Source organism: Sphingomonas sp. CV7422, assembly GCF_027945725.1.
GTDB classification, from domain to species: domain Bacteria; phylum Pseudomonadota; class Alphaproteobacteria; order Sphingomonadales; family Sphingomonadaceae; genus Sphingomonas; species Sphingomonas kyungheensis.
Map to the genome: position 1 here is coordinate 989,377 of NZ_CP115900.1, position 111,741 is coordinate 1,101,117.

Genomic DNA, 111,741 nt, shown 5'->3' on the forward strand with positions numbered 1-111,741 from the left:
AGCGTGCCGCTCACCGCGCTGTGCGGATGGATATGGCCCGAATGCGTGCCGCCCGGCTTGAGCACGTTGACCCACAGGCTGTCGAGCTTGAGCCGCCGCCCGCCGAGGTCGAAGGCACAGGCTTCGGCAAAGCGCGCGACATGCTTGTTGAGCAGCCGGACAAGATCGGCGAAGCGCGGATCGCGCGCCGGCAGATCGTTGAGCGAGGCATAGGAGGTATAGCCGCGATAGCCATGCGCCTTCGACCAGGCGACGCCGGCGCGATCCTCGCGTGCGAGATCGTGGCACGCCTCCTCGAGTTCGGCGAGCAGCGCGGCATCGCCGAGATCGTCCTCGTAGAAGCGCGTGGCGAAGAGCGAGCGGACGGTCATGCCGCGAGCCGCATCGCGACATCGTTCATGAAGCGGACGTCGTCACCCGCGGCGAGCCACGGCGCCTCCGCACCGATCGCGCCGAGCATGTCGGCGAGCGGATCGAGCTCCGCCTTGGCGTAATTGCCGAGGACATAGCCGGTGACGCGATCCTTGTGGCCGGGATGGCCGATGCCGATCCGCACCCGCCGGAACTCGGGGCCGAGATGCTGGTCGGTCGAGCGCAGCCCGTTGTGCCCGGCGGTGCCGCCGCCGCGCTTCACCTTGACCTTGAACGGCGCGAGATCGAGCTCGTCGTGGAAGACGGTGAGCGCGTCGGGTTCGAGCTTGTAGAAGCGCAACGCCTCGCCGATCGCGCGGCCGCTGTCATTCATGAAGGTGGCGGGCTTGAGCAGCAGCACCTTCTGGTTGCCGACGCGGCCTTCCTGCGTCCAGCCCTGGAACTGCTTCCGGACCGGCGCGAAGCCGTGCATGTCGGCGATCAGGTCGATCGCCATGAAGCCGACATTGTGGCGGTGCATCGCATATTGCGGCCCCGGATTGCCGAGCCCGGCCCAGATCTGCATGGGAAATCCTTCTTCGCTGGCGGCCTCTTAAGCGAGGCCGTCGCCCGCGTCATCCGTGCGTTCGGCAAGGCTGCCGCGTGTCGCGGCGGCGGGGGAGCGGGCCGGCACCGTCATCAGGCACGCAGCAGCCGCTCGGTATCCTCATGCGCCTGTTGCAGCAGCACGATGGTGGCGTCGCGCGCGGCGGCGGGATCGCTGGCGGCGATCGCATCGAACAGCCGGCGGTGCTGCGGCATCGAATCGCGCGGGCGGCGGCGGTCGCGGAACTTGAAGATCGTCGTCCAGCGCACCGCCGAACCGATGCTGCCCGACAGGCTGACCAGCAGTTCGTTGTCGGTCGCTTCGAGGATGACGTTGTGGAAACACTGGTCGGCGGCCTGGCCCTCGGCGGTGTCGAGCCCGAGCGACGCCATCCGCAGCAGCGCCTCGTCCATCCGCGCCAGCTGACCGGCGCTGCGGTAGCGCGCGGCGAGTTCGGCGGCGGCGGGCTCGACGATCATGCGCAGCTGGAACAGGCTGCGCACGAAGGCGGCGGGCGGTTCGCCCTCGAACATCCAGGCGAGGACGTCGGGGTCGAGCAGATTCCACAGGCTGCGCTCGCGTACCCGCGTGCCGGACTTGGGCCGGCTTTCGACCAGCCCCTTGGCGGAGAGCATGCGCAGCGATTCCCGCACCACGCTGCGCGACACGCCGCGCCGGCCGGCGATGTCGATCTCGCCGGGGATGACGCTGCCGGGCGGATACTGTCCGGTGACGATGGCGATGCCGAGGTCGCGGGCGATCAAACTGTGCGCGGGTTCGCGCCGTTCACCCTTGACCATGCGTTCTCCCTTCTATGTCTGACAAGCGTTAAGCGTCCCGTCGCCGCTTGGGAAGCCTTGGCGCGTCCCGGCATCCGGGCTAGCGCATCCGCCATGGCCGTTACCGACATCGCCACGCGCACCTGGGATCACAATTGGCGCCTCGATCCGATCGTGCGCAGCCTGCTCGACACCGATTTCTACAAATTGCTGATGCTGCAGATGATCCGGCATCTGCACAGCGATACGCAGGCGACCTTCCGGCTGATCAACCGCAGCACCGGCGTGCGACTCGCCGAGGTGATCGACGAGGCGGAGCTGCGCGCGCAGCTCGATCACGCCCGCACCGTCCGCTTTGCCAAGAAGGAGCTGATCTGGCTCGCCGGCAACAGCTTCTACGGCAAGCAGCGCATGTTCGCGCCCGACTTCATCCAGTGGCTGGGCGATTTCCAGCTGCCGCCCTACCATCTGCACCGCGTCGACGGCCAGTTCGAGCTGACCTTCGACGGGCCGTGGACGCATACGACGATGTGGGAGATCCCCGCGCTGGCGATCGTCAACGAACTGCGCGCACGCGCCGCGCTGCGCGACAAGGGCCGGTTCGCGCTCGACGTCCTCTATGCCCGCGCCAAGGCGAAATTGTGGGAGAAGGTCGAGCGGTTGCGCGCGCTGCCCGATCTGGTGATCTCCGATTTCGGCACGCGCCGCCGCCACGGCTTCCTGTGGCAGCGCTGGTGCGTCGAGGCGTTGAAGGAGGGGTTGGGCAGCCGCTTCATCGGCTCGTCCAACGTGCTGCTCGCGATGGACAATGATCTGGAGGCGATCGGCACCAACGCGCACGAGCTGCCGATGGTGATGGCCGCGCTCGCCGACGACGATGCCGGCGTCGCGGCCGCGCCCTATCGCGTGCTGCAGGAATGGCAGGCGCATTACGACGGCAATCTGCGCGTCGTGCTGCCCGACGCCTTCGGCACCACCGCCTTCCTGCGCGATGCTCCCGACTGGGTGGCGAACTGGACCGGCTTCCGCCCCGACAGCGCGCCGCCGATTCCCGCGGGCGAGCAGATCATCGCCTGGTGGCAGGCGCACGGCCAGGACCCGCGCGACAAGCTGCTGATCTTCTCCGACGGCATGGATGTCGACAGTATCGAGCGCGTCTATCGCCATTTCCACGGCCGGGTGCGGATGAGCTTCGGCTGGGGCACCAATCTGACCAACGACTTCCGCGGCTGCGACCCCGATGGCGCGGCGGGGCTCGAACCGATCTCGCTCGTCGCCAAGGTGACGCGCGCCGACGGCCGCCCGGCGGTCAAACTATCCGACAATCCCGCCAAGGCGACCGGCGAACCGGACGAGATCGCCCGTTACCTGCGCATCTTCGGCGCGGACGGGCATAAGGAAAGCGCGGTGCACGTATGACGCCTCCGATCGACATCCTCGCGCTGTCACCGCTGCCCGATACGCTCGCGCCCTCGCTCGCCGGGCGATATGCCACCCATATCGGGCTCGACGATGCGCCGTGCGATCGGGTCCGCGCGCTGGTCGGGGGCGGGGCGATGCAGGTGGATGCGGCGCTGCTCGCGCGGCTGCCGGCGCTGGAGATCGTCGTGATCCACGGCGTCGGCCATGACGGCGTCGATCAGGCGGCGCTGGCGGCGCGCGGCATCCGCCTTGCGATCACTGCGGGAACGCTGACCGAGGATGTCGCCGATCTGGCAATCGGGCTGTGGCTGGCGGTCGAGCGGCGGATCGTCGCCAATGATCGCGAGGTGCGCGGCGGCGGCTGGGACGTGCCGCTCGCCCGGCGCGCGACCGGGCGGCGGATCGGCATCTTCGGGCTCGGCGCGATCGGTCGGGCGATCGCCGCGCGTGCCGCGCCCTTCGCCGCCGACCTGATCTACACCGCGCGCAGCCCCAAGGACGTGCCGTGGCGCTTCGTCGCCGATCTTACGACGCTGGCGGCGGAGAGCGACGTGCTGTTCCTCGCCGCCGCGGCCGGTCGCGAGACGCATCATGCGGTCGATGCCGCGGTGCTCGCCGCGCTCGGGCGGGACGGCATCCTGGTCAACGTCGCGCGCGGGGCGCTGGTCGATCAGGATGCGCTGATCGCCGCGCTCGCCGAGGGGAGGATCGCCGGCGCCGGCCTCGACGTCTTCGCCGACGAGCCGACGGTGCCCGCCGCGCTGCACCGGGACGATGTCGTCCTGTCGCCGCATCAGGGCTCGGCGACCGTCGCGGCGCGCGGCGCGATGGCGGCGATGGTCGTCGCCAATCTCGACGCGCATTTTGCCGGAGACCGGCCGCCGGGTCTAATCGACTGATTTGGCTGGACGCTTGCAGGCCGCTACAGGCGGTCCGATGCAAGCTGTGATCCTCAGTGCGGGCATCGGTTCGCGGTTGTTGCCGCTGACCCGCGAAATCCCCAAATGCCTGGTCGAGGTCGGCGGGCGCTCGATCCTCGACCATCAGCTCGACGCGTTGCACGCCGCGGGGGTCGAGCGGGCGGTGATCGTCGGCGGCTATCGCTATCGCCAGATCGGTGCGCATCTCGCGCAGGCGCGGCCGCCGCTGCCGGTCCGGCTGGTATTCAACCCCTTCTGGGCGGTGGCGAGCAGCATCGGCAGCGTGTGGATGGCGCGCGACCAGCTCGATGCGCCCTTCTGCCTGCTCAACGGCGATACCGTCTTCGCCGCCGATCTGCTCGCCGCGGCGCTGGCGGCGCCGGGCGAGGGGGTCGGACTGCTCGTCGAGCGGCTCGGCGAGGCGGAGCCGGACGACATGCTCGTCACCGTCGCCAATGGCGGCATCTGCGCGGTCGCCAAGGATCTGGCGCTCGACGTCGCGACGCATCGCTCTCTGGGCGTGATCGTCTCGCACGGCGGCGACGCCTATGCGCAGGCGCTCGAACGCGTCATCGCCCGGCCCGACGGGATCGACGCCTTCCATCATGCGGTGATCGCCGAGCTTGCCGGCTATGCGCCGGTCCGCGCGATCGTCGCGGGCGAGGGGGCGTGGCAGGAGATCGACCGCCCCGCCGATATCGCCGCCTGGACCGGGCGCGGCGGATGAGCGCCGATGTCGCCTTCCTGTTCCTCGGCGAGACGCTGCTGATCCCGCACCTCTATCCGGTGGTGGAGGCGTTGCGCGCGGCGGCGCCCGATCTGCGCGTCGATTGCTGGGTGGCGACGTCGATGCACGAGGCGTTGCTCGGCGAGTGGCTTGGTCCGGCGCCGGGGCTGCGCATCCGCCGCGCGCCGGGCTTCCGCGATCTCGGCGACTGGCCGGCCGGGCGCAATCCGCCGCTGCCCGCCAAGCTGCCGCTGCTCGCCCGGCTCGCGCCGCGGCTGTGGCGCACGCGCGTCGTCGTCTCCGCCGAACAGACCAGCCTGTGGATTCCGGCGCTGCTGCCGGTGCCCAGCCGCTACGTCAACATCCTCCACGGCGCCGGATCGATGATGAATCGCGACGACCGCCGGCGCAAGGCGGCGCGGCTGACCATCGTCGCCGCGGAGCGCGAGCGTGCGGCGCTGGCGGCGCATGGCGTCGATCCCGCGGCGATCGCCGTCACCGGCTATATCAAGGCGGGCTTCGACCGGCGGCAGGGCGCGGCGCTGCGCTTTGCGGCAGACCGGCCGAAGCTGCTCTATGCGCCGCACTGGCAGCGGCATCGGTCGTCCTGGTGGGACTGGGGCGCGGCGGCGGTCGAGGAGATCGTCGCGTCGGGCCGCTTCAACCTGATCTTCGCACCGCACCAGCGGCTGGTCGAGACCGCGCCCGACGTGCGCGACGTCGCCGCGGCGCTGGCAGGACGCGGCGACGCCCACGTCGACCTCGACAGTTTCGCGATGGTCGACGGCAGCTATACCGCCGCGGCCGACCTCTATCTCGGCGATACGTCGAGCCAGGTCGTCGAATATCTGATGCGGCCGCGCCCGTGCGTCTTCCTCGACCCGCGCGGCGTCGCCTGGGCGGGCGATCCCAGCTACGACATGTGGCGCGCGGGCGAAGTGGTGACTGAGCGCGCCGCGCTGTTGCCGGCGCTCGACCGCGCCGGTGCGCGGCATGGCGACTATCTGGCTGCGCAACGCGCGTTCGCGGCCGAATCGCTCGGCGATACGAGCGGGGCGGCGCCGGCGCGGGCGGCCGCGGCGGTGCTGGCGGTGCTGCGCGGCTAGCCGGATCGTGACACTGTCGCTATCCGGCGGAAATGGTTCCCGATCCTTCTACCTTGCCGACCGTCGTCCCGGTCGGCGACAATCCGACGCCGATCTGGGGCATGTCGGTCGCCGAACGGCTGCGGCGGATCGTCGCGGCGCGCGGCCTGCGCATCGGCGAGGCCGGCGGGGGGGCGGTGCTGCTCGCCAACCTCACCTTCGTCTTCGATCCGTCGTGGCTGCCGCATCTGCTCGCCCGGCCGGGGACGATCCTGACCCGCGACGGCGTGCCGGTGCTCGCGCATGTCGCGGCGGCGGACGCCGACCGGATCGCCGCGGCGATGCGCGCGGATCAGCCGGTCGCGCCTGGCGGCCTCGCGGTGATCGCGGCCGAGGATGAGGCGGGGATCTTCAACGAGGCGCTGCGCAAGCGCGAACGTCCCTTCGCCGAGCGGCTGACCCCGGCGAGCGTGCCCGCGATCGAGCGCGCCAGCTATGTCGGCGCGTACAAGGGCGTCACCGACCTGCTCACTAAATATCTGTGGCCGGAATGGGCCCTGTGGCTGACGCGGCGCTGCGCCCGTGCCGGCATCTCGCCCAATCAGGTGACCGCGATCGGCTCCCTGCTGTGCATCGTCGCGACCGTCGCCTTCTGGTACGGCTGGTTCTGGAGCGGTCTGGCGATCGGCCTCGTCTTCATGGTGCTCGACACCGTCGACGGCAAACTGGCGCGCTGCACGATCACCTCCTCGGCGCTCGGCAATGCCTGGGACCATGGCGTCGACCTCGTCCATCCGCCCTTCTGGTGGTGGGCCTGGGCGACGGGCTGCGCGGCCTATGGCCGGCCGCTGTCGCACGATGCCTTCGTCGCGGTGATCGCGGCGATGCTGTTCGGCTATGTCGCGCAGCGGCTGATCGAGGGCGCGTTCATCGCCCGGTTCGGCATGCACATCCATGTCTGGGAGCGGTTCGACAGCCGCTTCCGCCTCGTCACCGCGCGGCGCAACCCGAATATGGTGATCCTGTTCGCCGGGCTGCTGATCGGCCGGCCCGATTGGGGCATCATCGCGGTCGCGGCGTGGACGATGCTGTCGCTCGTCGTCCATCTCGTCCGCCTCGTCCAAGCGATGGCGGCGAAGGCGCGCGGGCGGAGGATCGTCAGCTGGCTGGCGTGAGTTCCGACGACGCCGGACCGGATGCGCCGCGGCTGTTTCCCGGCGGGCCGATGCGGGCGATCGCGCGCAATCTCGGCTGGATGCTGGCGAGCCGCGGCGTGCTCGCCGTGCTCAGCCTCGTCTATCTGGCGATCGTGACGCGCACGCTCGGCGTCTCGGGCTTCGGCCGCTTCGCGCTGATCACCGGCGCGAGCCAGGCGCTCGCCACCGTGGTCGGCTTCCAGACGTGGCAGATTATCGTCCGCTACGGCACCGGCCACCTCGATCCCGGCGGCGAGACGCGGCTGGCGCGGCTGTTCAGGGCGTGCGGGCTGCTCGATCTCGGCAGCGCGGTCCTCGGCGTCATCCTCGCCGCGGTGATCATCCGCATCTGGGGCGAGCCGCTCGGCGTCCGCCCGGTGCATATGCGCGCGACGATGCTGTTCACCATCGCGCAACTGCTGTCGATCCGCTCGACCCCGCTCGGCATCCTGCGGCTGCGCGACCGTTTCTCCTTCGCCGCGGCGGCGGACAGCGTGACGCCGGTGATGCGGCTGATCGGTGCGGTCGCCGCCGCGGTGCTGCTGCCGAGCGTCACCGGCTTCCTGATCGCCTGGGGGCTGGCCGAGGTGCTGACCGCCGCGGCCTATTGGGCGGCCCTGGCGCGGACCGGCGACCTCAAATTGCTGTTCGCGCGCGGCATCGGCGTGCGCGACGTCGTTCGCGATCATCCCGGCATCGTCCGCTTCTCGCTCGCCACCAACGCCAGTTCGTCGCTCGGCCTGTCGAGCAAGCAGATCCCGCTGCTGCTCGTCGGCGGCACCGTCGGCACCGCATCGGCGGGTGCGTTCCGACTCGCGCTGCAACTCGCGCAGGCGCTGACCAAGGTGTCGCAGCTGCTCGCCCGCGCCGCCTTTCCGGAAATCGTCCGCGCGGTCGCGGCGGGCGGGCTAGCGCGGGTGCGGCGGATGATCCTGCGCTCGTTCCTGATGGCGACGGTGGTCGGTGCGGTCGCCTTCCTGCTCGTCGTGCTGCTCGGCCATCCGGTGCTGACGCTGATGGGCGGCAAGGCGTTCGGCCGGGCCTATCCGATCCTGCTGTGGCTCGCCGCGGCGGGGTGCATCGATCTCGTCACCGTCGGCTTCGAGCCGTTGCTGCTCGCCGCCAACCGGATCGGCGCGACCTTCGTCGCGCGCGTCGTCGGCATCGTCGCGCTGTTCGGCATCAGCTTCTGGCTGAGCCCGTCGCTCGAGGTGATCGGCGTGTCGATCGCGGTGCTGGTCAACGCGCTGGTCGTCGCGCTGTTGCTCGGCCTGGCGACGCAAAGCTTGCTCCGGGTGAAACCAAGCGCCGCCGACTGAGTTGGCCCAGTCCCGACTGCGTCAGCGAAAATATCACACCGTTCCAGAGCTTTTTATCGTAACGGCCGTAATCCTGCCCCTTTCGTCTGTGACAGTTTGGTGAAGATTGCATGACAAGGATTGCAGATTGGCGACGCGGATCGAACGACGGTGGACGGGGCAGGCGATAGGATCGGCCGGCGCGGCGCTGTTGCGGCGCTCGGCGCCGGCCTGTCTGCCGCGGCCGGAGCGAGCGCCCGTCGCGCCCGCATCGGCGCCGTTGCTGGTCGGCGTCATCGCCAACGGGCGCAGCCATCGCAACCTCAAGCACGGCATGCGGCTCGATCACTGGCCCGACGTCGCCTATGACGCGCCCGAGACGTTCGAGGCGCTGGAGGCGACGCTGCGCGACTATGCGGCGCGCGACATCGCCCTGCTGGTGGTCAACGGCGGCGACGGCACGTTGCGCGACGTCTTGACCGCCGCGGCGCGGGTGTTCGAGACGCTGCCGGCGATGGCGATTATCCCCTCGGGCAAGACCAACGCGCTGGCGCTCGATCTCGGCATCCCGCAGGACTGGACGGTGCGCGACGCGATCGCCGCGGCGCGGGCCGGACGCTTTGTCACGCGCGCCCCGATCGAGGTGCTGCGCGGCGACGATCCGTGCCCGGCGGCGCGTGGCTTCCTGTTCGGCATGGGCGGCTTCGTCCGCGCCACCGAACTCGCGCAGAGCACGCATCGCGTCGGCGCGTTCAACGGCATCGCGGTGGCGCTGTCGCTCGGCTGGAGCATGGCGCAGACGCTGTTCGGCGGCGCCGGCAATGTGTGGCGGCGCGGTACGACTATCCGCCTCGGCGAGGACGGCGCGACCCCGGCGACGCGGCAGCTCTACCTGCTGCTCTGCTCGACGCTCGAACGCCTGCCGCTCGGCATCAAGCCGTTCGGCCGCCCGCGCCCCGGCCTCAAGCTGCTCACCGTCGAGGCGCCGCCGCGGCATCTGCTCCGCATCCTCCCCGCGATCCTCAACGGCACGCGGGGCAGCAAGGCGGTGGCGCAGGATTTCACGCGCAGCGACCCGGCCGTCATGCACGTCACCGCCGGCGAGGGCTTCATCCTCGACGGCGAACTTTACGAGGGCGGCGAGCTGACCCTGCGCGCGGGAGAGCCGATCCGGTTCGCCGCCGCGTGACGCAGACGCTGCTGTCGTTCGTCGCCGACGAGCTCGACGCGGCGGTCAGCGCCCCCGTGGCCGCCGCGGCGGAGGCGGTGACGCGGCGGCTCGGCGGCGTCGCGGTGCTGTTCTACGGATCGGTGCTGCGGACCGGCGATCTCGACGGCGTGCTCGATTTCTACGTCCTGACGCCGCGCCTGCGCGGCTGGGGCCTGCGCACGCTGGCGACGCGCACGTTATGGCCCGACGTCAGCTTCCACGAGGTCGAGGTCGACGGCATCATGATCCGCGCCAAGGTGGCGACGCTGCCGCTCGACATCTTCTGCCGCGCGGTCGAGGGGCGGAGCGTCGACACGACGATCTGGACGCGCTTCGCGCAACCCGCGGCGCTGATCTGGGCGGCCGATGCGCGGGTGCGCGACCGCGTCGTCCGCGCCGTCGCTTATGCCACGGCGACCGCGGCGCGCTTCGCCGCGGTGCTGGGGCCGCAGCATGGCGCCCCGGCGGATTTCTGGCTCGCGCTGTTCCGCCAGACCTATTCCGCCGAGCTGCGCGTCGAGGCGCCGGGGCGCGAGCGGCAGATCCTCGCCTTCGTACCCGAACGCTTCGACCGGCTGCTGCCGCTCGCCTGGCAGGGCGCCGGGATCGGCCATCGCCGACAGGGTGGCGACTATGCGCCGATCGTCGCCGAACGCGACGTGCGCGCGACGCTCGCCGCCTGGTGGCTGCGCCAGCGGCTCGGCAAGTGGCTCAACGTCGCGCGGCTGGTCAAGGCGGCCTTCACCTTCGAAGGCGCGGGGGCCTATGGCCTGTGGAAGCTGCGTCGTCACACGGGCGTCGACCTGCCGCTGACCCGCTGGCGCGAGCGTCATCCGATCCTCGCCGCGCCGGGCGTGATGTGGCGGGTGTGGCAGGCGCGGGCATGAGCTTCAACGCGCTGGTGCTCGCCGGATCGCGCGGCGGCGTCGATCCGCTCGCCGCTTATGCCGGGGTCAGCGACAAGGCGCTGATCGTCATCGACGGCGAAACGATGCTCGCGCGGGTGATCGGGGCCTTGCGCGCGGCGGGAGCGGCGCGGATCGCGGTTTCCGCCAACGCCCCGGCGGTCCGTGCCGAGGCGCTGCGGCTTGATGCCGAACCGATCGACGCCGCCGCCGGGCCGAGCCGCAGCACGTTGCTCGGGCTGGAGGCGCTCGGCGCGCCGCTGCTCGTCACCACCGCGGATCATGCGTTGCTGCGGCCCGAGTGGATCGCCGACTTCCGCGCCGACACGCCCGCCGACGCGGACGTTGCCGCGCTGCTCGCCCGGCGCGCGCTGATCGTCCGCGATGCGCCGCCGACCCGGCGCACCTATCTGCGCTTCGCCGACGGTGGCTGGTCGGGCTGCAACCTCTTCCTGCTCCAGACCCCGGCGGCCGCAGCGGCGCTGCAGCTGTGGATGGCGGTGGAGCAGGACCGCAAGCGGCCGTGGCGGATCGTCCGGCGGCTCGGCCCGGCGACGCTGCTGCGCTATGTCACCGGGCGATTGACGCTCGACGCGGCGCTGGCGCGGCTCGGCGCGCAGGTCGGCGTGCGCGCCGCGGCGGTGGCGGCGCGACACGGGCTCGCCGCGGTGGATGTCGACACACCCGCCGATCTCGATCTCGTCCGGACGCTGGTCGCGCGCGGCTGAGCCGTCAGCCCCAGTCGACGACTGCCCAGCCACGCTGCTCGGCGACGCGGCGCAGGGCGGCATGCGGATTGACCGCCACCGCCGCATCCGCCCAGGCGAGGCTCGGCACGTCGGTGACGTGATCCGAATAGCAGCGCACCTCCGCCTGCGCGCGGTCGATGCCCTGTTCGGCGAACCAGGCCTCGATCATCGCGAGCTTGGCGGGGCCGTAGCAATTGCCCCCCTCGATCCGCGGCAGCAGGTTGCCGCGCGTATCGGTCGCGGTGCGGGTGGCGATCAGCGCATCGGCATCGACCGCCTGCGCGATTGCCTTGGCATAGAAGCGATAGGCGGCGGTGGCGATGACGATGCGAAAGCCGGCGGCGCGATCCGCGGCGATCTGCGCGCGCGCGCCGGGGCGGATCTGCGCCGGGCCGAAGCGCGCGACCCATGCCGCCGCCAGCGCCTCGGCGCGCGCCGGCGACAATGTACCGAGCGCCGCGCGATGCATCACCTGCTTCAGCCGATCCCGGTGGAGCAGTCCGGCCGCGCGCAGCCCCGCCGCGCCGAGCACCAGCGGCAGCGCCGTCAGCCGCCACGGCGCATGGCGCAGCACCGCGTGGAGCAGGAACGGCGTCCAGGTCGGCGCGCGGGTGATCGTGCGATCGAGATCGTAGATCGCGATCCGCCGGCGCGGTGATGCGGGGGAATCTGTCGGAGCCATGACGCGGCGATGACAAGCGAAGGTGGCAAGCGCGTGGCAGTGTAGAAGCTGTTGCAGGACATTCGCCTGCGCGCTACGCGCGAGCTTCCATGCGGTCCTATCAGCCTTCGTCGGACCGTCGCCGGGCGATCTCGCTGACGCTGACGATCCTCGCGCATCTGCTCATCGCCTTTCTGCTCTGGCGGCTTGCCCCGGTGCTCGACCAGACCAAGGAGCCGGGCCGCTCGCTCACCGTCAACATGCTGCCGGTCGGCGACGCCGAATCGACCGCGACGAAGAGCGAGAAGGCGCCCGCGCGCGCCGCCGCCAAGGCGAGTCGCCGCACCGCGCCCGAGCCGCCCGCCGCGCCCAAGACGCCGGCGCCCGATGCCTCCGTACCGCCGCCGGTCGATACGCCGTTCCCGGGCTATCTGGTGCTCAACAAGAATGATTTCGCCGCCTCCGACGTCGGCAAGATGCCGTCGCGCAAATCGGGCGGCAGCGCCGGCAAGCAACTCGCCGCGGCGGACGGCGCGGGCGACGGCGATGCCGGCGATTCGAGCGCCGCGGCGGGGACGGGCCCGGGCGGCCAGCGGCTGTACAATGCCGAATGGTATGTCGAGCCGGCGCAGTCGCAACTGTCGCCCTATCTGCCGCCCAACGTCCCCAAGGGTGCCTGGGCGGAAATCGCGTGCCGCACCGCTGCCCGATATGCGGTGGAGGATTGCGTCCAGCTCGGCGATTCGCAGCCCGGATCGGGCCTCGCCCGCGCGATCCGCGAGGCGGCGTGGCAATTCAAGGTCCGCCCGCCGCGGATCAACGGCACGCCGCAGGTCGGCGCCTGGGTGCGCATCCGGATCAGCTTCACCAAGTGATCGGAAGTGGCTTGCACGCGGAGTCGCTGCATAAGGGTGCAGCCCTATCTTCCTCTTCGACCGGTTACAGCGCACAATCTGCCCTTCTGCACACCCCCTCCGCGCCTCCGCGCCTCCGCGTGAACCGAATTTCTTAGCGTCTTCGCGTGATGTAGGTTCCGCCAGCGGGTGGGCAGCCGGCGGATGGTTCACGCGGAGGCGCGGAGGCGCGGAGGGATTGGATCGTTTCAGATGGTGCTTGGCAGAGCGTCGCTGCAAATCGCCGTCGTTACCCCCGCTCGCGCGCGCGGCGATAGGTGCCGAGCAGGCGCAGCCATTTGGAATGGAAGCCGAGTTCCTCCATCGCGCGGTCGAAGGCGGGATCGCCGGGCTTGCCCTCGACATCGGCGTAGAATTCGGTCGCCGCGAACGAGCCCGACCGCTGGTAGCTTTCCAGCTTGGTCATGTTGACGCCGTTGGTCGCGAAGCCGCCCATCGCCTTGTAGAGTGCGGCTGGGACGTTCTTCACCTCGAAGATCAGCGTCGTCATCCACGGCCCGTCGCCCGCCGGCGGCTTGCCGCCGCGCGCCAGCACGACGAAGCGCGTGGTGTTGTGATCCGCATCGGCGATGTCGACCGCAAGCAGGTTGAGCCCGTACAACGCCGCCGCGCCCGGCGGGGCAAGCGCGGCGATGGCGGGATCGCGCCGCTCCGCGACGAAGGCGGCGGCGCCTGCGGTATCGGGGTAGGAGACCTGGTGGATGCCGTGCGCCTTCAACCAGTGCCGGCACTGGCCGAGTGCCTGCGGGTGGCTCATCGCCTCCCGCACCGCGTCGCGAGCGCCGCTGCCCATCAGCGCGTGGCGGATCGGCAGGAAATGTTCGCCGGTGATCACCAGCCCCGATTCCGGCAGCAGGAAGTGGATGTCGGCGACGCGGCCGTGCAGCGAATTCTCGATCGGGATCATCGCGCAGTCGGCGCGGCCGTCGCGGACCGCGTCGATCGCATCTTCGAAGGTGAAGCAGGGCAGCGGCAGGCCGTCCGGAAAGGCTTGCATCACCGCGACATGGCTGTTCGCGCCGGGTGCGCCCTGAAAGGCGACGGCGCGGTCGGGTCGGGCGGCGGCGGCGGCGGTCATCGCGGCGACGATCGGGCGGGCGGGGGCGGCGTAGGTCTCCATCGACCGGCGGCGGTAGAGCGGGCGGCGGGCGGCAGCAAGCGCGCGCTTGCGGAGGGGTTCGCCGTTTCCTATGGGTTCATGGCGCAGAGCAGAACATAGGGGCAGCGTTAGGCAGATGGATAACCGCATCAACACGATCGCCGGGTGGACTCTGGCAGCCTGCGGGGTTGCGCTCGGTCTGTCGATCGTCGGCGGCATGGCCTTCCACAGCGAGCGCCCCGAAAAGCTCGGCTATGCGATCGAGGGCGTCGAGGCCGAGGGCGGCGCGGGCGGCGGTGCCGCCGAGGTGCCGATCGCGACCTTGCTGCCGACGGCGGACGTCGCCAAGGGCGCGGAAGTCTTCAAGAAATGCGCCGCCTGCCATACCGCGACGCAGGGCGGCGCGAACGGCATCGGCCCCAATCTCTATGCGACGCTGGGTGAGCCGATCGGCCAGGGCAAGGGCGGCTTCGCCTTCTCCGACGCGCTGAAGGGCGTCGGCGGTAACTGGGACTTCGACAAGATGAACGCGTGGCTGACATCGCCGCGCAAATTCGCGCCGGGTACCAAGATGACCTTCGCCGGCCTCGGCAATCCGCAGGATCGCGCCAACGTCATCGCCTATCTCAACTCGCAGGGTTCGAACCTGCCGCTGCCCGCCGCGCCCGCCGCCGGTGCCGCGCCGGCCAAGCCGGACGCCAAGGCGCCGGAGGGCAAGGATTCGGTGACCAACACCGATGCGGTCAACAATCTCGCCAACACCGGCACGCCGGCATCGGGCGCGCCGTCGATCGACCCCAACGCCGCCAAGGAAGGCGCGAAGGCGGGGAAGTAAGCCTCGGGCGTCTCGCCCCTGGCCTTACCCTGCGGCGCTGCGCGCCTTACCCCTTCTCCCGCTGGGAGAGGGGGAAGACGGCGAAGCCGGCGCGGGGTGAGGGCAGGGCGAGCCGGTCGTGAAAGAGGTGCTCACCCCTCCTTCTTCGCCTGCTCCTCGTAGAATTCCCGCACCACGTCCCACGCCTCTTCGGCGGTCTCGACATAGGTGAAGATGCCGAGGTCGCGCTGGCTGACCACGCCCTCGTCGACCAGCGCCTGGAAGTTGACCACCTTCTCCCAGAATTCGCGGCCGAACAGGAGCACCGGGATCGGCTTGATCTTGCCGGTCTGGATCAGCGTCAGCAGCTCGAACAGTTCGTCGAAGGTGCCGAAACCGCCGGGGAAGGCGGCGAGCGCCCGCGCGCGCAGCAGGAAGTGCATCTTGCGCAGCGCGAAATAGTGGAACTGGAAACTGAGCGACGGCGTCACATAGGGATTGGGCGCCTGTTCGTGCGGCAGCACGATGTTGAGGCCGATCGATTCCGCGCCGACATCCGCCGCGCCGCGATTGGCCGCCTCCATGATCGACGGCCCGCCGCCCGAGCAGACGACGAACTGGCGCATCCCGCGCTGGTCACGCGGCACGCGGCTGGCGATCTGCGCCAGTTCGCGCGCGACCTCGTAATATTTGCTCTTGGCGACGAGCCGTTCGGCGATGCCGCGCGACACGTCGTCGCTCGCCAGTTCGAGCATCGCCTGCGCCTTGGCGGGCTCGGGGATGCGGGCCGAGCCGTACATGACGAAGGTCGAGGCGATCTGCGCCTCCTCGAGCAGCAATTCGGGCTTGAGCAGCTCGAGCTGGAAGCGCACCGGGCGCAGATCCTCGCGCAGCAGGAAGTCCATGTCCTGGAAGGCGAGCTTATAGGCGGGATGCTCGGTCTGCGGCGTCGAGATGGCTTGCTGGGCGCTCGCGGCATCCTGGCTGGCGCGCGGGAAAACCCGTTCGGGAAGGCGTGTGTCGGTCATCCGCGGGCGTTAGAGCAAAGCCCCCGACGGCTCAACGCCCGATCGTCAGCGGCAGACGCCGGCGCGGTCGTCCTCCAGATGCAAGTGATTGCGATGCGCGGCATTATAGCCGGGCGACAGCACCGTGCCGAAGCGCTTGCAGGCGGAAGCGTGGATCGTCGACAGGAAGCGCTGCACCTGCGGGTCGGGCGAGGTCCAGTCGCGCAGGATCGTCACCCGCCGCCCGTCCTTCAGCGTCACCCCGCCGACGTCGATCGCATTGGCGATGGCATGGCCCGACCGCCGGTCGCCGCCGCGCCGCGTGCCGACGACGTTGCGGCAGGCATAGCTGCCCATGCTCTGCACGCTGGCCAGCTCGCTGCCGAGGATCTGATAGGCGGCGGGGGCGACCGCGTTGCGCACCCAGCCGGAGAGGGCGCGCGCCTCGCCGCAGCGGATCGCGGTGATGCCGGTGACGGGTACGCCGATGTCGATCAGCTGGACCGCGCCCGACAGGCCGCAGCCATTGCCGAAATCCTTGTCGGGCAGCGTCTTGTAGCTGACGTCCATGTTGCGCAGATCGGCGAGGCATTGCGCGGTCTGGCGGGAGGAGACGGTGGCGATCGAATCGCGCGGCGGCGCCGGACGTTCGGCGCGCCCGCAGGCGGCAAGCAGGAGGACGAGGCCGAGCGCCAGCGCCCGCCGGTCAGGGCATGGGATCATCGTCCCCGTCTACAGCGCCGCGCTGCGCCGCCAAGAGCGCGGTTTGGCGTGCCGACAGTCTTGCGATGACGCGGGTAGCGAGCAGGGTGAACAGACAGGACGGTGCCGCCCTGATGGAAAAAGCCCGCAGCGGCCCGCCCCGCGAGGGTCCCTTCGCACACCGCTGTCGGGATCATGCGGCGGTATCGGCGGCTCAGCTCCGCCGTCCCCAGCGCCGCGACCCGGTGTTGCTGTGATAGATTAGCGCGACGCGCTGCAACGCCGACAGTTGCAGGATGATGACGGAGAAGACCGCGCTCAACGCGATGTCGACGGCGACCTTGACCAGCAGCAGCATGTCGGCGGTGAGCAGGTCATGCTGCAGCGTGGCGCCGATGTACTGGCGCAGGCCGACGAGGCTGAGCACGCCGTTCGCCAGCCACAGGCCCCACCACCAGCGCAGCATGGCGGGCACCTCGACCAGCGCCGCCGCCTTGGGCGCGACGGAGATGCGCCACGTCTCGCTGATCAGGCCGAGCGGCTTGATCAGCCCGGCGACGGGTACGAAGAACCAGCCGACCGCCCAGGCCGGGCTGGTCTGCGGCGCGGTGGAAAACCGGTCGTCGAGGGCATGCGCGTTGCGGTTGGTGACATAGACCCAGCGCAGCACCGCCAGCGCAGCGAGCGCGAAGGCGACGGCGGTCAGCGCCTGCAAGGCGGACGACAGGGCCGCGACCTGCGTAAACGCCCATCGGGGGATTGCCCCCTTGCCAAGACCGCTGACCGCGCAGATTTCGATGATCCGGCCGATCCCGTCGAGCATCACCAGCACGGTCCACAGCCAGATCGCCCCCACGGCGATGCCGCCGGCGGTGGTGGGATCGCGCCGTTTCGGGTTGGTAACGCCCATTCCGCTTCCTCGTCGCATTGCATCAATGGCTCATTGTAGACGGATCGCCTCGTGTTGGAGCGTCGACAGCCGGGTGATGATCCGCCACGCCGTGCCGGCGAGCGGCAAGGCCGCGACGGCGGCGAGCAGGATCAGCCCCGGTCCGGCCGGCGCCGTGGCGGGCAGCAGCGTGGCGAGCGCGTCGGATACGGTGGCGACCAGCCACGACCCCCACCACCAGCGCAGGATCGACGGCGCCGCCACCTCGCCCGGCGCGGTGGGGGAGAGGGCGACGCGCCACGTCTCGTCGAGGTCGCGGAGCGGCATCAGCAGCGTGGCCTTTTCGTTGGCACTCTGGATCTGGAGGCGGTTGATGCCGCCGCACAGGATCATGGTCGCCACCCACAATTGCCACCAGAGTTCCATCCATTGCGGCGCCGCCACCGCTGCGGGGTCTTCCGGATCGACGGTCGCCGACCAGCTTTGCCGGATGCCTTGATACGGATGGAAGAGCGAGACGACCGGTATGAAGAACGAGACGACATTCCATGCCGGACTGATCGTCACGGCGTCACTCCAGCATCGTGCGTTGCAACTCACCCGATACACCCACCGCAGGATCGTCCCGAACGTCACGATCGAGACGAGCACGGACGCGGCACTCGAAATCAAGATCACCGGGCTTAGCGTGTTGTGGACGGCAAGGATGGTCGGCGGGTCGGATGCGGCTATGGCGAGGCCGCTTTACGCGGCGAGCGCGAGGTTCGTCGCCAGCCATATCCACGCCATCCCGCGCGCCGTCTTCGCCAACCCGGTCGGGTCTAGCAACACCTGTCGCCCCCTCGTCGCTTTGCCAAAGTTTCTTGTAGAGGCGTTTTCGCGACCGAAGCTTTTTCGATTGTCACGGTCGCCGCGTGTCTCTAGGGCCGTCGGCGGGCCACGCCGTCCCAACGCGGCGCGTGCTCTCTGTGAGGAGAGACTATTTTGACGGATACCTTCACCGCCCCCGATGCACGGGGTGCGTCCAAGCCCGCCACCAAGCCGGCGCGCCCCTTCTTCAGCTCCGGACCCTGCGCCAAGCCACCCGGCTGGGAGGCGTCGAAGCTCGCCACCGATTCGCTCGGCCGCTCGCATCGTTCGAAGATCGGCAAGCAACGGCTGCAATATGCCATCGACCTGATGCGCGAGCTGCTCGGCCTGCCCGACACGCACCGGATCGGCATCGTCCCCGGCTCCGACACCGGCGCGTTCGAGATGGCGATGTGGACGATGCTCGGCGCGCGGCCGGTGACGACGCTCGCGTGGGAAAGCTTCGGTGAAGGCTGGGTGACCGATGCGGTCAAGCAGCTCAAGATCGATCCCACCGTCATCCGTGCCGATTACGGTCAGTTGCCCGACCTTGCGCAAGTCGACTGGTCGAACGACGTGCTGTTCACCTGGAACGGCACCACCAGCGGCGTGCGCGTGCCGAACGCGGACTGGATTCCGGCGGACCGCGAGGGGCTGAGCTTCGCCGACGCGACTTCGGGCGTGTTCGCCTATGATATCGACTGGGCAAAGATCGATGTCGCGACGTTCAGCTGGCAGAAGGTGCTCGGCGGCGAGGGCGCGCACGGCGTGCTGATCCTCGGCCCGCGCGCGGTCGAGCGGCTGGAAAGCTACACGCCGGCCTGGCCGCTGCCCAAGGTGTTCCGCCTCGTGTCCAAGGGCAAGCTCACCGAGGGCATCTTCAAGGGCGAGACGATCAACACGCCGTCGATGCTCGCGGTCGAGGATGTCATCGTCAGCCTCGAATGGGCGAAGTCGCTGGGGCAGGGCGGGCTGATCGCGCGCTCGGACGCCAATGCCGCCGCGCTCGACCGGATCGTCGAGGCGCGCGACTGGCTCGGCCACCTCGCCGCCGATCCGGCGACGCGGTCGAAGACCAGCGTCTGCCTCACCGTCGAGGGCGCCGACGAGGCGTTCATCAAGGCGATGGCGTCGCTGCTCGACAAGGAGGGCGCCGCCTATGACGTCGCCGGCTATCGCGACGCGCCACCGGGCCTGCGCATCTGGTGCGGCGCGACCGTCGACACCGCCGATATCGAGGCGCTCGGGCCATGGCTCGACTGGGCCTATGCCACCGCCAAGGCGGCGGCTTAAGGTCAAGCCATCATCCCCGCGCAGGCGGGGATCCCTACACGCAGGTCGTCGCAGGAGCCGCACCGTCAGCGGCTATGGATCCCCGCCTACGCGGGGATGACGATCGTTGTTCGAAGGAATTACCCATGCCCAAAGTCCTCATCAGCGATAAAATGGACCCCAAGGCCGCGCAGATCTTCCGCGAGCGCGGCGTCGAGGTCGACGAGATCACCGGCAAGACCCCGGACGAATTAAAGGCGATCATCGGCCAGTATGACGGCCTCGCCATCCGCAGCTCGACCAAGGTGACCAAGGAGATCCTGGAGCACGCCACCAACCTCAAGGTCGTCGGCCGCGCCGGCATCGGCGTCGACAATGTCGATATCCCCGCGGCATCCGCCAAGGGCGTCGTCGTGATGAACACGCCGTTCGGCAATTCGATCACCACCGCCGAACATGCCATCGCGCTGATGTTCGCGCTCGCCCGCCAGCTGCCCGAGGCCGATGCCTCGACCCAGGCGGGCAAGTGGGAGAAGAACCGCTTCATGGGCGTCGAGCTGACCGCCAAGACGCTCGGCCTGATCGGCGCGGGCAATATCGGCTCGATCGTCGCCGACCGCGCGCGCGGCCTCAAGATGAAGGTGGTGGCGTTCGATCCCTTCCTCACGCCTGAGCGTGCGATCGAGATGGGCGTCGAGAAGGTGACGCTCGACGAGCTGCTGGCGCGTGCCGACTTCATCACGCTGCACACGCCGCTGACCGACCAGACGCGCAACATCCTCTCGGCCGAGGCGCTCGCCAAGACGAAGAAGGGCGTACGGATCATCAATTGCGCGCGCGGCGGCCTGATCGACGAGGCGGCGCTCAAGGAGGGGCTCGACAGCGGTCATATCGGCGGCGCGGCGCTCGACGTCTTCGTCGAGGAGCCGGCCAAGGCCTCGCCCTTGTTCGGCACGCCCAATTTCGTCAGCACGCCGCACCTCGGCGCGTCGACCACCGAGGCGCAGGTCAATGTCGCGATCCAGGTCGCCGAGCAGATGGCCGACTTCCTCGTCTCGGGCGGCGTCACCAATGCGCTCAACATGCCGAGCCTGTCGGCGGAGGAGGCGCCCAAGCTCAAGCCGTATATGGCGCTCGCCGAAAAGCTCGGCAGCCTCGTCGGCCAGCTCACCACCGGCGCGATCACCCGCATCTCGGTCCATACCGAAGGCGCGGCGGCGGAGCTCAACGCCAAGCCGATCACCAGCGCGGTGCTCGCCGGCTTCCTGCGCAACCAGACCGACACGGTCAACATGGTCAACGCACCGCTGCTCGCCCGCGATCGCGGCGTCGAGGTGCGCGAGGTGCGCACCGAGCGCGAGGGCGATTATCACACGCTGCTGCGCGTCTCGGTGAAGACCGCCGACGGCGAGCGTTCGGTCGCCGGCACGCTGTTCGGCGATCAGGCGCCGCGGCTGGTCGAATTGTTCGGCATCAAGGTCGAGGCCGATCTGGTCGGGCCGATGCTCTATGTCGTCAACGAGGATGCGCCCGGCTTCATCGGCCGGCTCGGCACCGCGCTGGGCGAGGCGGGGGTCAATATCGGCACCTTCCATCTCGGCCGGCGTCAGGCGGGCGGCGAGGCGGTGCTGCTGCTCTCGGTCGACGAGCCGGTCGATGCCGACCTGCTCGCCAAGGTCAAGGCGCTGCCGGGCGTCAAGACCGCGATGGGTCTGACCTTCTAGGTCCGGTCGACGCTCCGTGTCCGGCGCGGCTGTGCCGCGGCGGTCCACCGGTCCGCGCGGAAGCGCGGTGGGCGCGGGGGGCGGCTGTGCCCGGGCGGTACGCGCCGGTTCGTCCGCGGCATGGCGTCGCGGTCGCCGGCGCGTCGCCGGCGAACCCTCCGCGCGAACCCCGTTGCCCCACCCGGATTCGCGCAACGGTGATCGTCGATCCGTGCCAACCCGCGGTGGGGGCACGCGATCCGGCGTTGCCCCCGTTCCCGGCCGCGGATAGGGGACGGCTACGATGACACCCCTGCTTCCCGAAGGCTTCCGCGACCGGCTGCCGCCACATGCCGATGCTGCCGCCGCCGTCGAGGCCCGCGCGCTCGAAGCGGCGCGCCTCTATGGCTATGAGCGCGCCGATCCGCCGCTCGTCGAATATGCCGATGCTTTGGGCTCGCGGCTCAAGGACGGCGCGCTGACCGACGCGGTGCGCTACGTCGATCCGGTGTCGCAGCGCACGCTGGCGATCCGCCCCGACGTCACCGCGCAGATCGCGCGGATCGCCGCGACCCGCATGGGCCACCACCCGCGCCCGGTGCGCTTGTCCTATGCCGGGCCGGTGCTCAAGCTGCGCAGCCCCGAACTCGCCCCGGCGCGCGAATGGCGGCAGATCGGCTGCGAGCTGATCGGGCTCGATTCGATCGCTGCGGCGCAGGAGGTGGTGGCGGTCGCCGTCTCGGCGCTGACCGCAGCGGGGGCGAGCGGCCTGTCGATCGACTTCACCTTGCCCGATCTGGTCGACACGCTCGCCGCCGGGCCGTTGCCGGTCGCCGCGGAGCGGATCGCGCTGCTCCAGGAGCGGCTCGACGCCAAGGATGCCGGTGCGGTCGCGGCGATCGCGCCCGACTATCTACCGCTGATCGAGGCGGCGGGTCCGTTCGACGGCGCCATCGCCCGGCTGCGCGCCTTCGACACCGGACAGGTGCTCGCCAGCCGGCTCGACGGCCTCGCCGCGATCGCCGCGGGGCTGGGCGAGGACGTCACGCTGACGCTCGATCCGACCGAGCGGCATGGGTTCGAATATCAGTCGTGGCTCGGCTTCTCGCTGTTCATCGCCGGCGCGGCGCGCGAGGTCGGGCGCGGCGGCACCTATGCGGTGATGCACGAAGGCGGTGCGGAGGAAGCGGCGACCGGCTTCTCGCTCTACGCCGATGCGATCCTCGCCACCGCGGGCACGGCCGATCGCCGACGCCTGTTCCTGCCGTTCGGCACGCCGGCCGAGGCGGGGACGGCGATGCGCGCCGCCGGCTGGGTCGCGGTCGCGGCGCTGACCGCGGGCGACACGCCGGAGGCACAGCTCTGCACGCACCTCTATGTCGATGGCGAGGCGCGGGCGCTCTGATCGGCTCGCATTGGTGACGTGTCGGTGGCGGGACGCAATGCGCTCGTCCCGTCACCGACGGCAGAGCCATACCGTTCCCCGCCCTCAATTCCCGCCAAGCGGTTGACCCCGCCGCCGCGCGCCGGTAGGCGCGCGGCATCTCAGGACCGTTCGTGTGCCGAGTCCTGTCGAAGGGCGCACGGATCAACGCCGGCAGGCGGAGACCTGTATCCATGGCCAATGTAGCAGTCATCGGCGCGCAATGGGGCGACGAGGGCAAGGGCAAGATCGTCGACTGGCTCGCCGAGCGCGCCGATATGGTGGTGCGCTTCCAGGGCGGCCATAACGCCGGCCATACGCTCGTCGTCGGCGACAATGTCTACAAGCTGTCGCTGCTGCCCTCGGGCATCGTCCGCGGCACGCCGAGCGTGATCGGCAACGGCGTCGTGCTCGACCCCTGGGCGCTCAAGGCGGAGATCGAGCGGCTGGCGGCGCAGGGCGTCACCGCGACGCCCGAGACGCTGCGCATCGCCGACACCTGCGCGCTGATCCTGCCGCTCCACCGCGACCTCGACGCCCTGCGCGAGGATGCGAGCGGCGCGGGCAAGATCGGCACCACCCGTCGCGGCATCGGCCCGGCCTATGAGGACAAGGTCGGCCGGCGCGCGATCCGCGTCTGCGATCTGGCGCATCTCGACGATCTCGGGCCGCAGCTCGACCGGCTGCTCGCGCATCACGACGCGCTGCGCGCGGGGTTCGGCTCGCCCGCGATCGATCGCGCCACGCTGCTCGCCGAACTGCGCGAGATCGCCGGGTTCGTGCTGCCGTTCGCCAAGCCGGTATGGCGCGACCTCAACGAGGCGAAGGGCCGCGGCAAGCGTATCCTGTTCGAAGGCGCGCAGGGCGTGCTGCTCGACGTCGATCACGGCACCTATCCCTTCGTCACCTCGTCCAACACGATCGCCGGTACGGCGGCGGGCGGATCGGGGCTGGGGCCGGCGGCGGTCGGCTTCGTGCTCGGCATCGCCAAGGCCTATACCACCCGCGTCGGGTCGGGGCCGTTCCCGACCGAGCTGGAGGACGAGACCGGCGAGCGGCTCGGCCAGCGCGGCCATGAATTCGGTACGGTGACGGGGCGCAAGCGGCGTTGCGGCTGGATCGACACGGTCCTGCTGCGCCAGTCGGCGGCGGTCGGCGGCATCACCGGCATCGCGCTGACCAAGATCGACGTGCTCGACGGCTTCGAGACGGTCAAGATCTGCACCGGCTATCGCCTCAACGGCGAGGCACTCGACTATTTCCCGGCGCATGCCGCGGATCAGGCGGCGGTCGAGCCGGTCTACGAAGAGATGGAAGGCTGGCAGGAGTCGACAGCCGGGGCACGGAGCTGGGCCGATCTGCCGGCGCAGGCGATCAAGTATATCCGCCGCGTCGAGGAGCTGATCCGCTGCCCGGTCGCCCTCGTGTCGACCAGCCCGGAACGCGAGGACACGATCCTCGTCCGCGATCCGTTCGCCGACTGACGGCGGACACGAAAAAGCCGGGCGGTGTGACCCGCCCGGCCTTTTGTTCGCAGCTTCGAAAAGCTTATTGCGGGGTGGCGGTGCCACCCGTGGTGGTGCCGCCCATCGTCCCGGTGGTCGACGTGCCGCCCATCGTGTCGGTGGTGCCGCCCATCGTGCCCGTGGTCGAGCCGGTGCCGGTGCCGGTCGCGCCGCCCATCGTATCGGTGGTGCCCATCGTGCCGGTGGTCGAGCCGCTCATGCTGCCCGAACCGGTCGTGCGACCGCTACGGGTGCTGCGCGACTTGCGCGACGAACGGCTCTGCGTCGTGGTGCCGCTCGACATCGTCGAATCGGTCGGCGCGGTGGTCGTCTGACCGCCCATTGTACCGGTCGTGCTGCCGCCCATCGTGCCCATGCTGCCCGAGGTGCTGCCGCCCATCGTGCCGCCAGCGGTGCCGCCGGTCGTCGTCTGGGCATAGGCTGCGGCGGGGATCAGCATCGCGGCGGCCATCAGCGGAATGATCTTACGCATCGTTCTCTCCTGCTTTGTCGTCCGCCCCCAACGGGCCGATGCAGGGAGGGTTCCGTTTTATTAACCTTCAGCGCCCCGTCTGGCCGCGATGGAGCAACGCCTGGTCGGCAAGTACTAGGGCCATCATCGCCTCGACCACGGGTACGCCGCGGATGCCGACGCAGGGGTCGTGACGGCCCTTGGTGGCGATATCCGCCGCCGCGCCGCTGCGGTCGATCGTCGGTACCGGGATGAGGATCGAACTGGTCGGCTTGAACGCGACGCGGAGCCGGATCGGCTGGCCGGTGGCGATGCCGCCGGTGATCCCGCCGGCATGGTTGGCGAGGAAATCGGGACCGTCGGCGCCCGGCCGCATCGCATCGGCATTCGCCTCGCCGGTCAGCGCCGCGGCGGCGAAGCCGTCGCCGATCTCGACGCCCTTGACCGCATTGATCCCCATACAGGCATGCGCCAGCTCGGCGTCGAGCTTGGCATATAGCGGCGCGCCCCAGCCGGCCGGCACCCCGGTCGCCTCGCACGCCACCACCGCGCCGAGCGACGAACCCGCCTTGCGCGCGCCATCGACCAGCGCCTCCCAGCGTGCGGCCGCGGCCGCGTCGGGGCAGAAGAAGGGGTTGGCATCGATCGCCGCGTCGTCAAACGCAGCATAATCGATGGCATCGCCACCGATCGCCTCGACCCAGCCGCGGATGCGCACCTGCGGTATCACCGCTCGCGCCACCGCGCCGGCGGCGACACGCGACGCCGTCTCGCGCGCCGAGGAACGACCGCCGCCGCGATGATCCCGCAGGCCGTATTTGGCGTCATAGGCATAATCGGCATGGCCGGGGCGATAAGCCTTGGCGACCTCGGAATAATCCTTCGATCGCTGGTCGACGTTCTCGATCATCAGGCTGATCGGCGTACCGGTCGTCCGCCCCTCGAACACGCCGGACAGGATGCGCACCTGATCGGGCTCGCGCCGCTGCGTCGTGAAGCGCGAGGTGCCGGGGCGGCGCTTGTCGAGCCACGGCTGGATGTCCGCCTCGCCGAGCGCGATCCCCGGCGGGCAGCCGTCGACCACCGCGCCGATCGCCGGACCATGGCTTTCGCCCCAGGTGGTGAAGCGGAACAGATGCCCGAAGCTGTTGATGCTCATGCGGCGCTACGCTTTGCCTGGTTCATGTCGCCGCGACCGGCGAGCAGGCCCGCGACCGAGATATCCTCGTCGAGCTCGTCCCAGTGCAGACCGCTGGGGCTGATCCACACCTTATCGCGATCCGCCGCCGATCCGTGCAGCAGCCGGGGATACCAGGCGAGCGGCACGCCCAGGGTGCGGCCATCGTCGAGGCGGACCCACATCTGATCGTCATCGAACTCAACGCTCGTCGCGCGTACCGAAATGCTCATGCCAGGCGCTCGTAATCTCAGGTCGACGAAGGCTGACCTGCTCGATGATCCATCGCAGGGCGCGGGCGTCCAGTCCATGATTATCGGCCAACGTCACCTCGGGATACAGCCAGAGCTTCGCATCACCGATGCCGCGTTTGGCAACATGGACGTGGATCGGCTCGCGCGGGTCACCTTCATTGGAGTAGAAGTGGAACCGCCATCCGCGATCGACGAAGACGACCGGCACCGCCGTCGTCTTACGCCAGCGCGATATCCGGGGCGTCCTCCGCTTTCATGCCGATGACGTTATAGCCCGCGTCGACATGGTGGATCTCGCCGGTCACGCCCGCCGACAGGTCGGACAGCATGTACAGGCCGGCGCCGCCGACATCGTCGATCGTCACGGTGCGGCGGAGCGGCGCGTTGAGCTCGTTCCATTTGAGGATATAGTTGAAGTCGCCGATGCCGCGCGCCGCCAGCGTCTGGATCGGCCCGGCGGAGATCGCGTTGATGCGGATATTGTCGGGGCCGAGATCGACCGCGAGATATTTGACGCTGGTCTCCAGAGCCGCCTTGGCGACGCCCATCACGTTGTAATGCGGGATGACCTTCTCGGCGCCGTAATAGGTCAGTGTCAGGATCGCGCCGCCGTCCGGCATCATCGCGCGCGCGCGCTGCGCCACCGCGACCAGCGAATAGGCCGAGATGTTCATCGTCATCAGGAAATTGTCGAGCGTCGTGTCGTAATAACGGCCGCGCAGCTGCGACTTGTCGGAGAAGCCGATCGCATGGACGACGAAATCGATCGTCGGCCATTCCGCCTTGAGCGCATCGAAGGTCGCGTCGAGCGCCGCCATGTCGGCGACGTCGCAATCGAACAGTCGCGCGACGCCGAGCTGTTCGGCGAGCGGACGCACGCGCTTCTCCATCGCCGCGCCCTGATAGGAGAAAGCGAGTTCGGCGCCATGTTCGGACAGGTGTTGGGCAATGCCCCAGGCGAGCGACTTGTCGTTCGCCAGCCCCATGATCAACCCACGCTTGCCCGCCATCAAACCCGTCACGCCGTCTTCGCCTTTTCTGTCACCGATTGCCCCTGTAGCGCCGGTTCGGGGGGTTCCGCCAGTGCCGCGTTGAGATGCGCGCCGAACACCAGTCCCAATCCGATCAGGTAGAAAAACAACAGCATCACGACGACCCCGGCCAGGCTGCCATAGGTCATGTCATAGCCGCCGAGATGCCCCAGCACCCATGGCAGCAGCGTCGTCATCCCGACCCACCAGACCGTGGTGAACGCCGCACCCGGCCATTTGCGGCAGTCGGTATAACGATATTTGGACGGCGTCACCGAATAGAAGAGCAGATAGAGCGCGCCGAACATCACCAGCCCCGGGATGATCCGCGACAGGCCGACCCATCCGGCGAGCCCTTCCGCAAAGGGGAGCAGGCGGTAGATGAACTGTTCCGCCGCGGTCAGGATGCCCTGGACGAGGAAGCTGAGCAGCGCGATGATCACCGACAGGATGATGACGCCCGACGACGAGAGGCGCGACCGCCAGAACGGCACGCTTGCCTTGACGCCATAAGCACGATGGAAAATGTCGCGGATCGTCTCGACGAAGCTGCCGACCGTCCACAATCCGACCAGCCCGCCCAGCCACAGCAGCGATCCCGTCCGCGCGAGCAGCACGTCCGCGATCGGCTTGCGCAGGATATCGGCGACATCGGGCGGCAGCACGTGGAGGAACGAGGCGACCGCCCGCTGCGTCTCGGCGCTCTGCCCGAGCAGCGACAGCACCGCCGCGGCGGTGATGAAGAACGGGAACACCGTCATCAGTGCCAGATAGGCGAGGTTGCCGGCGTGGATGAAGCCATCGGTGAACACGCCATAGGCGGCGCGCTTGGTGATCTCCCACGCCGCGGGGCCGGGTTTCAGCTTGGCGAGCTGGTGGCGCGCGCGATGATGCGCGCGCGCCTCGGGGGTAAGGACATTCGTTTCGGTCACGACCGCGTCAGACGCCCATGGCGGCTCGCGGGTTCCGCGGGTCGTTCCACCCGGCGACGAACTGTTGCAGCGCTGCATCATCGGCCGGCAGGTCGATCAGCAGCGTGACGAGCTGATCGCCGCGTGTGCCGTCCTTCTTGTGAAACCCCTTGCCCTTGAGCCGCAGCGTCTTGCCCGAGCTGGTGCCCTTGGGGATGGTCAGCATCACCGGCTTGTCGACGGTCGGCACGCGCACGGTGCCGCCGGCGACCGCTTCCTTGAGCGTGATCGGCAGGTCGAGCCGCACGTCGTCGCCGTCGCGCTCGAAGAAACGGTGCGGCTGCACCTCGATGGCGACGATCGCATCGCCGGCGCCGCCCGGCCCGGCCTCGCCCTTGCCGGCGAGCTTCATCTGCGTGCCGCTCTCGAGCCCGGCGGGCAGTTTGAGATCGATCGTCTTGCCGTCGCCGAGCGTCACGCGCTGCGGGCTGAGCGTCGCCGCGTCGATGAAGGGCACCTGCAACCGATAGGTGACGTTGGCGCCCTTGGGCTGCGCACGCCGGCCGAAGCCGCTAGAAAAGCCGCCGCCCCGCGCCTGTCCGCCGCCGAACAGCCCTTCGAAGATGTCGCTCATGTCCGGATCGCCGCCGGCGCCGAATTCATAGCCGGCGCTGTTGAAGCCTGCCGATCCGGCGCGGCCGCCGCCCGGTCGCGCGCCGCCGAAGCCGAAGGGCGCGGCGGGGTTGCCGTCGCCGTCGATCTCGCCGCGGTCGAACTTCGCGCGCTTGTCCTTGTCGTTGAGCAGGTCGTAGGCGTTGGTGACCTGGCTGAACCGCTCGGACGCTTTGGGGTTGTCCTTGTTGCGGTCGGGATGCAGTTCCTTGGCGAGCTTGCGGTACGCCTTTTTGATGTCCGCCTCGGACGCGCCGCGCGCAACGCCCAAGGTTTGATATGGATCGGCCATTGGGTCCCCGTTGGTGTATTACGGACCCATGTGGGGGAGGGCGCGACGCAACGCAATCGCTCGCTGCATCGTTGGGTCTTTCAAGGAGATACGATGTGACCGACAAACAACCGATGCAGGCGATCGACCCGAATCACGCTGAAAAGGCCAAACAGGACGACGGTGTCGAATGGCCATCGGGCAAGGGCGACAGCGAAAGCAGCGGCGGCGCCTACCCCAATCCGCACACCGGCAAGGGCAAGCAGGACGATGTCGGCGGCGGCTTCCTCGGCCATGGCGGGCAGAGCCATATCGACTATTCGGGCACCGGCGACGACGACACCGACGAAGCGGTCGGCAATGAAAACGCCGTGACCAAGTAAAACGGGTCTCTTCGCGGACGATACGTCGCTCCCGTCGCCGCTGAACGACGACGGGAGCGATTTTTGTGTGCCGCTGGCTCAGCGCGCCGGGGTCGGCGCCGGGGCCGGGGCGACCGGCGCGGCACCGGCGCGGGGCGCAGGCGGGGCGGCGCCGTTCACAGGCGGCGGCGGCGGAGGCGTTCCGGCCGGGCCGACCGCAGGCGGCGGCGGCGTTCCGGCGGGACCCGCGCCGGGCGGCGGCGGCGGCGGGCTGCCGGCCGGACCGACACCCGGGGGCGGGGGCGGCGTTCCGGCGGGACCGGCACCGGGCGGCGGCGGCGGCGGCGGCGGTGCATCCGCACCCGGACCGCGCGGGCGGGGCCGCGGGCCGACCTCATTCACCTCGCCCGATGGGCCGACGAGGAAGTGCGCCCGCAACTGGCCCTCGTCATAACGGCCCTGGACCAGCACCGCATTGCCGCGCGTCACATGGGCGGTGCCGTCGCGCCCGGCGTCGATCATCGCACGGCCGCTGCCGTCCTGGACGACGAACCGGTCCCCGAACACCTCGGCGACACGGCCCTTGACCGTGACGATGCCGTTGCTGTTGGCGAGGCGGGCGATCGGCGTCGCCACCGTCGGGGCCATCTCGACGCCCGGCCGGGTCAGCGCGACCGCGCCGGCGCCGCCCGCTGCCCCCACCGCGACCAGCGCCGCCGCACCGAGCGCCAGCCGCTGCCGGATCGTCATATGTAGTCTTGCCATCGATCGTCTCCTTCATGTCGATGACCGGCTTCTACGGTGATTCGGCCGACCCCCGCTGAACCAGGCGGTTCATGTTCGGTTTAGCCAGGGAGAATAGGGCCACGGTCATGCGCATCCTGCTAGTCGAAGACGATCCCGACCTTGGCCCGGCCACCGCCCGCGCGCTGCGCGCCGAGCATTTCGCGGTCGATCTCGTCGCCGACGGGATCGACGCCGGCCATCTCGGCGAAACAGAGACCTATGACGCGGCGGTGCTCGACCTCGGGCTGGCGGGCAAGGACGGGATCAGCGTGCTGCGCGACTGGCGCGCTGCGTCGCGCGCGCTGCCGGTGCTGATCCTCACCGCGCGCGACGGCTGGTCCGACAAGGTCGCCGGCTTCAAGGCGGGGGCGGACGACTATCTAGTCAAGCCGTTCCGCGTCGAGGAACTGGTGATGCGGCTGCGCGCGCTTGTCCGCCGCGCCGCCGGCCATGCCCAGCCGGTGCTGACCTGCGGACGGCTGTCGTTCGATACGCAGATCGGCCATTTCGAACTCGACGGCCTGCCGCTCAAGCTCACCGCGTTCGAATGGCGCGTGCTGTCGACGCTGATGCTGCGGCGCGAGGCGGTGATCGAGCGGCTCGACCTGCTCGAACGCGTCTATGAAGGCGATGCCGATGTCGATTCGAACAGTCTCGAGGTGATAGTCGGCCGCCTGCGCCGCAAGATCGGCGCCGAGATGATCGAGACGATCCGCGGCCGCGGCTATCGGCTGACCTGCGGTGAAGGCTGAGCCGGTGCTGCGATCGATCCAGGGGCGGATGCTGCTGCTCTCCGCGGTGGCGATCCTCGCCGCGCTCGGCATCGCCGGCTGGGCGATCGCCGGCGTGCTCGAACGCGTCGTCACCGAAGGCATCGACCGGCGGCTCGATGCCGAGATCGCCTTGCTCGCCAGCACCGTCGCGCCGGACGGGCAGGTCGACCGCGCCCGGCTCACCGCACGGGCCGGCGCCTTGGAGGCGGGGCGCGGCTGGACGTGGCGGATCGACGGACCCGACGGGGCGATCGGCTCGGCCGACCCACCGCGGCTGCGGCCCGGCCCGGTCGCCGCACCGCCGCCGCCGCCGGGCGCGCCCGACGCACCGCGAGCGCCCCCCGCACCGATCGCGGAGGATGCCGCCGCACCGCAGGGGCTCGACGGCGTCGATCAGGCTGGCCGCACCATCCACGCCCGCCGCCTGCGCCTCGTCACGTCGCGGGGCACGGTATCGCTGCTCGCCGCCGCGCCGCGCGCGGTGGTGGCACGGCCGCTGCGTGAGGCGTTGACGCCGCTGCTCGTCGCGCTGGCGATCCTCGCCGCGCTGCTCGCCGCCGCGTCGCTGCTGCAACTGCGCCTCGGCCTGCGCCCGCTCGCCCGGATGCGCGAGCAGCTCGCCGCGATCCGCGCCGGCCTGCGCGAGCGGGTCGACGACGATCAGCCGGTCGAGCTGCGCGGCCTCGCCGACGAACTCAACGCGCTCGCCGCCGATCGCGCCGCCGCGCTCGCCACCGCGCGCCAGTCCGCGGCCAATCTGGCGCATGCGCTCAAGACGCCGGTGGCGACGCTCGCGCTGCAGCTGCGCGACGATCCGGCCAAGGCGGCGCAGGTCGCGCGGATCGACGCGACGATCCGCCACCATCTCGCCCGCGCCCGTACGGGAGCGACCGATACGCGGGCCAGCGTGCGTATCGCCCCGGCGGTAGACGATCTCGCGCTGGCGATCGGCCGCCTCCACGCCGGGCGCGGCATCACCGTCACGCCGCAGGTGGCCGGCGACCCGGTCGCGGCGATGGACGCGCAGGATTTCGACGAACTGCTCGGCAACCTGCTCGACAATGCCGCGCGCCACGCCGCGACGCAGGTGTGGATCGATGTGCGCGTGGCGAGCGACGACGCGCGCCGCATCGTGCTAACCGTCAGCGACGACGGTCCCGGCATCCCCGCCGCGGACCGCGCGCGCGTCACCGAGCCGGGCGTACGGCTCGACGAGCGCGGCGAAGGCCATGGCTTTGGCCTCGCCATCGTCCGCGAGCTGACCGAGCTGCACGGCGGCAGCCTGACGCTCGGCGAGCGTGACGGCGGTGGCCTTGCCGCGAGCGTCACGTTGCCGGCGCGGCACCAATCGGCCGGTCAAGCGTAGCGCCTATCCGTCTCCCGTCCGCCGAGGTGCCATGCCGACTCCCGCCCTGTTCCAGCCGATCACCGTCGGCGCGCTTACGATGCGCAACCGCATCGTCATTGCCCCGATGTGCCAATATTCCGCCGAACAGGGGCGGATGACCGACTGGCATCTCATCCACCTCGGCCATCTCGCGCTGTCGGGGGCGGGGCTGCTGACGATCGAGGCGAGCGCGGTGACGCCCGAGGGGCGGATCACCTTCGGCGACGTCGGCCTGTACGACGATGCCACCGAGGCGGCGATGGCGCGGGTGCTCGAATCGATGCGCCGCCATTCCGACATGCCGATTGCGATTCAGCTCGCCCATGCCGGGCGCAAGGCGTCGACCGACCTGCCGTGGCGCGGTGGCAAGCAGATCGCGCCCGACCATGCCGACGGCTGGCAGACGGTCGCGCCGTCGCCTGCGCCCTTCGCCGAGGGCGAGAATCCGCCGCACGCGCTTTCGGTCGCCGAGATCGAGGCGCTCGTCGCCGCCTTCGCCGAATCCGCCCGCCGCGCCGCGCGGCTGGGGATCGACGCGGTGCAGTTGCACGGCGCGCACGGCTATCTGCTCCACCAGTTCCTGTCGCCGCTCAGCAACCGGCGGACGGATGAGTATGGCGGCAGCCTCGACAATCGCATGCGCTTCCCGCTCGCAGTGTTCGACGCGGTGCGCGCCGCCTTCCCGGCGGAGCGGCCGGTGACGATGCGCGTCTCGGGCACCGACTGGGTCGAGGGCGGCTGGGATGCCGAACAGACCGTCGCCTTCGCCCGCGCGCTCGAAGCGCGCGGCTGCGCGGCGATCCACGTATCGAGCGGCGGGCTCGATCCGCGCCAGCAGATCCCGACCGGGCCGAGCTATCAGGTACCGCTCGCCCGTGCGGTCAAGCAGGGCTGCGGCCTGCCGGTCGTCGCGGTCGGGCTGATCACCGACTATGAGCAGGCCGAGGCGATCGTCGGCACCGGCGATGCCGACATGATCGCGCTCGCCCGCACCATCCTCTACGAACCGCGCTGGCCCTGGCATGCCGCGGCGCATCTCGGCGCGCACGTCAAGGCGCCCGACCAATATCTGCGCTCGCAGCCGCATCGCTTCCGCGACCTGTTCGACGCGTGAGGCAGGCTGGTTTTGTCAGACTGGACCTGAACCCCGGATCGGAGGATGTAGCGCCAGCTTCAACCTGGAGGGGATATGCCATGACCGATCATCACGTGCGCACCGTATTGCCGGTACAGGCGGTACTCGGCGAGGGGCCGGTGTGGATCGGGCGCGAGCAGGCCGTGTGGTTCGTCGACATCAAGAGCCGGCATATCCACCGCTTCGATCCCGCGAGCGGCACGGCGCAGCGCTGGGATGCGCCCGATCAGGTCGGCTGGGTGCTGCCGAGCGACGACGGCGGCCTGATCGCCGGCCTGCGCACCGGACTGCACCGCTTCGATCCCGCCGACGGCAGCTTCACCTTCCTGGCGCGGCCCGAGGGCGATGCCGCCGGCAACCGGCTCAACGACGCGGCGACCGACAGCGCCGGGCGGATCTGGTTCGGCACGATGGATGACGCCGAGACGGATCTGACCGGGCGCGTCTATCGCCACGCCGGCGGCACGGTCAGCGACAGCGGCCTCGCCCCGGTATGCATCACCAACGGCCCGGCGATCGCCGGCGACGGCGTCACGCTCTACCATACCGACACGCTCGGCAAGACGATCTGGCGCGCGACGATCGATGGCGACGGCCGGCTCGGCGCGGCGACGCGCTTCGTGACGATCGAGGAGGGCGCCGGCTATCCCGACGGTTCGGTGGTCGATGCCGAAGGGTGTCTGTGGGTCGCGCTGTGGGGCGGCTGGGGCGTGCGCCGCTACGATCCCGCGGGCGCGCTGATCGGCACGGTGCGGCTGCCCGCGTCGAACATCACCAAGATCGCCTTCGGCGGCGCCGATTTGCGCACCGCCTATGCGACGAGCGCGCGCAAGGGACTCGATGCCGAAGCCTTGGCGGATCAGCCGGAAGCGGGCAATCTGTTCGCCTTCGACCCGGGCGTGGCCGGCGTACCGGTGACGCCGGTGGCGGTGTAAGGAGCGCCTTCCGGAGGTGTCGCACCACATTGATGCTTGGCGGGCCTTGAGGATATCGGCACGCCCGAACACGTCTGCGCAAGTGTCGCTGCACCTGCCAGAGCATCACAGTATTCCCGCGCGGGCGGGAATCCGGTGGCCAAGCAGACCATCGGGTTACGACTAAGAAGACGCTGGGCTCCCGCCTGCGCGGGAGTACTGCAATACTTCGCCCGTCATGCCGGACGCGTTCCAGCATCCACCGTTCGGCACGAGCATAACCCGACATATTGCGGCGCGACGGCCGCCGGAGCAATCCGAAGCCGCTCGGAAGGTCGTCCCGTAGCGACACGCACCACCCCGGCGAAGGCAGGGGTCCAGTCGGGTGAAGCGCGGTGGAGTCTTTCGACGACGCTCTAACTGGACCCCGGCCTTCGCCGGGGTGGTGCGAGGTTCGGGAAGGTTTCGATCATCGTCTGGCGCGACGATCGGTTCGAGGTGATGCCGAGCCTATTCAACAGGGCTCGTTCCGCTTCAAACAGAAGCGGGCGGGCGACCAGAGGCCGACCCGCCCGCGTCATGAACGACACTCCCGCCCTTGGACGGGAGCATCCACAGCTTACCGCGGGCTGGCTTCGCGCTTGCCGTCGAGCCGGCGGGCGATGCTCCAGCCGTTGTCGTCGCGCAGCGCGGCGGGGAGCAGCGCCGGCGCGAGGTTCTGGAAGCAGACCGGGCGCAGGAAGCGCGCGATCGCCAAGGTGCCGACCGAGGTCGTCCGCCCGTCGCTCGTCGCCGGGAAGGGGCCGCCGTGGACCATCGCCGGCGCCACCTCGACACCGGTCGGCCAGCCGTTCGCCAGCACGCGGCCGACGCGGCGTGCGATCACCGGCATCAGCTTGGCTGCATCCGCCTCGTCGGCGGGATCGAGCTGCAGCGTCGCGGTGAGCTGGCCTTCGAGCTTGCCGACCACCGCGATGATCTCGTCGATGCTGGCGCAACGGACGACCACCGACGACGATCCGAACACCTCGTGCGACAGCGCGACGTCGGCGAGGAACTGCTCCGCCGTCGTCTGGAACAGCGCGCCGACCGCCTGGTTGACACCTTCGCCGACCTTGCCGCGCGCGATCGTCGTCACGGCGGAATGGCTGGCGAGCGCCTCGACGCCCTTTTCGAAGCTCGCATGGATGCCGGGGGACAGCATCGTCGCCGGCTGGCTGTCGGTCAGCGCCGCGCCGGCGTCGCGCACGAAGGCGTCGAGCTCCGGACCGTCGATCGCCAGCACCAGGCCGGGGTTGGTGCAGAACTGCCCCGCGCCCATCGTCAGCGATGCGACGTACTCCTTGGCGAGCGCCGCCCCGCGCGCGGCGAGCGCGGCGGGGAAGATCACCACCGGATTGATGCTCGACATCTCGGCATAGACCGGGATCGGCTCGTCACGCTCGGCGGCGATGCGGGCGAGGGCGAGGCCGCCGGCGCGCGAGCCGGTGAAGCCGACCGCCTGGATGCGCGGATCGGCGACCAGCGCGCCGCCCAGCTCGTTCGTTTCGCCGGGAAGATAGGAGAAGACGCCGGCGGGCAGCCCGGCGGTCTTCACCGCCTGCTGGATCGCGCGGGCGACCAGCTCGCCGGTGCCGGGATGCGCGGGATGGCCCTTGACCACCACCGGGCAACCGGCGGCGAGCGCCGAGGCGGTGTCGCCGCCCGCCACCGAGAAGGCGAGCGGGAAGTTGGAGGCGCCGAACACCGCCACCGGACCGATGGCGAGGTTGATGCGGCGCAGGTCGGGGCGCGGCAGCGGCGCGCGCTCGGGCTGCGCCGGATCGATCGTCGCGTCGAGGAAGTCGCCCTGGCGCACGACGCCGGCGAACAGACGCAGCTGACCGACGGTCCGGCCGCGCTCGCCCTCCAACCGGGCGCGCGGCAGGCCGCTCTCGGCCATCGCGCGCTCGATCAGCGCGTCACCGATGTCGAGGATGTTCTGCGCAATGCCTTCGAGGAAGGCGGCGCGCGCCTCGAGGTCGGTGGCGGCGAAGGCGGGGAAGGCCGCTTCGGCGAGCGCGCAGGCCTCGGCCACCGCATCGGCACGCGCCGACGAGAAGTCCGGGGTCAGCGTTTCGCCGCTCGCCGGATTGACCGCGGTGAAACGGTCGGAAGCTTGGCGTGATTCGCCGCCGATCAGCAGGGCGCCGTCGATCATCGGAAATACCTCTCAGGAAATTGTCTGAGTTAATCTAGGCCACCGGCCGCCCCGCGACAATGGCGCACGTTGATCCTCGTCGCGCGTCAGGCTCACTCCTCCGCTTCGAACGTCACGGCCTCGCCGCTGTCCTGCGGATCGAGATCCCAGAGCGCAGCGACCTGTTCGACCGCGCGGCGGGCGATCGCGTCGAGCGATTCGGGGCAGGAGGCCTGCACGTCCCAATTATGCCCGGCTCCCGCCCACGGCTCGGCGAGCGTCGGTAGCATGAAGTCGATGGCGGTCCCCTCACTGTCGAGCGACAGACGCAACGCCGCGCGGTTAAGCTCGTCGCGCAGGGCCTCGGCACCCAGCGTCGGGCGGGGGTGGCCGGCGGCAGCATGTCCGGCCGATCCGGACTGGGGTTCGTCGTCTTCCATGACAGGGCAAGCGCAACAGGATGAGGATCGTTCCGCTACGTTACCCATCGACATTTTCGACCCGGAACCTGCCGCGATGCGGTAGATTGCTGTTCTTCATCGGAAAAAGCGTCAATGGGCGGGGATGCGCTATTTGCTCCTGCCCGCCCTGACGCTCGCCACCCCCGCCGTCGCGCAGACTGGCGCGGCGGCTGACGACATCATCGTCACCGGGCGCGGCCTGCCCGATTCGCCCGGCGAGCGCGCCTTCGACATCGTCACGATCGATCGCGACCGCTTGCAGGCCAATGCCGCCGCGCGGCTCGAAAGCGTGCTCGCCGACGTCGCCGGCCTCCAGCAATTCCGCCGCTCGGACAGCCGCAGCGCCAATCCGACCAGCCAGGGGATCAGCCTGCGCGGCATCGGCGGCAATGCGTCGAGCCGGGCGCTGCTGATCGTCGACGGCGTGCCGCAGGCCGATCCGTTCGGCGGCTGGGTCGCCTTTCCGGCCTATGCCACCGGCCGGTTGGGGCAGGTGCGGGTGACGCGCGGCGGCGGCAGCGGCTATTTCGGCCCGGGGGCGCTCACCGGCACGGTGCAGATCGACAGCGCGACACCCGACCAGCTCGCCCCGCTCGACGCGAGCGTCTTCTACGGCAGCCGCGATTCGGTCGACGCGCAGGGCAATGCCGCCCTGGTCCGCGACGGCGGCTTCGCGACGCTGTCCGCGGCCTATGCGCGCGGCGACGGCTTCGTGCCCACCGTCGCCGGACAGCGTGGCCCGGTCGACCGGCCGGCGCCCTACGAACAGGCCTCCGCCGCGCTGCGCACCGTCGTGACGATCGCGCCGGCGACCGAACTCCAGGCCAATGTCAGCGCCTTCACCGACCGGCGCGAGCGCGGCACCGCTTATACCGCCAACCAGTCCGACGGGGCCGACGCCAGTCTGCGGCTGGTCGGACGCGGCCGCTGGGGCTGGTCGGCGCTCGCCTATCTGCAGACGCGCGCCTTCGCGTCGAGCTTCGCCAGCGTCAACGCGGCGCGCACCACCGCCAGCCAGTCGCTGAATCAATATAACACGCCCGCGACCGGACTCGGCGCGCGGATCGAGGTGCAGCCGCCGGTCGCCGACACCGTCGACCTGCGGCTCGGCGCCGATCTGCGCGACGTGTCGGGCAAGACGCAGGAGCTGTTCACCTTCGTCGCCGCCCGTCCGACGCGCCGCCGCGAGGCGGGGGGCGAGACGCGGACGCAGGGCCTGTTCGCCGACGGCAGCGTCACGCTCGGCGACCTGACGCTGACCGGCGCGGCGCGGATCGACTGGTGGACGATCGACGGCGGCTATCTCAGCGAACGCCCGCTCGCCGGCGGCGCGGCGCTGACCGATACGCGTTTCGCCGACCGGTCGGGGGACGAGGCGACCGGGCGGGTCGGCGCGGCCTGGCGCGCGGCCGGCTGGCTGACGCTGCGCGCCGCCGGCTATCGCGGCTGGCGGCTGCCGACGCTCAACGAACTCTACCGGCCGTTCCGCGTCGGCAATGACGTCACCGCGGCCAACGCCGCGCTGTCGCCCGAGCGGCTGACCGGGATCGAGGCGGGCGCGACGCTCACCCCGCTTGCCGGAGCGAGCCTCGCCGCGACGGTGTTCCGCGACCGGCTGACCGATGCGATCGCCAACGTCACTTTGTCGTCGACGCCGACCAGCGCGTCGCGCGTCCGCCGCAATCTCGACGCGATCCGCTCGACCGGGGTGGAGGTGGACGCGCGCTACGCCTTCGGGCCGTTCGACGCGCTCGCCTCGTGGAGCCATGTCGATGCGCGGGTGCGCGCCTCGGGTGCGGCGGCGACGCTCGACGGGCTGCGCCCGGCGCAGACGCCGCGCGATGCGGTGTCGGCGACGCTCGGCTGGCGCCGCGAACGCGCCGCGCTGTCGGCGACGCTGCGCCATGTCGCGCGACAGTTCGATGACGATCAGAACAGCCGCAGCCTCGCGCCCGCGACGACGCTCGACGGCTATGCCGCGCTGCCGCTCACCCGCGCGCTGACGCTGGAGGCACGCGCCGAGAACCTGTTCGATGCCCGCGTCGAGGCGGGGATCAGCGGCGCGAATATCGTCGAGCGCGCCACCCCGCGGACGCTGTGGATCGGGCTGCGCGCACGGCTCGGCTGACGCGGGCATCGACGCGGCGGCCGCGGGGGATTAAGCGGCGCGCGTGACCGCACCGCTTCGCCTCCGCCTCGACGCCGCCGCTCTCGCCGACAATTGGCGCACGCTCGACCGGATGAGCGGCGCGGCAGCCTGCGGCGCGGCGGTCAAGGCGAACGGCTATGGCCTCGGCGCGATCGCGGTCGCGGAGCGGCTCGCCGCCGCCGGTTGCCGCGATTTCTTCGTCGCGACCTGGGCGGAGGCGGAGCGGCTCGCTCCGCTCGGCCTGTCCGTGTCGGTGCTGCACGGCGTGCGCGACGCGGACATGCCGCTGGCGCTGGCGGGGATCGCCCGGCCGGTGCTCAACAGCGAGGCGCAGGTGGCACGCTGGCGCGCGGCGGGCGGCGGCGCCTGCGACGTGATGGTCGATACGGGGATCAACCGGCTCGGCGTCGCGCCGCAGGCGGTGCGCGACGGCCTGCTCGACGGTCTGGCGATCGAGACCCTGCTCAGCCATCTCGCCTGCGCCGATGAGGACAGCGAAATGAACGCGCGGCAGCGCTCCGCCTTCGCCGGGCTCGCCGGGGCGACCGCGGCGCGGCGGATGAGCCTTGCCAATTCGGGCGGCATCGCGCTCGGCGGCGATTATGCCTTCGATCTGACCCGGCCGGGCATCGCGCTCTATGGCGGCATCGTCCGGTCCGACTATGCCGGGCGCATCCGCAGCGTCGTCACGCCGCAGGCGCAGGTGCTGCAACGCCGTACGGTCGCGGCGGGCGAGACGGTCGGCTATAACGCGACGTGGAGAGCGCCGCGGGCGACCGAGGTCGCGATCCTCAACCTCGGCTATGCCGACGGTTACGTCCGCGGCTTCTCCGACACCGGCACCGCGGGGGAGGGGCGCCTGCCGGTGATCGGCCGCGTCTCGATGGACCTGCTCGCGCTCGACGTCAGCGCCAGCCCGGAACTGGGCGAGGGCGATTGGGTGACGCTCGACTTCGCGTTGCCCGACGCGGCGGCGGCGAGCGGGATGTCGCAATATGAGCTGCTGACGCTGATGGGGCAGCGTTATGATCGGGTCTGGGGTTAGGCGGCTTCCGGCCCGGTCCATACGTCGAACGGGCGCGCGCGTATCCATCGCGTCGCCAGCCATTTGACGCCGCTGCGCACCGGCTCGCCGGCGTGGCGGGCGGTGGCGAGCGCATGCCCCGCGGCATCGACATTGTCGAAGATGATCGCGTCTCCCACGCGCGGGCGGATGACGAGCCCGTGATCGGGAAAACTCGTCTCGCCGCCGGTGAAATCGTCGTTGAGATAGACGAGCACCGTCGCGACGCGCTGATTGCGCACCTGCGGAAGAATGTCCGAATGGAGGCGGAATTGCTGGCCGGGCCGGTAGCGCAACACGGTCAGCGCTTCGCCTTGGCCGATCCGGGTGGCGCTCAGCGCGGCGATCCGCTGGTTGAGCGCGCGGATCACCGGGTCCTCGCGCACCGGGCCGATCACCGCCACGTCCGACGTGCGGATCGGGTGCGGCACCGATCGCCCGGTGCGCGGATCGACGACCGCTGCCGGCGCGAGCAGATCGTCCGCGGCGCGCGCGATATGGGCGCATTCCGCCGGGCTGAACGCCGCGACGGCGCGACGCACGCTGCCGTCGGCGGTGAGCGGCTGAATCACGGGCAGGCTTGCCGGCGTCCCTGCGTCATCGAGCGACATCGCGGCAAGCAGCGTTTTTAGCTGACGCGCCGGCACGTTGCCCGCCGCGACCGCAGTATCGAGCAACCCCATCGCCGTGTGCCAGTCAGCGTCGGCACCGGTGCCGTTGGCGGCGAGCGCGATCTCGATCAGCCGCGCTTCGTCATGGCCGGCGTCGGCCGCCCGTCTGAGTGCGGCACGCGCGCCGGGCAGGTCGCGCGGCAGGGGGCGGCCCTGCAATTGCCACAGGCCGAGCTGGAACAGTGCCTCGCCTTCCCCGGCAGCGGCACGTCGTTGAACCGCTGCGACGGCGGTCATCGGGTCGTTCTGCATCGCCGAATGGTGGACGAAAAAAGGGCCGGTGGAAACCACCGGCCCTCCAGTTTTCGGGTTTGCAGAAGCGCTTAGAAGCGCGCGGTGACGCCCGCGTAGAAGCGACGCCCGATATTGTCGAAGATCGCGCTGCCGGCACCGATGCCGGTCGCGCCGAGCGGCGGCAGGCGATCGGTCAGGTTGTCGACGCCGATGTAGAAGGTCGACCGCTCGCTGAAATCGATGCCGAGCTTGGCGCCGATGTACAGGACATCCGGATAGAAGGGGATGTCGTAATCGTCGAGGTTTTGCGCCGGGCGATCCTGGAAGGCGATGTGATTCTCGATCGCGCCGACCGACTGCTTCGACAGATAGCGGAATTGCGTGTCGAGCGAGATGATGCCGAAGTCAGCACCGAGGTTCACCGTCACCTGATCCTTCGGATACCCCAGTTCGCCCGCCGTGGTGTTGGCGAACGACGGCTGCAACGGATTGAGGAAGCTGTTGCTGTCTATGATATGCGAGTAGATCACCTGACCCGAAACGCGCGTACCGCCGAAGGTACGGGCATACGACAGGTTTGCATCGATGCCGCGGCGGGTCAGGCTTGCATAGTTCAGCGGATTGTCGAGCAACGATCCTTCAACAATGCGATAGGCCTGCTCGCCGTTGGGACCAGTGGCACCAGCGGCAACACGTTGGAACTGCGCGCAGAACTGGTTGTCAGTGATCGAGGGCGAGTCATAGCAATTATTGACGGTGGCTTGTGCGCCTGCCGAGTTGATTACGTTGTTAACCTTGATGTTATAGTAATCGACCGACAGAATTAGTCCCGGTGCAAAGGTAGGCGAAATCACTGCGCCATAAGTGTACGAATCGGATTTTTCAGCGCGGAGATTGGCGTTGCCACCGCTCAGGATTTCGAGCGACTGGGCATATTGATAGTTGTAAGTGGTCGGGATGCCGGCCGCAGCGCAATTTGCGGCGCGGAACTGCGTACCACGACCAAGGTTGTCCGCAGAACACGGATCAAGGAACGCGGGCGCAAAATTCTGCCCAGCCGCAGCGTAGAGTTCGCTGAGGTTCGGCGCACGCACCGAGCGGCCGTAATTCGCGCGGAAGCGGATACCCTCAACCGGCGCCCAAACGCCGTTGAGGTTGTATGTGTAGACCGTGCCGGCTGAACCCTTGTAATCGGACACGCGGCCAGCGGCACCGAATGTGACCTCCTTAAGGAGCGGAAGATCCTTGAGCAGCGGGATGCGCAGCTCGCCGAAGGCTTCCTTGACTTCGAACGACGGCGGATCGAACCGGGCCAACGCATTGTAGAAGGTGTAGCCGGCCTGGACGTATGGATCGGCCTGGAAGTAGTTCGTCTCACGACGATATTCTGCGCCGACCGAGAAGCCGACCGCGCCGCCCGGCAGGTTGAAAAGCTTCGACGAGTCGCCCGAGACGTTGGCGAGGAGGTCGAGCTGGGTAATCTTGCCTTCCGAGACGGTGTTGCGCAGCACGTAATTGCGCGTCGCGTCCGAAATGCTGCCGACGCCGAACGGATTGAGCGGCTGGCAGGCGGCGATATCGCTGGCGAGGTTCGCTGCATTGCCGCCGAGATCCTCACCGAAGGCGAAGCGGCTGGCATCGAGCTGCGCGCCGCAGACGATCTGGCCAGTCGCTGGATTGCGCACCGCGTCGAGCGCTAGGCTCAGCCGCTGCACGTCGACGTTGCCGAGGACGCGGGTGCGCTCCTTAAACTCGCCGTAATTTGCCGAAACTTCGTAATTGAAGGTGTCGAGGAACTCGCCGCGTACGCCGCCGACGATGCGATACGTTTCCCGACGCGCGTCTTCACGACGAGTGCCAAGGTCGGTCAGGTTTTTGCGCAGGACAAAGCGGGTTGATCCGGCGTTGATACGTCCGATCAACGCATCGCGATTTTGTTCTCGCGACGTGACGACACCGTTTGCGTCCGTTGTTGCGACAATCGTTGCACCGTTTGTTGGGTTGATAAAGTTGTTGGCAGACAGCAACGCCTGCGCGGTGAGGGCTGCTCGTGCATCGGCGCTGAGATAGGGATTGTCGAGGCGAGGACGTTCATACAACGCGTCGATCGTCGAGCCCGTGTAGAAGGCCGGACCGGAGCCGCCAAGGCTGACCGAATCGACGCGGACATATTTGGCTTCGATGAACGGCACAAAGGCATCCGACACGGCAAAGTGGCCGACCAGGTTTGCCGAGTAGCGATCGAGCTGCGGAAGCAACTGAAGAAGCGTTCCTTCGCGGAACGTGTTGCCGTTTCCGCCGATGAAGCTGCTGCCCGACGGAGACGCCGAAGGGCTGGTGGTCGAACCGTTGGCGATGCCGACGCGGGTGCCGGTTTCGGGAACGAGCGTGCCGCCCGGCTGGAACAGATAATTGCAGGTGTAGGCGCGACCCAGCGAATCGCGGCCACAACGCGCTTGCGCTCCGGCGCCGGGTGCCGAGCCGACGAACGAGACGAGGCCGCCGTCGAATATTGTCGCACCGCGAATGTTGCGGAAGAACACCGCATCCGGCACGCCGTCATAATTCAATTTGCCGTCGACGCCGACGCCCGGTGCGTCGACATTGGTCGTGACAAAGCCGTCGGCCTGGCGATAGGCCTTGCGGTCCGACGCGAACACCGCCTCGGTGCGGGCATATTCGAGGTTGACCGCAAGGTTGCCGCGGCCGTCGGCGAAGTTCTTGCCGCCGGTCAGGCTGACGAAATAGCTGCCTGCGTCCTTCTCGTCGCTGACGCCGCCCTGGGCGCGGATCTGCAAGCCTTCGAAATTCTGCTTGAGGCGGAAGTTGACGACGCCGGCGATCGCGTCCGAGCCGTAGACCGCGGAGTTGCCGCCGGTGACGAGGTCGACGCCCTCGATCAGGTCGGTCGGGATCGTGTTGACGTCCACCGACACCGCATTGTTGAGGATGTCAGACCCGACATGGCGGCGGCCGTTGACGACGACGAGCGTGCGCGACGTGCCGAGCCCGCGCAGATCGAGCAGGTTGAGACCGCCGGTGCCGAGGAAGCGCGTCGAGTTCGACTGGCTGTAGGTGCTCTGCAGCTGCGGCAGATCGTTGAGCACGTCACCGATCGAGGTGCGCGCGGTCTGGGTCAGCTCGGCGGCCGAGACGGTGGTGATCGGAACCACCGATACCTGGTTGGGCGAACGGATGCGCGATCCGGTGATGACGATTTCCTCGGACGGCCGCGTCGGCTCGTCCTGATCGGGCGCCGCCATCGAGGTCCCGGCCGTGTTGCTGCCGGCCTGCGGCGCATTCGTATCGGGAGCGGTTTGCGCGAAGGCATTGGTGGCGAGCAGCATCCCGCCCGCGAGCGCGCTCGCGGAGAACAACCAGTTCTTCATAATAGTCCCCTGTGTCAGGCGTTTATCGCCTTTGTCAGGGGACCATGTTGGCAAACGCACGGCCGCAGGGACAAGCGGCAATGCCTCCAAAACGTGTCAATCTTGTCATTTAGCTGTAATGTGTCGCCAAAATGACACGATCATGACGGCCATCATGTCCAAATGTTTCGTTTACGTCAGCGCCGGTGTCCTGGCGCTTCAGCGCTCCACGCACATCGCGATGCCCATGCCGCCGCCGATGCAGAGCGTCGCCAGCCCCTTCTTCGCATCGCGCTTCTGCATCTCGTAAAGCAGCGTGGTGAGCACGCGCGCGCCGCTCGCGCCGATCGGATGGCCGATCGCGATCGCGCCGCCGTTGACGTTGACCTTGCCGGCATCCCAGCCGAGCGCCTTGCCGACCGACAGCGCCTGCGCCGCGAACGCCTCATTGGCCTCGATCAGGTCGAGGTCGGCGAGCGTCCAGCCGGCCTTGTCGAGCGCCTTCTGCGAGGCGGGCACCGGCCCGATCCCCATCACCGACGGGTCGACGCCCGCGCTCGCCCAGCTGCGGATCGTCGCCAGCACCGGCGCGCCGCGCTTTGCGGCCTCCTCGCGGCTCATCAGCACCAGCGCGGCGGCGCCGTCGTTGAGGCCGCTGGCATTGGCGGCGGTGACGGTGCCGTCCTTCTTGAACGCCGGGCGGACGCCGCCGACGCTCTCCAGCGTCGCGCCGGCGCGGATATATTCGTCGTCCGCCACCACCGTGTCGCCCTTGCGGCCCTTGATCGTCACCGGCGCGATCTCGTCGGCGAAGCGGCCGCCGGCGCGCGCCGCCTCCGCCTTGTTCTGGCTGGCGACGGCGAAGGCGTCCTGGTCGGCGCGCGTCACCTGATATTCCTCGGCGAGATTCTCGGCGGTGATGCCCATGTGATAGCCGTTGAACACGTCGGTCAGGCCGTCGACCAGCATCGTGTCGACCAGGCTGATCGCGCCCATCTTGGTGCCGCCGCGCATCGTCTGCGCGTGCGCGCTCAGCGACATGCTCTCCTGGCCGCCGGCGACGACGATCGTCGCGTCGCCGGTCTGGATCGCCTGCGCGGCCAGCGCCACCGCGCGCAGCCCCGATCCGCACACCTGGTTGACGCCCCAGGCCGGCACCTCCTTGGGGATGCCCGCCGCCATCGATGCCTGCCGCGCCGGATTCTGGCCCTGCGCCGCGGTCAGCACCTGGCCGAGGATCACCTCGGACACGTCGGCGCCGTCGACGCCGGCCTGGGCGAGCGCCGCCTCGATCGCGATGCGGCCGAGCTCGTGCGCGGGGGTGGCGGCGAAGGCGCCCAGGAAGCTGCCGACGGGGGTGCGCTTGGCGGCGGCGATAACGATCTCGGTCATGATGATCCTACTCCTTTGCGGCCTGTCTACCGCCCGGCAGCGCGGCGATCCAGTGCGCCAGCGGCTCCCACAGCATCGCCCGCCCGCGTCCGCCGACGATCATCCCGACATGGCCGAGGCCGAGGTCGCGCCGATCTTCAAGCCCGGCGGCGGTCGCCGCGGGGACGATCCGGTCGGTGAGCGAGACGAACTCGACCGCGGGGCAGGTGAGGCGCTCCGGCCCGGCGGCGACGCCGCGGATCGGCCAGCCGCCGGTGCCGGGGCGGTCGGCGGCGACGAAGCCCTCGAACAGGTCGCGCGCAGCGGCGAGCGGCAGCGGCTCGCCGGCATTGGCCCAATCCTCGAGCCGGACGAAGGCGCGCGCCGCCGCGCCGTCCGGATCGAGCCGGCCGAACGATTCATATTTGGCGACGGTGCGCGCCGGGTCGAGCCGCCAGAAGCCCGCCTGCAACGCCTCCATCGGCAGCACGCCGAGCGCCTCCGCGGTCGGCGCGGCGGCGTGCCACAGGTCGAGCATCGCCGGCGCGGCATCGCCATAGCCGGCGAAATGCCACGGCGCGGCGATCGTCGCGAGTCCCGCGACCTGCGTCGCCCCCGCCGCGGCGAGCGCCATCGTCCCGCCGAGGCAATAGCCGACCAGCACCGGCGGTTCGTCGAGCTGCTCGATCAGCCGCAGCAGCAGCGATTCGACGTGGCCGGTCATGTCCATGTCGCGGTCTGCGGCCCCCGGCGATCCCCAGTCGACCAGCGCGACGCGGAATCCCTGTTGCGCCATCCAGCGGACCAGCGATGCCTCGCCGAGGTCGAGGATCGCCGGCGGATTGATCAGTGACGGCACGAACACCACCATGCGCCCGCGCCCGCCGTAATAGCGCAGCGACGCGCGCCCCGCGGTGGCGAGCGCCGGCATCGGCGCGGGCGGCGCGGGGCGGGGCGCCTGCTGATAGGCGGCGAGTCCCGCCAGCGCCGCGGCGGTACGCGCCGGCTCCGCCGCGGTTTCGCTGCGCAGCATCTCGAGGAACAGGGGCAACGGCCGCGGACCGTGTTGCGGTGCGAAAAATTGCGGCGTACCATCGGGATCAGTCACGGCAACGCACCGTCGCGCAACAGGGGAGCGGTATGAGGAAACAGGCCAGGGGCGACGGAATCGTCATCATCAAGAAATACGCCAACCGGCGCCTCTACAATACCGAGACCTCGTCCTACATCACGCTCGACCATCTGGCGACGATGACCCGCGACGGCCGCGACTTCAAGGTCGTCGACGCCAAGACCGACGACGACATCACCCATAACGTGCTGACCCAGATCATCATGGAAGAGGAAAGCCGCGGCCAGACGATGCTGCCGGTCAGCTTCCTGCGCCAGCTTATCTCGATGTACGGCGATTCGATGCAGGCGATGGTGCCGGGCTATCTGGAGGCGTCGATGGACAGCTTCCGCCGCAACCAGGAACAGTTCAAATCGGCGGTCGAAGGCGCCTTCGCCCACTCGCCCTTCGCCGAGATCGCCAAGCGCAACCTGCAGATGTTCGAGGTCGCGGCGCAGGCGTTCCAGACCCCGGCGGCGGCGGTCGCGCCCGCCCCCGCCGCGCCGCCGGCGAGCAAGGACGACGAGATCGCCGCGCTCAAGGCCGAATTGTTGCGGCTGAAGGACAAGGTCGAAAAGCTCGGCTGACCCATGCCGCTCCTGTTCTGGGGCGCGGGCGGCACGGTACTGCTCGCGCTCGTCGCCGCCTTCGCCGACCGCCGTCGCCGGTTGCGCGCCGATCCCGACCGGGTCGGCCTCATCGACTGGCGGACGGTGCAGATGGCGGCGCTGCTTGCGACGATCCTGCTGGTCAGCCTCGGGCTGCACACGCGGTAGTTTTTTCTCTTCGACGCGGGGGCGTTTGGGTTCGCGCAGAGGAGCGGAGGGCGCAGAGGTGTCCCGATCGGCGTGTAGCGCCTCTGCCGTTCTGGCGACGTTGGATCGCCGGAACGATCAATCCTTCCGCGCCTCCGCGCCTCCGCGTGAACAATTTTTCTTCGCCCGCCGCTCATTCATAAGAAGCGGGGATGAGCCATTGGCGAGAAGAAGATAGGGTTCACGCGGAGGCGCGGAGATGTCTCTTTTGCCGCGCACGATTTGCCCCAGTCCTACGAGTGAGGTGGGGCTGCTGGCGCAGCCATTTTCTCTGCGTCCTCTGCGCCTCTGCGCGCATCAAATCTTCAGTAGAATTGCCGCAGCGTCAAAGTCCGCACCGTCCCGTCGCACAGGCCGAGCCGCACCACCGTTCCCGGCGTACCGATCGCCCATTTCGCCAGCGCGCTCGTCGGATAGTCGGCCGTTACCGGCGCGTCGTTGATCCGGCAGATCGTCTCGCCGGCGCGCCAGCCCGCCGCCGCCGCCGGTCCGCCGCGCATGACGTGCAGCACCTTGAGCCGGTCGCGCGTCAGCCCGACGAGCAGCCCGCTGGTCGAGCGCAGCGGCGGCGCATCCGCATCGGGGCCGGGCTTGAGCACCATCCGTCCGGCGCCGGGGTCGAGCAGCACCCGATAGCTCTGCAACAGCCCCGATCCGACCCGACCGGCGACGCCGATCGTCTCCGAAAAACCCGCGGGCGGCTCGACGCGCGTCTCAACATTGCGGATCTGCTGCTGGCCGATCGCGACCGCCGGCAGGATGGCGAGCGTGCTCACCGTCTCGCCGGCGAGGCCGAAGGAGATGGTCGTCGTCGTCGGCAGCTTGGCGATGCCCGCACTCGCCGCCGACGCCGCCGACAGCGTCAGCGCCGACCCGTCGCCGGTGTCGACGATCATCGGCGACAGCCGCTTGCCCGCGATCGTCGCGCTGCTCTCATAGACGCGGCGCCCGGCCGAGATGGTCAGCGGCGCGATCGCGCCGACGAACGGCAGCCGCCCCGACGGGAGCAGGCGGAAGCGGTGATTGGCATAATCGATGTCGAGCGCATGGCCGCCGGTGACGTCGCGGCCGATCAGCATGTCGACCGCCTGTGCGCTGCCGGTGGCGAGCGCCGGTAGATCGGCGACGGTGACGCCGCCGCCGCTGCGCGTCAGCCCGCCGATCACCAGCCGCCGGGTCGGCAGCCAGCCGACCGCCACCGCGCCGTTGCCGCCGCCGCCGATCGCCGTCGCCTGTCCGTCGGCGGTGATCCGCGCCGGATCGGCGGCGGCGGATTTGCTCGCCAGCACCGAATAACTCACGCCGGTATCGAGGATTGCGGTCACGGGGCGCGCATCGAGCGTCAGCGTGAAGCGGATCTGGTTGCCCGGGGTGAGATCGAACGGCACCCAGCGCGCTTCGCTGTCGGCGGCGAGCGTCGCCACGCCTTCGCGCACCGGAGGCACGGGCGCGGCGGCGATCAGCAGCAGGGGAAGAAACAGACGCATCGCCGGACCCTAACGACGGATCGCCGACGCCGCCACAAAGGCTTGGGGGCAGGGTGGCATCAACCCGGTCGAGGATCGGGCCGAATGTCGCTCGATGCTTGTGCAGGCATGGCCCTGGCGCGATCCACCCACCCATCACCGCCGTCATCGCGGTGAATGACAGCCGCCGCCGCGTCGCCTAAGGGATTGCGCGTGACGTCGCTCCGCCGCCTGTTGCTGGATCATCGCGCGCTGGCGGCGTGGCTGCTGGCGCTGGCGCTCGCCGTGCGGCTGCTCGTGCCGGCGGGCTATATGATCGATCGGGTCGATGGCCGGCCGGTGCTGGCGATCTGTAGCGGTTATGGGCCGGTGCGCGCCGCGCCGATGGCCATGACGATGCCGATGGCGCATGCCGGTGCCGGCCATGACGCGCAGGGCGCACCGCATCCGGTCGCGGACAGCCCTTGCCCGTTCGGCGCGCTCGCGCAGGCCGTCGCGCTGCCGGTCGTGCCGCTGCTGCTCGCGCTCGCGATCGCCTTTGCGATGGCGCTGGCGATGCGGCCGCACCGCCGGCCGGTCCTGCCCGACCGCATCTACCTCCGCCCGCCGCTGCGCGGACCGCCGCGCCCCGCCTGATCCGACCTTTGCCTTCATGACGGCGCGCGCCAGCGGGTGCGCGCCTGGATCAGGACGAATATCAATGCACCTCAGACCAACCGCGGCAGCGGCGGGCCTTGCGCTCGCGCTGGCGAGCCCGGCATCCGCACAACAGGACGACGCCACGCGACCATCGGCGACGCAGGACACCAGTTTCTCGGTCGGCGACATCGTCGTCACCGCCGGCGAGATGATGCGCGCGCCGAGCAACGTCGTCACCTCGATCGACCGGCTCGGCGGCGATGTCGCGCAGCGGCAGAATGTCGACAACAGCTGGGAATTGTTCGCGCGCCTGCCCGGCGTGTTGCTGACCGACTTCAACCAGGGCACCACCTCGGGCCGCTTCTCGATCCGCGGCTTCAACGGCGAGGGCGAGATCAACGCGGTCAAGCTGCTGATCGACGGCGTGCCGAGCAATGCCAACGACGGCAGCATGCCGCTGATCGACGCGGTGATGCCGCTCGACATCGCGCAGATCGAACTGGTCCGCGGCACCGCCGACCCGCGCTACGGCCTCCACGCGATCGCCGGCAGCGCCGATATCGCGACGCGGATCGGCGGCAATTACCTCGACATGCGCGCGCTCGGCGGCGCGTTCGGCACCGCCGACGGACAAGTGTCGGCGGGGGTCGAGACCGGCCGGTTCAGCCAGAATTACGCGCTCGGCTACCGGCATAGCGACGGCTATCGCGATCATGCCGGGCTCGATCGGCTGAGCTTCGCGGGCAAATGGTTCTACGACTGGGGCGGGGTGCGGCTCGGCGGCATCGCCCGCTATGCGCAGACGCGCGCCGACGAACCCGGCTATCTCACCGATGCCGATGCCTATCGCGACCGCCGCCTGTCCTATCCCGTCTCGGCGAGCGACGGCGGCCGGCGGCAGACGGGCCAGTACAGCCTTCACCTCGATGCCGATCTCGCCCCGACGCTGGCGCTGACCGCCAAGGGCTATGCCAGCAGCCTCGACGACGATCGCTACGTCCGCTTCTCGGCGACCGTCGCGCAGCAGCGGCGGCTGACGCAGGAGCAGCAATACGGCGGACTCGCCGCGCTCCATTACCATCCGCAGGTCGGCTTTCTGCACCGGCTGATGATCGAGGTCGGCGGCGACGTACAGCGGCAGGACAACCAGAGCCTGCGCTGGCTGACCGCCGACCGCCGCATCACCAGCCAGACACGCGATCAGGCCTTCGGTCTGACGATCGCCGGCGGCTATGCGCAGGCGGTGATCGAGCCGGTCGGGTGGCTCAGCATCACCCCGGGCTGGCGCATCGACACGGTGTCGGGATCGCTGCGCAACCGCCTCAACGGATTACGCTATCCCATCAACGATTACGGCACGATCAGCCAGCCCAAGCTCAGCGTCGCGGTCATGCCGCTCGCCGGCCTTACCGCTTACGGCAATTACGGGCGGACGTTCCAGATCGGCGTCGGCGCGGGCTCCTATCGCGTGCCGCCGCGGATCACCAATCTCGCGCCGTCGATCAACGAAGGCTGGGAGGCAGGCGTCAAATATGCACGCGGCCGCTGGCTCGAGACGCGGGTCGCGCTGTGGCAGCAGACCGCGAGCGGCGAGATCAAGCGCCGGCTCAACGATCCCTCGGGCGACAGCGACAATCTCGGCAGGACACGCCGGCGCGGGGTCGACGTCCAGCTCAACCTGACGCCGGTGCGCGGCGCGACGCTGTGGGGCGCCTATTCCTACCAGCATGCGCGGATCGTCACGCCCGATCCGGCGACGCCGTCGCAGGCGGGCAATTGGATCGACCATGTCCCCCAGAACCTGTTCTCGGGCGGTGTCGACCTCGTCCCCGCCGAACGCTGGCGGCTGTCGCTGTCGGGCAACGGCCAGTCGAGCTATCATCTCACCCCGGCCAACAGCCTGCCGCGCTATGGCGATTATCTGGTGGTCAATGGTGAGGTGGCGTGGCGGCTGCGACCGCAGCTGGAACTCGCCGCGCAGCTCAAGAACATCGGCAACCGGCATTACGAATATGCCTGGTACGACGGCACGCAGGTGCTGCACTCGCCCGCCGATCCGCGCGCGCTCTACGGCAGCCTGCGGCTGACGCTGTGAGCGCGCGCGGTATCGTCCGCCGGGTGCATCTGTGGCTGGGGCTGAGCGTCGGCGCGTTGTTCGTGCTGACCGGGCTGACCGGCAGCCTGCTCGTCTTCTACCCGGCGATCGACGGTGCGCTGCATCCCGGCCTCGCGCGGGTGGCGGCGGGCGCACGGCCGGCGTCGTGGCAGGCGGTGTATGACGCGCTGCGCCGCGCCGAACCGGGGCGTGACGGGGCATGGCGGATCGAGGTGACGCCCGACGGCGGGCCGATCCCGGTCCGCTATTACGCCGCCCGCGAGACGCGCGCGCGTGCCTTCGCGCCGCTGATGCTGTGGCTCGATCCGGTACGGCTGACGGTGGTGCGGCGCGGTTTCTGGGGCGGCTATGCGACGACCTGGCTCTACGATCTCCATTACCGGCTGCTGCTCGAAAAGCCGGGGGCGCTGGTGATGGGGATCGCCGGGATCGTCATGCTGGCGATGCTGGTCAGTGGATTGTGGGCGTGGTGGCCGCGACCCGGCGGCTGGCGACGCTCGCTTGCGTGGAAGCGGGAGGCGGCGCGCTCGCGGCGCCTGTACGACTGGCACAAATGGGCGGGGATCGGCAGCGCCCAGGTGCTGGTCGTCGTCGCCGCGACCGGCGTGCTGCTCGACCTGCCCGATCAGGTCCATCCGCTCGTCGCGCGCGCCTCGCCGCTGTTCGCGACGCCGCCGCTGCGCAGCGTCCCGAACGGCCCGCCGCTGCCGCTCGATACGCTGGTCGACCGCGCGGAGCGGGCGCTGCCCGGCGGCGCGCTGGCGTGGATCGAGACGCCGGCGGACGCGCATGGCGTGGTGCGCGTCAACCTCGCGCTGCCGGGCGAGCCGAGCCGCCGCTTCCCGCGCAGCAACGTCTGGCTCGATCCCTATACCGGGCGGGTGCTCGCGGTGCGCGACGCGCGGCGCGACGGCGGCGGCGATACGCTGCTCGACTGGCTGCACCCGCTGCACGATGGCGAGGCCTTCGGACTGGCGGGACGCTGGCTGGCGTTCGTCTCCGGGCTGGTGCCGGCGGTGCTGTTCGTCACCGGTGTGTGGCGGTGGCGGGTGCGGGGGCGGGCTCGAGCGAGGGCGGAGGCGCGCTAGGCGCCCCCCTTATTTCATCAGCACCAGTTCCTCCGCCATCGTCGGGTGCAGCGCGACCGTCTCGTCGAACTGCGCCTTGGTCAGCCCCGCCTTGACCGCGATCGCCGCCGCCTGGAGGATTTCCGGCACGTCGGGGCCTATCATGTGCAGGCCGACGATCCGCCCGGTCTCGCCGTCGCAGACCATCTTGTAGAGCGCCCGCTCGTTGCGCCCGGCGAGCACGTTCTTCATCGGCCGGAAGTCGGACGAGTAGACGCGGATCGAGCCGAGCTTCTGCTTCGCCTCGCTCTCGGTCAGGCCGACGCCCGCCATCGGCGGATGGCTGAACACTGCCGAGGGGATGTTGGTGTAATCGACGCTGGTCGGCTTGTTGCCGTAGAAGGTGTCAGCGAACGCCTGGCCCTCGCGGATCGCCACCGGGGTCAGCTGGATGCGGTTGGTGACGTCGCCGATCGCGAAGATGCTGTCGACGCTCGACCGGTTCTGCGCATCGACGACGATCGCACCCCTGTCGAGCGCGACGCCTGCTGCCTCGAGCCCGAGGTCGCGGGTATTCGGTACGCGGCCGGTGGCGAACATCACCATGTCGACGGTGACCGGCTCGTGGTTGCTCATATGCACCGTCAGGCAGCCGCCCTCGCCCTTGACCAGTTGCTGGAAGGTCGCGTCGAACTTGAATTCGAGGCCCTTCATCATGCTGATCTGCAACAGCCGGTCGCGGATCGACAGGTCGTAGCCGCGCAGGATGTCCTGCGTCCGGTTCATGATCGTGACGTGCGCGCCGAGCTGATGGAAGATGCCGGCGAATTCGTTGGCGATATAGCCGGCACCGGCGATCAGGATGCGCTTGGGGATGGCATCGAGGTGGAACGCCTCGTTGCTGGTGATGCCGTGCTCCGCACCGGGGCAGTCGGGCACCGCCGGATGCGCGCCGACCGCGACGAGGATGCGCTCGGCCGTCTTCTCGCTGCCGTCGGCGAGGCGGACGCTGTGCGGGCCGGTGACGACGGCGCGCTGGTGGATGATCTCGACGCCGTGATTCTCCAGCGTCTGCGTATAGGCGCCGTTGATCCGGTCGACCTCCTCCAGCACATTGTCGCGTAGCGTCGGCCAGTCGAAGGCGCATTCGTCGGGCACCTGCCAGCCGAAGCGCTTGGCGTCCTTGAGGTCCTCGGCGAAATGCGCACCGTAGATCAGCAGCTTCTTGGGCACGCAGCCGCGGATGACGCAGGTGCCGCCGACGCGATATTCCTCGGCGACCGCGACCCTGGCGCCGTGCGCCGCGGCGACGCGGCTGGCGCGCGTGCCGCCCGATCCTGCGCCGATGACGAACAGGTCGTAATCATAGTCAGCCATTATACACTCCGGGAGCGTCGAGCGCCGACCGAAGGCCGAGATGCTGGACGAAGGGGTCGAAATCACGATCGCTATACAATAGCGGCAGGCGATCAAGGATGCATCGCGTCGCGATCAGCGTGTCGATCGTCTTGCGGACGGTGATGCCGCGGCTGCGCAGGTGGCGATAGTGGCGTGCCGCTTCGATGGCGACGCGGTGGTCGCTGACGAAAACGAATTCGAACGCCGACAACGCCGCCAGAGCGGACGAGAATTCCCGTTGATCGCGTGTGCCCTGCAACACTTCCGTGAGGATGAGATCGCCGACCAGGAGCTTACCATGCCGGGCCGTGATCGCCCGCAACGCGGTGGTGTGCCGCGTAACACGATGCGCTAGGTGATCGATCCATACCGATGAATCAACAAGTACGATCACTTCGCCGGGATGTACTTGCTGGTCCGCATGTCGTCGAGGTCACCTTCCCAGCCTAACCCCTGAAGGGCGTCCAGCGCCGCCAGTTGACGCTTGACCCGAAGATACTCCCTCAACGCATAGGATACTGCTTGCTCGGCGGTAGTGGCGTTCGCTACCTGCATTGCTTCCGTGACCAATGCATCATCGATTTGAACGTACATGTCTTAGACTCCGCCGATACCTCGATATAGAGGCATCGCGACGCAGCGACAACGTCACCGCTCGCCGGCGCGGCGCATCGGCATGGCGTCGATCGTTTCGGCGAGCATCTCGGCCGCGATCGGCGTGGCCTTGCGCAGCTTGACGCCGCCGTCCTTGCCGATCAGCACCGCGGCGAACCGGTCCGACGGCATCCGGTAGCGCCGGCGCAACGCCGTCGCCGTATCGGCCGCGCCGGCGACCTGGTCGCCGATCACCGTCACCACGGTGAGGTCGCGCTCGCGCGCCGCTGCATCCCAGCCGGCAAGCGCGCGGCGCTGCGCCACGAGCGCGGGATCGTCCGCGCGCGGCGCCGCCATCACCAGCACGCGCCGCTGCCAGCGCATGGCGGCGACCGTCGTCGGCGACGGAGCGGCTGGGGCGGGTGCGAGCGCCGCGGCGAGGAGGAGCGGGATCATCCGGCGTCAACGCCCGACGATCCCGCCGGTCGCATCAGTCGAGCCCGGCGCGGCGGATCAAGTCTTCGGTCGAGGCGTCGAACGACTGGCCGCCGTGATCCGCCGCCTTGGCCATCTCCTTGCCGAGCTCGACGCCGAACTGGTCGAACGAATTGATGTCGAGCAGCACGCCGTTCACGAACACGCGATGCTCGTAGAAGGCGATCAGCGCGCCCAAGGTCCGCGGGTCGAGCACGTCGAGCAGCAACGTCGAGGACGGCCGGTCGCCGCTGTACGAGCGCGCCGGATCCTCGACCTGCTTGCCCTTCATCAGCGCCGCCCCCTGCGCGAAGGCGTTGAGCAGCAACTGGCGGTGGTGATCCTCGGCCAGCGTGTCGCCGGGCTCGATCACCACGATGAACTCGACGGGGACGAGGTGCGTGCCCTGGTGGAGCAGCTGGAACACCGCATGCTGCGCGTCGGTGCCGACGCCGCCCCAGGTGATCGCCGCGGTCGGCCGCCCGACCGGCCGACCGTCGACCGTCACCCCCTTGCCGTTCGACTCCATCTCGAGCTGCTGGAGGTAGCTCGGCAGCAGCCGCAGCCGCTCGTCATAGGCGAAGGGCGCGCGCGTCTCGGCATGGCGGACCTGCGTGTAATAGAGGTCGGCGAAGGCGGCGAGCGCCGGCGCATTCTGCGCGAGCGGGGTCAGGCGGAAATGCCGGTCCATCGCCGCCGCGCCTTCGAGCAGCTCCTCGAACGCGCCCCAGCCGAGCGCGATCGCCGCGGGGAAACCGATCGAAGACCAGAGCGAATAGCGGCCGCCGACGCCCTCGCCGAACGGCAGGATGCGCGTCTCGTCGACGCCCCATTCCATCGCCTTGTCGGGTGCGGCGGTCAGCGCGATCACCTTGCCATAAGGGTCGCTGACGCCGTGTTCGGTCATCCACTGCAGCGCCGATTCGGCGTTCAGCATCGTTTCCTTGGTGGTGAAGGTCTTCGACGCGACGACGAGCAAGGTCGCGGCCGGATCGAAATCCTTGATCGCATCCTCGAGCGCGACGCCGTCGACGTTGGAGACGATCGCGACGTCATAGCGCTTGTCCTCGCGGCCGAGCGCGTCGACGAGCAGATGCGGGCCGAGCGCCGAACCGCCGATGCCGATGTGCAGCACGTGGCGGATCTCACCGAGCGCGCCGCCCTCGATCGCGTCGATCAGCGAGCGCATCCGTTCGTGGAACTTGCGTGCCAGCGCGACGCTCTCCGGATCGCCCTCGCCGCGTTCGGCGGTGTGGCCGACCGGGCGGTCCTCGGTGACATTGACGTGCTCGCCGCCGAACATCGCGTCGCGCTTGCCGGCGAGGTCCTTGGCCTCCGCCAGCGCGACGAAGGCGTCGATCGCCTCGCGGGTCAGATGCGTCTTCGACCAGTCGAAATGGATACCGGCGACGTCGAGGCTCAATGTGGAGAGCCGCTCGCCGTCCTGTTCGAACAGATCGACCAGCTTGACGGAGGGGAGGGCTTCGATCGCAGACCAGTCGCTCATGATATGTCCTTCGGGGAAGGGATGTCCGGTTGGCTCCGTATCGAACCTGCGCGTCGCGGCAAGCCCCTCGGAACGACTACTCAGGACGCTTAGGGGGCGCTAAGGCTCCCTTCGCTATGGATCAGACTCCGCAAACCGCGCCGGCCGCGGCGACCACGCCGGCCAAGCCCCGGTCCGAACTCGCCGAGACGCTGCGCTTCCTCGTCAAGCTGGCGGTCATCGTGCTGATCCTCAGGAGCTTCCTGTTCGCGCCCTATTCGATCCCCTCGGAATCGATGCTGCCGCGGCTGCTGATCGGCGACTATCTGTTCGTCACCAAGTGGAATTACGGCTATTCGCGCTGGTCGCTGCCGGCCGGGGTGCCGCTGATCCCGGGGCGGATCCTCGGCCGCGATCCGGCGCGCGGCGACGTCGTCGTGTTCCGCTCGCCGGGGCCGGACGATCATGACGTCATCAAGCGCGTCATCGGCCTGCCCGGCGACACGATCCAGGTCCGCCACGGCCAGGTCATCCTCAACGGCAAGGCGATCCCCAAGCAGCGGATCGGTGATTTCATCCTGCCGCTCACCGCCAATTTCGATGCGCAGAAATGCGGCGCGAGCTTCCAGGACGTCGATGCCGCCGGCGTGCCGATCTGCCGCTACCCGCGCTTCCGCGAGACGCTGCCCAACGGCAAGAGCTATGAGGTGCTCGATCAGGCCGACATTCCGCAGGCGGACGATACCGGCCTCTATACGGTGCCGGCGGGCGACGTCTTCCTGATGGGCGACAATCGCGACGACAGCGCCGACAGCCGCTTCCCCGCGCCGATCGGCATGGGCTATATTCCGATGGAGCGGATCGAGGGCAAGGCGGTGGTCACCTTCTTCTCGACCAACGGCAATGCCTCGTGGATCAATCCGGTGAGCTGGTTCACCGCCGCACGCTGGCAGCGGATCGGAGAGGGCTTCTGACCGCCGCGCTACCCGACTGGCTCGGCCGCACCTTCGGCCGCCGCCCCGCCGACCTCGCCCCCTTCGAACGCGCGCTGACCCACGGCAGCCAGGCGGCGGAGAATTACGAGCGGCTCGAATTCCTCGGCGACCGCGTCCTCGGCCTGGTCGTCGCCGAATGGCTGTGGGAGCTGTTCCCGAACGAGCCCGAGGGCCATCTGTCGAAGCGGCTCAACGCGCTCGTCACCGGCGCGACCTGCGCCGAAGTCGCGCGCGAACTCGGCGTGCGCGATCATCTCCGCCTCGGCAAGCAGGCGCGCGATGACGGTGCGTCGAACAGCGACAATATCCTCGGCGACGTGATGGAGGCGCTGATCGGCGCCTGGTATCGCGAGGCGGGGCTCGACGGCGCGCGCGCCTTCATCCGCTCGGCGTGGCGCGAACGCGTCCAGCGCGGCGACAAGGCGCCGCAGCATCCCAAATCGGCGTTGCAGGAATGGGCGGCGGCGGCGGGGCGCCGCGCGCCCGAATATCAGGTCGTAGACCGCTCCGGCCCGCATCACGCGCCGCGCTTCACCATCCAGGTCCGCATCGGCAGCTTCGCCGAAGCGAGCGCCACCGGCACCAACAAACAGGAAGCGGAAACCGCCGCGGCCAAGGCGCTGCTGGACAAGCTGCGCACATGAGGCGCTTTCCGTTCCCCTCGATTGCACCGATCGTGCATCGCCCAACACCGGACCATCCATGACCCAGACCCAACATTGCGGCCTCGTCGCCGTGGTCGGCGCGCCCAATGCGGGCAAGTCGACGCTCGTCAATGCGCTCGTCGGCCAGAAGGTCGCGATCGTCAGTCCCAAGGCGCAGACGACGCGCACCAAATTGCTCGGCGTCGCGATCGAGGGCGAGGCGCAGATCCTGCTGGTCGACACGCCCGGCATCTTCGAGCCGCAGCGCCGGCTTGATCGCGCGATGGTCGCCGCCGCCTGGACCGGAACGGAGGGCGCCGATCTGATCGCGCTCGTCGTCGACGGCAAGGGTGGCGTCGGCGGCAAGGTCGAGCGGATCGCGGAGGCGCTGAAGGATCGGCCCGAGCGCAAAATCCTCATCCTCAACAAGGTCGACATCGCCGACAAGCCGAAGCTGCTGCTCCACGCCGAGAAGCTCAATGCCTTGATCGGTTTCGCCGACACCTGGTTCGTCTCGGCGCAGACCGGCGACGGCGTCGCGGAACTCAAGGCGGCGCTCGCCGCCGCCATGCCGGCGGGGCCGTGGCATTATCCCGAGGATCAGGTGTCCGACGCGAGCGAGCGGGCGCTGGCCTCCGAAGTGACGCGCGAGCAGCTCTACCTCCAGCTCCACGCCGAACTGCCCTATGCGAGCACCGTCGAGACCGAGAAGTACAGCGAGCGCGAGGACGGATCGATCGAGATCCACCAGCAGATCCTCGTCGAACGCCCGACGCAGCGCGCAATCGTGCTCGGCAAGGGCGGCCAGCGGATCAAGGAGATCGGCGCGCGCGCCCGTGCCGAACTGGCGGGCATCATGGACCGGCCGGTCCACCTCTACCTCCACGTCAAGGTCAAGCCGGGCTGGGACGAGGACCGCGAGGTCTATCGCGACATCGGCCTCGACTGGGTGGAATAGCGCGCGAGGCGGCGCCGCCGTCGCGGGAGGGGAGTCGAGAGGATGTTCGCGCGCAGGCGCGGAGGGCGGGTGACCGCCGCGGCAGTGCCATTCTCCCGGTCAGGTTGAACCATGCCGTGCCCTCTCAGGCGCGCGCCTCCGCGCCTCCGCGCCAACCCGCTGCTAGACCAGCATCTCCGCCACCCAGGCCGGCACCAGCGTCCCCGCCGGCCCGAGCCGCGTTTCGGCGAACAGCGCGCTGCCCGCCGAGCGTTCGAGATTGAGTTCGAGCGTGTCCGCGCCATAGGCATCGGCGAGCTGGACGAAGCCGGCGGCAGGATAGACGGCGCCCGATGTGCCGATCGAGACGAACAGGTCGGCGCGCGCCAGCGCCGCCTCGATCCGTGCCATCTGATAGGGCATCTCGCCGAAGAAGACGATGTCCGGGCGCAGCGCCGCCGCACCGCACGTCTCGCAACGGGTGCCCGGCGGCAGCGCCTCGGACCGTGGCCGATGCGCGCCGCACGCGGCGCATAGGGCCGACTGGAGTTCGCCATGCATGTGCAGCAGCCGCCGCGTCCCGGCGCGCTCGTGCAGATCGTCGACGTTCTGCGTCACGATCAGCAACTCGCCGGGCCAGGCCGCGTCGAGCGCGGCGAGCGCGCGATGCGCCGCATTGGGCTCGACCGCGGCGAGCGCCGCCCGCCGCGCGTCGTAGAAGCGGTGCACCAGCAGCGGGTCGGCGGCGAGCGCCTCGGGCGTGCAGACGTCCTCGACGCGGTGCCCCTCCCACAGGCCGCCCGGCCCGCGGAACGTGGCGATACCCGACTCGGCGGAGACGCCGGCGCCGGTGAGGATGACGAGCGATGCGGTCATCCCGCCACGATAGCGTCGCGCCGCCGCCGCGCCAGCATCGGTTTTATGACGAGGGGTCAGCGGACGGCGGGGAGGGGGATATTGATTGCCTAACTGGCGACGGTGGCATTCGATCAGACGATCCTGCTGATCGCGCTGATCGGCGATCATCAGGGGCTATCCGACGGCTATCGCTTCAGGACACCCGATTGGCCGGTCCTCGATCGGGCAACGCATCCGTACCTGATGCTCATCGGATCAGCGCTGTTCTGCCTTGGCGTGGCGATGATCTTGGGGCGGCGTCGGCTCGGCCCCCGCCTCCGCACGATCGTCGGTTGGATCGGCTACCTTGGCCGGTTCGTCACCGATCTGGCATAAGCGGCACGCTCGATCTCTGTCAGCGAGAGGCTGGGCTGTCGTCCGGCGCGGCGCTGTGGCAGAGGGCGCGCATGGACCATTCTCCCCACGTCGGACCCGCAGCATGACCGCGATCGGCATCTATGGCAGCAGCGGCCGGATGGGCCGCGCGATCACCGAGCAGATCGCGATCGAAGGCGCGACGCTCGCCGGCGGCACCGATGCCGGCGGCGATCCGGCGGTGCTGGCGCGCGTCGCCGACGTACTGGTCGATTTCTCGACGCCGTCGGCGCTCGGCGCGCATCTCGCCGCCGCCCGCGCGGCGCGCACGCCGCTGCTGATCGGTACGACCGGGCTGACCCAGTCGCAGCATGCCGCGATCGACGACGCCGCTGCCGAGATCGCGATCCTGCAGACCGGCAATACCTCGCTCGGCGTGACGCTGCTCGCGCAACTGGTGCGCGAGGCGGCGACGCGGCTCGGCACCGACTGGGATATCGAGATCGTCGAGAGCCACCACCGCCACAAGGTCGACGCGCCCTCGGGCACCGCCATCCTGCTTGGCGAGGCGGCGGCGGCGGGGCGGGGGACGACGCTGTCGGAGCTGCGCGTCGACGGCCGCGCCGGGCTGACCGGCGCGCGCACCGAGGGGACGATCGGCCTGTCGTCGCTGCGCGGCGGATCGGTGATCGGCGATCATACGGTCGTCTTCGCCAGCGAGGGCGAGCGGATCGAGCTGTCGCATCTCGCGCAGGACCGGTCGATCTTCGCCAAGGGCGCGGTGCGTGCGGCGCTGTGGCTCGCCGACCGGCCCGCCGGCCGCTATCGCATGGGCGACGTGCTCGGCCTGTGAAGAAGGCCGACGTCTTCGAATTCTACCGGCGGCTGGCGGAGGCCAATCCGCATCCCGAGACCGAACTCGAATCGGGCAACGTCTTCCAGTTGCTCGTCGCGGTGGTGCTGTCGGCGCAGGCGACCGACGCCGGCGTCAACAAGGCGACGCGCGCCTTGTTCGCCGAGGTCGGGACGCCCGAACAGATGGTCGCCCTCGGGCTCGACGCACTCAAACAGCATATCCGCACGATCGGCCTGTTCAACACCAAGGCCAAGAACGTCATCGCTCTGTCCGAGGCGCTGGTCGCCGACCATGACGGTATGGTGCCCGCCGACCGCGCCGCGCTCGAGGCGCTGCCCGGCGTCGGTCGCAAGACCGCCAATGTCGTGATGAACGTCGCCTTCGGCGCGGAGACCTTCGCGGTCGACACGCATATCTTCCGCGTCGGCAACCGTACCGGCCTCGCCCGCGGCAAGACGCCGCTCGCGGTCGAGCGCAAGCTCGACGCGGCGACGCCGCAGCCGTTCCGCCTGCACGCGCATCACTGGCTGATCCTGCACGGCCGCTACGTCTGCAAGGCGCGCCGGCCCGAATGCTGGCGCTGCATCGTCGCCGACCTCTGCGCCTTCAAACCCAAGACGCCGCCGCCGAAGACCGCCGCATCTCCGCCACCGGCATAAAGCCACTGGCGCCGCGCCTTCGGCTTTGCTAGGCGCAGCTAACCAGGCACCCGTAGCTCAGCTGGATAGAGCGCTGCCCTCCGAAGGCAGAGGCCACAGGTTCGAATCCTGTCGGGTGCGCCACCCATTCGTCCTGTCCCATTTGCCGGTCACCACCGGTCAAGCCGTCCGTCGGATACGGGGCCGTCTGCGATTCAGCGGCGGCGGAGGTGTCCTGCGTCACGACAAAAACGTCACCCTTCAATACCAAAAACTAAACCTTTGTGTTCACTGGCTATTTCGAGGGCCGGCGAGGCCAGGTGACGGGGATGGTGGCGATGACGGCGGGGCCAGGACGCGAGACGCGTATCGATATCTTGCGCGGGCTGGCGATGGTGGTGATCGCGATCAACCACATCACCGTCGCCTTCCAGATCTATCATCTCGACGGTCGCGGCGTACCGACGCCGTCGTCCTTCGGCTATTCGTCGTCCGCGTCGATCTTCGTGATCATGTCGGGCTACATGGTCGGCATGGTCTATCAACGAAAGGCCAATCCGACCGCGGCGGTGTTGCGGCGGGCGGCACGGCTCTACGTCTACGACGGGCTGCTGCTGCTCGCGGTGACGCCGGTCCTGGCGATGATGCCGGCCTGGGAGGCGACGGCCTGGAGCGCCGACTTCCTCCATCGCAGCCCCACCGAAGGGCTGCTGCTGTTCCTCGCGCTGCTGCGCGCGCCGACATTGCTCGACGTGCTGCAACTCTATGTGATCTTCATGCTGGTCACGCCGGTGGCGCTGTGGCTCCACCGGCGCAGCGCGACGCTGTTGGTGGGCGTGTCGGTCGGCCTGTGGCTGGCATCGCAGCTCGCGACCCTGACCGGGCTGCTCGATCCGGCGGTGGTCGAGTGGAAGTTCAACCCGGCGGCGTGGCAGATCTTCTTCTTCGTGCCGATGCTTCTCGGGACGCGTCGCGCGCATGAGCGGGTCTTCGCCTATCTGGAAGCGCATCGCCAGACGACGATCCTGCTGGCGGTGACCGTCGGTGCCTTCGCGGCCGCCAAGCTGCTCCATATCGAGCGGCATGTTCCCAATTCCGGGCTGCTGACGTCTAAGGGCAATCTCGGCCTGCTGCGGCTGATCCATGCGCCGATCATCATCGCCTTCTATTGCGGCCTGCTGTCCTGGCGGCGCGACCTGGTGGCATCGGCGCCGATGCGGGCGCTAGCCTGTATCGGCCGGCAGACGCTCTATTGCTATATGGCGACGGTGTGGATCACCTATGTGCTCGCCGCGCTATGGTATCGTGCGGGCGGGGGTTATGCGACCTATCTCGGCGCGGTGATGCTGGCGGTGCTGCTGACGGCGGCCGTCGCCGTGGTGTTCGATGCGCGTGCGCGGCGGACGACGGCGCACCGGAAGGTGGCGATCACCGCGTAGCGGGCACGTCGCCGGCATTCCGATCGGCGCCGAGCAGCGAAGCGATCGCGGCCTGTTCGACGCGCAGATGGTCGAGCAACTGTTCGGTGATCGTCATCATGTCGCGCCGATAGGCGGCCCAGTCGGCGGCGAGGTCGGCATGCTGCCAGCGGCTGACATAGGCGGCGAAGCTGTCGCCCATCAGCACGCATTCGCATTTGAGCAGCCGCGCCGTCGCACAGCGCCTGCCATGCCCTTCGGCGATGACCGGATCGAACACCCGAATGTGCTTGAACCTCTGATAGTCGCCGAGCAGCGCGACGATGCGCGCCCGGTCGCGGATCAGCGTCGCCGCCGCGGCGCGCCTGTCGGCGATCACCAGCGCCCGCGCGTCGCGAAGGAGGGTCGTCGCCTCTGCGACGAAGCGATCGGCCGCGATCCCGACCGCGGCGATGTCAGACGGGCATAAGTCAATGTCCATATCGGACTGTTGCGGCATCATCTGTTAACGGAAGCACCTTGATCGAAGGCAGCGTGTCGCCTTTGCTCTAGGTCGCCTTCATGTTGGATGAGACGTTCTGGAACGTCGTCTTGAGCTTGTTGCCGAGGCCCTGCATCGCGGCGATCGCTGCGACCGCGATGAGTGCGGCGATCAGCCCATATTCGATGGCGGTGGCGGCCTTGCGGTCGCGGACGAGCGAATGAAGGATATGACGCATGATCATCCGCTTAACCACGCGAAGGTGAAGAAAGCGTAGCGCCCGCCGCGGCGGCGGCCTAGACCTGCGCGAGCCATGCAGGGGAGAGCGATGACCTACCAGCATATCCTCGCCGAGGCGCGGGGCGACGTCCGCGTGCTGACGCTCAACCGGCCCGAGCGGCTCAATGCCGCGCCGCCCGCGCTATTCGACGAGCTGCGCGACGCACTCGACCGGCTCGACGGCGCCCGCGCGGTGCTGATCACCGGGGCAGGGCGCGCCTTCTGTTCGGGCGCGGATGTCGCCGGCGGCGCGCTCGACGGCGACGATCCCGGCACGGCGACGCATGCGGCGCTCACCGATCATTACAATCCGACATTGGTCGCGATCGCCGACTGCCCGGTGCCGGTGGTCAGTGCGGTGCGCGGCCCCGCCGCCGGCATCGGCTGCAGCCTCGCGCTCGCCGCCGATCTCTGCATCGCCAGCGACACCGCCTATTTCCTGCAGGCGTTCGTCAATATCGGGCTGGTGCCGGACGGCGGCGCGACCTGGATGCTGCCGCGGCTGATCGGCCGCGCCCGCGCCACCGCGATGATGCTGCTCGGCGAGCGCGTCGCCGCCGCCACTGCGCGCGACTGGGGGATGATCCACGACGTCGTCGCCGACGATGCGCTCGATGCGGCGGCGCTGGCGCTGGCGACGCGGCTCGCCGCCGGGCCGACGGTGGCGCTCGGGCTGATGCGCCGCGCGATCGGCCGGGCGCTCGACGGCGACTATGCCGGCGCGCTCGCCGCCGAGGCGGAGGCGCAGCGGACCGCGCGCGGCACGGCGGATTCGCGCGAGGGCGGAGCGGCCTTCCTCGCCAAGCGCAAACCCGTCTTCACCGGCCGCTGAGCCGCGGCGGCGCGCGGATGCGACACATATTGCGACATAAAAAGGCTGGACGCGCCGGTGTGTCGGCCACACGATACGGCCATGGTCCGCGCCTCCGCTCTGTTGCTCGTCCCCGTCGCGCTCGCCGGATGCACCGTCGGCCCTGACTATCACCCGCAAAGCGCCGCCGCGCTCGGCGTGCCCGACGGCTATTCGGTACCGGCCCAGCAAACCGCCGAGGACCTGACCCGCTGGTGGGCGAATTTCGACGATCCGGTGCTCGGCCAGCTGGTCGAACAGGCGCGGCTCGCCAACACCGATATCGCGCAGGCGGTGGCGCGGCTGCGGCAGGCGCGCGAATCGCTGGTGCAGAGCCGCGCGTCGCTGCTGCCGACGCTGTCGGGTTCGGCAGGCTATCAGCGCAACGAGAACCTGCGCGGCGGCGGACGCTCGTTCACCTTGCCCGACGGCACCGTCGTCGACACCGGCGGCGGCGGCACCAACAGCTTCTCCGCCGGCCTGTCGGCGAGCTACCAGCTCGGCCTGTTCGGCGAGGTGCGCCGCACGGTCGAGGCGACGCAGGCGCAATATGCCGCGACCGGCTTCGATTATGCGACGACGCTGCTGACCGTCGAGAGCGAGGTGGCGACCAATTACGTGCTCGCCCGCGCCTATCAGGCGCAGCTCGCCAACGCCCGCGCCAGCCTCGCGATCCAGGACGACAATCTCGAGATCGCCGGCTTCCGCGTCCAGGCCGGGCTGGTCTCCTCGGTCGATGCCGAACAGGCGCGGGCGCAGCGCGCGCAGACCGCCGCGACCGTGCCGCAGATCGAACAGCAATATGCCGCCGCGGTCGCGCGGATCGGCGTGCTGACCGGTCAGGCGCCCGGCGCGCTGCGCAGCCGGCTCGCCGCCGCGCGTCCGATCCCGCGCGGCCCGGCGACGGTCGGCGTCGGCATCCCTGCCGATGCGCTGCGCCGCCGCCCCGACGTGCGTGCCGCCGAACGCGCGCTCGCCGCCGCGACCGCGCAGATCGGCGTCGCCAAGGCGCAGCTCTATCCGGCGCTGGCGATCAGCGGCAACGTCAACTCCAACGCGACCGGGCTCGGCAGCCTTGGCAATGCGATCACCGGCAGCCTGTTCGCCGGGCTGACCCAGGCGATCTTCAACGGCGGCCGATTGCGCAGCCAGGTGCGATCGAACGAGGCGGCGGCGGATGCGGCCTTCGCCGCCTATCGCGGCACGATCCTCACCGCGCTGGAGGATATTGAGAATGCGATTGTCGCGCTCGATTCGGCGCGCCAGCGCGAGACGCAATTCGGCATCGCCTATGATGCGAGCAACGCCGCGGCGATCCTTGCGCGCAGCCAGTATCGCAGCGGCCTCACCGATTTCACCACGCTCAACCAGCAGGAGGCGACGCTGCTCTCCGCGCAGAACGGCCTGACCCAGGCGCGCTCGGACCAGGCGACCGCGCTCGTCGCGCTGTACAACGCGCTCGGCGGCGGCTGGGACCCGAGCGTCACGCCTGAGGCGCCCGCCCGCGCCGCCCGCAACCCGGCGGCGCAACCGCCTGCTCGAACCGCTCCAGAAGAGACCCGCTGATGGCCGAACCGATCGACGATTTTCTCGGCGTCAAGCCGGTGCCGGTGTGGCGGCGCTACCTCAAATGGGTGTTCGTCGCGCTCGGCGTCGTGCTGCTCGCGCTGCTGCTCAAGAGCTGTTTCGGCGCCAAGGCGGAGGCGGGCTATGCGACGCAGGCGGCGACGCGCGGCAATCTCACCGTCACCGTCTCGGCGACCGGCAAGCTCGCGCCGACCAACCAGGTGACGGTCGGCTCGCAGCTCTCGGGCCTCGTCACCAAGGTGGTGGTCGACGTCAACGACCGCGTCAGCGCCGGCCAGCCGCTCGCGCTGATCGATCCGCAGCAGATCGACGATCAGATCCGCCAGCAGCAGGCCCAGATCGCCGCCAACCAGGCGCAGGTCAATCAGGCGCAGGCGACCGTCGCCGAAAGCCGCGCGCAGCTCGCCCGGCTGGAGGAGGTGTACAAACTCTCCAACGGCCGCGTCCCCTCGGGCACCGAATTGCAGACCGGCCGCGCCGATTATCAGCGCAGCGTCGCCGCGCTCAAGGTCGCGCAGGCGAACGTCGCCGCGGCGCAGGCGGCACTGGCGCAGAACCAGACGCAGCGCGCCCGCGCGGTGATCCGCTCGCCGGTCAACGGCGTCGTGCTCGCGCGCCAGATCGATCCCGGTGCCACGGTCGCCGCCTCGTTCAACACGCCGACGCTGTTCGTCATCGCCGAGGACCTCAGCAAGATGAAGCTCGAGGTGGCGATCGACGAGGCCGATGTTGGTGAGGTCAAGGTCGGGCAGAAGGCGAACTTCACCGTCGACGCCTTTCCGGGCCGCACCTTCCCGGCGACGATCACCCGTGTCGATCTCGGCTCCAATCTGACCGTCAGTTCGGCGAGCTCGACCTCGACGACGACCACCACCAGCTCGACCAGCGGGCAGGTGGTGAGCTATGCCGCCGACCTCACCGTCGCCAATCCGTCGCTGCAATTGCGGCCCGGCATGACCGCGACCGCGGATATCGTCACCTCCGACAAGCAGAACGTGCTGCTCGTCCCCAATGCGGCGCTGCGCTTCAAGCCGGCGGCGAGCGGCGGGGCGGGCGGGTCGAGCGGCGGTATCGCCGGCTCGCTCACCTTCCGCCCGCGCCGCGACCGGCCGGAGCGCACCGCGACGCTGGCGCGCGGCGCGTCGCAGACGGTCTACGTCAAGGGCGCGGACGGCAAGCCGCAGGCGGTGCAGGTCACCACCGGCGACACCAACGGCACGATGACCGAAGTGCTCGGCGGCGATCTCAAGCCCGGGCAGCAGGTGATCACCGGCCAGCTGTCGAGCGGCAACGATGCCGGCGGCGGCGCCAAGCGCGGCGGCGGCCAGCGGCGTCAGGGTGGCGGCGGTGGACAGTAAGCGGCCCGCCGTGTCGTCCTCGCGCAGGCGAGGGGCGAGCGACGCAAGTCGTCCGGCTCCTGCGCAGCGCGGGCGCGTCTGGCTCCCCGCCTGCGCGGGGATGACAGGCGAGGGAAAAGCGCATGGCTGACCCGATCATCACGCTGCGCAACGTCACCAAGGTCTACGGCACCGGTGCGACGCAATTCCAGGCGCTGAAGGGCGTCGACCTCGATATCGCGGCGGGGGATTTCGTCGCGGTGATGGGGCCGTCGGGATCGGGCAAGTCGACGACGATGAACATCCTCGGCTGCCTCGACGTGCCGTCGGGCGGCACCTTCCTGTTCCGCGGCCATCATGTCGAGACGCTCGACCGCGACCAGCGCGCGCTGCTGCGCCGCCGCTACCTCGGCTTCGTCTTCCAGGGCTTCAACCTGCTCAGCCGGACGAGCGCGCTGGAGAATGTCGAGCTGCCGCTGCTCTATCGCGGCGAGGACAAGAAGGCGCGGCGCGAGCTCGGCATGGCGGCGCTCGCCAAGGTCGGGCTCGATCGCTGGTGGGATCATACCCCCGCCGAACTGTCCGGCGGCCAGCAGCAGCGCGTCGCCATCGCCCGCGCGATCGTGACGCAGCCCGACGTGCTGCTCGCCGACGAGCCGACCGGCAACCTCGACAGCGAACGCTCGGTGGAGATCATGGAATTGCTCACCGACCTCAACCGCACCAGCAACATCACCGTGCTGATGGTGACGCACGAGCCCGATATGGCCGCCTTCGCGCGCACCGTGATCCACTTCAAGGACGGGCTGGTCGAGCGGATCGAGGCGCAGTATCGCCAGGGCGAGGCCGTGGACGCGTCATGATCGGCACCACGCTCATCCTCGCGCTGCGCTCGATCCGGCGGCATCTGCTGCGCTCGTTCCTCACCATCCTCGGCATCGTCATCGGCGTCGGCGCGGTGGTGACGATGGTGACGCTGGGCAAGGCGACCACCGCGGCGGTGCAGCAGCAGATTTCCGCGCTGGGCAGCAACATCCTTCAGGTGCGGCCGGGGCAGGGCTTCGGGCGCGGTGGCGGCGGGCCGCCGCCGCCGCCGTTCAAGATCGCCGATGCCGATGCGATCGCGACGCAGATCGCCGGCATCACCGCGGTCGCGCCGCAGACCAGCTCGAGCGCCACCGCGATCTACGAAGGCGCCAATTGGTCGACGACGATCAACGGCACGACGCTGGCGTTCAACACCGTCCAGCCCTGGCCGCTCGCCTCCGGCCGCTACTGGACGCCGGGCGAGGAGGAGGCGGGCAAGGCGGTATGCCTAATCGGCAATACCGTGCGCCAGAATCTCTACCGCGGCGGCGATCCGATCGGCACGCGCATCCGCCTCGGCAACGTCAGCTGCGACGTGATCGGCGCGCTGACGACGCGCGGCCAGGGTGGCTTCGGCGATCAGGACGATGTCGTCGTCATGCCGATCAAGACCGTGCAGCGCCGCTTCGTCGGCAATGACGACGTGCGCGTGATGCTGGTCGGCGTCGACAGCGATTACCAGACGAGCGCGGTACAGGCCTCGATCACCGCGCTGCTGCGCGAGCGGCGGCACCTGTCCGGCGGGCGTGACGACGATTTCAACATCTTCGACACCAAGCAGATCTCCGACACGCTCACCGGCACGACGACCCTGCTGACGCGGATCGTCGCGGCGGTGGCGGCGATCAGCCTGGTGGTCGGCGGGATCGGCATCATGAACATCATGCTCGTCTCCGTCACCGAACGGACGCGCGAGATCGGCATCCGCCTCGCGATCGGCGCGGTGGCGCGCGAGGTGCTGCTCCAATTCCTCGTCGAGGCGGTGGCCTTGTCCTGCCTCGGCGGGATCATCGGGCTGGTGATCGCGCAGGGCGTGATCCTCGCGCTCGTGCCGCTGATGCAGGTGCCGTGGACGTTCGATCCGCAGATCAACATCATCGCCTTCGCCATTTCGGCGGTGATCGGCGTGGTGTTCGGCTATTTCCCCGCCCGCCGCGCGGCCGCGCTCAACCCGATCGACGCACTGCGCCACGAATAGGGGGGCGCTCTGAGGGGCGAGCCTTACCCTGCACCTTGTCATCCCCGCGCAGGCGGGGATGATGAGTTGGGATAAAGCTCTACCCCTCCGCCGCCACCCGTCGTCCGACCCGCGTATACACCTCCGGCGCATGGACCAGCTCGCGCAACCGGGCGAGCTCCTCCGGCGTATCGACATCGATCAGCTCGGCGGGCGTCGTCACGACATGCTTGCCCGCCCGCACCATCGCGCGCGCACCGGCGTCGCCCTCCAGCGCGAGCAGCGCGTCGAAGCGGCCGGCGCCGAACACCGCGGGCGGCTTGGGGGCGCGGCCGTCGCTCGACGCGACGATCGCATCCGCGTCGTCGGCGGCATCGAGCAGCTGATAGATATGCGTCGCGGTCACCCGCGGCATGTCGGCGAGCGCGACGACGATGCCGCGCGCCTCGAGCGCGCGCGCGCGCTCCACGCCGAGCGCCAGCGACCGGCTCATCCCCATCGCGGGATCGTCGTTGCGGATCAGCGTGAAGCCATGCGCGGCATAATCGCATTGCGCGCGCCCGACGATCGCCATCCGTTCCCGGAACGGCATGTCCTCGAGCGCGATCGCGACGTGCAGGCCGAGCGGCCGGCCGAGGAACGGTTCGTCGAGCTTGCTGCCGACATCGCCCATCCGCTGCGACCGCCCGGCGGCGAGCAGCACCAGCACGCAATCCGCCGCCGCGATCATGCGCGCTGGCCGTGGAACGCGCCGACCATCGCCGCGGCGATCGACAGCGCGATCTCCGACGGGCCGATCGCGCCGATGTCGATGCCGACCGGCGCGTCGATCCGGTCGATCTGCGCCGCGCTCAGCCCCGCCGCGGCGAGCCGGTCGCGGCGCGCGGCATGGCTGCGGCGGCTGCCGAGCGCGCCGACATAGGGCGCGTCGCTGGCAAGCGCGGCGATCAGCGCGGGATCGTCGATCTTGATGTCGTGGCTGAGCGTCACCACCGCGGTCGCCGGACCGGGGCGCAGCGCCTCGATCGCCTCGTCGGGCCAGCGGTCGTCGAGCGTCACGCCGGGGAAACGCTCCTTGGTGAGGAAACGCGCGCGGGGATCGATCACCGTCGTGTCGATGCCGAGCGTGCGGGCGAGCGCGGCGAGCGCCTGGGCGATCTGCACCGCGCCGACGATCAGCAGCCGCCGTGCTGGATCGTAGCGGTTGGCGAACACCTCGCCGGTTTCGATGGGGCGCAAGTCGCTGTGCCCGGTGGCGAGATCGGTGGTGACGGTGAGCGCCTCGCCGCGTTCGCGCGCCTCGGCGATCCGGTCGAACAATTCGGGGTCGAAGCCCGCCGCCGAAACCGGCTGCACCATCACCGCGATCTCGCCGCCGCAGGGCAGGCCGACCTCCCATGCCGCATCGTCGGCGACGCCGTAGCGCTTGAGCTGGAAGGGCGCGCCGGCGATCACCTCGGCGGCGGTCTGCAGGATGTCGCTCTCGACGCAGCCGCCCGACACCGATCCTTCGAACCGTCCGTCGGCATGGACGAGCATATGGCTGCCGCGCGGCCGCGGCGCGCTGCCCCAGGTGGAGACCACCGTCGCGAGCGCGAGCGGTTCGCCCTGCCAATGGCGGGCGGCGGCGAGGACGGAATCGTTTTCGGCCATAGTCTATCCTTTGGTTCCTCCCCGGTACGGGGAGGGGGACCGCACCCGTCAGAGCGTGGTGGAGGGGGGCTTCCACAAGCGATACCGTTTGCGGAAGCCCCCCTCCACCACGCCGCTACGCGTCGCGGTCCCCCTCCCCTTTCAGGGGAGGAATTATACGTCAGGCAATCCTGCCAGCAATTTATCCAGCGTCACCGGAAAGTCGCGCACGCGCACGCCGCAGGCGTCGTGGATCGCATTCGCCACCGCCGCACCCGCGCCCGAGATGCCGAGCTCGCCCACGCCCTTGGCGCCGACCGGATTGGCGCTGTCGTCGATCTCCTCGATGAAGCGGACGTCGATGCGCGGCACGTCGGCGTTCACCGCGACGTGATATTCGGCGAAGTCGGGATTGACGAAATGGCCGTTGCGCACGTCGACCACCGCCGCCTCGCCGAGCGCATAGGATAGGCCCCAGACCATGCCGCCGATCAGCTGGTTCGCCGCGGTCTTGGCGTTGAGCACGCGTCCGACGTCGAACACGCCGAGCATCCGCCGCACCCGCACCTCCCCGGTGACGGCATGGACCGCGACCTCGACGAAATGCGCGCCGTGGCTCGCCTGGCTGGTGGCCTGCGTCTCGGCGCCGGGGCCGGTCTTGCCGGTGGCGACGATGGCGGCGCCGTCGAGCAGGTCGACGAGCGCGACGCTGCGCCCGCCCGCCGTGACGGCCCCGTCGTGCAGCAGCAGATCCTCGGGCGCGGCGTTCATCCGCAGCGCGAGCGCGGCGAGGATGTCCTCGCAGGCGAGCACCGCCGCCGAACAGGCGCTGCCCGCGCCGAACGATCCGCCGGAGCCGGCGCTGGCGGGCAGGTCGCTGTCGCCGATCTGCACCTCGACCGCGGCGATCGGCAGGCCGAGCATCTCGGCGACGGTCTGCGCGAGGATCGTATAGGTGCCGGTGCCGATGTCGGTCATGTCGCAGGCGACGATCGCGCGCCCGTCGCCGGCCAGCGTCACCCGCGCCTCCGCCTTGACGGTGAAATTGCCGCGCAGCGCCGCCGCCATGCCGTGGCCGATCAGCCAGTCGCCCTCGCGCCGCTTGCGCCGCTCCGCCCAGCCGAAGGCGCGCGCGCCCTCGTCGTAGCAATCGAGCATCCGCCGCGTCGAGAAGCGCTTGCCGCTGACCGGATCGACCTCCGGCTCGTTGCGGCGGCGCAGCTCGACCGGGTCGAGGCCGAGCGTCTCGGCCAACTCGTCCATCGCGCATTCGACCGCGAAGGTGCCGATCGCCTCGCCCGGCGCGCGCACCGCGCCGGTGGCGGGGAGGTCGACGCGGACGAGATCGGTGCGGAAGCGGCGGGCCTCGCCGGCGTAGAGCGGCAGCGAGCCGAACGGGATCGGTTCGAGGAAACTGGCATCGTCGTTCTGCGCGGCGAGGCCCTCATGCGCAAAGGCGGTGATCCGGCCGTCGGCGGTGGCACCGATCCGCACCCGCTGCGTCGTCGCCGAGCGGTGGTGGACGAGATAGGCGGTCTGCGCGCGCGGCAGGGCGATCTTGACCGGCCGGCCGACCCGCTCGGCGGCGATCGCGGCGAGGATCACCTCGGGGCCGACGCCGGTCTTGCCGCCGAAGCCGCCGCCGACGAAGGGAGCGAGCACGCGAACGTCCTCGGCGGCGAGGCCAAGGGCCTTGGCGATCGTCCGCCGCGCGCCGCCGATCACCTGATTGCTGGTGCGAACCAGCAGCTTGCCGTCCGCCCAGGCGACCGTGCTGGCATGCGGTTCGAGCGCGGCGGGGAAATGGACCGGCGTCGTATAGCTGCGGTCGAGCACCACCGGTGCCGCCGCCAGCGCCGCATCGACATCGCCGATCTCGACCGGCTTGAGGAAGCCGATGTCGGGATCGCGCTGCACCGGCTGCGCCGTGGAATCGAATCGGCCGTCGCCGGCCTCGGTCGCGACGACGACCAGCGTCGCGGCCTCGCGGGCGACCGCCTGATCCTCGGCGACGACGATCGCGACCGGCTGGCCGTAATGAAAGATGCGGTCGGTGTCGCTGTGCGACTGCGCCTGCGAGTTGCTGCCGCCGGTCACCATCCGCGGGTCGCCGTGGATCACCGCGAGGACGCCGGGCAGGGCCTCCGCCGCCGCGGCGTCGATCGCAGTGACGCGGCCGCTGCCGACCGGCGCGCCGACGATCGCGGCATAAGCGATGCCGGGCTCGGCGCCTTCATAGGCATAGGTTGCGGTGCCGCTCACCTTCGCGGGTCCGTCGATCCGCGGCACCGGCGCGCCGAGCACCTCGCCCCGCGCCAGCCCTGCCGGCCGGTAGGCGCGGTCCATCGTCATATCGTTCATCGGCTTATCCTCGCCCCCGGGCGCAGGCTATGTAGGGCAGGCAGGCGGCAAGGAACAGGGGAGGGGGCTGATGATCCTCGCCCGCGGTGCGCGTAACGCCTGCGAAGAGGGCTCCCGGTGATGGCGGCACCACGGATCGTCGCGAGCACGAGACCTTTGCGATGTCTCGGCCTCGCCCGAAACGCACCGTCACCCCGGACGTGTTCCGGGGTCCACCGTGCCGCGCAGGCAATGGCTGAAACTCCTGCGGGGCCGTGGATGCCGGAACGAGTCCGGCATGACGGAGGGGGTCTCGCAGGATCCCGCGGAAGGGGAAACCAGTGGCCGAGCAGAGCAACAACTTCGCGCTCAGTAACACCGGGTCTCCGCCTGGGCGGGAGCACGGCCGCGAGCGCCCCCGCCCGGTCCCCTTACACCACCGGCAGTCCCTCGAGCAGCTTGTCCAGCGTCAGCGGATAGTCGCGCACCCGCACGCCGGTGGCGTTGTAGATCGCATTGCCGACCGCCGCCGCCGCGCCGCAGATGCCGACCTCGCCCAGTCCCTTGGCGTGGAGCGGATTGGCCTGGATGTCGCGCTCGTGCAGGAACTCGACCTCCAGCTGCGGCACGTCGGCGTTGACCGGCACGTGATACTCGCCGAGGTCGCGGTTGACGACCTTGCCATTGCGGGGATCGTGGACCAGTTCCTCGGTCAGCGCGCTGCCGATACCGAAGGTCATGCCGCCGAGACATTGCGAGCGCGCCGTCTTCTCGTTGAGGATGCGCCCCGCGGTGAACACGCCGAGCATCCGCTTGACCCGCACCTCGCCGGTGACGACGTTGACCGCGACCTCGGCGAAATGCGCGCCGTAGCTCGCCTGGTTGAACGTCTTTTCCTGTCGGCCGGGGGCGATCTCGCCAGTCGCTTCCATGCCGTCGCCGACCAGCTCCGCGAGCGGCACGCTGCGGTTGTCGGCGATGACGCGCCCGTCCTTGAGCGTCATCGATGGCTCGTCGACGCCCATCGCCTTGGCGATCTGTCCGCGCAGCGCCTCGCAGGCGAGATAGACCGACGACCCCGACGATCCGGCGCCCCACGATCCGCCCGATCCCGCACCCGGAGGCGCATCGGTGTCGCCGAGGTGGACGATGACGTCCTCGATCGGCAGGCCGAGGATCTCGGCGGTGATCTGGCCGAGGATCGTGTAGGTGCCGGTGCCGATATCGGTCATGTCGGTTTCGACATGCGCCTTGCCCTGACCGTCGATCGACACCTTGGCGGCGGACTTCTGCAACTGGTTGGAGCGTGCCGCCGAGGCGACGCCGATTCCGTACAGCCAGTCGCCGCGGCGATCGGTGCCCGCCGGCTTGCGCTTGGCCCAGCCGAACCGCTCCGCGCCGCGTTCGAGACACGGGATCAGCATCCGCGACGAATAGGGGACCTTCTTCTCGGGATCCTGTTCCGGCTCGTTGCGGCGGCGCAGCTCGATCGGATCGATGCCGATCTCCTCGGCCAGTTCGTCGATCGCGCCTTCCAGCGCGATCAGCCCGACCGCCTCGCCGGGCGCGCGCATCGATCCGGACAGCGTCCAGTCGAGCCGGACGATATCGTGCGTGATCAGCCGGTTCTCGCCGTCGTACAGGAAGTGCGTCGCCATGCCGGCGGGCTCGAAATAATCCTCGCCGGGCAGGTTGGAGGTGATCGTCTCATGGCCGATCGCGATCAGCTTGCCGTCGGCATCCGCGCCGAGCCGCATCCGCTGTTCGGTGTTCGAGCGACGGACGGTGGCGTCGAACACCTGCTGGCGGGCCATCACCGCCTTGACCGGGCGGCCGAGCCGCTTGGCGGCGATCGCCGCGGCGACGCTCTCCGGCGCGATGCCGAGCTTCGAGCCGAAGCCGCCGCCGACATAGGCCGCGACGATCCGCACCTTGTCCGCCGAGACGCCGAGCGACTTGGCGAGCTGCTGCTTGTCCGATGCCGGCATCTGGTAAGCGCCGTACAGCGTCAGCGCGCCGTCTTCCCATACCGCGAGGCTGGCATGGGGCTCCATCGCCGCCGAATTCTGGCTCGGCGTGGTGTAGGTGACGTCGATCCGGTGCTGCGCCTGCTTCATGCCTTCTTCGATATCGCCCTGCTCATGATAGGGCGGGATCTGCTGCGGCGACGGCTTTTCCGCCTCGTTGCGATGCGTCTGGAAATCGTAGCGGCCTTCGCTCGGCGCATAGTCGACATGGAGGCGCAGCGCCGCGTCGCGCGCCGCCTCATAGCTTTCGGCGACGACGATCGCGATGATCTCGCCATAATAAGCGACCTGTTCGACGCCCTGCGTCGGTGCCCCGGTCTCGCCGCCCTGCTGCGGGTTGCGCAGGAAGGTGGCGTAATCGGTGATGACGTCGATCACCCCCGGCATCGCCTTGGCGGTCTCGGCGTCGAGCTTGGTGATCTTGCCCGCGCCGACCGTGGCGCGGACGAGATAGCCGTAGGCGACGTTTTCGAGCGCATATTCCGCGGCATAGGTGGCCGTGCCGGAGACCTTCTTCGGTCCGTCGATCCGGTCGATCGGCTTGCCGATCACATCCTGCGCCGAACTGTCGAGCAGCGACTCCGGATGCGCCTTGTTCATCGTCAGCGAGTTGGTGTCGCCCTTGCCGAAACCGAACATGCTCATTCTCCCGTCAGGTCGCGCAGCGTCGCGATCAGGACCCGCCGCGCCAGCGGGATCTTGAAGTCGTTCGAACCATAGCCCTTGGCATCGGCGAGCAGCGCATCCGCCGCCGCGGCGAATACCGCGTCCGACGGCGCCTGGCCGACCAGCGCCGCCTCCACCGCCGGATTGCGCCACGGCATAGGACCGAGTCCGCCGAAGGCGAGCGCGGCAGAGGCGATCTTGCCGTCCGCCACCTCGACCACCCCTGCGATCGAGACGAGCGCGAAGGCGTAAGACGCGCGGTCGCGGACCTTGACGTAGACCTGCTTGCCCTTGGGCGGTGCGGGCAGTTCGACATGGGTGATCAGCTCGCCGGCTTCGAGCACCGTCTCGATCTGCGGCGTATCGCCGGGCAGGCGATAGAAATCGCCGATCGGGATGCGGCGCTTGTCGCCATCGGCCTTGAGCGTGATGATCGTCGCATCGAGCGCCCGCATCGCCACCGGCATGTCGCCGGGGTGGGTGGCGATGCAATGCTCCGACGTGCCGAGCACCGCGAGCACGCGGTTGAAGCCGCCGATCGCCGAACAGCCGCTGCCGGGCTCGCGCTTGTTGCACGCCGTCGACGTGTCGTAGAAATAGTAGCAGCGCGTCCGCTGGAGCAGATTGCCGCCGGTCGTCGCCTTGTTGCGCAGCTGACCGCTCGCACCGGCGAGCAGGGCGCGGCTCAACACCTCATATTTGGCGATGACGCGCGGATCGGCGGCGAGGTCGGAATTGGGCACCAGCGCGCCGATGGTCAGCCCGCCATCCTCGCGCTCCTCGATCTCGCCGAGCGGCAGGCGGCTGATGTCGACGAGCTTCTCGGGCGTCTCGACCTGCAGCTTCATCAGGTCGAGCAGATTGGTGCCGCCCGCGATATATTTGGCGCCGGAGACGTGCGCATCGCGCACCGCGGTCTCGGCGTCGTCCGCCTTGGCGTAGCTGAAGGTCTTCATGCGCCTGCCTCCACCGGCTGACGGGGGGCGATCTTGGTGTCGCCGTTGCTCTCGGCGACCTCGCGGATCGCGTCGACGATATTGGGGTAGGCGGCGCAGCGGCAGATGTTGCCGCTCATCCGCTCGGCGATCTCGCCGTCGTCGAAAGTCGGCGCATCGAGATCGCCGGTGACGTGGCTCGGCCAGCCCTTCTTGACCTCGTCGAGCATGCCGACCGCCGAGCAGATCTGCCCCGGCGTGCAATAGCCGCACTGATAGCCGTCATGACGGACGAAGGCTGCCTGCAACGGGTGCAGATCCTCGGGTGTGCCAAGCCCTTCGATCGTGGTGATCTCGTCGTCCTGGTGCATCACCGCGAGGCTGAGGCAGGAATTGATGCGGCGCCCGTTGACCAGCATCGTGCACGCGCCGCACTGGCCGTGGTCGCAGCCCTTCTTGCTGCCGGTCAGCCCCAGATGTTCGCGGCACAGATCGAGCAGCGAGGTGCGGATATCGGGTTCGGCCTCGAACGATTGGCCGTTGATCGTGAAATGCATGCGCTGCCTCGCGAGGATCGGGAGTCACACCCGTGAAGGAATGTACGTGTAACGCGCGCAATCATGATGGTTTCCGATTTGCGAATCGCTCTCACCGCCACGCTGCTGCTGGCATCTGCGATGGTCTGCGCGCAGGATCGCGCGATGCCCAGACCCGTCACCGAACCGATCGTCATCGCGCACCGCGGCGCCAGCGGATCGCGCCCCGAACATACGCTCGCGGCCTATGATCTCGCGATCGATCAGGGCGCCGATTTCATCGAGCCCGATCTCGTGCCGACCAAGGACGGCGTGCTGGTCGCGCGGCACGAAAATGCGATCGGCGGCACCACCGACGTCGCCGCTCATCCCGAATTCGCCGACCGCCGCACCACCAAGACGATCGATAGCGCGACACTGACCGACTGGTTCGTCGAGGATTTCACGCTCGCCGAGCTGAAGACGCTGCGCGCCCGCGAACGGCTGCCGCAACTGCGCCCCGGCAATGCCGCCTATGACGGCCGGTTCGAGATTCCGACGCTCGCCGAGATCATCGCCCTCGCCAAGCGCCGCACCGCCGAGACCGGGCGGACGATCGGCATCTATCCCGAGACCAAGCATCCGACCTATTTCGCGAGCATCGGCCTCGGCACCGACCTGCCGCTCGTCGCGGCGCTGCGGCAGGCGGGATGGGACAGGGCCGACGCGCCGGTGTTCATCCAGTCGTTCGAGGTCGCCAACCTCCGGCATATCCACCGCCTCACCAAGGTGCGGCTGATCCAGCTGATGGCGGGGGAGGGCGGCCCGGCCGATCATGCGGTGCCGAGCTATGCGGCGATGCTCACCCCCGCCGGCCTGCGCGCGGTGGCGGGCTATGCCTATGGCATCGGCCCCGACAAGGCGCAGCTGTGGCAGGGCGATACGCCGACGACCCTGGTCGCCGACGCGCATGCCGCCGGGATCAAGGTGCATCCCTGGACCTATCGCGCCGAAAACACCTTCCTGCCGCCGCGTTTCCGCCGCGGCGACGATCCGGCCGCGCACGGCGATATCGCCGGCGAGATCCGCCGCGCGCTCCGCCTTGGTATCGACGGATTCTTCACCGATTACCCGCTAATCGGCGTCGAGACCCGCCGTGCGGCCAAGGATCATCCGTAAATGCGTAGCCTGTTTCTGCTTCTCCCCGTCACGCTCGCCACCGCGGGCTGCGTCAGCACCGCCACCTCGATCGTCAAGGCGCCGTTCCAGGTCGCCGGCAAGGCGGTCGACTGGACGACGACGAGCCAGTCCGAGGCCGACCGCAACTACGGCCGCAAGATGCGCAAGCAGGAGGCGAAGGAAGGCCGCGAACGCAAGAAGGCCGCCGCCCGCTGCCGCTCGCACCCGGACGATCAGGACGCCTGCCACTATGCGGGTTATCGCGCCGGCTATTGAGGGGCATCGGTTGGGGTGATCGGGCCGCGAGCCGGTCGATCGCCTCGGGTATCCGCCGCCTCCGTCGGATTGACCGTCGCTGAGGCTTAAGTGGTTCAGCGCCTCGGAAATCCCAGTCTTGCCGCCGCCCCAAACGCGCCGTCACCCTGGACGTGTTTCGGCGTCCACCGTGCCGCCAGCGCGAGGGCCTATGCTCCTGCGGAACCGTGGTTGCCGGGACGAGTCCGGCATGATGGAAAGAGGTCTGCACGAGTCCCAAGGCTTGCGCTGTCGTCTCGCGGATGTGGGGCTCCCTCATCGCGATCGTGGCCACGCCATGCCCCCGAGCAGGACTCCTCCGCGCCTCCGCGCCTCCGCGTGAATCAACGCCGTTCGCCACGGTCGCCTGTCGACGATGGATCACGCTAAGACGCTAAGACGCTAAGACGCTAAGACGCGAAAAGAAGAAGGGGTTCACGCGGAGGCGCGGAGGCGCGGAGAGAAGGTGAACGGAAGACGCAGTTCCTGTTTAATCGCCGTCTGAAGGGAGACGGGCCGCGCTCATGCGCACCCTCTTCGCGGCTTCGCGTCTTCGCGTGAAATCCTCAAACGGCCTCGAAACCCAAACCGCCCGCACCCGCTACCGGTCCTGCACCACCGCATCCTGCGCCAGCGCCGCGGCGATCGCGAGCAGCACCTCCGGGTGGATGTGCACGCCGAGGTGGCCGCTGCTCACCTCGACCGCCTCGGCGCTGGGGTCGTGGCAGATGAAGCCGTTGACGAAGCCGTCGCTGCGGCTCCAGATCGCGGTGCACGGCACCGGCAGCGGCGCGGCGATCGCCTGGCTGCGGGCGATCACCGCCGGGTCGTCGACGCGCTCGCCGGTCGCCCATTCGAACGCCCGCCAGACGTTGGTGGCACGGCCGCCGCCGGCATAAGGCGAACTCACCGTCACCACCTTGCGGACGAGATCGGGCCGGCGATGCGCGACCAGCCGCGCCATGATCCCGCCGAGGCTGACGCCGACCAGCGCCACCGGCCCCGCCTCCGCATGCAGCGCCTCGACGCGGGCAATCAGCCGTTCCGCCTCGGTGCCGACGCTCTTGACGCCGAGGTTGCGGCCCAGCCCCCAGCCTTCGGCGCGATAGCCGAGCTTCGCCAGAAAGTCGCGCAGCACGATGCTCGACCCGTCCGAGTCGAACAGGCCGGGCAGCGCCATCACCGCACCGCCACGCCCCGGCGGCACCGCCGCGAGCGCCGCGGCGTGGCGCCAGCGGGTCGCCAACATCCAGGCGACGCGCGGCACCTCACTCGCCGCGAGCGCCTTGGGCGGCGGCGGCGGCGCGAGAAAGTCGGGGCCGAAGCGCGCATGCGCGGGCGGCTCGCTGCGCCAGCGCGCGAGGCCGGCCTGCAATTTGTCTAGAACCATTGCAGCACCGTCACCGGAAACGGCGTCCAGCGGCCGACCCGAACGCCGGCGAAGCGCAGCGCGTCGCCGACCCAGGCGTTGCAGGTCCGCAGCGCGCTGTAATGGCCGCGCGCGGCATAGAAGGCGTCGTTGCGATCATAGCCGCGCCAGCGCTGCCGCTGCGGCGCGGCACTCGCCCGGATGAACGCGGCGAGGCGGCGATATTCCACCGGCCGCAGCACGATGCGGCGCACGTCATTACCCGGCTCCGGCGCAGGAACGTGCTCGACGTGCAGCAGCGTCGCGTCGCTGCCGATCGCCGCGGCGAGCACGCGCCCCGGCCGCACGTCGCGCCAGTGCGGCGTGTCGAGATAGAAGGTCCGTTCGCCCCAGCCGATCGCAAGATGGTCATATCCTTCGTAACGCGGCGCGGCGAGGTCGGCTCCCGGTGCCCAGCCGCGCCAGTCGATCCCCGCCGCCACCTTGGGCACCACCAGCCCGACATGGATGCCGTTCGACTCGATATAGACGGTTACGCCGCGTGCGGGCGGTCGCCAATCGCGATGCGACGGAATGGCGCCACCGACCAGCCCCGCCACGCCATAGCCGACGACCAGCAACGCGACGAGCGCGGCGATGCGCGCCAGCCAGCGGCTCAGGCTCGTCAGGGCAGGATGTCGTATCATTCGAAACCTTATGCTAGGCTGCCGTCATGGCCGATGAATCACCCCAACCCCACGCCCCGTCCGCCGACTGGACGATCCCGCAGGACTGGCAGCATTATACGGCGGAGGATCATGCCACCTGGGATACTCTGTTCGCGCGCCAATCCCAATTGCTGCCCGGCCGGGCGTCGGAAGCCTATCTGCGCGGCCTCGACGTGCTCAAGCTGTCCAAGCCCGGCATCCCCGATTTCGCCGAATTGAGCGAGCGGCTGATGAAGCTGACCGGCTGGCAGGTGGTGGCGGTGCCCGGCCTCGTCCCCGATGACGTCTTCTTCGACCATATGGCGAACCGCCGCTTCGTCGCCGGCAATTTCATCCGCCGCCCCGACCAGCTCGACTATCTCCAGGAGCCGGACGTCTTCCACGACGTCTTCGGCCATGTGCCGATGCTCGCCGACCCGGTCTTCGCCGATTATCTGGAGGCCTATGGCCGCGGCGGGCAGCGCGCGCTCGGGCTCGACGCGCTCAAATACCTCGGCCGGCTCTATTGGTACACCGTCGAGTTCGGCCTGGTGCAGGAAGGCGACGACCTGCGCATCTATGGGTCGGGCATCGTGTCGAGCTTTGCCGAGAGCCGCTTCGCGCTCGACGATCCCAGTCCGAACCGGATCGCCTTCGATATCGCTCGGGTGATGCGCACCGACTATCGGATCGACGATTTCCAGCAGAATTATTTCGTCATCCCGAGCTTCGACGAATTGCTCCGCGTCACCGTCGAGACCGATTTCGCGCCGCTGTACGAGGAGCTGAAGCGCCAGGACGATATCCCGGTGGCGGCGATCGTCGCGGGCGATCGGGTGCTGACCCAGGGAACGCAGCATTATGCGCGCAGCAAGGCGCGCGGGTAGGGGAGCGATCCGAGCAGGGTGGCGGGGCGGCGATCCGCCCCGCCCGGGGATCAGTAGACCCGCTTCTTCGGCTTGATGTAATCGACGTCGTCGGTGAGCGTGTAATCGTGCACCGGACGATAATCGATCGCGGTCGCGCCGCCGACGCCGCCCCAGCCGGTGAAGCTGGTGATCGTGTGCTTCATCCACTCGCCATCGTCGCGGTCAGGATAATCCTCGTTGACGTGGGCGCCGCGCGATTCCTTGCGGTTGGCGGCGGAGTCGATCGTCACCACCGCCTGCGCGGCGAGATTGTCGAGCTCGAGCGTCTCGATCAGGTCGGTGTTCCAGATCAGGCTGCGGTCGTTGACCGCGACATCGGCGATCTGGCCGTAGATGCCCTTCATCAGCGCCTGGCCCTCGGTCAGCAGCGCATTGTCGCGGAACACCGCGCAATGCTTCTGCATCGTCCGCTGCATCTGGCCGCGGATCTCCGCGGTCGGGATGCTGCCGGTGGCGTTGCGGAACTTGTCGAGGCGGGTCAGCGCCAGCTCCTCCGAGCCCTTGGGCAGCGGATTGTGCGTGCCGTTGGGCTTGCAGATATCGGCGATCCGCTTGCCGGTGGCGCGGCCGAAGACGACGAGATCGATCAGCGAGTTCGAGCCGAGGCGGTTGGCGCCATGGACCGAGACGCACGCCGCCTCGCCGACCGCGAACAGGCCGGGGACGACCGTGTCGGGATTGCCGTCCTTGAGGTGGACGACCTCGCCGTGGAAGTTGGTCGGGATGCCGCCCATGTTGTAGTGGACCGTCGGCGTGACGGGCAGCGGCTGGCGGGTCAGGTCGACGCCGGCGAAGATCTTGCCGGTCTCGGTGATGCCGGGCAGCCGCTCGTGCAGCACCTTGGGATCGATATGGTCGAGGTGCAGGAAGATATGGTCGCCGTTCTTGCCGACGCCGCGGCCTTCGCGCATCTCCATCGCCATCGAGCGCGACACGACGTCGCGGCTGGCGAGGTCCTTCGCCGACGGGGCATAACGCTCCATGAAGCGCTCGCCTTCGGAGTTGGTCAGGTAGCCGCCTTCGCCGCGCGCGCCCTCGGTGATGAGCACGCCCGCGCCGTAGATGCCGGTCGGGTGGAACTGGACGAATTCCATGTCCTGCAGCGGCAGGCCGGCGCGCAGCACCATGCCGCCGCCGTCACCCGTGCAGGTATGCGCCGAGGTCGCCGAGAAATAGCAGCGGCCGTAGCCGCCGGTCGCCAGCACGGTATTGTGCGCGCGGAAGCGGTGGATGCTGCCGTCTTCCATGCACAAAGCGACGACGCCGCGGCACTGGCCGTTCTCCATGATCAGGTCGAGCGCGAAATATTCGACGTAGAAGTCGGCATCGTAGCGCAGCGACTGCTGGTAGAGCGTGTGCAGCATCGCATGGCCGGTGCGATCCGCGGCGGCGCAGGTGCGCTGCGCCGGCGGGCCTTCGCCCATGTTCTGCATCATGCCGCCGAACGGGCGCTGGTAGATGCGGCCTTCGTCGGTGCGGCTGAACGGCATGCCGGCATGTTCCAGCTCGTAGACCGCGGCCGGCGCTTCGCGCACCATATATTCGATCGCATCCTGGTCGCCGAGCCAGTCGGAGCCCTTGACGGTGTCGTACATATGCCAGGTCCAGTGGTCCGGACCCATGTTGCCGAGGCTGGCGGCGATGCCGCCCTGCGCCGCGACGGTATGGCTGCGGGTGGGGAACACCTTGGTGATGCAGGCGGTCTTGAGGCCGTTCTGCGCGCATTCCATCACCGCGCGCAGGCCCGAACCGCCCGCGCCGACGACGACCGCGTCATAGGTGTGATCGATGATCTTATAGGCGTCCGACATTATGCGGCAGCTCCGAAGGCGACCTTGAGGATCGCGAAGATGGCGATCGCGGCAGTGGCGACCGTGAAGAAGTTGAGCAGCAGGATCGCGGCGACGCGTTTCTGCTCGTGCTGGTAATCCTCGATCACCACCTGCAGGCCGAGGCGGAAGTGGTAGAAGACCGAGACGATCAGCAGCAGCATCGGCACCGCCGCCCAGCTGTTCTGCAACCAGCTGTGCACATTGGCATAGTCATAGCCGGGCATGCGCAGGATCGAAAAGACGAACCACAGGGTCAGGAACAGGTTGGACCCGGCGGTGACGCGCTGGCGCCACCAATGGTGCGCGCCTTCCTTGGCGCTGCCGAGGCCGCGGACGCGGCCGATATGCGTACCCGAACCCATCACTTGATCCCCAGGTAGAGCCAGAAGGCCACGGTCAGCACGATGCCGCCGGCGATGACGATCAGGCTGAACATCTTGTTGCGCTTCAGTTCGAACGCCGCGCCGGCGTCCATCACGAGGTGGCGGACGCCGTTCAGCATGTGCGTGAAGAACGCATAGGTCATGCCGACGCCGATCACCCAGCCGACGATGTTGAGATGGCCCATGTCGGTGGTGAAGACGTCGCGGAACCGCGCATAGGCCTCCGCCCCCGAGGCGATCGCGGCGAGCCACCAGACGAGCAGCACCGTGCCGACCGTCGCCATCGCCGAGCCCGTCGCGCGGTGGAGGATCGAGACCAGCATATGCGGGCCCCAGCTGTAGTGGAGCTTCAGAAAGCCCGAGAAAAGATGCGGGCTGCGCGGGCGCGCCGGAGTGCGGGATGCCATGAACGGTCCTCGGCCAAAATCGATTGCCTGCCTATTAGGCCTGAGGACGGGCGATGCAAGCCATAGCGGCGCAAAGTGACGCAGCGCACCATCGTCGCGGCAAGGAGTCCGGCCGGCGATCGGCCGACGCCGCCTCTAACCGACCATTAACCAGTGAACTCTAATCCCTGCAACACTCTTGATACATTGCCGACCGTGGAGACGCTCTTGCCCGACCTCGCCCTGCCACAGCCGGCCAGCATTGCCGCCGCGATCGACCTGCGCAGCCGCATCATCGCCTTCGACGGCGGCGAGAACACGCTGATCCCGCGCGCGGCGGAATTGTGGACGATCATCGAGGCCGACGCGCCGACGATCGTCGAGGCCTATTGGGCGCATTGGCGGCGCGCGCATCCCGGTGCGCCGGAATGGACGCCGCTCGAATCCGAACGCCGCGTCACCGCCGGCATCGCCTATCTGCGCAACCGCTGCTGCCACCTCGACGGGCTCGCCTGGGTCGAGTCGCTCGAACGATCGGTCGCCGCCGCTTATGCGGCGGGCGTGTCGACGATGGAGGTGCTCGCCATGTCGTGCGCCAGTGATCGCGCCGCGCTGCGCGCGCTGATGGCCCGCGTGCCGGCCGACGATCCGCGCCACAGCGGCCTGGTCGACGCGCTGATGCGCTTGTTCGGCATGGAGACCGAGCTGACCGTCGAGCTGTTTGCCGGCTATGCCGATCACGGCGCGCGGCTCGCCCGCGAAGGCCTCGCCGACGATTTCCGCGAGGGCATCACCAGCGCGGTCGAGATCGCCACCGACGAGGGCCGCGCGCTGCGCGACCAGGCGCAGCGCAGCTCGGGCTCGGCGCGCGGCATGCTCGGCAAGGCGAGCGAGGTCGCCGCCGCCGCCGAACAATCCGCGGTCGCGATGCGCGAGGCGGCGCAGACCGCCGCCGGTCTGATCCGTGCGATCGAGGACGCCCGTACCGAAGTGGAGGCCGCCGCCGAGATCGCCAGCCGCGCCAGCGTGCAGGCGACCAATGCGGTGGGCATGTCGGAGACGCTGAGCGATCATGCCAAGTCGATCGAATCGATCCTCAGCCTGATCCGCGACATCGCCGGACAGACCAATCTGCTCGCGCTCAACGCGACGATCGAGGCGGCGCGCGCGGGCGATGCCGGCCGCGGCTTCGCGGTGGTCGCGCAGGAGGTGAAGAGCCTCGCCAACCAGACCGCCCGCGCCACCGACGATATCGCCGCCAAGATCGCCTCGATCCAGTCGGCGACACGCTCGACGGTCGAGACCAACGCCAGCATCAAGAGCACCGTCACCGAGGTGCAGGAGAGCGCCGACCGCATCCGCTATGCGATGGAGGCGCAGGCGCAGACCGTCACCGCGATCACCGCCGCAGTCGACGAGACCGCGCTCGCCGCCGATTCGATGTCGAGCACGATCGCCGCGATCCGCAGCGACACCGAGACGGTCGCCGCCGAGATCGACCATGTCGGTCGCGGCTTCGACCGGCTCGACGGCCAGCTGATCGCGCTCAAGACCAGCGCCGGCGAATTCGTCACCAAGGTCGCGGCCTGAAATGACCAGGGCGCAGCGCGATCTCGCCGAGCACCTTGGCGAATATGACTGGGACGGAGAGATCGCGACCTCCTGCCGCGAGATCGCCGGGCTGCTGACCCCGGCGGACTATGGCGAGATCTCGCGCCGCTTCTGGGACCATTATCTGTCGCTGCCCGCGGTGCAGCCGTTGCGGCGGCTGTTCACCGCCGACCGGCTCGAACGGCGGATCGCCGACAGCGCCCGTTACGCCTTCCTCAAGTACAGCGCGCCGTTCGATGCCGCCTGGGGCGCGATCGCGGTGCGCAATGCCGAACAGTCCGCGCAGTCCGGCGTGCCGATGGCGAGCCTGCAGGCGGCGCTCGCCCAGTCGCACAGTTTCACCGTGAGGACGCTGGAACGCCATTGCGAAGGCGATACCAAGCGATTGCTGCGGCTGTGCGACGCGGTCCAGCGCATCTCTCTGGTCGAATCCGACCTGATGACCGGGCGGCTCGTCGCGCTGCGCGACGAGGCGGCGCGCGAGGAGCGGCAGGCACGATCGGCGGCGTTCCGCGAGAGCATCGCCTGCGCGATCGCCGGCACCGCGACGCTCGGCGCGCGCATCCGCGTCCAGGCCGGCGCGGCCTCCGCCTCGACGCGCGAGATGCTCGGCAAGGCGGGGGAGGTCGCCGCGGCGGCGGAGCAATCGGCGGTGGCGATGCGCGAGGCGGCGCAGACCGCGGCGGGCCTGATCCGCGCGATCGACCATGCCCGCGCCGAGGTCGATTCCGCCGCCGGCATCGCGCGGCGCGCCAGCGACCATGCCGGTGAGGCGGTGCGCGCGAGCGCGCTGCTCAGCGATCACGCCCAGTCGATCGAATCGATCCTCGGCCTGATCCGCGACATCGCCGGGCAGACCAATCTGCTCGCGCTCAACGCGACGATCGAGGCGGCGCGGGCAGGGGACGCGGGCCGCGGCTTCGCGGTGGTCGCGCAGGAGGTGAAGAGCCTCGCCAACCAGACCGCGCGTGCGACGGACGATATCGCCGGCAAGATCGCCGCGATCCAGCATGCGACGCGGACGACGGTGGCGACCAATGCGGCGATCCGCGAGACGGTCGGCGAGGTGCAGGTCTCCGCCGATCGCATCCGCGACGCGATGGCCGCGCAGGCGCATACCGTCACCGCGATCACCGCGGCGGTCGACGAAACCGCGCTCGCCGCCGATTCGATGTCGCACACGATCGGGGCGATCCGCGCCGACACGCAGGCGGTCGCCGGCGAGATCGACAGCCTCGGCGCCGGCTTCGGCGAGGTCGGCGACCGGCTCGGGCAATTGCAGCAATCGGCGGACGGGTTCTCGGCCAGCGTCGGATGATGCCGGAAGTCGGCGGGTCGAGAGGCTTGCCGAAGCAATAGGCCCGCGGGGTGAAATTCCTCTCCTCCACCAGTCACCACCCCGGCGAAGGCGGGAGTCCAGTTGGGTAAAGCTCAGTCGAGGCCAACGACCGTTGCCCGACTGGGCCCCGGCCTTCGCCGGGGTGGTCGACTTATGATGCGCTTTCTGTGCACCTCCGAGACTTTTGGGTTAATCGAACGGCGCCGCGCCGCCGCGCCGCCGCGCCGCCGGGCCTCTGCGTGAACATCCGGCATCAGCGCCGCCATTGCCGCTCCCGGCCGCGCCGCCTAAAGCCACGCCATGGCGATACTTCTTACCGGATCGAGCCGCGGCATCGGCGCGGCGATCGACGTGGCGTTGCGTGAGGGCGGCGCGCAGGTGATCGGACATGGCACGGCGAGCGGCATCGCCGCCGACTTCGCCGATCCCGCCGCGCCGCGGGCCTTGTGGGCGGCGGCGCTGGCGCAGGCCGGGCAGATCGACGTGCTGGTCAACAATGCCGGCGTGTTCGAGGCCAGTCCGTTGACCCGCGACCACGACGACTGGGTCGCCGATTGGGAGCGGACGCAGCGGATCAATCTCACCGCCGCCGCGGAGCTGTGCCGGCTGGCGGTACGCCACTGGCAGCAGCGCGGGTGCGGCGGGCGGATCGTCAACATCGCCAGCCGCGCCGCCTATCGCGGCGATTCACCGGCGCACTGGCATTATGCCGCCGCCAAGGCGGGGATGGTGGCGATGACCAAGACGATCGCCCGCGGCTATGCGCGCGAGAACATCCTCGCCTTCGCGATCTGCCCCGGCTTCACGATGACCGGCATGGCCGACGACTATCTCGCCAGCCGCGGCGGCGACGCGCTGCTCGCCGACATTCCGCTCGGCAAGGTCGCTGATCCGGCCGAAGTGGCGGCGGTGGCGCGCTTCTGCGCGCTCGAGGCGCCGGCATCGATGACCGGGGCGGTGATCGACGTCAACGGGGCGAGCTATGTCCGCTGATACGCCGGGGTCGAGCTGGAAGGTCAGCCTGCCGTGCACCCGCGCCGAGGCGGAGGCGATCGACAGCGCGAGCGATCTCGTCATCGACGCGGTGCTGATGACCACCGAAGAGGTGGAGGACGATGTCGAACGCTGGCGGCTCGACGCCTATCTCGATCATGCACCCGATGCGGCGATGCTGGCGACGATCCACGCCCTGGTGCCGAGCGCCAGCGCCCATGATCCGTCGGTCGAGCGGCTCGACGCGCAGGATTGGGTGACGCTGAGCCAGGCGGGGCTGGAGCCGATCCGCGAGGGCCGCTTCGTCGTCCATACCGCCGCGCATGCCGTGTCGCCGCCGCCGGGCGGGCGCGCCTTCCTGATCGAGGCGGGGCAGGCGTTCGGCACCGGCCATCACGGAACGACCAGCGGCTGCCTCGCGATGCTCGACGCGCTCGCGGTGGCGGGGCGGCGGTTCGAGGCGGTGATCGACGTCGGCACCGGCACCGGCCTCCTCGCCTTCGCCGCGACCGCCTTGTGGCCGGCGGCGCGGGTGGTGGCGACCGACATCGATCCGGTGGCGATCGCGGTGACGCACGACAATGCCGCGCGCAACGGCGTGGAGGGGGTCGCGCTCTACGTCGCCGATGGCGCGCGCGATGCGGCGATCGACGCGGCCGCGCCGTTCGATCTGGTGATCGCCAACATCCTCGCCGGGCCGTTGGTGTCGATGGCGCCCGAACTCGCCGCGATCGCCGCGCCCGATGCGGTGATCGTGCTCGCCGGGCTGCTCGAGACGCAGCGCGAGGATGTCGTCGCGGCCTATGCGGCATGCGGCTGCACGCTGGTCGGGATCGACCGGCGGGGCGACTGGACGGTGCTGCAATTGCGCGGCGGCGCGACGCGCTACGTGCCGGAGGGGCCGTTCGACCCCAAGGGGCGCGACGGCTGGGCGCTCGACCTGTAGGGGCGTGGCCCGCGGTGGTGCGAAGCGGGAGGGCTGCGGGGCCATGGGGCGGGCCGCCGTCACGACCGCCGGGCGCTACGGTTTGACAAGCGGCCCGGCCGACTCGGACATGACGATCGCCGGTTGGCGCCGACGCCGTGTTGGAACGGCGGCCTTGCGCATGCCGGCCAAGCCACGCACGCGCCACGGCTTTTACGCCCCCGAAAAAAGCCGCTGTCCTATTTGGAACGGCCATGATCCCGATCGCCGCCTGACCAGCAGGAGGCACGGCATGACGATACAGACGCTCATCGACGACGTGATCGACCGCGAAGGCGGCTATGTCGACCACCCCGCCGACCGCGGCGGCCCGACCTGCTGGGGGATCAGCGTCGCGGTGGCGCGGGCGAACGGCTACCATGGCGCGATGCGCGATCTGCCGCGCGCCATCGCCGCGGCGATCTACGAGCGCGTCTACTGGCGTGGCGCCGGGTTCGACAAGATCGCCGAACGCGCGCCGGCGCTCGCCGCCGAACTGTTCGATACCGGCGTCAACATGGGCACCGCCACCGCGGCCCGCTTCCTCCAGCGCGCGCTCAACGCGCTCAACCGCAACGGCCGCGATTATGCCGACATCGCCGCGGACCAGCGGATCGGCGCCGCGACGCTCGCCGCGCTCGACGCCTTCCTCGCCATCCGCGGGCCGGCGGGGGAGCGGGTGCTGATCAAGGCGGTCGATGCCTTGCAGGGCGAACGCTATCTCGCGCTCGCCGAGCGCCGCCCCGCCGACGAGGCGTTCCTCTACGGCTGGCTCGCGGCGCGCGTCGCATGAGCGAGCCGCTCCCCGACCGCTGGGTGACGCGCGCGCGGCCTGCCTTCCTCTACGTCATGTACGTGCTGCTGCTTGGCGCGATCCCGGTCGGCCTCGTCGCGGCGATCCGCCCGGCCTGCGCCGCGGCGATCGCGCACGGCATGGCGGCGTACCTCGCCGCGATCCCGGAGCCGCTCTACGCGCTCTTCGGCACCGGCTATCTCGGCTACACCGCGGCGCGCACCGTCGGGAAGATCAAGGGCGTCGATCGGTGACGGTGTAGCGGAGGGTTCACGCGGAGGCGCGGAGAAGAAGCATCGGTTCGCGCAGAGGCGCAGAGGACGCAGAGTTGACGTGCTCTGCCGCGGAGCGGCCTTTTCGCTACGCGACCTAGTCAGGAAGGGTGCTTCGCGCCGACGCGATGCCTCTGCGCCTCTGCGCGAAACGCCTTTTCGCGTCTTAGCGTCTTCGCGTGAACCCAACCCTGCCTCTCCGCGCCTCCGCGAGACCCCGATCGTCCTCACTCGCCAAGACGGACCCGATCGACTTGCCCCGCACCGCAGGCACCCTACATCGCCCCCATGAGCGATTCCCATTCCATGCCGGTCTGGCATGGCACCACCATCCTGTCGGTCCGGCGCAACGGCAAGGTCGTCGTCATCGGCGACGGTCAGGTCTCGATGGGCCAGACCGTGATGAAGCCCAATGCCAAGAAGGTCCGCCGCCTCGGTGCGGACGGGCAGGTGATCGGCGGCTTCGCCGGCGCCACCGCCGACGCCTTCACCTTGTTCGAGCGGCTGGAGGCGAAGCTGGAGCGGCATCAGGGCAAGCTGATGCGCGCCGCGGTCGAACTCGCCAAGGACTGGCGCACCGACAAATATCTCCGCAATCTCGAGGCGATGATGATCGTCGCCGACAAGGACGTGACGCTGATCCTCACCGGCAACGGCGACGTGCTCGAACCGGAGGCCGGCGTCGCCGCGATCGGCTCCGGCGGCAATTACGCGCTCGCCGCGGCGCGCGCGCTGGTCGATTACGAGGCCGATGCCGAGACCGTCTGCCGCAAGGCGATGGCGATCGCCGCCGAGGTCTGCGTCTACACCAACGATCGCACCACGATCGAGGTGATGGACAGCACGACCTAAGGATAGACAGCGCCGCCCCGGCGAAGGCCGCGGTGTCGTGACCTTACTGCGCCCTGGCGGCGCGCGATCCCAGCACAGCTGTGACCCAGGATTTCCGATGAACCAGAATCTCACTCCCAAGGCGATCGTCGCCGCCCTCGACGCCCATATCATCGGCCAGCGCGACGCCAAGCGCGCGGTGGCGGTGGCGATGCGCAACCGGTGGCGGCGCCAGCAACTCTCGGCCGATCTGCGCGACGAGGTGACGCCCAAGAACATCCTGATGATCGGGCCCACCGGTTGCGGCAAGACCGAGATCAGCCGCCGCCTCGCCAAGCTTGCCGACGCGCCGTTCGTCAAGGTCGAGGCGACCAAGTTCACCGAGGTTGGCTATGTCGGCCGCGACGTCGAACAGATCGCGCGCGACCTCGTCGAGGAGGCGATCCGGCTGGAGAAGGAGCGCCGCCGCGTTGCGGTCAAGGACAAGGCGGAGGAAGCGGCGATGAAGCGCCTGCTCGACGCCCTCGTCGGCAAGGATTCGAGCCAGGCGACGCGCGAGAGCTTCAAGCAGCGCTTCGCCGACGGTCATCTCGACGCGACCGAGATCGAGATCGAGCTGGAACAGGCCGCGGCGACTCCGTTCGACGTGCCGGGCAGCGGCCCGCAGATGATCAACCTCGGCGAGATGATGAAGTCGCTGAGTGGCAATCAGCCGCTCAAGCGCCGCAAGCTGTCGGTGCGTGCCGCCTGGGACAAACTGGTCGAGGAGGAGGCCGACAAGCGGCTCGATCAGGACGAGGTCAGCCGCACCGCGCTGGCGGACGCCGAGGCGAACGGCATCGTCTTCCTCGACGAGATCGACAAGATCGCGGTCAGCGACGTGCGCGGCGGCTCGGTCAGCCGCGAAGGCGTGCAGCGCGACCTGCTGCCGCTGATCGAAGGCACGACGGTGGCGACCAAATACGGGCCGATGAAGACCGACCATATCCTGTTCATCGCCAGCGGTGCCTTCCATGTCGCCAAGCCGTCCGACCTGCTGCCCGAGCTGCAGGGCCGCCTGCCCATCCGCGTCGAGCTGAAGGGCCTGACCGAGGAGGATTTCATCGCCATCCTCTCCGACACCAAGGCATCGCTGCCGGCGCAATACCAGGCGTTGCTGGCGACCGAGGGGGCCGAGGTCCGCTTCACCGACGACGGCATCGCCGCGATCGCACGCATCGCCGCCGAGGTGAACGGCCAGGTCGAGAATATCGGCGCGCGCCGCCTTCAGACGGTGATGGAGAAATTGCTCGAGGAGGTGAGCTTCGATGCCGAGGATCGCGAAGCGCCGGTGACGGTCGACGCCGCCTATGTCGAGGCGCAGCTGGCGGGGATCGCCCGCAACACCGATCTCAGCCGCTTCGTGCTGTAAGGCGGCGGCGAAGACGTTTCGCAGGTGCAGCATGAAAGCGGGCCGGCAAGGGAGCCTTAACCCGCGTCATGCGTGATAGCGGGATGCGCATTCCGTATCTCGACGTGACCCTGCCCGAATGGACCGCGCGCCTCGGCGGCGTGCTGCTGGTGGTGCTGGTGCTCGCGCTGGTTCACCGCAGCCTGTTCGCCGTGTTGCGGCGGATCGCCAGCCGCACCGCGACCAAGACCGACGATATCCTGATCGCGCGGCTCGGGCGGCCGACCTTCTGGCTGATGATCGGAGTCGCGTTGGCGGCATCTGGGCCGGGGCTCGACCTGCCGCGCTATTGGGAGACGATCTGGCAGCGCGCGATCGGGCTGCTCACCCCGGCGATCTTCGGCTGGATGCTGCTTGCCGCGCTCACCGCCTATCGCGACGTCAGCGAGGTGCGGTTCGACATATCGGCGACCGACAATCTGCGCGCGCGGCGGCGGCGGACGCGGATCAGCATCCTCCACCGCATCGGCGTGTTCGTGCTGGTGATGCTGACGGTGATGATGATGCTGATGAGCATCCCCAGCGTCCGCACGATCGGCGTGACGCTCGCCGCCTCCGCCGGTGTCGCCGGCCTCGCTATCGGCGCCGCCGCGCAGCCGGCGCTCAAGAACGTCATCGCCGGTATCCAGATGGCCTTCACCGAACCGATCCGCATCGACGACGTCGTCATCATCGACAATGAATGGGGGCGGATCGAGGACATCCGCCTGACCTATGTCGTGGTGCGCATCTGGGACGACCGCCGGCTGGTGGTGCCCGTTTCCAAATTCCTCGAGAACAGCTTCCAGAACTGGACGCGCGAGACGAGCGCGCTGCTCGGCTCGGTCTTCTGGTATCTCGATCCCGCCGCCGACGTGCCGCGCATCCGCGCCAAGCTGGAGGAGATCGTCCGCGCCAATCCGCGCTGGGACCAGCGTTTCTGCAACCTTCAGGTCACCGATGCGAAACCCGACGGGACGATGGAGCTGCGCGGGCTGATGACCGCGAAAGACGCCTCCACCGCCTTCGACCTGCGTTGCGACGTGCGCGAGGCGATCTACGCCTTCATCCGCGACGAGATGCCCGAGGCGCTGCCGCGCGAACGCTTCATGCGGGCTCCGTCTGCGCCTCCGTCTCCACCGCCGGACCCATCAGCGCATCGGTGAAGGTCTTGCGCCACCAGCCGATATCCTGCCGAGTGATGACGTCCATCATCTTGGTCCAGCGTTCGATCCGCTCCTCGCGCGGCATGCGCAGCGCGAGCATGATCGCGTCGGACATTTCCTCCGCCGAATAGGGGTTGATCAGCACCGCATCGGTGAGTTGGCAGGCCGCGCCGGCGAAGCGCGACAGGATCAGCACGCCCGGGTCCTCCGGATTCTGCGCGGCGACATATTCCTTGGCGACGAGGTTCATGCCGTCGCGCAACGGGGTGACGAGGCCGATCTTGGCGGCGCGATAGATGCCGGCAAGCACGTCGCGCGGATAGCCCTGGTTGACGTAGCGGATCGGCACCCAGTCGATATCGGCATAGGCGCCATTGATCCGCCCGGCGAGCCCTTCGAGGTTGCTGCGGATCTTCTGGTAGCTGCCGACCGTCGCGCGGCTCGGCGGCGCGATCTGGAGCAGGGTGACTTCCTTGCGCTCCTCAGGATGTTCGGTGAGGAAGCGTTCGTAGCCGAGGAACCGCTCCTCCAGCCCCTTGGAATAATCGAGCCGGTCGACGCCGACGATCATGTCGCGCCCCACCGCGGCATCGCGCATCTGGCGGAAGGCAAGGCGACCGCGCGTGCTGGTGGCGAGTCCGGCGAATTCCTTGGCGTCGATCCCGATCGGGCAGGCCATGACGCGGACGCGGCGATCGTCGAGGACGAGGTCGTCGCCCTCCATATGCGCACCGAGTTCGGCGGTGGCATAGTCGCAGAAGCTCTGCAGCCATTCCTCGGTATGGAAGCCGATCACGTCATAGGCGAACAGGCTGCGCACCAGCGCCTGCGCTTCGGGCAGGATCGACAGCAGCCGCCGCGGCGGCCACGGAATGTGCAGGAAGAAGCCGAGGCGGTTGGTCGCGCCGCGCTTGCGCAATTCCTCGCCGAGCGGAAAGAGATGATAGTCCTGGATCCAGACCGCATCATCCTCCTCGATCAGCGGCTGGACGGTATCGGCGAAGCGTTCGTTGACGCGCTGATAGCCGCCGGCAAATTCGCGCTCATATTCGGCGAGGTCGACGCGGTAGTGGAACAGCGGCCACAGCGTTCGATTGGCGTAGCCGTTGTAATATTCGTCGATGTCCTGCTCTTCCAGGTCGACGGTGGCGGTGGTGACGCCGTCGTTGCGCTGGAAGGTGATCTGGCCGGTATATTCGTCGGTCTGGTCCCCCGACCAGCCGAACCACATGCCCTTATATTCGCGCAACGCCGAGGCGAGCGCGACGGCAAGGCCGCCCTGCGCGCCGGAGTCGGACCCCTTGGGCGCGGACACACGATTGGATATGATGATCAGGCGGCTCAGCGGATCGAACTCCATGGTTTGGACAATAGCGCAGCGCAATTGATCATGCCGACCAGCGAATAGGTCTGCGGATAATTGCCCCACAATTCCCCCGATGTCGGGTCGATGTCTTCGGAAAGAAGACCGGCTGCGGTGCGTCGTGCCAGCATCTCGTCGAACAGCGCACGGGCATCGGCGTGGCGGCCGGTGAAGTGCAGCGCCTCGATCAGCCAGAAGGTGCAGACGTTGAAGGCGGTTTCGGGCAGGCCGAAATCATCCTCGGTGTCGTAGCGCAGCATGTGGCTGCCGCGTCGCAGACCCTTCTCCACCGCCTCCAGCGTGCCGACGAAGCGGGGATCGTCGGGCTCGAAGAAACGCAGGTCGAGCAGCTGGATCAGGCTCGCGTCAAGGTCGTCCCCCGCGAAGGTCGCCGACATCCGGTTGGTCTCGGGCCGCCACGCGCGCGTCTCGATCTCGGTGCGGATCGTGTCGGCGCGGCCCTGCCAGAAGTCGCGCCGGTCGGACAGGCCGAGGACGTGCGCGGCATTGGCGAGCCGGTCGCACGCCGCCCAGCACATGGCGGAGGAATAGGTATGGACGCTCTGCCGGGTGCGCAGCTCCCACAGACCGGCGTCGGGCTGGTCGTGGAACTGCCAGGCGCGTTCGCCGACATGTTCGAGGCTCTCGAAATCCTCGCGACCCGACTGGCGGAACAGCCGCTGGTCGAAGAAGGCATGGACGCTGCACAGTACGATCTGGCCGTAGGCGTCGTGCTGGATCTGCTCATAGGCCTGGTTGCCGACCCGCACCGGCCCCATGCCGCGATAACCGGCTAGCGCCGGCGCGAACCGCTCCTCCAGCGTCGGCTCGCCGAGCACGCCGTACAGCGGCTGGATATGCCCGCCCGCGGCGCTGTCGACGATATTGCGCAGATAGCCGAGATAGCCCTCCAGCACGTCGAGCGCGCCGAGCCGGTTGAGCGCCTGCACCGTGTAATAGGCATCGCGCACCCAGCAATAGCGATAGTCCCAGTTGCGCTCCGACCCGGCATGTTCGGGGATCGAGGTGGTGAGCGCGGCGACGATCGCGCCGGTCTCCTCGTGCTGGCACAGTTTGAGCGTGATCGCCGAGCGGATCACCACATCCTGCCATTCGAGCGGGATGGCGAGGCCGCGCACCCATTCCTGCCATTCGGCGATCGTCTGCGCGAGCATCGCCTCCAGCGTCTCGGCGAGGTCGCCGCTGAAGCTCTCGTCCGGCCCGAGGAAGAAGTGCAGCGGCCGTTCGAGGCGGAAGGCGCGCTCCTCCTGCACCATGCCGATCGGCGCGGTGGTGGTGAGCCGCAGCTGCATCGCATCGAGCAGGATGCGCAGATGGTTGGAGCCGCCGATCTGTTCTCGGCAGGTGCCGCCCCAGCCGCAGGTGGTGCGGAGCTTTACCGTGACGCGCGGGCTGCCGGCGATCGGACGGACGATGCGCGCGAAGGCGACCGGGCGATACGTCCGCCCGGTGCGCACGAAGCGCGGGCAGAAATCGGTGACCTCCAGCACGTTGCCGGCATCATCGGTATGCGTGCTGACCAGGATCGGGGTGTTGCGGATATAATGCTGCTCGACCTTGACCGAATTTTCGATGCCGATCGACCAATAGCCGCTGTCGGGATCCGCCCCGCCGACGAGAGCGGAGAAGAGCGGATCGCCGTCGACGCGCGGCACGCACGCCCAGACGAAGCGCCCGGCGCGATCGACCAGCGCGCTGACCTGGCAATTGCCGATCGGCCAGAGGTCGACGCTCATCGCATTGGCGTCGGGCGTGGAGGTCATGCAGCAAGGCTTTCGGTTGCGGCTTCGAGCCAGTGGAGCGTGCTGGCGACGCTGTCGAGACGATAGGCGGCGGCGGTCTCGCGCGCCGCGCCGATCAGCACGCCCGCGCCGCCCAGCGCGCGCGCGGCGACCATCGCCGGCTCGTCGGTGTCGTCGTCGCCGAGGAAGACCGGACGCGCACCGGCCATCGCCGGGCTCTGCATCAGCGTGCGCAGCGCGGTGCCCTTGTCGGCGCCGGGAACACGCACCTCGACCATCATCTTGCCGGTCTGGAGATGCAGTCCGGCGTCGGCGGCGAGCTGGCGGGCGAGGTCGTGCGCCTGCGCCTCCGCCTCCGGCACCGCGCGGTAATGGAGCGCGGCGCCCAGCGGCTTTTCCTCGACCAGCACGCCGCGTGTTGCAGTTGCGAAGGCTTTCATTGCCACGACTATACGGTCGAGGGCGGCGGGGCGTTCCGCGCGCATGTGCGTGCCGTCGGGCCACAGCACTTCGAGGCCATGGCTGCCCGACACGGCGAAATGCGGATCGCCGAACAGCGCGCGGATGCCGCTGACCGGCCGGCCGGAGATGATCGCCACCCGGCCGTCGAGCCGATCCGACAGCCGATCGATCAGGGCCGCGAGCCGCGCATCGACCGCCACCGCCTCGGGATGCTCCGCCAGTTCGACCAACGTGCCGTCGAAATCGAGGAACAGCGCGGCATCGCGCAACAGGTCGGCGGGGGGCGGGGGCAGGTGCGTCACGCGGCGCGGTGTCGGGGATCGGGGGGCAGGGGTCAAGCTGCGAGCGTCGTCGCACCCCGTCGCACAGACTGCACCCGCCCGATCGGAGCAAGTGGTTCGCAACTTCAGGAGAAGGCGGCCTATTATGGAATTAACCCATTATAAAGTTCTTTAATGGAAAGTCCGCTGACGTAACGGGGGGCGGACGGATGTGGGGTAAGGTCATATGGGGTATCGCCTCCTGCAGCTTGGCCGTCGGATGCGGCGTCGGTCCCGCCGCTGCCCAGGATCTTGCCGCGGGTCCGGCGACGGTTCCCCCACCGCAGCAGCAGGAGGGGTCGCGCGGCGATCCCGGTATCCGCCTCGCGCTCGGCTATACGGGGGAGGCGGCGACCAATGTCCGTGGCGGCCTGCATCGCGACGCCGCTTATGCCGGCCAGGTCTATCTCGGCGTCGACGCTGATCTCGGACGATTGGCGGGAGTCGATGGCGGGACGCTGCATCTCGCCGTCACCGATCGCCACGGCAGCAACCTCAGCGCCATCGCGATCGGCAACAACACGTCGGTGCAGGAGATCTGGGGGACGCAGAACGTCCATCTCGCGATCCTGACGTATGAGCAGCGGCTGCTCCACGATCGCCTCACCGTCGAGGCGGGGCGGAGCCAGGCGAACCTCTATTTCCTCAATGCGCCCGTCTATTGCCAGTTTCAGACGAACTCGGCCTGCGGCAACCCGACCTTTATTTTCAAGGTCAGCAACTTCACCTACTTTCCGGCATCGAGCTGGATGGCGCGGGCGCGGCTATCGCTCGGCGGCACCGTCTATGCACATGCCGGGGTGTTCGAGGTCAATCCCGACCGCCGTCGACCGGGCGATCACGGCATTGCCTTCGGCACCGGCGGCGCGACCGGCGTCATCATCCCCTATGAACTCGGCATCGCCGCCGATGGCGCGAGCGTCCGCCGGCCGCATCATTATGCGATCGGCGGCTGGTTGGACCATGCCGATTACGACGACCCGCTCCGCGACGATCAGGGCGGCATCGCGATCACGAGCGGCCGGCCCGCGGCGATCCGCCACGGGCGATCGGGATGGTTCGCCCGCTTCGATCAGATGCTGACTCGGCCCGACCCGACGTCGCTGCGGGGGCTCACGCTGTTCGGCGTCGCGATGACCAATATCGAAGGGCGGACGAGCGAGACGCACTTCCTCGAACTCGGGCTGTCCTACGCCGGCCTGCTGCCGGGGCGCGAGCGCGATACGCTCGGCTTCGTCATCAACGACCAACGGTTCAGCGATCTCGCGCTTGGCGCCATGCGCGCCGCCCGTCGCACGACCGGCGGGTCCGCCGAGGTGCCGCGGCATCAATATATGATGGAACTGGCCTATGGCGCGCAACTCGGCCCCGCCGTGCGCCTGTCGCCGAACCTGCAATATATCGTCCACCCCGATCAGAGCGGCGCGCCGTTACGGCCGCGCGATATCCCCGATGCCTTGGTGCTGGGGCTGAAGTTCACCGTCGACGCGCCGGCATGGCTCGTCCGTCCGGCGCGGTGATCCGTCGCCCCCTTCCCACATCCCCCCAGCGGAGCGTGACCCCGTGCGCCTCATGATCAAGACCAAGCTTCTGCTGACGTTCGGCATCGTCATCGCGCTGCTGATCGGGACCAACGCCTATAGCTACGTCAACCTGACGCTGTTCAACGACACCGTCACCGCGCTGCTCGAAGGACCGGCGGCGCGCAAGGAGCGGATCCAGTGGATCACCGAATATGAACTGCGCGCGACCCGCGGCCTCTACGACCTGATCGAGGCGCCGACCGACACGGAGCGCCACAAGGTGGAGGCGTTGAACGACAGCCACCGCCAGAGGCTCAAAACCGATACGGCCTGGCTGATCGATCATGCCGAAGACGAGACGGACCGGCAGGCGTGGCGCGCCGTCGCCGACGACATCGTGCGCTACGGGCGCGTCGAGCAGAGCGTGCGGGCGCTGCGCGATGCGGGCCGGTCGGCCGAGGCGCGCGCCATGGCCTATCAGGTAGCGCGGCCGATCACCGACGATATCGAGCGGCTGGAAACGCCGGTGTTCTACAAGCAGCGTGACGAGATGGCGGCGAGCGAGAAGGCGACCACGTCGACCTACCGGACCGCGGTGCGGCTGATCGCGGTCTTCGCGGCCGTTGCGGTGGCGCTATCGACGGCGGCGGCGCTGTGGATCGCCTTGGGGATCACCAGGGGCCTCGCGGCGCTGACGCAGGCGGCAAATGCGGTGGCGGTGGGCGACCTCGACCAGCAGGTGAGCGTCACCGGCAACGATGAGATCCGCGATCTCGTCGATACAGTGAACGTGATGACCGGCAACCTGCGCCTCTCGGCGGTCCTGGCGGATACGATCGTGAGGGGGGATCTGACCGTCGACCATCAGCCGCTGTCGAACAAGGATCGGCTGGGTCATTCGCTCGTCGCGATGGTGGCGCGGCTGCGCGCCGTGGTTGCCGAAACCACGGGGACGGCACAGGTCGTCGCGGCCGGCACGCAGCGCCTTTCCGTCATCGCCGAGCAGGTCAGCGAAGGCGCCGTCCAGCAGGCCGCCGCCGCCGAACAGGCTTCGGCGTCGATGGAAGAGATGACCGCCAACATCAAACAGAATGCCGACAATGCGATCCAGACCGAGGCGATCGCGCGCCAGGCGTCGATGCGGACCGAGCAGAGTGGCGTGGCGGTGCAGGAGGCGACGCGCGCGATGCAGATGATCGTCGAGAAGATCAGCATCGTCCAGGAGATCGCGCGGCAGACCGATCTGCTCGCGCTCAACGCCGCGGTCGAGGCGGCGCGCGCCGGCGATCACGGCAAGGGCTTCGCCGTCGTCGCCGCGGAGGTGCGCAAGCTCGCCGAGCGCAGTCAGGCCGCCGCCGGGGAGATTTGCGGCATTTCCGCCGAAACCATCGCCGCGGCGGCGCATGCCGGCGACATGCTGACCCAGCTCGTCCCCGATATCCGGCGTACCGCCGACCTCGTCGCCGAGATCAGCGCCGCCTGCCGCGAACAGGATATCGGCTCATCGCAGATCAACGCGGCGATCCAGCAGCTCGATCTGGTGACGCAAGACAATGTCCAGGCCTCTGCCCGGATTTCGACGACCGCGACCGAGATCGCCGGAGAGGCGGCCGAGCTGGAGAAGGGCATCGCCGTCTTCAAGGTCGGCAGCTTGACGGCGCCGCCGACCGCGGACGCGACGGCCCGGACGCGGGCACAATCGCTCGTCCCCCAGCCAGCCGCGCGTACCCGCACGGACAAGGCCTTGCTGACCGCCCCGTCGGTCAGGGGGTTCAACCTGCACCTCCTCAACGACGAGGATCGGCCGCCTGCGCGCTGATCACCGGCGCCGTTCAGGCGGCGAGGCGCGTCATCCAGCCCTCGGCATGGGCGAAGGCGGGGGCGTCGTCGACGTCGAGCCAGTCGAGATCGCTGCAATCGACGATCGTCGCCGCGCCGTCTGCCGCGAGCAGGCGAACGCCCTCGGTCAGCGACGGGCTGTCGAGCGTCGCCAGCGCCGCGAAGAAGCGCTGCGACACCGCGAAGATGCCGGTGTCGTAGCAATCGTGCGGGTGCAGTTCCTTGCCGATCGCGACGATCGCATCGCCGCGCGTCGCGACGCAGGTGACGTCGAGCGGATCGACCCAGGGATGGCCGAGCCGGCGGTCGATGCCGAGCCGCAGCCCGTCGCCCGCGCCCGCCTTGGCGAGGCGGCGATAGTGGCGCGGCTGAACGAGGTGATCGCACATCGCGAGCACCGCGCCCTCGGCGCCGATCAGCGCACGCGCCGCCAGCGCCGAAACACCGTTCGGCTGATGATAGTCGGTCATCACCGTCACCACCTCGAGCGGCCAGCTGCGGGCGGCGAGGTGCGCGGCGATCGCCTCGGCGCCATAGCCGAGCGAGACGATCGCGCGCGTCAGGCCTGCCGCCGCCATGCCGTCGAGCGCATGATCGATCAGCGCCCGCCCGGCGACCGGGCAGAGCGGCTTGAACGGTGTCACCGAACGGAGCCGGCTGCCCTGACCGGCGGCGAGCAGCAGGCCCGTGGTGATCATCAGGCGGCCTTGATGAACGCCTCGACCGCGGTCTGGGCGAGATCGTCGGTCATCTGCGTGCGCGGGTGCTTGCAGAAATAGGCACTGGCGGGGTCGATCACGCCGGCGATGCCGCGATCCTTGGCGATCGCCGCGCAACGGATCATGTCGATCGCGACGCCGGCGCTGTTGGGCGAATCCTCGACCGACAGGCGCAGTTCGAGGTTCATCGGCACGCCGCCGAACAACTGGCCCTCCATGCGCAGGAAGCAGACCTTGTTGTCGTTCTGCCAGGGCACGTAGTCCGACGGCCCGATATGGACGTTGTCGTCGTCGAGCCGCTCGGCCGCGACCGACTGGACCGCCTCGGTCTTCGAGATCTTCTTGGATTCGAGGCGGCGGTGGTTCGACATGTTGAGGAAGTCGGTGTTGCCGCCGGTGTTGAGCTGATACGTCCGGTCGAGCTTGACGCCGCGCTTGGCGAACAGGTCGGTGAGCACGCGGTGGACGATCGTCGCGCCGAGCTGCGCCTTGATGTCGTCGCCGATGATCGCGACGCCGGCATCCTCGAACTTCTTCGCCCATTCCGGGTTCGAGGCGATGAAGACGGGGATGTTGTTGACGAAGGCGACGCCGGCCTCGAGCGCGCATTCGGCGTAGAATTCGGTCGCCTGCTGGCTGCCGACCGGCAGATAGTTCATCAGCACGTCGGTACCGCTCGCCTTCAGCTCGGCGACGATCTCGGCCTTGCTCGGCTGCGTGTCGTTGGCGACGATGAAGGTGCGGTCGTCCTTGTAATCCGCCATATGGTCGGCGACGCCGTCGAGCACCGCGCCCATCTTGACGAGCGTGCCGGTGGCAGGAACGTTGGCGGCGAACACCGCGGTGCAATTGGGCTTGGCGAAGATCGCCTCGGCGACGTCCTTGCCGACCTTGCGCGCATCGACGTCCCAGGCGGCGACGACCTTGATGTCGGAGGGCTTATAGCCGCCGAGCTCCCAGTGCATCAGCCCGACGAGATCGTTGGCGCCTTCGCGATAATGCTCCAGCCCCTGGACGAGCGAACTCGCGCAGTTGCCGATGCCGACGATGGCGATGTTGATGCTCTTCATGAATGACCCTGTTCGCTTGGAAAAAGAAGGGAATGCGGCGTAGCGCCGAAGACGAAGCGGCGCTCGACGCGCCGGTGGCGGTAGAGGCCGACCGCGCAGACCAGGGTCAGCGGGACGATCTCGAACCAGAAAAACAATCGCGGGTTGCCGATCAGGCAGGCGAGGCACACCGCCCAGACGCGGACGTTGGCGGTGAGCAGCGACTGGAGGCGCATCGCCGGCACTGCCGCGGCGGCATAAGCGGCACCGAAGGCGGCCCGATCCTCGGCCGCGCCGAAGCGCCGCTCGAACGGCATCGACACGCGGTCGACCGAGCCGGCGACGCTGTCATAGAGGCGGACGAGCGGCATGCCGGTCGGCACCGGCACCGCGGCGAGCGGCTCGCCGCGCAAACGGCGGTGGAAGCGCGCGCGCTCGCCTTCGTACAGGCTCGACTGGACGGCGTGGCAGCCGCCGGCGAGGATTGCCAGTACCCAGCCGCCGGTGGTGCCGATCGCACAGGCGAGCGCGATATAGATCAACGCGAAGACACCATGGTCGCACAGCCCGTCGAGCGTGCGGCCGAGGGCGCTCGCCGTCTTGGTCGCGCGCGCGATCATCCCGTCGAGCCCATCGGCGATCAGCCAGGCGACCGAGAAGATCAGGCCGATCACCGCCGCGGCGGGCGCCGACGCCTGCGCATAGGCCAGCGCCGCGATCGTGCCGCAGCCGAGCCCGATCACCGACACCGCATTGGCGGACAGACCGTGCCGCAAGGCAAGGGGGAGCAAGGCGTGTGACGCAGGATGAATCAGATAGAGATTCGATGGGTCCTCGATCCGGCGATCGCGCGAGCCATCCCGGGGAGGCGGTGTCATCAGATCTTCATAATGCGCCCCCGGGCAAATAAAGGCAATAATTTACGGAACGTTTCGCCGCAACTCGTCGAGCCAGACCGCCGCGCTGCCGTCCGCCGGCGCGCGCCAGTCGCCGCGCGGGCTGAGCGCGCCGCCGCCGGACACCTTCGGTCCGTTGGGGATGGCGGAGCGTTTGAACTGGCTGAGCTGGAAGAAGCGGACGATGAACCGCTCCAGCCAGTGTCTGATCGTCGGCAGATCGTAGGCGACGCGCCCCGCCGCCGGAACGTCCGCCGGCCATGCCCCCGCCGCGGCATCGCGCCACGCATGCCAGGCGAGAAAGGCGATCTTCGACGGCGCGAGCCCGTGCCGGACGACGTAATGCGCGAAAAAGTCGTTGAGGGCATAGGGGCCGATCATCGACTCGGTGCTTTGCATCGCGCCCGTCTCGGCATCGGCGGGGACGAGTTCGGGCGAGATCTCCTGGTCGAGGATCGTCGTCAGCACCGCATTGGTGGCCGCGTCATACTGACCGGTGCGGATGCACCAGCGGATCAGGAACTGGATCAGCGTCTTGGGCACGCCGCTGTTGACCGCGTAATGGCTCATCTGATCGCCGACGCCATAGGTGCACCAGCCGAGTGCCAATTCGCTGAGATCGCCGGTGCCGAGCACGATGCCGCCGCGCTGATTGGCGAGGCGGAACAGGTAATCGGTGCGCAGCCCCGCCTGCACATTCTCGAAGGTGACGTCATAGACCGGCTCGCCGCTCGCGAAGGGGTGGCCCATGTCGGCGAGCATCTGGCGCGCGGCGGGGCGGATGTCGATCTCGGCGCCGGTGCAGCCGAGCGCGCGCATCAGCGCCCAGGCATTGCTCTTGGTCGTGTCCCCGGTCGCGAAGCCGGGCAGGGTGAAGCCGAGGATGTCGCTGCGCGGCCGACCGAGCCGATCCATCGCCTTGGCGGCAACGATCAGCGCATGCGTCGAATCGAGACCGCCCGAGACGCCGATCACCAGCGTCTGCGATCGCGTCGCGGCGAGCCGCTTCGACAGCGCCTCGACCTGGATGTTGAAGGCCTCGTAGCAATCCTCGTCGCGCCGGCCGGGATCGTTGGGGACGAAGGGGAAGCGGCGGATCGGCCGCTCCAGCCCGCTGTCGTCGAGGCTGGGCCGGTGGCTGAAGCCGATGCGGCGGACGCGCGTCTCCGGATGGCCGGAGGCGATCGCGGCATCGTTGAACGTGCCGGTGCGCAGCCGCTCCTGGACGATCCGTTCGCCATCGACGTCTGCGACGGTGAGCTCGGCCGCCTGGACGAAGCGCTGCGATTCGGCCAGCAGGTCGCCGCATTCGTAGATGAAGCCCTGACCGTCCCAGGCGAGATCGGTGGTGCTCTCGCCCGGCCCCGCGGCGGAATAGACATAGGCGCAGGCGGTGCGCGCCGATTGTGCCGCGGCGAGCAGCATCCGCTCGCGCCCCTTGCCGATGACGATGTTGGAGGCGCTGAGATTGCAGCAGATCGTCGCCCCGGCGAGGGCGCCAATGGTGGAAGGCGGCGTCGGCGCCCAATAATCCTCGCAGATCTCGGCATGGACGACGAAGCCGGGCAGATCGTCGGCGGCGAACAGCAGGTCGGTGCCGAACGGCACGTCTTCCTCGCCGAGCCGGATGGTCAGGCCGGTGAGGCCGAGGCCGGAGGCGAACCAGCGCTTCTCGTAATATTCGCGATAATTGGGCAGGAAGGTCTTGGGCACGACGCCGAGGATGCGGCCGCGATGCACCGCCACCGCGCAATTGTAGAGCCGCCCGTTGCGGACCAACGCCGCGCCGACGAGCAGCAGCGGCGCGAGGCTCGCGGTCTGCTCGGCGAGCGCCACCACCGCCTGTTCGCTGGCGCGCTGCTGCGCCGCCTGCAGGTGAAGATCGTCGATCGCATAGGAGGTCAGGTTGAGTTCGGGAAAGACGACGAGGTCGACGCCGCGCGCATCGGCATCGGTTGCCGCCGCCACGGTCGCGGCGAGATTGACGGCGACCTCGCCGACGCTGGCGATCGGTGTCGCGGCGGCGACGCGGACGAGCTGGTGACGATGGATCGAGAAGAAGGCGTCGGTCATGCTGCACTGCTAGCCCTGAAGGGAGAAGGGTGCCAGCCGCGCGAACGCGCCTGGTCGGGAGGCGATCCGGGCCGATCAGCCTCGCCCTCGGCCGACCCGCCGGCTAAAGGCGACCGATGACGACGCTCTACGGCATCCGCAATTGCGACACGGTGAAGAAGGCGCGGGCCTGGCTCGACGGCGCGGGCATCGCTTACGCCTTCCACGATTACAAGACCGCCGGCATCGACGCCGCGCTGCTCGAATCCTGGGTCGCGCGGCTCGGGTGGGAGGCGTTGCTCAATCGCGCGGGGACGACCTTCCGCGCTCTGCCCGATACCGACAAGGCCGGCATCGACTCGGCGCGCGCGGTCGCGCTGATGCTGGCGCAGCCGTCGATGATCAAGCGTCCGGTGTTCGTCCACGACGCGATTCTGCTCGTCGGCTTCAAACCGGCGGCGTGGCAGGCGGCGCTGACGCCGGAATGCTGAGCCGGCGCCGCGGCATTGCGGCGAAGCGTGCCGGCACGACTGCGAATGATTAGCATTCCTCTTGCGACCGTCTCGCATTAGCTCCATAACTGCGGTCGAGCGAGGAGCATCCATGGTCGTCTGTGTTTGCAATGCGATACGAGAGTCCCAGGTTCGGGAGGCTGCCCGCAACGGCTGTCGCACCGCCTGCCAGGCCTATCAGTCGCTCGGCTGCCGCGCGAAATGCGGCCAATGCGTGCTGGTAGCGCGAGCGATTATCGACACCGAACGCGCTGCTGCCTGACGTTTGCAACGCAAAAAACGGCGGATTTCTGCGGTTTTTTGGCTTGTCGTCCGCCTCGGTCGCCGCCTAGATCGCCGCCATCGGCAACCATGGTGGAGTTTGGACGATGAAGGGTGAACCGCGCGTCATCGAATTGCTCAACGAGGCGCTCAGGAACGAGCTGACCGCGATCAATCAATATTGGCTACACTATCGCCTGCTCGATCACTGGGGCGTCTACAAGCTCGCCCAGTATGAGCGGATGGAATCGATCGACGAGATGAAGCATGCCGACTGGCTGTCGGAGCGCATCCTGTTTCTCGACGGTCTGCCCAATTTCCAGCTGCTCGGCCGGCTGCGCATCGGCGAGACGGTGGAGGAGATCCTCCGCTCCGATCTGGCGATGGAGCAGGAGGCGGTCGTCCAGCTCAAGGGCGCGATCGCCTATTGCGAGGAGGTCAAGGATTTCGTCAGCCGCGATCTGTTCGCGCGCATCCTCGCCAGCGAGGAGGAGCATGTCGATACGCTCGAACGCCAGTTCGAGATGATCGAGCGGATGGGGGTGCAGAATTACGTCCAACTCAATTCGATCAGCGAGCACGATTCGCCCAAGGCGGGCGCCGCACCGCACCGCAACGGCTGATCCGGAATGAAGACGACCCCGCGGCAAGCCGCGGGGTCGTTCTGGATTCTGCCATCCTTAGCGGCAGCGCACCTTGCCGCGATCGACCGAGCGGCCGAGTAAGGCGCCGCCGCCTGCGCCGAGCAACGTACCGAGCGTGCCGCCGCCGACGAGATTGCCGAGCACGCCACCGCCGACCGCGCCGACCACCAGACCGGTGGTGCCGTCATTGCGGCGGCAATAGGCGCGACCGTCCTGGCCGCGATAGATACGGTCGTTGCGGCCGAGGCGACGCTCGCGATAGCGGCCCTCACGATACGAATCGGAGGGGTTCCAATTGCCGTCGCGATCGCCCTGCCAGCGGTAATCGTTCCGCGCATTGTCGTAACGGTCGCGCTGCGCCGCGGCGGGGGTCGCGGCGATCGGCGACACCATCGCCACGGTGGCCAGTACGGCCAGGAACCCGGTCTTCATCGTTACTCTCCTAAAAGACTAGGCGGGATAACCGGGGGCGAGGCATATGGTTGCAACCGGGGCTGATCTGCCTCAGTGCGCCGGTCGATCGCGCGTCTTGACGAGCCACGGCTTGACCAGCCCGGTCGGGTGCGGCGTGCCGTTGAGGCGGCGCGCGGCGATCAGCCGCACCGGCTTGAGCAGCAACTGCCCGCCCATGCCGCCGCCGGTCGGCAGCGCCAGGATGCGCTTGATGACCGGCATGCCCGAGACGACGTGGCCGAAGGCGGCATAACCCGGATAGTCGCCTTTGGCGTCCATGCTCGGCATCGCGCCGACGGTGATGAAGAAATTGCCGCCCGCCGATCCCGCCTCGGCGCGCCGCGCCATCGAGATCGTGCCGTCGACATGGCGCAGCCCGGTCATCGCCGTGGTTTCGAGCGGGAAGGGCGGCAGGATGCGCCGCGCGTCGGTGCGGATGCCGCCCTGGATGAAGCCATAGCTCGGCGCGCTGCGGTTGCGAGCGGACCGATAGAAGCTCATCCCGTCGAACCGCCCGTCGTCGACATAGCCGAGGAAGTTGGCGACCGTGCGTGGCGCGTGCCGGGCATCGAGCGCGAGCACGATCGGCCCATAAGGCGTGTCGAGCCGGACGCGCACCATCGCGGGTTCGCGTGGTGCGGCGGCGGGGGTTGCGGTGGCAATGCCGAAGGTTGCGAGCAGGGCGAGGGGCAGGCGCATGCCTGCTTCGCTAGGCGGCGCGCGGCGCGGACACAACCGGGGAGAGGCAGGCCAAGGCTAACGATTGCGATAAACGAAACCTCAATTGCGTCTTTTGCAATTGCGAAGCATCGTGCTGCGATGCACAAAGACGGTGCCTTTCAGGCATCCTCTCCTAAAAACTTTTCGGCCGGTCGCAAGACCGGCCTTTTTTTTGGCCGCGACTTGGCGTATTCGTTTTTTGCCTAAAACGCGCCGTCAACGAAATATACGGAGCGGAGCCAGCCGGTCAGACCGGCACCGGCGCGGTTATGGGCACGGGGGATCGAGTCGCGCGGCGGTGACTCTCCCCCGTATCGAGTTCGAGAATTTTCCAGCAGGGTGAACTTCGTCTCTGAGACGACCCTTGCCGCCCCTCACACCTTCCGTCCGAATCCCCCCGGTGCCGGCCGTCGCGGTGCCACCGGGGCGGCTTCCCGCTCCAGCAACGCGAGCGTCTCGAAGAACAGCGGTCGCAACTGCACCACCAGTTCCAGCGCTTCCTCGCACGTGTCCTGCCGCTCGACGCAGTCGCGCGCCATCTCCTCGATCTGCTCGGCGAGGGTGGCGAGCGGTTCGGCGCCGAACTGCCGCGCCTCGCCTTTCAGTGTATGCGCCGGGATGACCATCGCCGCGGCGGTGGTGGTGCGCATCGCCTGTTCGATCGCGATCACCGACTTGACGCCGTCCTCCCGGAAATAGCCGAGAATGCGCACGAAACCGGTTCCGAGTTCGGCGCGTGCCTGCGCGTACACGGCCCAGTCGATCAACGTGCTGCCAACGAACGACACTGATTTCTCCCCGCAACCCGTGGGCACACCCCTGCCGGTCTCGCATCGGAGTAAGGCAAAGCCGTAAACATCACGTTGCCGCGCGGGGCGGCCGGTCTAATCCTTGGTGTCGAACGGGTTCTTCGGCGCGCGGAACGTCATCCGCACCGGTACCGCGCCAAAGCCCAGTTCCTTGCGCATCGAATTGACCAGATAACGTTCGTAGCTCGCCGGCAATTGGTCGACGCGCGTGCCGAAGACGACGAAGCTCGGCGGCCGCGTCTTGACCTGGGTGACGTAGCGCATCTTGATCCGCTTGCCGCCGGGGGCAGGGGGCGGATTGGCCTCGATCGCCTTTTCGAACCAGCGGTTCATCTCGCCGGTGCCGACCCGCTTCGACCAGGCGTCGCGGACCTCGAACGCCGCCTGCATCAACTGGTCGATGCCCTTGCCGGTCGCGGCGGAGACGGTCATCACCGTCACGCCCTTGACCTGCGACAGCCCGTCCTCGAGCGCGCGCTTGACGCCGTTGAACAGCGACGAGGCATTCTCCGCGACGTCCCATTTGTTGAGCGCGATGACCAACGCGCGCCCCTCTTCGAGCACCTTGTCGGCGATGCGCAGATCCTGCGCCTCGAGGCCAAGCGTCGCGTCGAGCAACAGCACCACCACCTCGGCGAAGTCGACCGCGTGCAGCGCATCGGCGACCGACATCTTCTCGAGCTTGTCCTGCACCTTGGCGCGCTTGCGCATGCCGGCGGTGTCGATCAGCCGGACCGGGCGCGGCTCGCCATGCGCACCGCGGCGCGGGTCGCGCCACAGCCAGTCGACCGCGATCGAATCACGCGTGATCCCCGCCTCGGGGCCGGTGATCATCCGGTCCTCGCCGAGCATGCGATTGATCAGCGTCGACTTGCCGGCATTGGGGCGGCCGACGATCGCGAGCTTGAGCGGCGCGTCGGCGCGGTCGTCGTCCTCCTCGTCGAGCGCGATCTCGGCGAGCGCCTTTTCGATATGCGGCAGCAGCGCCTCGAACAGCTCGGCCATGCCCTCGCCATGTTCGGCGGACAATTGCACCGGATCGCCGAAGCCGAGGCTGAGCGATTCGAGAATGCCCTGTTCGCCGGCCCTGCCCTCGGCCTTGTTGGCGGCGAGGATCACCGGTGTCTTCGACGAGCGCAGCCAGCGGCCGATCTCCTCGTCGAGCGGGACGATGCCGGCGCGCGCGTCGAACAGGAACAGCGCCACATCGGCCTGCCCGATCGCCGCCTCGGTCTGCAGCCGCATGCGGCCGGGCAGCGTCTGCGCGTCATGATCCTCATAGCCGGCGGTGTCGATGACGCGGAAGTCGAGGCCGATCAGATGCGCATCGCCCTCGCGCCGATCGCGGGTGACGCCGGGCCGATCGTCGACCAGGGCGAGTTTCTTGCCGACGAGGCGGTTGAACAGCGTCGACTTGCCGACATTGGGACGGCCGACGATCGCGACGGTGGGAATACGGGACATGGTTGCGCCTTAGAAGACCGGCGCGGAAATTACCAACGCTCGCCGGGCGGGTGGCGTCACCGGCGCGGCGAGCGTGTGTGCGCCGACCGCCTCGTTCGCCGAGAGGATCAGTATTCCCGCGCAGGCGGGAATCCAGTGGCCAAACAGAC

Annotated in this window: 110 protein-coding genes, 1 tRNA gene and 1 pseudogene (2 of these 112 cut by a window edge); 57 read left to right on the plus strand and 55 right to left on the minus strand. The window is 69.1% G+C overall.

All coding sequences use genetic code 11. The annotated features are described in order from the left end of the window. The 3 genes from PBN85_RS04835 to PBN85_RS04845 all read right to left on the minus strand — a co-directional run. Window positions 1-371, minus strand: the 5' portion of a protein-coding gene (locus PBN85_RS04835) for a TIGR02466 family protein (protein WP_037534427.1). It extends 232 nt beyond the left edge of the window; the window shows 371 of its 603 coding nt (coding positions 1-371); it begins with the start codon at window positions 369-371; its stop codon lies beyond the left edge, outside the window. Then, entirely contained in the window at window positions 368-937 is a 570-nt protein-coding gene (gene pth / locus PBN85_RS04840) for an aminoacyl-tRNA hydrolase (protein WP_037534426.1), read from the minus strand. The genes PBN85_RS04835 and pth overlap by 4 nt, the downstream gene beginning before the upstream one ends. A gap of 113 nt (window positions 938-1,050) precedes the next feature. Continuing rightward, window positions 1,051-1,758, minus strand: a complete 708-nt coding sequence (locus tag PBN85_RS04845) for a FadR/GntR family transcriptional regulator (protein WP_271300309.1) — start codon at window positions 1,756-1,758, stop codon at window positions 1,051-1,053. 93 nt (window positions 1,759-1,851) lie between these two features. Between PBN85_RS04845 and pncB the strand changes: the two genes are divergently transcribed. The 9 genes from pncB (at window position 1,852) to PBN85_RS04890 (ending at window position 11,228) form a co-directional block, all read left to right on the plus strand. Further along, window positions 1,852-3,156 (plus strand): nicotinate phosphoribosyltransferase, encoded by a 1,305-nt coding sequence (gene pncB / locus PBN85_RS04850; protein WP_037534422.1) that lies wholly within the window; start codon window positions 1,852-1,854, stop codon window positions 3,154-3,156. Further along, a complete protein-coding gene (locus PBN85_RS04855) occupies window positions 3,153-4,058 on the plus strand; it encodes an NAD(P)-dependent oxidoreductase (RefSeq protein WP_271300310.1) in 906 nt (301 codons plus the stop codon). Before pncB ends, PBN85_RS04855 begins: the two co-directional genes overlap by 4 nt. 37 nt (window positions 4,059-4,095) lie before the next feature. After that, window positions 4,096-4,806, plus strand: coding sequence for a phosphocholine cytidylyltransferase family protein (locus PBN85_RS04860; RefSeq protein ID WP_037534418.1), 711 nt, complete (start codon window positions 4,096-4,098; stop codon window positions 4,804-4,806). Then, entirely contained in the window at window positions 4,803-5,912 is a 1,110-nt protein-coding gene (locus tag PBN85_RS04865) for a hypothetical protein (RefSeq protein ID WP_271300311.1), read from the plus strand. Before PBN85_RS04860 ends, PBN85_RS04865 begins: the two co-directional genes overlap by 4 nt. 32 nt (window positions 5,913-5,944) lie before the next feature. Next, complete coding sequence (locus PBN85_RS04870; protein ID WP_271300312.1) at window positions 5,945-7,066, plus strand: CDP-alcohol phosphatidyltransferase family protein; 1,122 nt, start codon at window positions 5,945-5,947, stop codon at window positions 7,064-7,066. Next, window positions 7,063-8,406 carry a lipopolysaccharide biosynthesis protein gene (locus tag PBN85_RS04875; RefSeq protein WP_271300313.1) on the plus strand — a complete coding sequence of 448 codons (1,344 nt, stop codon included), beginning with the start codon at window positions 7,063-7,065 and terminating at the stop codon, window positions 8,404-8,406. The genes PBN85_RS04870 and PBN85_RS04875 overlap by 4 nt, the downstream gene beginning before the upstream one ends. A 127-nt stretch (window positions 8,407-8,533) precedes the next feature. Beyond that, window positions 8,534-9,574: a diacylglycerol/lipid kinase family protein gene (locus PBN85_RS04880; RefSeq protein ID WP_271300314.1), complete on the plus strand. Its 1,041-nt coding sequence runs from the start codon at window positions 8,534-8,536 to the stop codon at window positions 9,572-9,574. After that, complete coding sequence (locus tag PBN85_RS04885; RefSeq protein WP_037534412.1) at window positions 9,571-10,482, plus strand: hypothetical protein; 912 nt, start codon at window positions 9,571-9,573, stop codon at window positions 10,480-10,482. Before PBN85_RS04880 ends, PBN85_RS04885 begins: the two co-directional genes overlap by 4 nt. Beyond that, on the plus strand, window positions 10,479-11,228 hold the full coding sequence (locus tag PBN85_RS04890) for an NTP transferase domain-containing protein (RefSeq protein ID WP_037534723.1): 750 nt from the start codon (window positions 10,479-10,481) through the stop codon (window positions 11,226-11,228). The genes PBN85_RS04885 and PBN85_RS04890 overlap by 4 nt, the downstream gene beginning before the upstream one ends. 4 nt (window positions 11,229-11,232) lie before the next feature. Here the strand turns inward: PBN85_RS04890 and PBN85_RS04895 are convergent, their stop codons facing one another. Then, entirely contained in the window at window positions 11,233-11,931 is a 699-nt protein-coding gene (locus tag PBN85_RS04895) for an HAD family hydrolase (RefSeq protein WP_271300315.1), read from the minus strand. A gap of 89 nt (window positions 11,932-12,020) precedes the next feature. On the opposite strand from PBN85_RS04895, the gene PBN85_RS04900 reads away from it, so the two are divergent. Then, window positions 12,021-12,785: a hypothetical protein gene (locus tag PBN85_RS04900; protein ID WP_037534409.1), complete on the plus strand. Its 765-nt coding sequence runs from the start codon at window positions 12,021-12,023 to the stop codon at window positions 12,783-12,785. Window positions 12,786-13,053: 268 nt separating this feature from the next. On the opposite strand, the gene PBN85_RS04905 is transcribed toward PBN85_RS04900, so the two are convergent. Then, window positions 13,054-13,944 carry a prephenate dehydratase gene (locus PBN85_RS04905; RefSeq protein ID WP_037534407.1) on the minus strand — a complete coding sequence of 297 codons (891 nt, stop codon included), beginning with the start codon at window positions 13,942-13,944 and terminating at the stop codon, window positions 13,054-13,056. 115 nt (window positions 13,945-14,059) lie between these two features. Between PBN85_RS04905 and PBN85_RS04910 the strand changes: the two genes are divergently transcribed. Then, complete coding sequence (locus PBN85_RS04910) at window positions 14,060-14,758, plus strand: c-type cytochrome (RefSeq protein ID WP_271300316.1); 699 nt, start codon at window positions 14,060-14,062, stop codon at window positions 14,756-14,758. Window positions 14,759-14,889: 131 nt separating this feature from the next. Here PBN85_RS04910 and PBN85_RS04915 read toward each other — a convergent pair whose 3' ends face one another. The 4 genes from PBN85_RS04915 to PBN85_RS04930 form a co-directional block, all read right to left on the minus strand. Beyond that, window positions 14,890-15,765 (minus strand): TIGR00730 family Rossman fold protein, encoded by an 876-nt coding sequence (locus PBN85_RS04915; RefSeq protein WP_037534402.1) that lies wholly within the window; start codon window positions 15,763-15,765, stop codon window positions 14,890-14,892. A 45-nt stretch (window positions 15,766-15,810) separates the two neighbouring features. After that, window positions 15,811-16,467 (minus strand): extensin family protein, encoded by a 657-nt coding sequence (locus PBN85_RS04920; RefSeq protein WP_271300317.1) that lies wholly within the window; start codon window positions 16,465-16,467, stop codon window positions 15,811-15,813. Between the two features lie 193 nt (window positions 16,468-16,660). Beyond that, window positions 16,661-17,356 (minus strand): DUF4328 domain-containing protein, encoded by a 696-nt coding sequence (locus tag PBN85_RS04925; protein WP_271300318.1) that lies wholly within the window; start codon window positions 17,354-17,356, stop codon window positions 16,661-16,663. Between the two features lie 30 nt (window positions 17,357-17,386). Next, on the minus strand, window positions 17,387-18,013 hold the full coding sequence (locus PBN85_RS04930; RefSeq protein ID WP_271300319.1) for a DUF4328 domain-containing protein: 627 nt from the start codon (window positions 18,011-18,013) through the stop codon (window positions 17,387-17,389). Between the two features lie 306 nt (window positions 18,014-18,319). Here PBN85_RS04930 and PBN85_RS04935 point away from each other — a divergent pair, with 306 nt between their 5' ends. The 4 genes from PBN85_RS04935 (at window position 18,320) to PBN85_RS04950 (ending at window position 24,066) form a co-directional block, all read left to right on the plus strand. Beyond that, window positions 18,320-19,477 carry a phosphoserine transaminase gene (locus tag PBN85_RS04935; protein WP_271300320.1) on the plus strand — a complete coding sequence of 386 codons (1,158 nt, stop codon included), beginning with the start codon at window positions 18,320-18,322 and terminating at the stop codon, window positions 19,475-19,477. A gap of 125 nt (window positions 19,478-19,602) precedes the next feature. Next, entirely contained in the window at window positions 19,603-21,180 is a 1,578-nt protein-coding gene (serA, locus tag PBN85_RS04940; RefSeq protein ID WP_271300321.1) for a phosphoglycerate dehydrogenase, read from the plus strand. Between the two features lie 283 nt (window positions 21,181-21,463). Continuing rightward, a complete protein-coding gene (locus tag PBN85_RS04945) occupies window positions 21,464-22,564 on the plus strand; it encodes an ATP phosphoribosyltransferase regulatory subunit (RefSeq protein WP_271300322.1) in 1,101 nt (366 codons plus the stop codon). Window positions 22,565-22,776: 212 nt separating this feature from the next. Next, on the plus strand, window positions 22,777-24,066 hold the full coding sequence (locus PBN85_RS04950; protein ID WP_271300323.1) for an adenylosuccinate synthase: 1,290 nt from the start codon (window positions 22,777-22,779) through the stop codon (window positions 24,064-24,066). A gap of 64 nt (window positions 24,067-24,130) precedes the next feature. Here PBN85_RS04950 and PBN85_RS04955 read toward each other — a convergent pair whose 3' ends face one another. The 7 genes from PBN85_RS04955 to PBN85_RS04985 all read right to left on the minus strand — a co-directional run bounded on the left by PBN85_RS04955 (window position 24,131) and on the right by PBN85_RS04985 (window position 28,896). Then, the gene (locus PBN85_RS04955) at window positions 24,131-24,580 is read right to left on the minus strand and encodes a hypothetical protein (protein WP_271300324.1); all 450 of its coding nucleotides are present in this window, start codon (window positions 24,578-24,580) and stop codon (window positions 24,131-24,133) included. Window positions 24,581-24,647: 67 nt separating this feature from the next. Further along, on the minus strand, window positions 24,648-25,718 hold the full coding sequence (gene aroC / locus PBN85_RS04960; protein ID WP_271300325.1) for a chorismate synthase: 1,071 nt from the start codon (window positions 25,716-25,718) through the stop codon (window positions 24,648-24,650). Continuing rightward, window positions 25,715-25,969, minus strand: a complete 255-nt coding sequence (locus PBN85_RS04965) for a DUF2442 domain-containing protein (RefSeq protein ID WP_271300326.1) — start codon at window positions 25,967-25,969, stop codon at window positions 25,715-25,717. The genes aroC and PBN85_RS04965 overlap by 4 nt, the downstream gene beginning before the upstream one ends. Then, window positions 25,938-26,198: a DUF4160 domain-containing protein gene (locus tag PBN85_RS04970; RefSeq protein ID WP_037534386.1), complete on the minus strand. Its 261-nt coding sequence runs from the start codon at window positions 26,196-26,198 to the stop codon at window positions 25,938-25,940. The genes PBN85_RS04965 and PBN85_RS04970 overlap by 32 nt, the downstream gene beginning before the upstream one ends. Before the next feature lie 10 nt (window positions 26,199-26,208). After that, window positions 26,209-27,000: an enoyl-ACP reductase FabI gene (gene fabI, locus PBN85_RS04975; protein ID WP_271300841.1), complete on the minus strand. Its 792-nt coding sequence runs from the start codon at window positions 26,998-27,000 to the stop codon at window positions 26,209-26,211. A gap of 8 nt (window positions 27,001-27,008) precedes the next feature. Next, the gene (locus tag PBN85_RS04980) at window positions 27,009-27,953 is read right to left on the minus strand and encodes a YihY/virulence factor BrkB family protein (protein ID WP_037534382.1); all 945 of its coding nucleotides are present in this window, start codon (window positions 27,951-27,953) and stop codon (window positions 27,009-27,011) included. Window positions 27,954-27,960: 7 nt separating this feature from the next. Continuing rightward, window positions 27,961-28,896 (minus strand): DnaJ C-terminal domain-containing protein, encoded by a 936-nt coding sequence (locus tag PBN85_RS04985; protein WP_037534380.1) that lies wholly within the window; start codon window positions 28,894-28,896, stop codon window positions 27,961-27,963. Between the two features lie 95 nt (window positions 28,897-28,991). Here PBN85_RS04985 and PBN85_RS04990 point away from each other — a divergent pair, with 95 nt between their 5' ends. Continuing rightward, the gene (locus PBN85_RS04990) at window positions 28,992-29,258 is read left to right on the plus strand and encodes a hypothetical protein (RefSeq protein ID WP_037534377.1); all 267 of its coding nucleotides are present in this window, start codon (window positions 28,992-28,994) and stop codon (window positions 29,256-29,258) included. Between the two features lie 78 nt (window positions 29,259-29,336). On the opposite strand, the gene PBN85_RS04995 is transcribed toward PBN85_RS04990, so the two are convergent. Then, on the minus strand, window positions 29,337-30,002 hold the full coding sequence (locus PBN85_RS04995) for a hypothetical protein (RefSeq protein ID WP_271300327.1): 666 nt from the start codon (window positions 30,000-30,002) through the stop codon (window positions 29,337-29,339). A 107-nt stretch (window positions 30,003-30,109) separates the two neighbouring features. Here PBN85_RS04995 and PBN85_RS05000 point away from each other — a divergent pair, with 107 nt between their 5' ends. The 4 genes from PBN85_RS05000 (at window position 30,110) to PBN85_RS05015 (ending at window position 34,253) form a co-directional block, all read left to right on the plus strand. Further along, complete coding sequence (locus PBN85_RS05000) at window positions 30,110-30,775, plus strand: response regulator transcription factor (protein ID WP_037531396.1); 666 nt, start codon at window positions 30,110-30,112, stop codon at window positions 30,773-30,775. Next, window positions 30,765-32,162: a sensor histidine kinase gene (locus PBN85_RS05005; RefSeq protein ID WP_333781839.1), complete on the plus strand. Its 1,398-nt coding sequence runs from the start codon at window positions 30,765-30,767 to the stop codon at window positions 32,160-32,162. Before PBN85_RS05000 ends, PBN85_RS05005 begins: the two co-directional genes overlap by 11 nt. A gap of 31 nt (window positions 32,163-32,193) precedes the next feature. Continuing rightward, window positions 32,194-33,297, plus strand: a complete 1,104-nt coding sequence (locus tag PBN85_RS05010; protein WP_271300328.1) for an NADH:flavin oxidoreductase/NADH oxidase — start codon at window positions 32,194-32,196, stop codon at window positions 33,295-33,297. A gap of 80 nt (window positions 33,298-33,377) precedes the next feature. Beyond that, complete coding sequence (locus PBN85_RS05015; protein WP_271300329.1) at window positions 33,378-34,253, plus strand: SMP-30/gluconolactonase/LRE family protein; 876 nt, start codon at window positions 33,378-33,380, stop codon at window positions 34,251-34,253. 598 nt (window positions 34,254-34,851) lie between these two features. On the opposite strand, the gene PBN85_RS05020 is transcribed toward PBN85_RS05015, so the two are convergent. Further along, entirely contained in the window at window positions 34,852-36,432 is a 1,581-nt protein-coding gene (locus tag PBN85_RS05020) for an aldehyde dehydrogenase (NADP(+)) (protein ID WP_037531403.1), read from the minus strand. Window positions 36,433-36,524: 92 nt separating this feature from the next. Then, a complete protein-coding gene (locus tag PBN85_RS05025; protein ID WP_271300330.1) occupies window positions 36,525-36,851 on the minus strand; it encodes a hypothetical protein in 327 nt (108 codons plus the stop codon). Window positions 36,852-36,975: 124 nt separating this feature from the next. Here PBN85_RS05025 and PBN85_RS05030 point away from each other — a divergent pair, with 124 nt between their 5' ends. Together PBN85_RS05030 and PBN85_RS05035 are read left to right on the plus strand one after the other, a co-directional pair. Further along, complete coding sequence (locus PBN85_RS05030) at window positions 36,976-39,000, plus strand: TonB-dependent receptor (RefSeq protein WP_271300331.1); 2,025 nt, start codon at window positions 36,976-36,978, stop codon at window positions 38,998-39,000. Between the two features lie 43 nt (window positions 39,001-39,043). Continuing rightward, window positions 39,044-40,066, plus strand: coding sequence for an alanine racemase (locus tag PBN85_RS05035; protein ID WP_271300332.1), 1,023 nt, complete (start codon window positions 39,044-39,046; stop codon window positions 40,064-40,066). Here PBN85_RS05035 and PBN85_RS05040 read toward each other — a convergent pair. The 4 genes from PBN85_RS05040 to PBN85_RS05055 form a co-directional block, all read right to left on the minus strand. Next, window positions 40,063-41,046 carry a prolyl hydroxylase family protein gene (locus PBN85_RS05040; RefSeq protein ID WP_271300333.1) on the minus strand — a complete coding sequence of 328 codons (984 nt, stop codon included), beginning with the start codon at window positions 41,044-41,046 and terminating at the stop codon, window positions 40,063-40,065. The two genes, PBN85_RS05035 and PBN85_RS05040, sit on opposite strands and share 4 nt — an antisense overlap. Window positions 41,047-41,078: 32 nt before the next feature. Beyond that, on the minus strand, window positions 41,079-44,378 hold the full coding sequence (locus tag PBN85_RS05045) for a TonB-dependent receptor domain-containing protein (RefSeq protein WP_271300334.1): 3,300 nt from the start codon (window positions 44,376-44,378) through the stop codon (window positions 41,079-41,081). Between the two features lie 198 nt (window positions 44,379-44,576). Next, window positions 44,577-45,749: an acetyl-CoA C-acetyltransferase gene (locus tag PBN85_RS05050; protein WP_271300335.1), complete on the minus strand. Its 1,173-nt coding sequence runs from the start codon at window positions 45,747-45,749 to the stop codon at window positions 44,577-44,579. Between the two features lie 7 nt (window positions 45,750-45,756). Further along, the gene (locus PBN85_RS05055; protein WP_051583227.1) at window positions 45,757-46,761 is read right to left on the minus strand and encodes an alpha/beta fold hydrolase; all 1,005 of its coding nucleotides are present in this window, start codon (window positions 46,759-46,761) and stop codon (window positions 45,757-45,759) included. 107 nt (window positions 46,762-46,868) lie between these two features. Between PBN85_RS05055 and phaR the strand changes: the two genes are divergently transcribed. Continuing rightward, window positions 46,869-47,426 (plus strand): polyhydroxyalkanoate synthesis repressor PhaR, encoded by a 558-nt coding sequence (gene phaR / locus PBN85_RS05060; protein ID WP_037531415.1) that lies wholly within the window; start codon window positions 46,869-46,871, stop codon window positions 47,424-47,426. 3 nt (window positions 47,427-47,429) lie between these two features. Then, window positions 47,430-47,615: a hypothetical protein gene (locus tag PBN85_RS05065; RefSeq protein WP_037531418.1), complete on the plus strand. Its 186-nt coding sequence runs from the start codon at window positions 47,430-47,432 to the stop codon at window positions 47,613-47,615. 344 nt (window positions 47,616-47,959) lie between these two features. On the opposite strand, the gene PBN85_RS05070 is transcribed toward PBN85_RS05065, so the two are convergent. After that, window positions 47,960-49,141 (minus strand): aspartyl protease family protein, encoded by a 1,182-nt coding sequence (locus tag PBN85_RS05070; RefSeq protein WP_271300336.1) that lies wholly within the window; start codon window positions 49,139-49,141, stop codon window positions 47,960-47,962. 192 nt (window positions 49,142-49,333) lie between these two features. On the opposite strand from PBN85_RS05070, the gene PBN85_RS05075 reads away from it, so the two are divergent. The 3 genes from PBN85_RS05075 to PBN85_RS05085 all read left to right on the plus strand — a co-directional run bounded on the left by PBN85_RS05075 (window position 49,334) and on the right by PBN85_RS05085 (window position 52,963). Then, window positions 49,334-49,756, plus strand: coding sequence for a DUF2946 family protein (locus PBN85_RS05075; RefSeq protein ID WP_271300337.1), 423 nt, complete (start codon window positions 49,334-49,336; stop codon window positions 49,754-49,756). A gap of 64 nt (window positions 49,757-49,820) precedes the next feature. After that, the gene (locus tag PBN85_RS05080; protein ID WP_271300338.1) at window positions 49,821-51,854 is read left to right on the plus strand and encodes a TonB-dependent receptor; all 2,034 of its coding nucleotides are present in this window, start codon (window positions 49,821-49,823) and stop codon (window positions 51,852-51,854) included. Next, window positions 51,851-52,963, plus strand: coding sequence for a PepSY-associated TM helix domain-containing protein (locus PBN85_RS05085; protein ID WP_271300339.1), 1,113 nt, complete (start codon window positions 51,851-51,853; stop codon window positions 52,961-52,963). The genes PBN85_RS05080 and PBN85_RS05085 overlap by 4 nt, the downstream gene beginning before the upstream one ends. 9 nt (window positions 52,964-52,972) lie before the next feature. Here the strand turns inward: PBN85_RS05085 and gorA are convergent, their stop codons facing one another. From gorA to pgi, 5 genes are read right to left on the minus strand one after another with little or no spacing between them, the layout of a single operon-like run. Next, complete coding sequence (gene gorA / locus PBN85_RS05090; RefSeq protein WP_271300340.1) at window positions 52,973-54,319, minus strand: glutathione-disulfide reductase; 1,347 nt, start codon at window positions 54,317-54,319, stop codon at window positions 52,973-52,975. Beyond that, window positions 54,312-54,734, minus strand: coding sequence for a type II toxin-antitoxin system VapC family toxin (vapC, locus tag PBN85_RS05095; RefSeq protein WP_271300341.1), 423 nt, complete (start codon window positions 54,732-54,734; stop codon window positions 54,312-54,314). Before vapC ends, gorA begins: the two co-directional genes overlap by 8 nt. Then, on the minus strand, window positions 54,731-54,934 hold the full coding sequence (locus PBN85_RS05100) for a type II toxin-antitoxin system VapB family antitoxin (RefSeq protein ID WP_271300342.1): 204 nt from the start codon (window positions 54,932-54,934) through the stop codon (window positions 54,731-54,733). The genes vapC and PBN85_RS05100 overlap by 4 nt, the downstream gene beginning before the upstream one ends. A gap of 54 nt (window positions 54,935-54,988) precedes the next feature. Continuing rightward, entirely contained in the window at window positions 54,989-55,390 is a 402-nt protein-coding gene (locus PBN85_RS05105; protein ID WP_271300343.1) for a DUF4174 domain-containing protein, read from the minus strand. A gap of 34 nt (window positions 55,391-55,424) precedes the next feature. Then, on the minus strand, window positions 55,425-56,915 hold the full coding sequence (gene pgi / locus PBN85_RS05110; protein ID WP_271300344.1) for a glucose-6-phosphate isomerase: 1,491 nt from the start codon (window positions 56,913-56,915) through the stop codon (window positions 55,425-55,427). A gap of 116 nt (window positions 56,916-57,031) precedes the next feature. On the opposite strand from pgi, the gene lepB reads away from it, so the two are divergent. The 3 genes from lepB to era are packed head-to-tail and all read left to right on the plus strand — an operon-like array spanning window position 57,032 to window position 59,491. Further along, a complete protein-coding gene (gene lepB / locus PBN85_RS05115; RefSeq protein ID WP_271300345.1) occupies window positions 57,032-57,868 on the plus strand; it encodes a signal peptidase I in 837 nt (278 codons plus the stop codon). After that, window positions 57,865-58,533 carry a ribonuclease III gene (gene rnc, locus PBN85_RS05120; RefSeq protein WP_037531533.1) on the plus strand — a complete coding sequence of 223 codons (669 nt, stop codon included), beginning with the start codon at window positions 57,865-57,867 and terminating at the stop codon, window positions 58,531-58,533. The genes lepB and rnc overlap by 4 nt, the downstream gene beginning before the upstream one ends. Before the next feature lie 58 nt (window positions 58,534-58,591). Then, window positions 58,592-59,491 (plus strand): GTPase Era, encoded by a 900-nt coding sequence (gene era, locus PBN85_RS05125; protein ID WP_271300346.1) that lies wholly within the window; start codon window positions 58,592-58,594, stop codon window positions 59,489-59,491. A 162-nt stretch (window positions 59,492-59,653) separates the two neighbouring features. Here era and PBN85_RS05130 read toward each other — a convergent pair whose 3' ends face one another. Continuing rightward, window positions 59,654-60,346: an NAD-dependent deacylase gene (locus tag PBN85_RS05130; RefSeq protein ID WP_271300347.1), complete on the minus strand. Its 693-nt coding sequence runs from the start codon at window positions 60,344-60,346 to the stop codon at window positions 59,654-59,656. Between the two features lie 102 nt (window positions 60,347-60,448). On the opposite strand from PBN85_RS05130, the gene PBN85_RS05135 reads away from it, so the two are divergent. The 5 genes from PBN85_RS05135 (at window position 60,449) to opgC (ending at window position 63,615) form a co-directional block, all read left to right on the plus strand. Then, on the plus strand, window positions 60,449-60,703 hold the full coding sequence (locus PBN85_RS05135) for a hypothetical protein (RefSeq protein WP_271300348.1): 255 nt from the start codon (window positions 60,449-60,451) through the stop codon (window positions 60,701-60,703). A 103-nt stretch (window positions 60,704-60,806) separates the two neighbouring features. Next, entirely contained in the window at window positions 60,807-61,535 is a 729-nt protein-coding gene (dapB, locus tag PBN85_RS05140; protein WP_271300349.1) for a 4-hydroxy-tetrahydrodipicolinate reductase, read from the plus strand. Next, entirely contained in the window at window positions 61,532-62,197 is a 666-nt protein-coding gene (gene nth / locus PBN85_RS05145; RefSeq protein WP_271300350.1) for an endonuclease III, read from the plus strand. Before dapB ends, nth begins: the two co-directional genes overlap by 4 nt. Before the next feature lie 46 nt (window positions 62,198-62,243). Next, window positions 62,244-62,320, plus strand: a tRNA-Arg gene (locus PBN85_RS05150). Between the two features lie 194 nt (window positions 62,321-62,514). Beyond that, entirely contained in the window at window positions 62,515-63,615 is a 1,101-nt protein-coding gene (opgC, locus tag PBN85_RS05155; RefSeq protein WP_271300351.1) for an OpgC domain-containing protein, read from the plus strand. On the opposite strand, the gene PBN85_RS05160 is transcribed toward opgC, so the two are convergent. After that, window positions 63,605-64,075, minus strand: a complete 471-nt coding sequence (locus tag PBN85_RS05160; protein ID WP_271300352.1) for a hypothetical protein — start codon at window positions 64,073-64,075, stop codon at window positions 63,605-63,607. The two genes, opgC and PBN85_RS05160, sit on opposite strands and share 11 nt — an antisense overlap. Window positions 64,076-64,142: 67 nt before the next feature. Continuing rightward, window positions 64,143-64,313, minus strand: a complete 171-nt coding sequence (locus PBN85_RS05165) for a Flp family type IVb pilin (RefSeq protein ID WP_037531535.1) — start codon at window positions 64,311-64,313, stop codon at window positions 64,143-64,145. A gap of 90 nt (window positions 64,314-64,403) precedes the next feature. On the opposite strand from PBN85_RS05165, the gene PBN85_RS05170 reads away from it, so the two are divergent. From PBN85_RS05170 to PBN85_RS05190, 5 genes are all read left to right on the plus strand, one after another. Further along, window positions 64,404-65,186: an enoyl-CoA hydratase-related protein gene (locus tag PBN85_RS05170; protein ID WP_271300353.1), complete on the plus strand. Its 783-nt coding sequence runs from the start codon at window positions 64,404-64,406 to the stop codon at window positions 65,184-65,186. Window positions 65,187-65,267: 81 nt separating this feature from the next. Then, window positions 65,268-66,770, plus strand: a complete 1,503-nt coding sequence (locus tag PBN85_RS05175) for an efflux transporter outer membrane subunit (RefSeq protein WP_271300354.1) — start codon at window positions 65,268-65,270, stop codon at window positions 66,768-66,770. Continuing rightward, window positions 66,770-68,149 carry an efflux RND transporter periplasmic adaptor subunit gene (locus tag PBN85_RS05180; protein ID WP_271300355.1) on the plus strand — a complete coding sequence of 460 codons (1,380 nt, stop codon included), beginning with the start codon at window positions 66,770-66,772 and terminating at the stop codon, window positions 68,147-68,149. The genes PBN85_RS05175 and PBN85_RS05180 overlap by 1 nt, the downstream gene beginning before the upstream one ends. 122 nt (window positions 68,150-68,271) lie before the next feature. Then, window positions 68,272-68,991 (plus strand): ABC transporter ATP-binding protein, encoded by a 720-nt coding sequence (locus tag PBN85_RS05185; protein ID WP_271300356.1) that lies wholly within the window; start codon window positions 68,272-68,274, stop codon window positions 68,989-68,991. Beyond that, window positions 68,988-70,193, plus strand: coding sequence for an ABC transporter permease (locus PBN85_RS05190; protein WP_271300357.1), 1,206 nt, complete (start codon window positions 68,988-68,990; stop codon window positions 70,191-70,193). Before PBN85_RS05185 ends, PBN85_RS05190 begins: the two co-directional genes overlap by 4 nt. Window positions 70,194-70,272: 79 nt before the next feature. Here the strand turns inward: PBN85_RS05190 and PBN85_RS05195 are convergent, their stop codons facing one another. The 6 genes from PBN85_RS05195 to PBN85_RS05220 form a co-directional block, all read right to left on the minus strand. Beyond that, complete coding sequence (locus tag PBN85_RS05195) at window positions 70,273-70,902, minus strand: nucleotidyltransferase family protein (RefSeq protein WP_271300358.1); 630 nt, start codon at window positions 70,900-70,902, stop codon at window positions 70,273-70,275. Continuing rightward, entirely contained in the window at window positions 70,899-71,825 is a 927-nt protein-coding gene (locus PBN85_RS05200; protein WP_271300359.1) for an XdhC family protein, read from the minus strand. The genes PBN85_RS05195 and PBN85_RS05200 overlap by 4 nt, the downstream gene beginning before the upstream one ends. 153 nt (window positions 71,826-71,978) lie before the next feature. After that, on the minus strand, window positions 71,979-74,165 hold the full coding sequence (locus PBN85_RS05205) for a xanthine dehydrogenase family protein molybdopterin-binding subunit (protein WP_271300360.1): 2,187 nt from the start codon (window positions 74,163-74,165) through the stop codon (window positions 71,979-71,981). Window positions 74,166-74,575: 410 nt separating this feature from the next. After that, complete coding sequence (locus PBN85_RS05210; protein WP_271300843.1) at window positions 74,576-76,810, minus strand: xanthine dehydrogenase family protein molybdopterin-binding subunit; 2,235 nt, start codon at window positions 76,808-76,810, stop codon at window positions 74,576-74,578. Window positions 76,811-76,812: 2 nt separating this feature from the next. After that, on the minus strand, window positions 76,813-77,793 hold the full coding sequence (locus tag PBN85_RS05215; protein ID WP_037531469.1) for an FAD binding domain-containing protein: 981 nt from the start codon (window positions 77,791-77,793) through the stop codon (window positions 76,813-76,815). Continuing rightward, window positions 77,790-78,329: a 2Fe-2S iron-sulfur cluster-binding protein gene (locus PBN85_RS05220; RefSeq protein WP_081792874.1), complete on the minus strand. Its 540-nt coding sequence runs from the start codon at window positions 78,327-78,329 to the stop codon at window positions 77,790-77,792. The genes PBN85_RS05215 and PBN85_RS05220 overlap by 4 nt, the downstream gene beginning before the upstream one ends. 144 nt (window positions 78,330-78,473) lie before the next feature. Here PBN85_RS05220 and PBN85_RS05225 point away from each other — a divergent pair, with 144 nt between their 5' ends. After that, window positions 78,474-79,466 carry a glycerophosphodiester phosphodiesterase gene (locus tag PBN85_RS05225; RefSeq protein WP_271300361.1) on the plus strand — a complete coding sequence of 331 codons (993 nt, stop codon included), beginning with the start codon at window positions 78,474-78,476 and terminating at the stop codon, window positions 79,464-79,466. After that, a complete protein-coding gene (locus PBN85_RS05230; protein ID WP_037531471.1) occupies window positions 79,467-79,742 on the plus strand; it encodes a hypothetical protein in 276 nt (91 codons plus the stop codon). Window positions 79,743-80,361: 619 nt separating this feature from the next. Here the strand turns inward: PBN85_RS05230 and PBN85_RS05235 are convergent. Together PBN85_RS05235 and PBN85_RS05240 are read right to left on the minus strand one after the other, a co-directional pair. Continuing rightward, complete coding sequence (locus PBN85_RS05235) at window positions 80,362-81,150, minus strand: hypothetical protein (protein WP_037531473.1); 789 nt, start codon at window positions 81,148-81,150, stop codon at window positions 80,362-80,364. Then, entirely contained in the window at window positions 81,141-81,815 is a 675-nt protein-coding gene (locus PBN85_RS05240; RefSeq protein WP_271300362.1) for a TIGR02117 family protein, read from the minus strand. Before PBN85_RS05240 ends, PBN85_RS05235 begins: the two co-directional genes overlap by 10 nt. 26 nt (window positions 81,816-81,841) lie before the next feature. Between PBN85_RS05240 and phhA the strand changes: the two genes are divergently transcribed. After that, a complete protein-coding gene (gene phhA, locus PBN85_RS05245; protein WP_037531476.1) occupies window positions 81,842-82,702 on the plus strand; it encodes a phenylalanine 4-monooxygenase in 861 nt (286 codons plus the stop codon). A 50-nt stretch (window positions 82,703-82,752) separates the two neighbouring features. Here phhA and sdhA read toward each other — a convergent pair whose 3' ends face one another. Genes sdhA through sdhC form a run of 3 tightly spaced genes read right to left on the minus strand, consistent with a single transcriptional unit; the run spans window position 82,753 to window position 85,366 of the window. Further along, window positions 82,753-84,555: a succinate dehydrogenase flavoprotein subunit gene (sdhA, locus tag PBN85_RS05250; protein WP_037531479.1), complete on the minus strand. Its 1,803-nt coding sequence runs from the start codon at window positions 84,553-84,555 to the stop codon at window positions 82,753-82,755. After that, complete coding sequence (gene sdhD / locus PBN85_RS05255) at window positions 84,555-84,938, minus strand: succinate dehydrogenase, hydrophobic membrane anchor protein (protein ID WP_037531481.1); 384 nt, start codon at window positions 84,936-84,938, stop codon at window positions 84,555-84,557. Before sdhD ends, sdhA begins: the two co-directional genes overlap by 1 nt. Further along, window positions 84,938-85,366, minus strand: coding sequence for a succinate dehydrogenase, cytochrome b556 subunit (sdhC, locus tag PBN85_RS05260; RefSeq protein WP_037531484.1), 429 nt, complete (start codon window positions 85,364-85,366; stop codon window positions 84,938-84,940). The genes sdhD and sdhC overlap by 1 nt, the downstream gene beginning before the upstream one ends. A gap of 195 nt (window positions 85,367-85,561) precedes the next feature. Between sdhC and PBN85_RS05265 the strand changes: the two genes are divergently transcribed. The 9 genes and pseudogenes from PBN85_RS05265 to PBN85_RS05305 all read left to right on the plus strand — a co-directional run bounded on the left by PBN85_RS05265 (window position 85,562) and on the right by PBN85_RS05305 (window position 94,743). After that, on the plus strand, window positions 85,562-86,935 hold the full coding sequence (locus PBN85_RS05265) for a methyl-accepting chemotaxis protein (RefSeq protein WP_271300363.1): 1,374 nt from the start codon (window positions 85,562-85,564) through the stop codon (window positions 86,933-86,935). A gap of 1 nt (window position 86,936) precedes the next feature. Further along, window positions 86,937-88,274, plus strand: coding sequence for a methyl-accepting chemotaxis protein (locus PBN85_RS05270; protein ID WP_037531485.1), 1,338 nt, complete (start codon window positions 86,937-86,939; stop codon window positions 88,272-88,274). Window positions 88,275-88,595: 321 nt separating this feature from the next. After that, window positions 88,596-89,288 carry an SDR family NAD(P)-dependent oxidoreductase gene (locus PBN85_RS05275; RefSeq protein ID WP_271300364.1) on the plus strand — a complete coding sequence of 231 codons (693 nt, stop codon included), beginning with the start codon at window positions 88,596-88,598 and terminating at the stop codon, window positions 89,286-89,288. Next, entirely contained in the window at window positions 89,278-90,234 is a 957-nt protein-coding gene (locus PBN85_RS05280) for a 50S ribosomal protein L11 methyltransferase (protein ID WP_271300365.1), read from the plus strand. The genes PBN85_RS05275 and PBN85_RS05280 overlap by 11 nt, the downstream gene beginning before the upstream one ends. Before the next feature lie 271 nt (window positions 90,235-90,505). Beyond that, window positions 90,506-91,045, plus strand: a complete 540-nt coding sequence (locus PBN85_RS05285) for a glycoside hydrolase family 108 protein (RefSeq protein WP_271300366.1) — start codon at window positions 90,506-90,508, stop codon at window positions 91,043-91,045. A 14-nt stretch (window positions 91,046-91,059) separates the two neighbouring features. After that, window positions 91,060-91,299, plus strand: a pseudogene (locus PBN85_RS05290) (3TM-type holin); the annotation flags it as partial. A gap of 324 nt (window positions 91,300-91,623) precedes the next feature. Next, entirely contained in the window at window positions 91,624-92,169 is a 546-nt protein-coding gene (gene hslV, locus PBN85_RS05295; protein WP_081792876.1) for an ATP-dependent protease subunit HslV, read from the plus strand. Between the two features lie 97 nt (window positions 92,170-92,266). Beyond that, window positions 92,267-93,559, plus strand: coding sequence for an ATP-dependent protease ATPase subunit HslU (gene hslU / locus PBN85_RS05300; RefSeq protein WP_037531497.1), 1,293 nt, complete (start codon window positions 92,267-92,269; stop codon window positions 93,557-93,559). 68 nt (window positions 93,560-93,627) lie between these two features. After that, entirely contained in the window at window positions 93,628-94,743 is a 1,116-nt protein-coding gene (locus tag PBN85_RS05305) for a mechanosensitive ion channel family protein (protein WP_443026765.1), read from the plus strand. On the opposite strand, the gene PBN85_RS05310 is transcribed toward PBN85_RS05305, so the two are convergent. The 3 genes from PBN85_RS05310 to otsB are packed head-to-tail and all read right to left on the minus strand — an operon-like array spanning window position 94,685 to window position 98,633. Beyond that, a complete protein-coding gene (locus tag PBN85_RS05310; protein WP_051583226.1) occupies window positions 94,685-96,103 on the minus strand; it encodes an alpha,alpha-trehalose-phosphate synthase (UDP-forming) in 1,419 nt (472 codons plus the stop codon). The two genes, PBN85_RS05305 and PBN85_RS05310, sit on opposite strands and share 59 nt — an antisense overlap. Continuing rightward, window positions 96,085-97,890 carry a glycoside hydrolase family 15 protein gene (locus PBN85_RS05315; protein ID WP_271300367.1) on the minus strand — a complete coding sequence of 602 codons (1,806 nt, stop codon included), beginning with the start codon at window positions 97,888-97,890 and terminating at the stop codon, window positions 96,085-96,087. Before PBN85_RS05315 ends, PBN85_RS05310 begins: the two co-directional genes overlap by 19 nt. Continuing rightward, window positions 97,887-98,633 (minus strand): trehalose-phosphatase, encoded by a 747-nt coding sequence (gene otsB, locus PBN85_RS05320; RefSeq protein WP_271300368.1) that lies wholly within the window; start codon window positions 98,631-98,633, stop codon window positions 97,887-97,889. The genes PBN85_RS05315 and otsB overlap by 4 nt, the downstream gene beginning before the upstream one ends. Window positions 98,634-98,860: 227 nt before the next feature. On the opposite strand from otsB, the gene PBN85_RS05325 reads away from it, so the two are divergent. Both PBN85_RS05325 and PBN85_RS05330 read left to right on the plus strand, forming a co-directional pair. Further along, the gene (locus PBN85_RS05325; RefSeq protein ID WP_271300369.1) at window positions 98,861-100,171 is read left to right on the plus strand and encodes a carbohydrate porin; all 1,311 of its coding nucleotides are present in this window, start codon (window positions 98,861-98,863) and stop codon (window positions 100,169-100,171) included. 52 nt (window positions 100,172-100,223) lie between these two features. Beyond that, window positions 100,224-101,993 (plus strand): methyl-accepting chemotaxis protein, encoded by a 1,770-nt coding sequence (locus tag PBN85_RS05330; protein WP_271300844.1) that lies wholly within the window; start codon window positions 100,224-100,226, stop codon window positions 101,991-101,993. Between the two features lie 13 nt (window positions 101,994-102,006). Here PBN85_RS05330 and PBN85_RS05335 read toward each other — a convergent pair whose 3' ends face one another. The 4 genes from PBN85_RS05335 to PBN85_RS05350 form a co-directional block, all read right to left on the minus strand. Next, window positions 102,007-102,711: an NTP transferase domain-containing protein gene (locus tag PBN85_RS05335; RefSeq protein WP_037535033.1), complete on the minus strand. Its 705-nt coding sequence runs from the start codon at window positions 102,709-102,711 to the stop codon at window positions 102,007-102,009. Then, window positions 102,711-103,802, minus strand: coding sequence for an inositol-3-phosphate synthase (locus PBN85_RS05340; protein ID WP_037535032.1), 1,092 nt, complete (start codon window positions 103,800-103,802; stop codon window positions 102,711-102,713). Before PBN85_RS05340 ends, PBN85_RS05335 begins: the two co-directional genes overlap by 1 nt. Then, window positions 103,799-104,572 carry a CDP-alcohol phosphatidyltransferase family protein gene (locus tag PBN85_RS05345; protein ID WP_271300370.1) on the minus strand — a complete coding sequence of 258 codons (774 nt, stop codon included), beginning with the start codon at window positions 104,570-104,572 and terminating at the stop codon, window positions 103,799-103,801. Before PBN85_RS05345 ends, PBN85_RS05340 begins: the two co-directional genes overlap by 4 nt. Window positions 104,573-104,701: 129 nt before the next feature. Next, window positions 104,702-106,750, minus strand: coding sequence for an NAD(+) synthase (locus tag PBN85_RS05350; protein WP_271300371.1), 2,049 nt, complete (start codon window positions 106,748-106,750; stop codon window positions 104,702-104,704). A 116-nt stretch (window positions 106,751-106,866) separates the two neighbouring features. Here PBN85_RS05350 and PBN85_RS05355 point away from each other — a divergent pair, with 116 nt between their 5' ends. From PBN85_RS05355 to bfr, 3 genes are all read left to right on the plus strand, one after another. Beyond that, window positions 106,867-107,220, plus strand: coding sequence for an ArsC family reductase (locus tag PBN85_RS05355; protein WP_271300372.1), 354 nt, complete (start codon window positions 106,867-106,869; stop codon window positions 107,218-107,220). 112 nt (window positions 107,221-107,332) lie between these two features. Further along, on the plus strand, window positions 107,333-107,503 hold the full coding sequence (locus PBN85_RS05360) for a (2Fe-2S)-binding protein (protein WP_081793093.1): 171 nt from the start codon (window positions 107,333-107,335) through the stop codon (window positions 107,501-107,503). 106 nt (window positions 107,504-107,609) lie between these two features. Beyond that, window positions 107,610-108,125, plus strand: coding sequence for a bacterioferritin (gene bfr, locus PBN85_RS05365; protein WP_271300373.1), 516 nt, complete (start codon window positions 107,610-107,612; stop codon window positions 108,123-108,125). Window positions 108,126-108,182: 57 nt separating this feature from the next. On the opposite strand, the gene PBN85_RS05370 is transcribed toward bfr, so the two are convergent. The 5 genes from PBN85_RS05370 to PBN85_RS05390 all read right to left on the minus strand — a co-directional run. Further along, complete coding sequence (locus tag PBN85_RS05370) at window positions 108,183-108,578, minus strand: glycine zipper 2TM domain-containing protein (RefSeq protein WP_037535027.1); 396 nt, start codon at window positions 108,576-108,578, stop codon at window positions 108,183-108,185. A gap of 72 nt (window positions 108,579-108,650) precedes the next feature. Continuing rightward, window positions 108,651-109,298 (minus strand): peptidylprolyl isomerase, encoded by a 648-nt coding sequence (locus PBN85_RS05375; protein ID WP_271300374.1) that lies wholly within the window; start codon window positions 109,296-109,298, stop codon window positions 108,651-108,653. A 395-nt stretch (window positions 109,299-109,693) separates the two neighbouring features. Next, window positions 109,694-110,107: an Hpt domain-containing protein gene (locus PBN85_RS05380; RefSeq protein WP_081793092.1), complete on the minus strand. Its 414-nt coding sequence runs from the start codon at window positions 110,105-110,107 to the stop codon at window positions 109,694-109,696. 96 nt (window positions 110,108-110,203) lie between these two features. Next, window positions 110,204-111,592 carry a ribosome biogenesis GTPase Der gene (gene der, locus PBN85_RS05385; protein ID WP_271300375.1) on the minus strand — a complete coding sequence of 463 codons (1,389 nt, stop codon included), beginning with the start codon at window positions 111,590-111,592 and terminating at the stop codon, window positions 110,204-110,206. Between the two features lie 9 nt (window positions 111,593-111,601). Continuing rightward, a protein-coding gene (locus PBN85_RS05390; RefSeq protein ID WP_271300376.1) for a hypothetical protein crosses the window boundary here: on the minus strand, window positions 111,602-111,741 show its 3' portion. 25 nt of this gene lie beyond the right edge of the window; the window shows 140 of its 165 coding nt (coding positions 26-165); its start codon lies off the right edge, out of view; the stop codon is at window positions 111,602-111,604.

What these genes read in the sequence shown, in the direction of transcription:
- PBN85_RS04895 (WP_271300315.1), bottom strand. Translation starts at nt 11,931, where the DNA reads ATGGCTCCGACAGATTCCCCCGCATCACCGCGCCGGCGGATCGCGATC.
- PBN85_RS05360 (WP_081793093.1), top strand. Translation starts at nt 107,333, where the DNA reads ATGGTCGTCTGTGTTTGCAATGCGATACGAGAGTCCCAGGTTCGGGAG.
- pth (WP_037534426.1), bottom strand. Translation starts at nt 937, where the DNA reads ATGCAGATCTGGGCCGGGCTCGGCAATCCGGGGCCGCAATATGCGATG.
- PBN85_RS04855 (WP_271300310.1), top strand. Translation starts at nt 3,153, where the DNA reads ATGACGCCTCCGATCGACATCCTCGCGCTGTCACCGCTGCCCGATACG.
- PBN85_RS04965 (WP_271300326.1), bottom strand. Translation starts at nt 25,969, where the DNA reads ATGAGCATTTCGGTACGCGCGACGAGCGTTGAGTTCGATGACGATCAG.
- phhA (WP_037531476.1), top strand. Translation starts at nt 81,842, where the DNA reads ATGGCCGATGAATCACCCCAACCCCACGCCCCGTCCGCCGACTGGACG.
- era (WP_271300346.1), top strand. Translation starts at nt 58,592, where the DNA reads ATGACCCAGACCCAACATTGCGGCCTCGTCGCCGTGGTCGGCGCGCCC.
- PBN85_RS05340 (WP_037535032.1), bottom strand. Translation starts at nt 103,802, where the DNA reads ATGAAGAGCATCAACATCGCCATCGTCGGCATCGGCAACTGCGCGAGT.
- PBN85_RS05030 (WP_271300331.1), top strand. Translation starts at nt 36,976, where the DNA reads ATGCGCTATTTGCTCCTGCCCGCCCTGACGCTCGCCACCCCCGCCGTC.
- PBN85_RS05055 (WP_051583227.1), bottom strand. Translation starts at nt 46,761, where the DNA reads ATGCTGCGCAGCGAAACCGCGGCGGAGCCGGCGCGTACCGCCGCGGCG.
- PBN85_RS05280 (WP_271300365.1), top strand. Translation starts at nt 89,278, where the DNA reads ATGTCCGCTGATACGCCGGGGTCGAGCTGGAAGGTCAGCCTGCCGTGC.
- PBN85_RS04915 (WP_037534402.1), bottom strand. Translation starts at nt 15,765, where the DNA reads ATGACCGACACACGCCTTCCCGAACGGGTTTTCCCGCGCGCCAGCCAG.
- PBN85_RS05305 (WP_443026765.1), top strand. Translation starts at nt 93,628, where the DNA reads ATGCGTGATAGCGGGATGCGCATTCCGTATCTCGACGTGACCCTGCCC.
- gorA (WP_271300340.1), bottom strand. Translation starts at nt 54,319, where the DNA reads ATGGCTGACTATGATTACGACCTGTTCGTCATCGGCGCAGGATCGGGC.
- PBN85_RS05285 (WP_271300366.1), top strand. Translation starts at nt 90,506, where the DNA reads ATGACGATACAGACGCTCATCGACGACGTGATCGACCGCGAAGGCGGC.
- PBN85_RS05330 (WP_271300844.1), top strand. Translation starts at nt 100,224, where the DNA reads ATGATCAAGACCAAGCTTCTGCTGACGTTCGGCATCGTCATCGCGCTG.
- PBN85_RS05070 (WP_271300336.1), bottom strand. Translation starts at nt 49,141, where the DNA reads ATGCGTCTGTTTCTTCCCCTGCTGCTGATCGCCGCCGCGCCCGTGCCT.
- pgi (WP_271300344.1), bottom strand. Translation starts at nt 56,915, where the DNA reads ATGAGCGACTGGTCTGCGATCGAAGCCCTCCCCTCCGTCAAGCTGGTC.
- PBN85_RS05355 (WP_271300372.1), top strand. Translation starts at nt 106,867, where the DNA reads ATGACGACGCTCTACGGCATCCGCAATTGCGACACGGTGAAGAAGGCG.
- PBN85_RS05020 (WP_037531403.1), bottom strand. Translation starts at nt 36,432, where the DNA reads ATGATCGACGGCGCCCTGCTGATCGGCGGCGAATCACGCCAAGCTTCC.
- lepB (WP_271300345.1), top strand. Translation starts at nt 57,032, where the DNA reads ATGGATCAGACTCCGCAAACCGCGCCGGCCGCGGCGACCACGCCGGCC.
- PBN85_RS05080 (WP_271300338.1), top strand. Translation starts at nt 49,821, where the DNA reads ATGCACCTCAGACCAACCGCGGCAGCGGCGGGCCTTGCGCTCGCGCTG.
- PBN85_RS05200 (WP_271300359.1), bottom strand. Translation starts at nt 71,825, where the DNA reads ATGGCCGAAAACGATTCCGTCCTCGCCGCCGCCCGCCATTGGCAGGGC.
- phaR (WP_037531415.1), top strand. Translation starts at nt 46,869, where the DNA reads ATGAGGAAACAGGCCAGGGGCGACGGAATCGTCATCATCAAGAAATAC.
- PBN85_RS05195 (WP_271300358.1), bottom strand. Translation starts at nt 70,902, where the DNA reads ATGATCGCGGCGGCGGATTGCGTGCTGGTGCTGCTCGCCGCCGGGCGG.
- hslU (WP_037531497.1), top strand. Translation starts at nt 92,267, where the DNA reads ATGAACCAGAATCTCACTCCCAAGGCGATCGTCGCCGCCCTCGACGCC.
- fabI (WP_271300841.1), bottom strand. Translation starts at nt 27,000, where the DNA reads ATGGCGGGCAAGCGTGGGTTGATCATGGGGCTGGCGAACGACAAGTCG.
- pncB (WP_037534422.1), top strand. Translation starts at nt 1,852, where the DNA reads ATGGCCGTTACCGACATCGCCACGCGCACCTGGGATCACAATTGGCGC.
- PBN85_RS04995 (WP_271300327.1), bottom strand. Translation starts at nt 30,002, where the DNA reads ATGGCAAGACTACATATGACGATCCGGCAGCGGCTGGCGCTCGGTGCG.
- sdhC (WP_037531484.1), bottom strand. Translation starts at nt 85,366, where the DNA reads ATGGCATCCCGCACTCCGGCGCGCCCGCGCAGCCCGCATCTTTTCTCG.
- PBN85_RS05170 (WP_271300353.1), top strand. Translation starts at nt 64,404, where the DNA reads ATGACCTACCAGCATATCCTCGCCGAGGCGCGGGGCGACGTCCGCGTG.
- PBN85_RS05350 (WP_271300371.1), bottom strand. Translation starts at nt 106,750, where the DNA reads ATGACCGACGCCTTCTTCTCGATCCATCGTCACCAGCTCGTCCGCGTC.
- PBN85_RS05065 (WP_037531418.1), top strand. Translation starts at nt 47,430, where the DNA reads ATGCCGCTCCTGTTCTGGGGCGCGGGCGGCACGGTACTGCTCGCGCTC.
- PBN85_RS05130 (WP_271300347.1), bottom strand. Translation starts at nt 60,346, where the DNA reads ATGACCGCATCGCTCGTCATCCTCACCGGCGCCGGCGTCTCCGCCGAG.
- PBN85_RS05185 (WP_271300356.1), top strand. Translation starts at nt 68,272, where the DNA reads ATGGCTGACCCGATCATCACGCTGCGCAACGTCACCAAGGTCTACGGC.
- PBN85_RS04925 (WP_271300318.1), bottom strand. Translation starts at nt 17,356, where the DNA reads ATGGGCGTTACCAACCCGAAACGGCGCGATCCCACCACCGCCGGCGGC.
- PBN85_RS04890 (WP_037534723.1), top strand. Translation starts at nt 10,479, where the DNA reads ATGAGCTTCAACGCGCTGGTGCTCGCCGGATCGCGCGGCGGCGTCGAT.
- PBN85_RS05220 (WP_081792874.1), bottom strand. Translation starts at nt 78,329, where the DNA reads ATGCATTTCACGATCAACGGCCAATCGTTCGAGGCCGAACCCGATATC.
- PBN85_RS05230 (WP_037531471.1), top strand. Translation starts at nt 79,467, where the DNA reads ATGCGTAGCCTGTTTCTGCTTCTCCCCGTCACGCTCGCCACCGCGGGC.
- PBN85_RS05225 (WP_271300361.1), top strand. Translation starts at nt 78,474, where the DNA reads ATGCCCAGACCCGTCACCGAACCGATCGTCATCGCGCACCGCGGCGCC.
- PBN85_RS05050 (WP_271300335.1), bottom strand. Translation starts at nt 45,749, where the DNA reads ATGACCGAGATCGTTATCGCCGCCGCCAAGCGCACCCCCGTCGGCAGC.
- PBN85_RS05160 (WP_271300352.1), bottom strand. Translation starts at nt 64,075, where the DNA reads ATGGACATTGACTTATGCCCGTCTGACATCGCCGCGGTCGGGATCGCG.
- aroC (WP_271300325.1), bottom strand. Translation starts at nt 25,718, where the DNA reads ATGAGCATCAACAGCTTCGGGCATCTGTTCCGCTTCACCACCTGGGGC.
- PBN85_RS05375 (WP_271300374.1), bottom strand. Translation starts at nt 109,298, where the DNA reads ATGCGCCTGCCCCTCGCCCTGCTCGCAACCTTCGGCATTGCCACCGCA.
- PBN85_RS05335 (WP_037535033.1), bottom strand. Translation starts at nt 102,711, where the DNA reads ATGATCACCACGGGCCTGCTGCTCGCCGCCGGTCAGGGCAGCCGGCTC.
- PBN85_RS05100 (WP_271300342.1), bottom strand. Translation starts at nt 54,934, where the DNA reads ATGTACGTTCAAATCGATGATGCATTGGTCACGGAAGCAATGCAGGTA.
- PBN85_RS05015 (WP_271300329.1), top strand. Translation starts at nt 33,378, where the DNA reads ATGACCGATCATCACGTGCGCACCGTATTGCCGGTACAGGCGGTACTC.
- PBN85_RS04950 (WP_271300323.1), top strand. Translation starts at nt 22,777, where the DNA reads ATGGCCAATGTAGCAGTCATCGGCGCGCAATGGGGCGACGAGGGCAAG.
- PBN85_RS05045 (WP_271300334.1), bottom strand. Translation starts at nt 44,378, where the DNA reads ATGAAGAACTGGTTGTTCTCCGCGAGCGCGCTCGCGGGCGGGATGCTG.
- bfr (WP_271300373.1), top strand. Translation starts at nt 107,610, where the DNA reads ATGAAGGGTGAACCGCGCGTCATCGAATTGCTCAACGAGGCGCTCAGG.
- PBN85_RS04905 (WP_037534407.1), bottom strand. Translation starts at nt 13,944, where the DNA reads ATGGAGACCTACGCCGCCCCCGCCCGCCCGATCGTCGCCGCGATGACC.
- PBN85_RS05275 (WP_271300364.1), top strand. Translation starts at nt 88,596, where the DNA reads ATGGCGATACTTCTTACCGGATCGAGCCGCGGCATCGGCGCGGCGATC.
- opgC (WP_271300351.1), top strand. Translation starts at nt 62,515, where the DNA reads ATGACGGCGGGGCCAGGACGCGAGACGCGTATCGATATCTTGCGCGGG.
- PBN85_RS05105 (WP_271300343.1), bottom strand. Translation starts at nt 55,390, where the DNA reads ATGATCCCGCTCCTCCTCGCCGCGGCGCTCGCACCCGCCCCAGCCGCT.
- sdhA (WP_037531479.1), bottom strand. Translation starts at nt 84,555, where the DNA reads ATGTCGGACGCCTATAAGATCATCGATCACACCTATGACGCGGTCGTC.
- PBN85_RS05370 (WP_037535027.1), bottom strand. Translation starts at nt 108,578, where the DNA reads ATGAAGACCGGGTTCCTGGCCGTACTGGCCACCGTGGCGATGGTGTCG.
- PBN85_RS05270 (WP_037531485.1), top strand. Translation starts at nt 86,937, where the DNA reads ATGACCAGGGCGCAGCGCGATCTCGCCGAGCACCTTGGCGAATATGAC.
- PBN85_RS05180 (WP_271300355.1), top strand. Translation starts at nt 66,770, where the DNA reads ATGGCCGAACCGATCGACGATTTTCTCGGCGTCAAGCCGGTGCCGGTG.
- PBN85_RS04920 (WP_271300317.1), bottom strand. Translation starts at nt 16,467, where the DNA reads ATGATCCCATGCCCTGACCGGCGGGCGCTGGCGCTCGGCCTCGTCCTC.
- PBN85_RS04910 (WP_271300316.1), top strand. Translation starts at nt 14,060, where the DNA reads ATGGATAACCGCATCAACACGATCGCCGGGTGGACTCTGGCAGCCTGC.
- PBN85_RS05240 (WP_271300362.1), bottom strand. Translation starts at nt 81,815, where the DNA reads ATGATACGACATCCTGCCCTGACGAGCCTGAGCCGCTGGCTGGCGCGC.
- PBN85_RS05315 (WP_271300367.1), bottom strand. Translation starts at nt 97,890, where the DNA reads ATGACCTCCACGCCCGACGCCAATGCGATGAGCGTCGACCTCTGGCCG.
- PBN85_RS04865 (WP_271300311.1), top strand. Translation starts at nt 4,803, where the DNA reads ATGAGCGCCGATGTCGCCTTCCTGTTCCTCGGCGAGACGCTGCTGATC.
- PBN85_RS05205 (WP_271300360.1), bottom strand. Translation starts at nt 74,165, where the DNA reads ATGAACGATATGACGATGGACCGCGCCTACCGGCCGGCAGGGCTGGCG.
- PBN85_RS05210 (WP_271300843.1), bottom strand. Translation starts at nt 76,810, where the DNA reads ATGTTCGGTTTCGGCAAGGGCGACACCAACTCGCTGACGATGAACAAG.
- hslV (WP_081792876.1), top strand. Translation starts at nt 91,624, where the DNA reads ATGCCGGTCTGGCATGGCACCACCATCCTGTCGGTCCGGCGCAACGGC.
- PBN85_RS05010 (WP_271300328.1), top strand. Translation starts at nt 32,194, where the DNA reads ATGCCGACTCCCGCCCTGTTCCAGCCGATCACCGTCGGCGCGCTTACG.
- PBN85_RS04900 (WP_037534409.1), top strand. Translation starts at nt 12,021, where the DNA reads ATGCGGTCCTATCAGCCTTCGTCGGACCGTCGCCGGGCGATCTCGCTG.
- PBN85_RS05175 (WP_271300354.1), top strand. Translation starts at nt 65,268, where the DNA reads ATGGTCCGCGCCTCCGCTCTGTTGCTCGTCCCCGTCGCGCTCGCCGGA.
- PBN85_RS05165 (WP_037531535.1), bottom strand. Translation starts at nt 64,313, where the DNA reads ATGCGTCATATCCTTCATTCGCTCGTCCGCGACCGCAAGGCCGCCACC.
- PBN85_RS04945 (WP_271300322.1), top strand. Translation starts at nt 21,464, where the DNA reads ATGACACCCCTGCTTCCCGAAGGCTTCCGCGACCGGCTGCCGCCACAT.
- PBN85_RS04955 (WP_271300324.1), bottom strand. Translation starts at nt 24,580, where the DNA reads ATGCGTAAGATCATTCCGCTGATGGCCGCCGCGATGCTGATCCCCGCC.
- PBN85_RS05310 (WP_051583226.1), bottom strand. Translation starts at nt 96,103, where the DNA reads ATGGAGTTCGATCCGCTGAGCCGCCTGATCATCATATCCAATCGTGTG.
- PBN85_RS05235 (WP_037531473.1), bottom strand. Translation starts at nt 81,150, where the DNA reads ATGGTTCTAGACAAATTGCAGGCCGGCCTCGCGCGCTGGCGCAGCGAG.
- PBN85_RS05190 (WP_271300357.1), top strand. Translation starts at nt 68,988, where the DNA reads ATGATCGGCACCACGCTCATCCTCGCGCTGCGCTCGATCCGGCGGCAT.
- PBN85_RS04845 (WP_271300309.1), bottom strand. Translation starts at nt 1,758, where the DNA reads ATGGTCAAGGGTGAACGGCGCGAACCCGCGCACAGTTTGATCGCCCGC.
- PBN85_RS05025 (WP_271300330.1), bottom strand. Translation starts at nt 36,851, where the DNA reads ATGGAAGACGACGAACCCCAGTCCGGATCGGCCGGACATGCTGCCGCC.
- der (WP_271300375.1), bottom strand. Translation starts at nt 111,592, where the DNA reads ATGTCCCGTATTCCCACCGTCGCGATCGTCGGCCGTCCCAATGTCGGC.
- dapB (WP_271300349.1), top strand. Translation starts at nt 60,807, where the DNA reads ATGACCGCGATCGGCATCTATGGCAGCAGCGGCCGGATGGGCCGCGCG.
- sdhD (WP_037531481.1), bottom strand. Translation starts at nt 84,938, where the DNA reads ATGGGTTCGGGTACGCATATCGGCCGCGTCCGCGGCCTCGGCAGCGCC.
- serA (WP_271300321.1), top strand. Translation starts at nt 19,603, where the DNA reads ATGCCCAAAGTCCTCATCAGCGATAAAATGGACCCCAAGGCCGCGCAG.
- PBN85_RS04985 (WP_037534380.1), bottom strand. Translation starts at nt 28,896, where the DNA reads ATGGCCGATCCATATCAAACCTTGGGCGTTGCGCGCGGCGCGTCCGAG.
- PBN85_RS05215 (WP_037531469.1), bottom strand. Translation starts at nt 77,793, where the DNA reads ATGAAGACCTTCAGCTACGCCAAGGCGGACGACGCCGAGACCGCGGTG.
- PBN85_RS05000 (WP_037531396.1), top strand. Translation starts at nt 30,110, where the DNA reads ATGCGCATCCTGCTAGTCGAAGACGATCCCGACCTTGGCCCGGCCACC.
- PBN85_RS04870 (WP_271300312.1), top strand. Translation starts at nt 5,945, where the DNA reads ATGGTTCCCGATCCTTCTACCTTGCCGACCGTCGTCCCGGTCGGCGAC.
- PBN85_RS04860 (WP_037534418.1), top strand. Translation starts at nt 4,096, where the DNA reads ATGCAAGCTGTGATCCTCAGTGCGGGCATCGGTTCGCGGTTGTTGCCG.